Source organism: Azospirillum sp. A26, from assembly GCF_042604635.1.
Taxonomy (GTDB): domain Bacteria; phylum Pseudomonadota; class Alphaproteobacteria; order Azospirillales; family Azospirillaceae; genus Azospirillum; species Azospirillum palustre.
The window spans coordinates 521,562-636,904 of sequence record NZ_CP170474.1 but is presented as its reverse complement, the minus strand read 5'-3'; the positions used below and the strand labels follow the sequence as shown (position 1 = coordinate 636,904).

The 115,343-nt window shown below is 69.2% G+C and carries 92 protein-coding genes and 1 pseudogene (1 of these 93 only partly in view); 48 read left to right on the top strand and 45 right to left on the bottom strand.

The genetic code is table 11. The annotated features are described in order from the left end of the window. The 6 genes from ABNQ39_RS26530 to ABNQ39_RS26505 form a co-directional block, all read right to left on the bottom strand. Window positions 1–9,456, bottom strand: the 5' portion of a protein-coding gene (locus ABNQ39_RS26530; RefSeq protein WP_376964052.1) for a DUF6603 domain-containing protein. It extends 294 nt beyond the left edge of the window; only the first 9,456 of its 9,750 coding nucleotides appear in the window; the start codon lies at window positions 9,454–9,456; its stop codon lies beyond the left edge, outside the window. Window positions 9,457–9,461: 5 nt separating this feature from the next. Beyond that, the gene (locus ABNQ39_RS26525; protein ID WP_376964049.1) at window positions 9,462–10,595 is read right to left on the bottom strand and encodes a hypothetical protein; all 1,134 of its coding nucleotides are present in this window, start codon (window positions 10,593–10,595) and stop codon (window positions 9,462–9,464) included. A gap of 21 nt (window positions 10,596–10,616) precedes the next feature. Continuing rightward, entirely contained in the window at window positions 10,617–13,187 is a 2,571-nt protein-coding gene (locus tag ABNQ39_RS26520; RefSeq protein ID WP_376964046.1) for a lipase family protein, read from the bottom strand. 143 nt (window positions 13,188–13,330) lie between these two features. Next, a complete protein-coding gene (locus ABNQ39_RS26515; RefSeq protein ID WP_376964043.1) occupies window positions 13,331–14,071 on the bottom strand; it encodes a hypothetical protein in 741 nt (246 codons plus the stop codon). A 38-nt stretch (window positions 14,072–14,109) separates the two neighbouring features. After that, the gene (locus tag ABNQ39_RS26510) at window positions 14,110–14,772 is read right to left on the bottom strand and encodes a hypothetical protein (RefSeq protein ID WP_376964040.1); all 663 of its coding nucleotides are present in this window, start codon (window positions 14,770–14,772) and stop codon (window positions 14,110–14,112) included. A 10-nt stretch (window positions 14,773–14,782) separates the two neighbouring features. Beyond that, window positions 14,783–15,442, bottom strand: a complete 660-nt coding sequence (locus ABNQ39_RS26505) for a hypothetical protein (RefSeq protein WP_376964037.1) — start codon at window positions 15,440–15,442, stop codon at window positions 14,783–14,785. A gap of 443 nt (window positions 15,443–15,885) precedes the next feature. Here ABNQ39_RS26505 and ABNQ39_RS26500 point away from each other — a divergent pair, with 443 nt between their 5' ends. The 9 genes from ABNQ39_RS26500 to ABNQ39_RS26460 all read left to right on the top strand — a co-directional run bounded on the left by ABNQ39_RS26500 (window position 15,886) and on the right by ABNQ39_RS26460 (window position 22,781). Beyond that, entirely contained in the window at window positions 15,886–16,665 is a 780-nt protein-coding gene (locus tag ABNQ39_RS26500) for an aspartyl/asparaginyl beta-hydroxylase domain-containing protein (protein ID WP_376964034.1), read from the top strand. Between the two features lie 138 nt (window positions 16,666–16,803). Next, window positions 16,804–17,964 (top strand): PepSY-associated TM helix domain-containing protein, encoded by a 1,161-nt coding sequence (locus ABNQ39_RS26495; RefSeq protein ID WP_376964031.1) that lies wholly within the window; start codon window positions 16,804–16,806, stop codon window positions 17,962–17,964. After that, window positions 17,957–18,415 (top strand): hypothetical protein, encoded by a 459-nt coding sequence (locus ABNQ39_RS26490; protein ID WP_376964028.1) that lies wholly within the window; start codon window positions 17,957–17,959, stop codon window positions 18,413–18,415. Before ABNQ39_RS26495 ends, ABNQ39_RS26490 begins: the two co-directional genes overlap by 8 nt. Continuing rightward, the gene (locus ABNQ39_RS26485) at window positions 18,412–18,735 is read left to right on the top strand and encodes a hypothetical protein (protein ID WP_376964026.1); all 324 of its coding nucleotides are present in this window, start codon (window positions 18,412–18,414) and stop codon (window positions 18,733–18,735) included. The genes ABNQ39_RS26490 and ABNQ39_RS26485 overlap by 4 nt, the downstream gene beginning before the upstream one ends. Window positions 18,736–18,748: 13 nt before the next feature. Beyond that, on the top strand, window positions 18,749–19,336 hold the full coding sequence (locus tag ABNQ39_RS26480; protein WP_376964023.1) for a DUF6162 family protein: 588 nt from the start codon (window positions 18,749–18,751) through the stop codon (window positions 19,334–19,336). Between the two features lie 10 nt (window positions 19,337–19,346). Next, window positions 19,347–20,276: a metal ABC transporter solute-binding protein, Zn/Mn family gene (locus ABNQ39_RS26475; protein WP_376964020.1), complete on the top strand. Its 930-nt coding sequence runs from the start codon at window positions 19,347–19,349 to the stop codon at window positions 20,274–20,276. A gap of 5 nt (window positions 20,277–20,281) precedes the next feature. Continuing rightward, window positions 20,282–21,025, top strand: a complete 744-nt coding sequence (locus tag ABNQ39_RS26470) for a metal ABC transporter ATP-binding protein (protein ID WP_376965035.1) — start codon at window positions 20,282–20,284, stop codon at window positions 21,023–21,025. Then, entirely contained in the window at window positions 21,022–21,912 is an 891-nt protein-coding gene (locus ABNQ39_RS26465; RefSeq protein ID WP_376964018.1) for a metal ABC transporter permease, read from the top strand. Before ABNQ39_RS26470 ends, ABNQ39_RS26465 begins: the two co-directional genes overlap by 4 nt. Beyond that, window positions 21,909–22,781, top strand: a complete 873-nt coding sequence (locus tag ABNQ39_RS26460; RefSeq protein ID WP_376964016.1) for a metal ABC transporter substrate-binding protein — start codon at window positions 21,909–21,911, stop codon at window positions 22,779–22,781. The genes ABNQ39_RS26465 and ABNQ39_RS26460 overlap by 4 nt, the downstream gene beginning before the upstream one ends. Window positions 22,782–22,818: 37 nt before the next feature. Here ABNQ39_RS26460 and ABNQ39_RS26455 read toward each other — a convergent pair whose 3' ends face one another. Next, window positions 22,819–24,762 (bottom strand): MacB family efflux pump subunit, encoded by a 1,944-nt coding sequence (locus ABNQ39_RS26455; RefSeq protein WP_376964014.1) that lies wholly within the window; start codon window positions 24,760–24,762, stop codon window positions 22,819–22,821. Then, window positions 24,759–25,967 (bottom strand): efflux RND transporter periplasmic adaptor subunit, encoded by a 1,209-nt coding sequence (locus ABNQ39_RS26450; protein WP_376964011.1) that lies wholly within the window; start codon window positions 25,965–25,967, stop codon window positions 24,759–24,761. Before ABNQ39_RS26450 ends, ABNQ39_RS26455 begins: the two co-directional genes overlap by 4 nt. 284 nt (window positions 25,968–26,251) lie before the next feature. Between ABNQ39_RS26450 and ABNQ39_RS26445 the strand changes: the two genes are divergently transcribed. The 8 genes from ABNQ39_RS26445 (at window position 26,252) to ABNQ39_RS26410 (ending at window position 36,275) form a co-directional block, all read left to right on the top strand. Continuing rightward, complete coding sequence (locus ABNQ39_RS26445) at window positions 26,252–26,758, top strand: sigma-70 family RNA polymerase sigma factor (RefSeq protein WP_109451093.1); 507 nt, start codon at window positions 26,252–26,254, stop codon at window positions 26,756–26,758. Beyond that, entirely contained in the window at window positions 26,755–27,732 is a 978-nt protein-coding gene (locus tag ABNQ39_RS26440; RefSeq protein WP_376964008.1) for a FecR family protein, read from the top strand. The genes ABNQ39_RS26445 and ABNQ39_RS26440 overlap by 4 nt, the downstream gene beginning before the upstream one ends. Before the next feature lie 159 nt (window positions 27,733–27,891). After that, window positions 27,892–30,351 (top strand): TonB-dependent siderophore receptor, encoded by a 2,460-nt coding sequence (locus ABNQ39_RS26435; RefSeq protein ID WP_376964005.1) that lies wholly within the window; start codon window positions 27,892–27,894, stop codon window positions 30,349–30,351. 213 nt (window positions 30,352–30,564) lie between these two features. Beyond that, entirely contained in the window at window positions 30,565–31,089 is a 525-nt protein-coding gene (locus tag ABNQ39_RS26430; protein ID WP_098736754.1) for an RNA polymerase sigma factor, read from the top strand. A 99-nt stretch (window positions 31,090–31,188) separates the two neighbouring features. Beyond that, complete coding sequence (locus ABNQ39_RS26425; RefSeq protein WP_376964002.1) at window positions 31,189–32,229, top strand: FecR family protein; 1,041 nt, start codon at window positions 31,189–31,191, stop codon at window positions 32,227–32,229. 148 nt (window positions 32,230–32,377) lie between these two features. Then, window positions 32,378–34,897: a TonB-dependent siderophore receptor gene (locus ABNQ39_RS26420; RefSeq protein WP_376963999.1), complete on the top strand. Its 2,520-nt coding sequence runs from the start codon at window positions 32,378–32,380 to the stop codon at window positions 34,895–34,897. A 50-nt stretch (window positions 34,898–34,947) separates the two neighbouring features. Then, window positions 34,948–36,093, top strand: a complete 1,146-nt coding sequence (locus tag ABNQ39_RS26415; RefSeq protein WP_376963996.1) for a PepSY-associated TM helix domain-containing protein — start codon at window positions 34,948–34,950, stop codon at window positions 36,091–36,093. After that, the gene (locus ABNQ39_RS26410) at window positions 36,090–36,275 is read left to right on the top strand and encodes a hypothetical protein (protein ID WP_376963993.1); all 186 of its coding nucleotides are present in this window, start codon (window positions 36,090–36,092) and stop codon (window positions 36,273–36,275) included. Before ABNQ39_RS26415 ends, ABNQ39_RS26410 begins: the two co-directional genes overlap by 4 nt. Before the next feature lie 60 nt (window positions 36,276–36,335). Here the strand turns inward: ABNQ39_RS26410 and ABNQ39_RS26405 are convergent, their stop codons facing one another. Next, window positions 36,336–38,378 carry a sulfatase-like hydrolase/transferase gene (locus tag ABNQ39_RS26405; RefSeq protein ID WP_376963990.1) on the bottom strand — a complete coding sequence of 681 codons (2,043 nt, stop codon included), beginning with the start codon at window positions 38,376–38,378 and terminating at the stop codon, window positions 36,336–36,338. Window positions 38,379–38,820: 442 nt separating this feature from the next. On the opposite strand from ABNQ39_RS26405, the gene ABNQ39_RS26400 reads away from it, so the two are divergent. Both ABNQ39_RS26400 and ABNQ39_RS26395 read left to right on the top strand, forming a co-directional pair. Then, window positions 38,821–40,152 (top strand): ABC transporter substrate-binding protein, encoded by a 1,332-nt coding sequence (locus ABNQ39_RS26400; protein ID WP_376963987.1) that lies wholly within the window; start codon window positions 38,821–38,823, stop codon window positions 40,150–40,152. Next, window positions 40,149–41,525, top strand: coding sequence for a di-heme oxidoredictase family protein (locus ABNQ39_RS26395; protein ID WP_376963984.1), 1,377 nt, complete (start codon window positions 40,149–40,151; stop codon window positions 41,523–41,525). Before ABNQ39_RS26400 ends, ABNQ39_RS26395 begins: the two co-directional genes overlap by 4 nt. 91 nt (window positions 41,526–41,616) lie before the next feature. Here the strand turns inward: ABNQ39_RS26395 and ABNQ39_RS26390 are convergent, their stop codons facing one another. Then, window positions 41,617–43,635 carry a TonB-dependent receptor plug domain-containing protein gene (locus ABNQ39_RS26390; RefSeq protein WP_376963981.1) on the bottom strand — a complete coding sequence of 673 codons (2,019 nt, stop codon included), beginning with the start codon at window positions 43,633–43,635 and terminating at the stop codon, window positions 41,617–41,619. A 190-nt stretch (window positions 43,636–43,825) separates the two neighbouring features. Further along, complete coding sequence (locus tag ABNQ39_RS26385; protein ID WP_376963979.1) at window positions 43,826–44,488, bottom strand: nitrogen fixation protein NifQ; 663 nt, start codon at window positions 44,486–44,488, stop codon at window positions 43,826–43,828. 206 nt (window positions 44,489–44,694) lie between these two features. Between ABNQ39_RS26385 and ABNQ39_RS26380 the strand changes: the two genes are divergently transcribed. Together ABNQ39_RS26380 and ABNQ39_RS26375 are read left to right on the top strand one after the other, a co-directional pair. Continuing rightward, window positions 44,695–45,711, top strand: coding sequence for an AAA family ATPase (locus tag ABNQ39_RS26380; RefSeq protein WP_376963976.1), 1,017 nt, complete (start codon window positions 44,695–44,697; stop codon window positions 45,709–45,711). Then, window positions 45,701–46,588, top strand: a complete 888-nt coding sequence (locus tag ABNQ39_RS26375; protein ID WP_376963973.1) for a ParB/RepB/Spo0J family partition protein — start codon at window positions 45,701–45,703, stop codon at window positions 46,586–46,588. Before ABNQ39_RS26380 ends, ABNQ39_RS26375 begins: the two co-directional genes overlap by 11 nt. Window positions 46,589–46,649: 61 nt before the next feature. Here ABNQ39_RS26375 and ABNQ39_RS26370 read toward each other — a convergent pair whose 3' ends face one another. The 6 genes from ABNQ39_RS26370 to napE are packed head-to-tail and all read right to left on the bottom strand — an operon-like array spanning window position 46,650 to window position 51,464. Then, on the bottom strand, window positions 46,650–47,327 hold the full coding sequence (locus tag ABNQ39_RS26370) for a cytochrome c3 family protein (RefSeq protein ID WP_376963970.1): 678 nt from the start codon (window positions 47,325–47,327) through the stop codon (window positions 46,650–46,652). Beyond that, window positions 47,324–47,821, bottom strand: coding sequence for a nitrate reductase cytochrome c-type subunit (locus tag ABNQ39_RS26365; protein ID WP_376963967.1), 498 nt, complete (start codon window positions 47,819–47,821; stop codon window positions 47,324–47,326). The genes ABNQ39_RS26370 and ABNQ39_RS26365 overlap by 4 nt, the downstream gene beginning before the upstream one ends. A gap of 15 nt (window positions 47,822–47,836) precedes the next feature. After that, entirely contained in the window at window positions 47,837–50,329 is a 2,493-nt protein-coding gene (gene napA, locus ABNQ39_RS26360; protein ID WP_376963964.1) for a periplasmic nitrate reductase subunit alpha, read from the bottom strand. Window positions 50,330–50,388: 59 nt separating this feature from the next. Beyond that, window positions 50,389–50,691: a chaperone NapD gene (locus ABNQ39_RS26355; protein WP_376963961.1), complete on the bottom strand. Its 303-nt coding sequence runs from the start codon at window positions 50,689–50,691 to the stop codon at window positions 50,389–50,391. Further along, window positions 50,678–51,223 (bottom strand): ferredoxin-type protein NapF, encoded by a 546-nt coding sequence (napF, locus tag ABNQ39_RS26350; RefSeq protein ID WP_376963958.1) that lies wholly within the window; start codon window positions 51,221–51,223, stop codon window positions 50,678–50,680. Before napF ends, ABNQ39_RS26355 begins: the two co-directional genes overlap by 14 nt. A gap of 13 nt (window positions 51,224–51,236) precedes the next feature. Next, a complete protein-coding gene (gene napE / locus ABNQ39_RS26345; protein ID WP_376963955.1) occupies window positions 51,237–51,464 on the bottom strand; it encodes a periplasmic nitrate reductase, NapE protein in 228 nt (75 codons plus the stop codon). A gap of 275 nt (window positions 51,465–51,739) precedes the next feature. On the opposite strand from napE, the gene ABNQ39_RS26340 reads away from it, so the two are divergent. The 7 genes from ABNQ39_RS26340 to ABNQ39_RS26310 all read left to right on the top strand — a co-directional run bounded on the left by ABNQ39_RS26340 (window position 51,740) and on the right by ABNQ39_RS26310 (window position 60,947). Beyond that, window positions 51,740–54,037 (top strand): 4Fe-4S binding protein, encoded by a 2,298-nt coding sequence (locus tag ABNQ39_RS26340; RefSeq protein WP_376963952.1) that lies wholly within the window; start codon window positions 51,740–51,742, stop codon window positions 54,035–54,037. Window positions 54,038–54,125: 88 nt separating this feature from the next. Next, window positions 54,126–56,075, top strand: coding sequence for a TAT-dependent nitrous-oxide reductase (nosZ, locus tag ABNQ39_RS26335; protein ID WP_376963949.1), 1,950 nt, complete (start codon window positions 54,126–54,128; stop codon window positions 56,073–56,075). Window positions 56,076–56,262: 187 nt separating this feature from the next. Next, on the top strand, window positions 56,263–57,639 hold the full coding sequence (locus ABNQ39_RS26330) for a nitrous oxide reductase family maturation protein NosD (RefSeq protein WP_376963947.1): 1,377 nt from the start codon (window positions 56,263–56,265) through the stop codon (window positions 57,637–57,639). Next, window positions 57,636–58,574 (top strand): ABC transporter ATP-binding protein, encoded by a 939-nt coding sequence (locus tag ABNQ39_RS26325; RefSeq protein ID WP_376963944.1) that lies wholly within the window; start codon window positions 57,636–57,638, stop codon window positions 58,572–58,574. The genes ABNQ39_RS26330 and ABNQ39_RS26325 overlap by 4 nt, the downstream gene beginning before the upstream one ends. Beyond that, complete coding sequence (locus ABNQ39_RS26320; RefSeq protein WP_376963941.1) at window positions 58,571–59,395, top strand: ABC transporter permease; 825 nt, start codon at window positions 58,571–58,573, stop codon at window positions 59,393–59,395. The genes ABNQ39_RS26325 and ABNQ39_RS26320 overlap by 4 nt, the downstream gene beginning before the upstream one ends. Further along, on the top strand, window positions 59,395–59,937 hold the full coding sequence (locus ABNQ39_RS26315) for a nitrous oxide reductase accessory protein NosL (RefSeq protein ID WP_376963938.1): 543 nt from the start codon (window positions 59,395–59,397) through the stop codon (window positions 59,935–59,937). Before ABNQ39_RS26320 ends, ABNQ39_RS26315 begins: the two co-directional genes overlap by 1 nt. Next, window positions 59,937–60,947 carry an FAD:protein FMN transferase gene (locus ABNQ39_RS26310; protein WP_376963936.1) on the top strand — a complete coding sequence of 337 codons (1,011 nt, stop codon included), beginning with the start codon at window positions 59,937–59,939 and terminating at the stop codon, window positions 60,945–60,947. Before ABNQ39_RS26315 ends, ABNQ39_RS26310 begins: the two co-directional genes overlap by 1 nt. 214 nt (window positions 60,948–61,161) lie before the next feature. On the opposite strand, the gene ubiV is transcribed toward ABNQ39_RS26310, so the two are convergent. From ubiV to ubiT, 3 genes are read right to left on the bottom strand one after another with little or no spacing between them, the layout of a single operon-like run. Beyond that, a complete protein-coding gene (gene ubiV, locus ABNQ39_RS26305; protein ID WP_376963933.1) occupies window positions 61,162–62,073 on the bottom strand; it encodes a ubiquinone anaerobic biosynthesis protein UbiV in 912 nt (303 codons plus the stop codon). Between the two features lie 13 nt (window positions 62,074–62,086). Then, window positions 62,087–63,073, bottom strand: a complete 987-nt coding sequence (gene ubiU, locus ABNQ39_RS26300; RefSeq protein ID WP_376963931.1) for a ubiquinone anaerobic biosynthesis protein UbiU — start codon at window positions 63,071–63,073, stop codon at window positions 62,087–62,089. Between the two features lie 6 nt (window positions 63,074–63,079). After that, window positions 63,080–63,787, bottom strand: coding sequence for a ubiquinone anaerobic biosynthesis accessory factor UbiT (ubiT, locus tag ABNQ39_RS26295; RefSeq protein ID WP_376963928.1), 708 nt, complete (start codon window positions 63,785–63,787; stop codon window positions 63,080–63,082). 530 nt (window positions 63,788–64,317) lie between these two features. On the opposite strand from ubiT, the gene ABNQ39_RS26290 reads away from it, so the two are divergent. The 3 genes from ABNQ39_RS26290 to ABNQ39_RS26280 all read left to right on the top strand — a co-directional run bounded on the left by ABNQ39_RS26290 (window position 64,318) and on the right by ABNQ39_RS26280 (window position 66,640). Next, complete coding sequence (locus ABNQ39_RS26290) at window positions 64,318–64,458, top strand: hypothetical protein (protein WP_376963925.1); 141 nt, start codon at window positions 64,318–64,320, stop codon at window positions 64,456–64,458. Between the two features lie 139 nt (window positions 64,459–64,597). Further along, window positions 64,598–64,750: a hypothetical protein gene (locus tag ABNQ39_RS26285; RefSeq protein ID WP_161958042.1), complete on the top strand. Its 153-nt coding sequence runs from the start codon at window positions 64,598–64,600 to the stop codon at window positions 64,748–64,750. 153 nt (window positions 64,751–64,903) lie between these two features. After that, window positions 64,904–66,640: a sensor histidine kinase gene (locus tag ABNQ39_RS26280; protein WP_376963922.1), complete on the top strand. Its 1,737-nt coding sequence runs from the start codon at window positions 64,904–64,906 to the stop codon at window positions 66,638–66,640. 87 nt (window positions 66,641–66,727) lie between these two features. Here ABNQ39_RS26280 and ABNQ39_RS26275 read toward each other — a convergent pair whose 3' ends face one another. The 5 genes from ABNQ39_RS26275 to ABNQ39_RS26255 all read right to left on the bottom strand — a co-directional run bounded on the left by ABNQ39_RS26275 (window position 66,728) and on the right by ABNQ39_RS26255 (window position 70,008). Continuing rightward, window positions 66,728–67,630 (bottom strand): SDR family oxidoreductase, encoded by a 903-nt coding sequence (locus ABNQ39_RS26275; RefSeq protein ID WP_376963919.1) that lies wholly within the window; start codon window positions 67,628–67,630, stop codon window positions 66,728–66,730. A 128-nt stretch (window positions 67,631–67,758) separates the two neighbouring features. Next, complete coding sequence (locus ABNQ39_RS26270; RefSeq protein ID WP_376963916.1) at window positions 67,759–68,283, bottom strand: DUF2249 domain-containing protein; 525 nt, start codon at window positions 68,281–68,283, stop codon at window positions 67,759–67,761. Window positions 68,284–68,401: 118 nt separating this feature from the next. Next, a complete protein-coding gene (locus ABNQ39_RS26265; protein WP_376963913.1) occupies window positions 68,402–68,893 on the bottom strand; it encodes a hemerythrin domain-containing protein in 492 nt (163 codons plus the stop codon). Beyond that, window positions 68,875–69,180 (bottom strand): DUF1858 domain-containing protein, encoded by a 306-nt coding sequence (locus tag ABNQ39_RS26260; RefSeq protein ID WP_376963910.1) that lies wholly within the window; start codon window positions 69,178–69,180, stop codon window positions 68,875–68,877. The genes ABNQ39_RS26265 and ABNQ39_RS26260 overlap by 19 nt, the downstream gene beginning before the upstream one ends. Window positions 69,181–69,282: 102 nt before the next feature. Continuing rightward, entirely contained in the window at window positions 69,283–70,008 is a 726-nt protein-coding gene (locus tag ABNQ39_RS26255; RefSeq protein ID WP_376963907.1) for a Crp/Fnr family transcriptional regulator, read from the bottom strand. 135 nt (window positions 70,009–70,143) lie between these two features. On the opposite strand from ABNQ39_RS26255, the gene ABNQ39_RS26250 reads away from it, so the two are divergent. Next, window positions 70,144–71,274 carry an NnrS family protein gene (locus ABNQ39_RS26250; RefSeq protein ID WP_376963904.1) on the top strand — a complete coding sequence of 377 codons (1,131 nt, stop codon included), beginning with the start codon at window positions 70,144–70,146 and terminating at the stop codon, window positions 71,272–71,274. Here ABNQ39_RS26250 and ABNQ39_RS26245 read toward each other — a convergent pair. From ABNQ39_RS26245 to ABNQ39_RS26230, 4 genes are all read right to left on the bottom strand, one after another. Next, on the bottom strand, window positions 71,239–71,907 hold the full coding sequence (locus ABNQ39_RS26245) for an alpha/beta hydrolase (protein WP_376963901.1): 669 nt from the start codon (window positions 71,905–71,907) through the stop codon (window positions 71,239–71,241). The genes ABNQ39_RS26250 and ABNQ39_RS26245 overlap by 36 nt on opposite strands. A 42-nt stretch (window positions 71,908–71,949) precedes the next feature. Continuing rightward, entirely contained in the window at window positions 71,950–72,951 is a 1,002-nt protein-coding gene (locus tag ABNQ39_RS26240) for a glutathione S-transferase family protein (protein ID WP_376963898.1), read from the bottom strand. An 88-nt stretch (window positions 72,952–73,039) separates the two neighbouring features. After that, a complete protein-coding gene (locus ABNQ39_RS26235; RefSeq protein ID WP_376963895.1) occupies window positions 73,040–73,624 on the bottom strand; it encodes a YceI family protein in 585 nt (194 codons plus the stop codon). A 45-nt stretch (window positions 73,625–73,669) separates the two neighbouring features. Further along, window positions 73,670–74,515 (bottom strand): hypothetical protein, encoded by an 846-nt coding sequence (locus ABNQ39_RS26230; RefSeq protein ID WP_376963892.1) that lies wholly within the window; start codon window positions 74,513–74,515, stop codon window positions 73,670–73,672. Between the two features lie 124 nt (window positions 74,516–74,639). Between ABNQ39_RS26230 and ABNQ39_RS26225 the strand changes: the two genes are divergently transcribed. Further along, window positions 74,640–75,596 carry a LysR family transcriptional regulator gene (locus tag ABNQ39_RS26225; protein WP_376963889.1) on the top strand — a complete coding sequence of 319 codons (957 nt, stop codon included), beginning with the start codon at window positions 74,640–74,642 and terminating at the stop codon, window positions 75,594–75,596. Window positions 75,597–75,649: 53 nt separating this feature from the next. Here ABNQ39_RS26225 and ABNQ39_RS26220 read toward each other — a convergent pair whose 3' ends face one another. Then, window positions 75,650–77,500: a DEAD/DEAH box helicase gene (locus ABNQ39_RS26220; RefSeq protein WP_376963886.1), complete on the bottom strand. Its 1,851-nt coding sequence runs from the start codon at window positions 77,498–77,500 to the stop codon at window positions 75,650–75,652. 300 nt (window positions 77,501–77,800) lie between these two features. Here ABNQ39_RS26220 and ABNQ39_RS26215 point away from each other — a divergent pair, with 300 nt between their 5' ends. The 6 genes from ABNQ39_RS26215 to ABNQ39_RS26190 all read left to right on the top strand — a co-directional run bounded on the left by ABNQ39_RS26215 (window position 77,801) and on the right by ABNQ39_RS26190 (window position 85,110). Continuing rightward, window positions 77,801–78,874 (top strand): LacI family DNA-binding transcriptional regulator, encoded by a 1,074-nt coding sequence (locus ABNQ39_RS26215; protein WP_376963883.1) that lies wholly within the window; start codon window positions 77,801–77,803, stop codon window positions 78,872–78,874. Window positions 78,875–78,912: 38 nt separating this feature from the next. After that, complete coding sequence (gene xylB / locus ABNQ39_RS26210) at window positions 78,913–80,364, top strand: xylulokinase (protein WP_376963880.1); 1,452 nt, start codon at window positions 78,913–78,915, stop codon at window positions 80,362–80,364. Then, a complete protein-coding gene (gene xylA / locus ABNQ39_RS26205; protein WP_376963877.1) occupies window positions 80,361–81,683 on the top strand; it encodes a xylose isomerase in 1,323 nt (440 codons plus the stop codon). Before xylB ends, xylA begins: the two co-directional genes overlap by 4 nt. Before the next feature lie 246 nt (window positions 81,684–81,929). Further along, window positions 81,930–82,988: a D-xylose ABC transporter substrate-binding protein gene (gene xylF, locus ABNQ39_RS26200; RefSeq protein WP_376963874.1), complete on the top strand. Its 1,059-nt coding sequence runs from the start codon at window positions 81,930–81,932 to the stop codon at window positions 82,986–82,988. Next, a complete protein-coding gene (locus ABNQ39_RS26195) occupies window positions 82,988–84,310 on the top strand; it encodes a sugar ABC transporter permease (RefSeq protein ID WP_376963871.1) in 1,323 nt (440 codons plus the stop codon). Before xylF ends, ABNQ39_RS26195 begins: the two co-directional genes overlap by 1 nt. Then, complete coding sequence (locus tag ABNQ39_RS26190; RefSeq protein ID WP_376963868.1) at window positions 84,307–85,110, top strand: ATP-binding cassette domain-containing protein; 804 nt, start codon at window positions 84,307–84,309, stop codon at window positions 85,108–85,110. Before ABNQ39_RS26195 ends, ABNQ39_RS26190 begins: the two co-directional genes overlap by 4 nt. 149 nt (window positions 85,111–85,259) lie before the next feature. On the opposite strand, the pseudogene ABNQ39_RS26185 reads toward ABNQ39_RS26190, so the two are convergent. The 11 genes and pseudogenes from ABNQ39_RS26185 to ABNQ39_RS26135 form a co-directional block, all read right to left on the bottom strand. After that, window positions 85,260–85,410, bottom strand: a pseudogene (locus ABNQ39_RS26185) (IS5/IS1182 family transposase); the annotation flags it as partial. Between the two features lie 96 nt (window positions 85,411–85,506). Next, complete coding sequence (locus ABNQ39_RS26180) at window positions 85,507–87,069, bottom strand: formylglycine-generating enzyme family protein (RefSeq protein ID WP_376963865.1); 1,563 nt, start codon at window positions 87,067–87,069, stop codon at window positions 85,507–85,509. Beyond that, window positions 87,059–88,273 carry an ABC transporter permease gene (locus ABNQ39_RS26175; RefSeq protein WP_376963862.1) on the bottom strand — a complete coding sequence of 405 codons (1,215 nt, stop codon included), beginning with the start codon at window positions 88,271–88,273 and terminating at the stop codon, window positions 87,059–87,061. Before ABNQ39_RS26175 ends, ABNQ39_RS26180 begins: the two co-directional genes overlap by 11 nt. After that, window positions 88,270–89,013 carry an ABC transporter ATP-binding protein gene (locus ABNQ39_RS26170; RefSeq protein WP_376965033.1) on the bottom strand — a complete coding sequence of 248 codons (744 nt, stop codon included), beginning with the start codon at window positions 89,011–89,013 and terminating at the stop codon, window positions 88,270–88,272. The genes ABNQ39_RS26175 and ABNQ39_RS26170 overlap by 4 nt, the downstream gene beginning before the upstream one ends. A 26-nt stretch (window positions 89,014–89,039) precedes the next feature. Next, window positions 89,040–91,049 (bottom strand): vWA domain-containing protein, encoded by a 2,010-nt coding sequence (locus ABNQ39_RS26165; RefSeq protein ID WP_376963859.1) that lies wholly within the window; start codon window positions 91,047–91,049, stop codon window positions 89,040–89,042. Between the two features lie 17 nt (window positions 91,050–91,066). Further along, entirely contained in the window at window positions 91,067–92,143 is a 1,077-nt protein-coding gene (locus tag ABNQ39_RS26160) for a hypothetical protein (RefSeq protein WP_376963856.1), read from the bottom strand. A gap of 27 nt (window positions 92,144–92,170) precedes the next feature. Next, complete coding sequence (locus ABNQ39_RS26155) at window positions 92,171–94,843, bottom strand: virulence factor SrfC family protein (RefSeq protein WP_376963853.1); 2,673 nt, start codon at window positions 94,841–94,843, stop codon at window positions 92,171–92,173. 16 nt (window positions 94,844–94,859) lie between these two features. Continuing rightward, the gene (locus ABNQ39_RS26150) at window positions 94,860–97,874 is read right to left on the bottom strand and encodes a virulence factor SrfB (protein WP_376963850.1); all 3,015 of its coding nucleotides are present in this window, start codon (window positions 97,872–97,874) and stop codon (window positions 94,860–94,862) included. Window positions 97,875–97,951: 77 nt separating this feature from the next. Further along, window positions 97,952–99,226 (bottom strand): hypothetical protein, encoded by a 1,275-nt coding sequence (locus tag ABNQ39_RS26145; RefSeq protein ID WP_376963847.1) that lies wholly within the window; start codon window positions 99,224–99,226, stop codon window positions 97,952–97,954. A gap of 5 nt (window positions 99,227–99,231) precedes the next feature. Then, window positions 99,232–100,326 (bottom strand): S1 family peptidase, encoded by a 1,095-nt coding sequence (locus tag ABNQ39_RS26140; protein ID WP_376963844.1) that lies wholly within the window; start codon window positions 100,324–100,326, stop codon window positions 99,232–99,234. Between the two features lie 213 nt (window positions 100,327–100,539). Continuing rightward, on the bottom strand, window positions 100,540–101,541 hold the full coding sequence (locus tag ABNQ39_RS26135; RefSeq protein WP_376963841.1) for a vWA domain-containing protein: 1,002 nt from the start codon (window positions 101,539–101,541) through the stop codon (window positions 100,540–100,542). A 317-nt stretch (window positions 101,542–101,858) separates the two neighbouring features. On the opposite strand from ABNQ39_RS26135, the gene ABNQ39_RS26130 reads away from it, so the two are divergent. Both ABNQ39_RS26130 and ABNQ39_RS26125 read left to right on the top strand, forming a co-directional pair. Then, the gene (locus ABNQ39_RS26130) at window positions 101,859–102,548 is read left to right on the top strand and encodes a hypothetical protein (protein ID WP_376963838.1); all 690 of its coding nucleotides are present in this window, start codon (window positions 101,859–101,861) and stop codon (window positions 102,546–102,548) included. Window positions 102,549–102,574: 26 nt separating this feature from the next. Next, complete coding sequence (locus ABNQ39_RS26125; protein ID WP_376963835.1) at window positions 102,575–103,102, top strand: hypothetical protein; 528 nt, start codon at window positions 102,575–102,577, stop codon at window positions 103,100–103,102. Between the two features lie 104 nt (window positions 103,103–103,206). Here the strand turns inward: ABNQ39_RS26125 and ABNQ39_RS26120 are convergent, their stop codons facing one another. The 3 genes from ABNQ39_RS26120 to ABNQ39_RS26110 all read right to left on the bottom strand — a co-directional run bounded on the left by ABNQ39_RS26120 (window position 103,207) and on the right by ABNQ39_RS26110 (window position 106,753). Next, window positions 103,207–104,328 (bottom strand): TAXI family TRAP transporter solute-binding subunit, encoded by a 1,122-nt coding sequence (locus tag ABNQ39_RS26120; RefSeq protein WP_376963832.1) that lies wholly within the window; start codon window positions 104,326–104,328, stop codon window positions 103,207–103,209. 31 nt (window positions 104,329–104,359) lie between these two features. Further along, the gene (locus tag ABNQ39_RS26115; protein WP_376963829.1) at window positions 104,360–105,745 is read right to left on the bottom strand and encodes a hypothetical protein; all 1,386 of its coding nucleotides are present in this window, start codon (window positions 105,743–105,745) and stop codon (window positions 104,360–104,362) included. Window positions 105,746–106,192: 447 nt separating this feature from the next. Beyond that, the gene (locus ABNQ39_RS26110; protein WP_376963826.1) at window positions 106,193–106,753 is read right to left on the bottom strand and encodes a sugar O-acetyltransferase; all 561 of its coding nucleotides are present in this window, start codon (window positions 106,751–106,753) and stop codon (window positions 106,193–106,195) included. Window positions 106,754–107,039: 286 nt separating this feature from the next. Here ABNQ39_RS26110 and ABNQ39_RS26105 point away from each other — a divergent pair, with 286 nt between their 5' ends. Continuing rightward, window positions 107,040–107,483 carry a hypothetical protein gene (locus ABNQ39_RS26105; protein ID WP_376963823.1) on the top strand — a complete coding sequence of 148 codons (444 nt, stop codon included), beginning with the start codon at window positions 107,040–107,042 and terminating at the stop codon, window positions 107,481–107,483. Window positions 107,484–107,589: 106 nt separating this feature from the next. Here ABNQ39_RS26105 and ABNQ39_RS26100 read toward each other — a convergent pair whose 3' ends face one another. Further along, complete coding sequence (locus tag ABNQ39_RS26100) at window positions 107,590–108,780, bottom strand: plasmid replication protein (protein WP_376963820.1); 1,191 nt, start codon at window positions 108,778–108,780, stop codon at window positions 107,590–107,592. Between the two features lie 902 nt (window positions 108,781–109,682). Between ABNQ39_RS26100 and ABNQ39_RS26095 the strand changes: the two genes are divergently transcribed. From ABNQ39_RS26095 to ABNQ39_RS26070, 6 genes are all read left to right on the top strand, one after another. After that, window positions 109,683–110,558, top strand: coding sequence for a helix-turn-helix domain-containing protein (locus ABNQ39_RS26095; protein ID WP_376963817.1), 876 nt, complete (start codon window positions 109,683–109,685; stop codon window positions 110,556–110,558). Window positions 110,559–110,569: 11 nt separating this feature from the next. Next, window positions 110,570–111,244, top strand: coding sequence for a hypothetical protein (locus ABNQ39_RS26090; protein ID WP_376963814.1), 675 nt, complete (start codon window positions 110,570–110,572; stop codon window positions 111,242–111,244). An 82-nt stretch (window positions 111,245–111,326) separates the two neighbouring features. Next, on the top strand, window positions 111,327–112,403 hold the full coding sequence (locus ABNQ39_RS26085) for a UV damage endonuclease UvsE (protein WP_376963811.1): 1,077 nt from the start codon (window positions 111,327–111,329) through the stop codon (window positions 112,401–112,403). A 72-nt stretch (window positions 112,404–112,475) separates the two neighbouring features. Beyond that, window positions 112,476–114,080 (top strand): PAS domain-containing sensor histidine kinase, encoded by a 1,605-nt coding sequence (locus tag ABNQ39_RS26080; protein WP_376963808.1) that lies wholly within the window; start codon window positions 112,476–112,478, stop codon window positions 114,078–114,080. Next, window positions 114,070–114,768: a response regulator transcription factor gene (locus ABNQ39_RS26075; RefSeq protein ID WP_376963805.1), complete on the top strand. Its 699-nt coding sequence runs from the start codon at window positions 114,070–114,072 to the stop codon at window positions 114,766–114,768. Before ABNQ39_RS26080 ends, ABNQ39_RS26075 begins: the two co-directional genes overlap by 11 nt. A 124-nt stretch (window positions 114,769–114,892) precedes the next feature. Further along, window positions 114,893–115,315, top strand: coding sequence for a response regulator transcription factor (locus ABNQ39_RS26070; protein ID WP_376963802.1), 423 nt, complete (start codon window positions 114,893–114,895; stop codon window positions 115,313–115,315). Window positions 115,316–115,343: the final 28 nt, after the last annotated feature.

Here is a 115,343-nt window from a genome sequence, read left to right as displayed (position 1 = left end):
ATCGCCGGCCGCGATCCGGGCCGCCGGGGTCGCCGCGACGCCGTACTCGACCGTCCAGGGGGAACCGGTCGCAGCGATCTTCACCGTCACCGCATCGGCATCCGCCCTGCGGTCCAGCACCACCGCGACGGTTCCGACGGTGTGGCCGAAGACGGTCTCCACCCAGCCCGGCGCGGTGCTGCCGACACCGGTCTGGACGCGGTTGCGGGTCAGCATCGCCGCCCCTTCCACCGGTCCCCGTGCTGCAATCGGCGCCGCATCGCGCTGGCCGCGCTGCGGGCGCGGTCCGGCCTGGGGCCGCACGGTGCAGCCGCTGCCGAGCAGGGTGTAGCGGTCGGCCTGGACCAGCGTGCTGTGCCGGTTCCAGCCCGCGACCGGCGCCGTCCCGGCACTGTCCACCCCGACCAGCGTCACCTGGGCGGTGTCGGCCGGCAAAGGCTCGGCAGTGCTGCCGGCCGGCGAGACCAGACGGCTGGACAGGATGCGGCCGGCCTTGTCGAAGGCGTGGACCATCACCGGGGTTCCGCCCGTCAGTTCCAGCATCGGCACCCCCGCCCCCCGTCCGGCATCGAACACCGCGACGGATCCGGGCTGGAGACTGAGGCCGGCCTCGATGGCGGACGGCGCGCTTCCCGCACCGGCGAGCGTCCGGGCGCCGCCGCGCGTCGGACGGACGTCGGCATCGGCCCAGCGCATCGTCACCCGCGGCGCCGGCAGCAGCACCGATCCCTTGCGGGCCGCAGCACCGGCCATTTGGATGCGCCGCGGCGCCGCTGCGGGCAGCGCGTAGGCCTGCAAGGAACCGAGCAGCCGCGGGGCGAGCGGACCCTCCACCGCCGCAACCCTGGCGGCGCGCTTGGGCTGCGGCGCCGTCAGCGCCTGCGGACCGGAGGTCGCAAGGTCGAAGCCGAGCTTGGCGAGGCTGGGCGCCGCCTGGAAGATCTGGTCGGCGAAGCTCGCCATCACCGACAGGTTCTGGTCGACGATGACCGCGACCTGGGCATCCTCCAGCGCCTGCATCACCTGGCTGCGCAGGGTCGAGGGCGTCGGCGCCATGATGCTGCCCATCAGGACGGCGAAGCGGCCGTCCTGCGACAGCGCCGCCGGTGCGGTGTAGACGGGGGTGACGGCGAAGGGCAACGGCAGCGGGTCGGCCTGCTCGTAGCCGAAGGAGGTGAGCAGGTCCATCGGCGCCAGCGTGTCGACCACATGGTCACCGGTGGCGGCCAGGGTCATGCCGAAGGCGGCACCGGCGATGAAGTCGGAGGACGGCTTGCCCACCGGGTCGAAGGCCTGCGTCGACCACATCGCCGCCGCCGCACCGCCCGACAGGGTTGCCGGCGTCAGGCCGGGCCGGTCGATGGACAGGGTGCTCCAGGCCCCCTGATCGTCCTGCGATTCCAGCGTGACGGCCATCGCGGTCGTGATGTCCGGCAGATCCATCGGCGGGATGCCGAGCGACGGGCTGGAGGCCTGATAGCTGGACTCCGCCACGGTGACGGTGGAGGCCGGCATCACCGACCGCAAATCGATGGCGAAGGGGGCGGACTGGACCGTCGGCCCGAACTCCCCGGTATCGCTCAGCAGGCCGCTGCTGACCTGGATGTTGACGACCACCTGGGTGGCGTCCGCACCGTCCGTGTTGCCGGAGGATGTGCCGTCCCCCTCCGCCGCCGCCAGCATCATCGACGCCGTCCGGGCATTTGCCAGGGGAGCCGTCTGCGAGTCCGGCTGCGGCAGCATGCGCGCCTCGAACTCCTCCCAGCTCAGCGGCTGGGTGCTGGACAGATCCTGACCCTGGTCGCCGAAGGGGATGGTGAAGGAGATGACGTACCAGCTGACCTTGACCTTGCCGGCGGTGGGCGGCCCCCACAGCTCCAGCCCGGCCCCCAGCTCGGCGGTCAGCGTCACCTTGACGCCTGCGACCTCGAAGCCGAAGGAGACGCCGACCGACACCTGCACCCCGGCATAATAATAGAAGGGCTGCCAGGCGATCAGGAAGTCGGCCCCGGCGTTGAACCACGCCTTGAGCGGCCCGGCCTTGAACAGCGCCTTCAGATAGCCGCCGGCCATGATCATCGACGGCGTCAGGGCGAAATAGGTGCCGCCCGACACGCCGACCGTCATGGCCGAGCTGCTCAGCACCGGCCAGTCGAAGCCCAGACGCGGCACGTTGGGGTAATGGTCCGGCGGCTGGAAGGACGGGTTGTAGCCGCCCAGCGTGATGACGAAATCGCCGGCATAAGGATTGGAGCCGAACCAGAATTTCGCGGCGAAGCCGCCGGTCAGCTTGCAGTCCTTCGCCAGCAGGAACGAGCTGGGGGTCAGCTGGGCGGTGACCGAGATCTCGCCCTCGTCCGGCTTGAACGAGGCGACCAGCGCCAGCTCGATGTAGGCCAGCGCCGCGGACGGCGAGACCTGCGGCGGCAGGGTGGCGGTGGCGACGCCGATGACGTCGATCTCGAACTCCCGCCCGAACTTCACCAGCAGCATGGCGAAGACGTCGAGGATCTGGAAGCTGGAGAATTTCAGGCCGGCGGCGACCCAATAGCTGCCGATCTGCGGATAGACGTCCTGCGACAGCACGGCGAGCGCGCTGGCCGGCGTCGGATCGCTGCCGAAGGTCGCCTGGGAAATCGCGCCCTGGATCAGCGGGAAGGACATGATGTTCCCGGCATCGGGAACGATGATGTTGCGGTTGACCGAGAAGCCGCCGGCCACGCCGTTGACGAAGAAGGCCGGCACGCCGCCCAGCGGCGCGTTCAGGTTCAGGAAGACGAAGAAGGACACCGCCTTGTCGCCGTCGGGCCTGTCCGGATCGACCGGGATCAGCGCGAAGGAGCCGACGGCGTAGAGCGAGAAGCTGCCCGCCTTGACCAGAAGCTGGCCGTCGTAGCGCAGCGGGTTGTTCTGCTTCAGCAGCCCGCCCGACACGCTGACCGAGCCGCCGCTGAAGGACACCGACAATCCCGCCAGATCAAGGCTGTACTGGCTGTAGTCGGTGATCTGGGTGACGTTGACGCTCACCGACAGGTCGATCAGCTCGACGTCCAGCCCGGCCAGCGTCAGGCCGCCGTCGAACAGCACGCTGCCGATCTTGGTCGGGTTGTCCCAGCCGATGCCGACCTTGTTGGCATGGACCGGGCCGAAGCTGCGCTGCACCGGCAGCCAGATGCGGGTCTGGCTGCCGCCGTTGCTGTCGTACAGCTCGACGCCCAGATCCTCGCCGGACATCCAGCCGGCGCGCATCGAGAAGCCGGGATTGGCTGCCGGATTGCCGGCCGATGTGGTGTCGCCCGACCCCAGCAGGTTCTGCGCGACCGGGTTGGTGTTGGCGCCCGGCGTCAGCGTGTCGGGGGCCAGCGAGATGGCGATGTCCTCGACATCGACGCCGCCGCCATAGGCGGTGATCGGATCGGACTGCGCGAAGTCGAAGGTCAGCAGGCCGCGCGGCTTGATCTTCGCCAGCTGGAAGCGGCTGAAATCGACCAGCGGGGTGCCCGCCTTGCCCTGGAAATCGACGCCGATGTTGATCAGGCGCAGCTTGACCGCGGTGAAGTCGGGGATCAGCCCGTCGACCGGCAGGTAGGCCGCGACGCCGGGCTGGTACTGCGACGGGTCCGCCCCGGTCAGCGCGATCCATTCGGTGTCGGTGGCGCCCAGCTGGAAGACCAGATAGGGCACCTGCTTCAAGGACAGGCCGGTGGCGGCGAAGCGCACGCCATAGCTGCCGTCCGGTCCGGGTTCCAGCCAGATGCCGCCGCCGTCGGGGAAGGACAGCACCTGGATCTGCGTCTGGGTCAGCGCCTTGAGGAAGCCGGCCAGGAAGCCTTCGACGCCGAGCGACTGCAACGACGCCAAGTCGTTCAGCGCATAGGCGCCGCTCTCGGTCACCAGAAGCTGCGAGGCGGTCAGCACCTGCCCGGCCGTCAGGGTCGAGCCGGTGAACAGCGGGGCGTTCAGCCAGCTGACCACCGTCTGGGTGTTCAGCACCACGACCGAGACGTAGCGCGGCAGCGCCTGCACCATCACCCCTTCCAGCCAGACGGCCAGCGCCGCCTCAAGCCGGCCGGCATAGCCGTCGCCCGTCGCCACCCCGAACGGCAGCGGCAGCAGCTCGGCGTTCAGGCTGCTGGAGACGCCGGCCGTCATCAGGGGATCGACCGCCGCGGCGACGACGCCGCCGGCACTGTCGTAGGTCACCGTCAGGCCCGGCCCCTGGCCGAGCGCGATGATCGCCTGGGCCGACAGCCCGAACTGCACGCGCGCCTCGGGCGTGCCGGTCAGCGGCACGCCGACGCCGGTCGGGGTCAGCGCCACCACCACGCTGTCGGCGGCGGTGACCGACAGGGTCGCCCAGATGCCGGCGAGCGTCTCGGCGCCCACGGTGCGCACGCCGGCCATGACGGTGACCGGCACCGATTTGGACGGCGCATAGACCAGCAGGCCGCCGTCGCTCGACACGCCGCTCAGCGCCAGCTGCAACAGGCTGGCGACGGCCGACGCGGTGGCGGCCGCCTGCTCCGGCTGCAATCTTTCGCGCAGCCACGCCAGCGCCGCCGCCTCCAGCGCCGCCGCGTCGGGCTGTGCGGCGATGAGGGACTGCACCAGCCCATTGATGTCCAGCGAGGCCGCGGTGCTGCGCAGCGCCGTGACGAACTGCGTCAGCGTCGTGTCGCCCTCGGCGGCGAGCTGGTCGAGCAGCTTCTGGGTCAGCGTCTGCAACAGCGTCTGCGCCACTTCGGCGGCGACCTGGAGGACGAAGGTCTGCCAGCCGCCGAACGGCACGAGGTCGAGCACCGGCTTGCCGTCGCCCTCCTCGCCGACCGTCAGCGTGAAGCCCTTGTCGTAGCCGCCTTGCAGGAACAGCGGCTGGTCCAGGCCGGGAATGGCGGCGGTCAGCCGGCCGCTGCCGCTCAGGCCAGGCTGGTAGTTGGCGGTCAGCGACAGGCCGAAGCCCATCGACTGCAACTCCGCCCCGGCCAGCAGCGGCATCGCCTCGCTGAGAGCCGGCGCCACCGTGAACAGGCCGGTCGCCGGGTCGGCGGTCACCGTCACCTGCAAGCCATAGGGCAGGCCGGACAGCAGCACGCCGCCGGGCGCCTGCGCCAGGGTCAGCCCCCCGGCGCTCCCCGACGGCAGGCTGCCCAGCACCTTCTGGATCTGCGCGATGTTCAGCAGCCCGTCCTGACCGACCACCGCGTCGGACAGCAGCCAGTCCACCGGCTTCTCGAACAGGCCGAGCGCCGACTTCATCTGCCAGACGCCGGTGTCCGGATCGGGGTCGGCCAGCCCGAACGCCTGGAACAGGCTGCGCGCCAGCGGATATTTGGCGAGCAGCATGTCGTCGACCGCCTCGGCGACGAAGGTCGCCAGCACATAGGCCGGGCCGACGGCGGCAAGCTGGTCGATGAAGGCGCTCTGGTCGAACGGCCAGATCACCAGCGGCGTGGGCTGCGGGACCGACCCGTCGCCCCAGACCAGCGAGACCGTCACCGTGGGCGCCGTCACCGTGGGCGCATTGCCGCCGACCGTGTAGGTCAGGGTGGACAGCACGCTGAACCCGGCATCGGGCAGGAAGCAGTCCAGCGTAGCCGTGATGGTGCCGGTTTGCAGATCGACGCGCACGGTCAGCGACGGGTCGAGGAAGGATCCCACCGTGAAGCCGCCGCGCGGCAGCGTCAGCGTCATGATCCGGCCGTTGGCCGTGGTCAGGGTGCAGGGGCCGACGGTGAAGCTCTGCGAGCCGTGCGTCATCGCCGCGATGACCGACGAGCGGGCATCCGGATCGGACAGCAGCGCGGTCAGGCGTTGCGACAGTTCGGTAGCGGGGGCGCGGGCGACCGCCAGGATCGCCTCGGCATTGGCGGCATAGCCGTGATCCGCGTCGGTCACCAGCCCGAGCCCGGCCAGCATCGCCAGCAGCGGCTCCGGCATCGCCGGCAGCGAGAAGCCCAGCGTCGCATCGATGGCCTGGAACAGCAGCGGCTGCACCGTCGCGTCGGCCAGCGCCGCCATCAGCCGGTCGGTCAGGAAGCCCAGCGGACTGGACACCAGCGCCGTGAAGCCGCCGGGGTCGATGCCGTAGGGGCCGTCGGCACTGGCCGCCGGCACCGCCAGCCCGAGGTCGGCGAGGACGCCGTAGACCAGCTGGAAGGTGTCGTCGCCCTTGAAGGCCGCGGCGGCCACGCCGATGGCGGCGTTGACGATGGACAGCAGGGCGCTGTTGGCCGACGGATCGAGCGTGCCGTCCAGCACGATCACCGTGCCGTCGGTCTGCTTCGCCGCCAGGACCGGGGTCGCGGCGAAGCCCGCCGTTCCGCCCGACAGGTCCATGGTCAGCACGACGCCCAGCGTCACGCTCTCGACGGCGACGCCGTCGACCGTGACCAGGGTGCCGCCCGTGCCGCTCAGCACGGTCTGCACCGACAGGCCCGGAACGCCGGAGGCGGCGACCGGCTCGCCGGTGCTCCAGGAGATGCCCATCGGGTCCAGCCGCACGCTGGTCACCGCAGTGACGTCGCCCGCCGTGTAGGACAGCAGCGTCGACAGTCCGGGGACCGCCATGGTCTGGCCGGAATCCTGCCACAGCGTGCCTTGCAGGTTCCACGGCACGTCGAGCGGCACCCTGTAGGGATCGAGCTGGGTGCCGGTGCCGGCGACGGGCGCCGCGGTTTCGTCCGTGCCGTCGATTGCCCAGCCCAGCAGGCCCAGCACCGCGGCGGCGCGGTCCGGCGTGGACAGCACCGACTTCAACTGGGCCCGGACCTGGCCGATGGGATCGGTGAAGCTGGTGGGGGCCAGCACCGGCATGCCGTCGGGCCAGTCGATGCCCTGCGGCATGAACGGCCCCAGGTTGGGCAGCAGCCCGAGCCAGCCGTCGAGCGCCAGCCCGCCGCGGCGCTGCGCGCGGTAGAGCGCCACACCCAGCACCCCGGTCAGGATGGCGCCGAAGGTGGCGGCCTGATCGGTGACCAGCTGCGACAGCCCGGTGGCGTCGGAATAGTTCATGTCGGTGCCGACCGGCTCCGGCACGCCATCGACCACCAGGGTCGGGGCCGCCACCGACATCGACCAGTGCCAGCCGTCGTAGGGGCTCCAGTAGAGCGACAGGCCGCCCTTGTCGATCTGCAGCGAGGCTCCGGCCACCGCGGGCGTCGACACGCCGGACGGCAGCCCGCCGTAGACGCCGATGCCCGGCAGGATCTGCGCCGACTGGATGCCCTGGCCGGCAGCGGCGCCGGCATCGAGCCCCAGCGCCTCGATGCGGAAGGCGAGGTCCAGCGTGTTGCCGGCGATCGGCAGCGTCGCCCCGACGCCGAGGCCCAGCACCAGCCGCTTGGCCGCACCGTTCGAGGTCTGGGCGTCGGCGATGTAGGCGACCAGCGCGGCAGGGCTGCCCGCCGGACCCAGAATCATGCTCCAGGGATCGCCGCCGGTGCCGGACCCGGTCACGCCGCCGCTGCCGCCGCCGACCTGCCGCAGCACGGTGCCCAGCGCGTCCACCATGAAATAGAAGGGCGGCTGGCCGTCGACCTGCACGTCGCCGCGGATCAGCGCCGCCCAGTAGCGGCTCAGCGCCTCGACCGGGAACTGGATGGAGTTGGGCAGCCCGGACAGGCTGAAGGGCGGCGTCAGCGACGACGGCCAGGCCGTGGCGCCCGGCGGCGGGGCGACGCCGAGCAGCGCTGCCAGCGACGGCCCGACCTCGCTGTCGGTGCCCAGGCCGAACAGCGCGTTGAAGGCGTCGCCGATGGCGGCGTTCAGCTCGGCCTCGGCCGCCGCGACGAGGTCGCCGGGCTGGGTCAGGTCGATGGTGGGATAGCTGCCGGTGGGCGTCGTCACCGACAGCAGCGAGAAGGCGGGCTGAACCGTGGCGCCGCCGTCGGCGACGATGACCGACATGCCGCCGGCCAGCGCGCCGAAGCTGTAGGTGCCGCCGAGGATGGTCCCGCTGTAGAGCGGCTGGGCGATGTCCTTATTGGCCAGCAGGATGCCGGCCTTGAAGCGGCCGGGGGCGACGCCCTGCACCCCGCCGCCGGTGGCCAGCGTGAAGTCGAGGATTTCCAGCCCGGCGCTGCCGGTCACCGCGGCGCTGGAGCTGCCCAGCACCAGAGCCGTCGAGGCGAAGGCCAGACCGGGATAGAAATGGCGCAAGCCCGCCGTATCGGTCCCGCTGCCGGCGGTCAGCCGCAGGGTGCCGACGCTGCTCACGCTGAGGACGGGCACCGCGAACGGATCGTCGCGCGTGCCGCTTCCCGACACCGTGGCGTCGGTGCCGGTCAGCCCGCCGACGGCGCCGCCCACCGCCTTCATCCAGGCGGACAGGGTCGGCCCGTCGGTGGCGAGCGCGGTGAACCAGTCGACGAAAGGCCGCGCCACGTCGCCGCCGCTCACCGCCAGGGCGATGAAGCTGTCCCAGCGCAGGATCGGCAGCAGCACGCCGTCGACGCCGGGCACGCTGGCGCCCAGCCCCAGCGCCGGCAGCAGGTAGGACAGCGACGGCTGGTCGCCGACCAGCTTGCCCAGCGCCGTCACCGCCAGCGCCGCCGCCGTCGCCAGGATCTCGGCGCCGCTGATCGCCTGGAGGTCGGCCAGCGTGAAGTCGCGGGCGCCCGGCGCGGTGGGCAGGGTCAGCTGCGTGATGACCAGCGAGACGGTCACCGCCGGGTCGGTCGCGGGCGACAGATCGACCGTCAGCCGCACGCCGGTGAAGGAGAAGCCCGCCGCGTCGATCAGCGGCCCGTCGCCGCCGGTCACCTCGAAGCCCATGGTGAAGGGATGGCCGGCCTGCCCGACCACCACCTCGACGCCGCCGTTGCCGAGCAGGGCGACCGGCACCATGCCCCAGACCTTCAGGTCGATGCTGGAGGGGCCGTCGGCCACCAGATCCAGCTCCGCCTTCTCATCCGTCCCCAGCGTCACCGTGGTGGTGTACATGACGCCGAGACCGAACACCGTCGGTGGCTCGCCGCTGCCGTTGCTGTCGGACGACACCGGCTGGGTCGCCAGATAGAGGCCGCTCGGCGTGTCGGTGCCGGGCTTGTTGATCGGATACCAGGTTCCCAGCGCCCCCGGCTCCCGCACCGGAATGCCGAGCGAACTGCCCGAGGCCTGCCCGATCAGCTGGGCGATCACCAGCGCCAGCGTGACGGCGTTCTCGCTCATGCCCTGGCCGGTCTTGCCCACCGGGTCGGTGAACCAGTCGGGGTTGAGCTGATAGACGCCCTCCTGCCCGTCGACCGGCAGCAGCAGCCCGCAGGCGACCGCAAGCTGGATGGCCGGAGCCTCGACGCCCGCCGCCTCGATCAGGATGGGGCTGGTCGCGCTGGTCAGGTCGACGGCCAGAAGATTCTCGGCCAGAACATCCGCGGCTGCGGCCCCCCGCAGCGCGTTGGAGCGCGCCGGGACGATGCCGGTGCGCGCGGTCTCTGTGGTCTCGGGCTCTATGGTCACGGGTGTCACTCCCCTGTGCGAAGCCATTGCACCAGCGCCGGCCGGCCCGGCCGGCCCGGCGCTCCGTCGCGTCCGGCATGTCCTGTCAGTCCGTCGGGAAGGCCGATCCCCCCGGCCCCGCCGCCGCCGCCCTTGCCACCGGCGCCGGGCGCGCCGTCCGCGACGTCGAGGTCGAAGGCGGATCCCGGCTGGCGGACATGCAGGTCGAGCCGCAGCAGCCCGGCATCGCCGCCGGCCCCGCCGCCGCCGCCCTCGCCGCCATGGCCGCCGTCGCCGCCCCGGCCCATGCGGTGGAAGGCGACGGCATGGCCGTAGGCCCCCGGCCCGCCGCTGCCGCCGCCGCCGCCATTGCCGCCGCGGCCCGGCCGCACCAGCAGCCGGGACCGCCCGGTCACCGTGTGGACGGTGACCGCCATGTCCCGCAGCGGCATGCCGTTCAGACCCGGCTCGCCGGCTTTGCCGCCGCCACCACCGCCACCGTCCGGGCAGTCGGTGTTGCCCATCGGGCCGGCACCGCCGCTGGCGCCGGGGTCGCCGTCGCGGCCGTCGGCGCTGGTCAGCAGCAGAGTCGCCGGTTCGACGCTGTCCGCCGTCTCCGGCCGCGCGCCGACCAGCTGCCCGATCACCAGCCGGACCGCCCCGCCCTGCACCGTCAGCCGCGCGCCCTCCATCAGGGTCAGCCGATGCACATACAGCTCCACCGGGTCGCCGAACGGCGTTTCCAGCGTCAGCTCGGCGCCGGGGCGCAGGACGATGCCGTCCAGCGCATAGCGCACCCAGGTGTGGCGGAAGGTCTGCGCCGGTTCGACGAAGGAGCGCTCGGGCACCCAGGAGATCCGCATGGCCCGCCCGTGCCGGGCGCTGTCGAGCCAGCGCCGCCGGAAGCTCTCCAGGTCGATGCCGTGGAAGGACAGCTGCCGGTCCATGAAGGCGCGGGCATCCGCCGGCATCTCCTCGTGGGCGATGGTCTGCGGCCCGGAATAGCGCGGCAAGGGCGGGTCGAAGGGGTCGATCACCCGGTTCCTCGCCGGCCTGGGCCAGCTGGAGATCACGCCAGCCTTCATGCCGGTCTTCACGGTGGGCCTGTCAGGCGCGGCGGCGGGCGCCTCGGCCTTGTCGGGCAGGGTCTTGGTGGGCATGGCAGCGCTCCGAACCGGCCGTCAGGAGGAGGAGGGGACGAATTGCAGGGTCGACGGGGTGCCGGGTTGCCCCTGCTGACCCGGATTGCCGGGATAGCCCGATGTGCCGGGAGGCTGCCCGGCGCCGCCCGGCCCGCCTGTGCCGCTCGCCCCGCCCGCTCCCCGCAGCCCGCCGAAATCCTGGAAGACCACGCTGGTTCCCGGCTCCATGGTGTCGTATCTGATGATGATGGTCGTGCCGTTGCCGCCGTTGCCGCCCCGGCCGCCATCGCCGCCCTGGCCGCCCCTGCCGCCGGCGGCACCCGAGCCGCCATTGCCGCCGGCACCTCCAGCCCCGCCCTGACCGCCGTCGCCGCCCTGGCCGCCGATCACGCGGACGACGAAAGTGCCGCTGATGGTGCCGACGGAGAAGGTAAAGGACGATGGCAGGATCCCGTTGGCCCCCCACGCCCCGCTTTGTCCCGGTCCGCCGTTCCCGCCAGGATAGCCGGGAGCACCGGAAGCCCCTGTCGCGCCCTGATACCCCGGGCTGCCATTGGTCCCGTTGACCCCCTGAACGATGATGTTGGGGTTGGCGGCGGCGCTCACTGCCATGGAGGCCATGGAGCCGACGGCAAGATGCGCCGGGCTTTCGACCGACAGGGTCGCTCCCGGCTCCAGCAGGATGGACTGGGCGACCAGGCGAAACGGCTGGCTGCCGGGCGAGCCGATGTGCAGGGCCTGTCCGGCCCGGACCAGGATCGCGTTGGTGGCGAAAACCCGGCTCCCTCCTGCGAAGACCTGCGCCGGGGCGAGCGTGCTGACCCTCGGGTCGGCGGACAACACGATGCGGCCCTGGTGAGCGGCGGTGTCGAGGACCGGGCCGGCCAGATGCCCGGGATGGAGTCCGTGGAACTCCAGCATCCGGGACAGGAAGGGCGTCAGCTCCGGCTCGGTCGCGGCGACGATGCGCGGCGTGGCGGTGGCGGCGAGCAGGCCGAGCCGGCGCGCGTTCCCCGGCAAGGCGGCCACCGGTCCGGCGGCGGACTGCATGGCGAAGGATTCCGCGGTCGCCGATATCCGGGGATTCAGCAGCGAGGTGTAGAGGGCGAGCGTATGGCCGGTGGTGCTGTTGACCGGGCTCAGCATTCCTCCCGAAAGCTGCATGGTCGTCGGCAGCGGAGCCATCAGCGACAGTCCCTGGTTGGCCGCGATCACGTCGTTCGGCCGCAGGAGCTGGTAGCTGACGCTGCCGAGCGCCGACTGGTAGGCGCCCTGGAAGCTGTAGTCGCCGAACCGGACGGTGCCGAAGCCGTAGACCGCGGCGGCGGCGGGAAGCCCGCTGTGGGGAACCAGCGCCAGGTTGTAGGCGGCGAGCGCGGCCAGGGCGCCGCCGAAGTCATGGCCGGCGAACACCAGCGGCTTGCCCGCCACGCCGGGAACAGCCGACAGGGCGGTGAACAGCGCCGCCGCATAGCCTGGATAGAAGCCGGACAGCCCTTGCAGGATACGGCCGCCTGAGGTGAACCAGGGCAGCGGCATCAGGGACCCGTTGCCCATGAAGGCCAGAAGCTCGATCCACGAGCAGGCGCCGCGCGACGCCACCACCGTGCGGTCCAGGGAGGTGTAGATCGACGCCCAGGTGACGCCGCCGACCACGACGTCGGCCGCCCGCGTGTAGCCGGACGGCAGCGGCTGCGACAGGTCCGGATGCTGGAAGCGCCCATAGGCCGCCGTCGTCAGCAGAGCCAGCGTGTAGGCGAGGTCGCCGCTGTAGCCCGTGGGAACAGGCGTCACCGTTCCGCCGTGGGACAGCTGCGGCTGGGCCGCGCCGTAGGCGGTCTGGTAGAAGGCCGGCGTGCGTTCCAGCCAGGGCACGTCGGAGGGGGGGACCGACGCGGTCAGCGTCTGGGCCGCACCGCTGAAGGCGAAGCCGGCGGGGGCTCCGGCGATCGACGGATAGAAGTCGATGCCATTGAGGTTGCACAGGAAGACCGATCCCAGCGCCGCCGTCACCGCCGTCGCATAGGAGGCGTTGCCGTAGGCTGGGGTCGAGAAGGAATAGCAGCCGGCCGCGCCGACCGGGCTGGCCATGGAACCGCCGCTGCCGTCCGGGCCGGTCTGTCCCGGCCGCAGGTCGAGGGCGGCCATCTGCGCCAGCGGTCCGGCCGGACCCATGCCGACCACCAGCAGCGGCACGTTCGAGGCGTATCCGGGCACCAGCTTCAGCTTGGCGACGGCGGCCCAGATCTGCGTGTGGATCGCGTTGTAGGCCAGCGAATAGCCCTGGGCGATCAGGGAGTCGTTGCTGCCGACCTTCAGATAGGGCGGCGGCGTCGTGGTGGTGGTGAGGAAGGACTGCTCGAAGAACGAGATGAAGGTGGCCCAATTGACCCCCACCGCCAGCACCGCGACGGGCCCGTCGATGCCGGCCACCGTGCCGGTGGCAAGCAATCCCTGGCCGCCGCCCGATGTGACGGAGCCATTCGCGAAGGTGGTCACGAGATTCAGGGTCGCCGGGAGGTAGGCTTGGCTGAGGTCTCCGCCCGCAATGTCGACCAGATCGAGCAGGGCGTTGGCGGTGGTCGCAGAATACTGGCTGACGCTTCCCATGGCACCAGGGCTCCCGGCGTGAGGATGTTGGCGGAGGAATTGGGGAAAGGGGGGCGAGACTCCGCCGGGAGGCGTCGGGCGCGCCGATCACGGCGTCCCGATGCCTCCCGCCGATGCCTCGTGGCCGTCAATCGGGCAGCCGATCAGGCCGCCGATGCCGTGGTGGTGGGATACTTGACGACGGTCTGGGTGCCGGACTGGCCCGGATTGCCGGGGATTCCCGCACGGCCGCCGCCGGCGTTCGTACCGGCCACGGCGCTGCCGCCGGCCTCGTTCGCGCCACCGGCGCCACCGGTGCCGCCCTGGCCGGCGGAACCACCGGCCCCGCCGGTGCCGCCCGGCGTCAGCACCAGGATGTCGCCCGGATCGGTGTCCCAATAGACGGTCACCGATCCGCCATTCCCGCCATTGCCGCCGTTGGCACCGTCACCCCCGGTGCCGCCATTGCCGCCGGCACCGCCCTGGGTGGGGTTGCATTGCGGAGTCTTGCCGCTGCTGTCGGTGCAGACGGCCTGGTTCTTCCCGCCGTCGCCCCCGGCACCGCCGATGCCGCCGACACCGCCGTCGCCGCCATTGCCGCCGTCGCCGCCCTGCGCCAGGACGGTCAGCGAGCCGGACAGGCTGCCGTAATGGAGGATGAAGGGAGGCGGCGCCCCTCCGGAGGTGCCGGGGGTGCCGGAGCCTCCGACCGAACCGCCGCCGCCGGCCGTGCCGTTGGTGGCGCAGGTGCAGGTGTAGGTGGTGCCGCAGCAGCCCTTTTTGGGAGTGGCGCTGCCGGGGCTGCCGGGCACGCCCGCAGGTCCGGCGCCGCCGGCCGTGCCGTCAGCCCCGTTGGCTCCGCTGGATCCGCTGATCAGGATCTGAGCGTTGATCGAGTTCGTCATGTCAGGTGTCCGTTCTCGACGATGGTCGTGGGGTGGCGTCAGCCGTTGTTGGGCCGCATGGTCATCGTCGGTCCCTGGCCGGCCGGCGTGTTCTTGCCGGTGGCGCCGGGCGATCCCGGGCTGCCGCCCGCGCCGCCGGCATAACCGCCGGAGCCGCCGGCTCCCCCCTGGCCGAACGTCGTCGCATTGAGGCTGTAGGTCGGCGAGCCGACGATCTCGTCGTACAGAACGACGATGGCGGTGCCGATGGACGCGCCGTTGCCGCCCCCACCGCCATTGGCGCCGTTGCCGCCATTGCCGTTCTGGCCGGCCGCCATGTTGGACCCGTACTGTCCCTGGCAACAGCCGACCACGCTGGCGCCGGCACCGCCGCTTCCGCCCGCGCCGCCATTGCCGCCATTGCCGCCGGTTCCACCGTTGCCGCCGGTGACCAGGGCATTGAAGGCGCCGGAGACCGTCCCGACCAGGAAGGTCAGGCTTGCCGGGCAGCTGCCGTCGCTGCCGGACGAGCCGCCCGTCCCGTTGCCGCCGGCGCTGCCGTTGGTCGCGCTGGTCGGCGCCGTGACGCAGGACGCGTTGTTCTTGCCGCCGCAGGTGCCCCCGGTCGCATTCCTGCCCGAAGAGCCCTGTCCGCCGGGACTGCCGCTGGTGCCGGTCGTCCCATTGGTGCCGGTGACGGTGATGTTGTAGATGACACCCATTGGGCAGCCCTCACAGCATATTGATCTGGGCGGCCTTGAAGGTCACCGGGATGAGGATCTGGATCTGTCCGCCCTGCTGCACGGTGACGGTGCCGAAGATGGCGACCGCGCCGAGGACCGGGTCCTGGGTGACGTACGGGCTGTTGGGACCGATGACCAGGGGGTTGCCCGGCGTGACGGTGATGTCCTGGCCGGTGGTCAGCAGAACCTGATTGGGGAAGCGCAGGGCGTTGATCACCGGCTCGAAGGCCTTGACCTTCTGGCTGTCGCCGTGGATGAAGGCCATCATCGCCTGGCCGATGGTCTTCTGGTCGGCGGGATGGATCAGGCTCTCCAGCGCGCAGTTGTCGTTGCGCGCCCGTTCGATCGCCTTGTCGAAATCGGTCTGCACCGGCTGGGTCGGATAGCGGACGCTGCGGTCGGCATGCGGGTTCGCCGCGAAATGATCGTCGGAAATCCCGGCGATGTCCTTCAGCTGCTGGACCGACTGCAGGGTGACCAGCTTGGAGCCCAGATTGTCCTCCGACGGGTCGGAGGAGATCACCATCGGGCCCTTGTGGGTCTCCGGGCCGAACGACCGGCCTGCGAGCTGATCGAGGGTCAGGTCGACGGGCTTCACCGCCTTGTTCAGAAATGCGACATGCTGCTCGCGGTACGAGGCAAAGCTCACGATTATTCTCCCGCTCGTATATGGATGTTTGTCCGTCACACGCCGATGCTTCGCGGCTCGGCAGGCTGCTGCCTGACGGTCGGGTTCCGGCTTTTTTGGGAAAGTATTTGTTCTTATGTGCCGGCGAAGTGTGCAATTGATGCTCTTATTGTGTCAATAACAAACAAACATAATTTTTCGATTATCAGAACTATGACAACAATTTGGAATCTAAAATCCTTCTGCATGCGAATGTACTGTTTAAAATCACACCAAGGTGGGCAATTTTTCAAAATAAATGCCTGTGTATGCTTACGAAATATCTTCACGACTCATGGACATCGAAGCAAAACATATGTCTATATAGTGGAGAGGAGCGCGCAACCCGGCCGATCGGAAGGCCGCGAGGACCGGTGTTTCGGCGGCCCGCCTCCCACACATCCTTGTTTCCAAGGGGACCCAGTATGCTGACCCTGCAGAAGACCGATCCCAACGGGCTGATCCCGACCCTGCGGCGCTGGCGCCGCAACATGTCGCTCTACAAGTCGGGAGCGCTGTTCAACCCGCTGTTCGACCTGCACACCGGCGGCGCCTCCCGTCCGGTGTTTCACGACATCGACCGGGAAATGCCCGCTCTGCGCCGGATCGATGCGGCCTACGACACCATCCGCGGCGAATTCGACCAAGTGCTGGCCGCCTACGAGCGGCTGCCCTCCTACCACAGCATCGACACCGACGTGATCCACTCGTCGGGCCGGCTGCAGCGCGACCGGCGGTGGAGCGTGTTCATGCTGACCTGTTTCGGCCGCGTGCCGCAGGCCGCCCGGACGCTGGCGCCGCGCACGCTGGAGCTGGTCCGGGATATTCCCGGCGTCTATCAGGCGATGTTCTCGATTCTGGAGCCGGGCAAGAGCGTGCGCGCCCATGAAGGGCCGTCGCGCATGTATCTGCGCTATCATCTGGCATTGCGCGTGCCGACGGTCCGGCCGCCGCACATCCGGGTGAAGGACCGGATCCATCAGTGGAAGGAGCGCGAAAGCGTGCTGTTCGACGATTCCTGGGATCACGAGGTGGTCAACGACAGCCCGGAACTGCGCGCGATCCTGATGATCGATGTCGCGCGCCCGATGCCGGCCCCCTTGCGGATGGTGGCCAAGGGCATGGCGACGATGGCCTCGCTGCATTATGCGCCCCGCATCGTCCGCACCATGGATGCGCTGGTGCCGCCGCCGCCGGGCCGCTGAATGGGCCGCTGAACGGGGCGCGGCCGCCACAGGCGGGCTTGCGCCCGGATTCCGACCCGCATCCGAAAAAATGAGAATCCTTCGCATTTCATCCTGAGGCTGGAGGCCCGCCCGTTCGTCTGAAGGGGAAGGGCGAGGATGTTCCGTGCGGAGAGGATCGAGATGAGTGGTGGCAAGTCGCGCACGCGGCTGTGGTTCCTGTGGCATTCCTGGCTGGCGATGCCGATCTGGGCCTTCCTGTTTTTCATCTGCGTCACCGGCACCATCGCCGTGGTCAGCACCGAGATCACGTGGCTGGTCGATCCGTCGATGCGGGCGTCGGGCGAGGGGCAGCCGCTGCCGCCGGGCGCGCTGATCGCCGCGGCCGAGGCGGCTGCACCCGGCGGGCGGGTCGAGTCGCTGAGCTGGGGCGGCTCCCACATGGCGGTGGGCGCCGAGATGGCGCTGCCCGACGGCACCTTCACCACCGCCTGGGTCAACCCGGTCACCGGCGTGGTCCAGGGCCTGTCCCCCGGCAATTCGTTCCGCCAGTTCATCCGGGCGCTGCACGGCTGGCTGATGACCTACCCGACCGGCTGGTATCTGGTGACGGCGCTGGCCGTCCCGCTGGCCGGCTCGCTCGTCACCGGGCTCGTGGTCTACAAGCGCTTCTGGAAATCCTTCTACCAACCGCGCATCCGCTGGAAGCAGGCGCCCCGCGTGATGTGGGGCGACCTGCACCGCGTCGCCGGCACCTGGTCGATCTGGTTCATCGCCGTCATCTCCATCACCAGCCTGTGGTTCCTGATCTACATCGCCCTGTTCCATCTCGGCATCGGCCTGGGGGGCGGCAAGGCGCCGGTGATGGTCGCCCGCGACCAGATTCCCGTGTCGGCGGTCAGGCCGAAAATCGACGCCGACGCCGTGGTGGCCGCGGCCATGACCGCCCTGCCCGAGATGCGGCTGCGCTACCTGCACCTGCCCGACACCGCCTACGACACCGCGTCGGTGTTCGGCTCCAGCGGGCAGGTGCCGCTGCTGCCGGACATCGTCCGCGTCAACCCCTACACCGCCGAGGTGATCGTCGTGGAGGGCGGGCTGGAGGGCTCGTCCGGCGTCGAGCTGACCCGCACCATCATGCGGGCGCTCCACACCGGCGATTTCGGCGGCCTGCCGGTCAAGCTGATCTGGTTCGCCTTCGGCTCGCTGATGAGCCTGCTGGTGTTCAGCGGCATGCTGATCTGGACCAAGCGGACGGCGCGCGCCACGGTCGAGGCGGTGCGCGGGCTGAGGACGGCGAGGGCATCCTCCAATGCGTAAATTTTGGCATCGCAGCAAATTCCATCTCAGCGCGCTGATGATGCTGGTGCCGCTTCCCTTCCTGCCGAACTATTTCAGCCCGAAGCCGATCTTCGCCCCGCCCGAGATCCGGCGCGACGTCAGCGCCGGCCCCTTCCCGATCACGCTCGTCACCCACGACGAGTCGCCGCATTGGGCCGGCAACGGCGAATGGATGAAGGAATACCACGTCCATCTCCGCCCGGCCGACATCGACAAGGTGCGCGGCGTCTTCCTGCGCGTCGGCAAGCCGCGGAACCTGCGCGCCGCAGGCGCGCTCAGCTTCGGCAACCCGTACGAGCGCGAGGCGGAGGTGGCGGTGCCGGCCGAGCCGGCCGGGACCGAGGAGCTGTGGGTGACGGTCGAGGACTGGAGCGGACGCATCCATCAGACCTCGACCCCGCTGGCCGGTTTTCTGGGAGGAAAGCGATGACTGCCCGTATTCATGCCCTGGCGGTCGCCGCCGCCCTGTCAGCCCTGTGCGCCGCCACCGCCGCCCACGCCCATTACCCGGTCTGCGAATGCAGGATGGCGGACGGCCAGACGGTGGTCTGCACCGGCGGTTTCTCCGACGGCTCGAAGGCGCCCGGCGTGGTGCTGGACGTGATCGCCTACGACGAGCAGGTGCTGGTCAAGGGCAAGCTGGGCGAGGACTCCACCCTGTCCTTCCCGCGCCCGGCCCAGGATTTCTACGTGCTGTTCGATGCCGGCCCCGGCCACACGGTCGAGATCGAGCACAGCGCGATCAAATAGGGTTCTCCACCCCATGCATCACCAGATCGTCCGCCGTGCCGGCGCCGAGCGCGAGACCCTGTGGGTCCTGCTCGCCGCCGGCCTGATCCTCGCCACCGCCACGGCGGCGGTCGGGCTGCGGCCGGCACCGGACGCGGAGGCCGCCCTGGCCGCCCACCAGATCGACTCCCGTACCGCCCTGACCGCCGCGGAACAGGGGTTGCACGCCGACCTCAGGATGGCGGCAGACGAAATCGCCGCCCTGCGCAAGGCCGACGGCCGGACTCCCACCCCGGCCGAGCTGGCCGCCCAGGCCCTGCCGCCCTTCGCCGCCGACGCCAGCGCCGCGGCACGCGGCGGCCATGCCTGGACCCTGGCGGAAGCCGGCGGGACGGTCGCCTATGCCGGCCTGTCCGCCGATCCCGCAACAGCGGGGTCACTGCTCCTGCTGCTGGACAGGCAAGACGGCGGGCGCGACGACGGTCATGGGGACGGCCATGGCCCCGCGATCTGGCTGAAGCGCGCCGCCGAAGCGCCGCCCGCCCGCCTCGACGAGGCCTCGCTGGCCGCCGCCGGCTGGAAGCGGATCACCTCCACCTTCACCGCCGGCGTGACCCGATGAGTGTGCCCTTATGAGCCTTTCCCTGAACCGCCGCCGCTTCCTCGCCGCCACCCTGGCGGCCGGCGTTCTTCCCGCCAGCGCCGGCGCTGCCGCCGACCGCAAGCGCTTCGGCATCACCCTGCACCCCTATTATTCCTACGTCGCCAACATCGTCGGCGACCGGGCAGAGGTGGTGCCGATCATCCCCGCCGGCTTCAACCCGCATGCCTACGAGCCGCGGCCGGAGGATATCCAGCGCATCGGCAGCCTCGACGCCATCGTGCTGAACGGCATCGGCCACGACGATTTCGCCGGGCGGATGATCGCCGCCTCGTCCAAGCCCAAGCTGCCGGTGGTCGAGGCCAACGCCGACGTGCCGCTGCTGCCCGCCGCCGGGTCGGCAGCGCAGTCGGCGGCGCGGGCGTCCGGCAAGATCGTCAACCCGCACAGCTTCCTGTCGATCACCGGCTCGGTTCTTCAGGTCGCCACCATCGCCCGCGAGCTGGGGCGGCTCGACCCGGCCAATGCCGAGGCCTACACCGCCAACGCCCGGACCTACTCCCGCCGGCTGCGCCAGCTGCGCGCCGACGCGCTGGGCAAGCTGGCGAGCGCCGGCGACACCCGCCTCAGGGTCGCCACCATCCACGGCGCCTACGATTACCTGCTGCGCGAGTTCGGGCTGGAGGTCTCCGCCGTCGTCGAGCCGGCCCACGGCATCGAGCCCAGCCCGGCCCAGCTTGCCGAGACCATCGCGACGATGCGCAGGCTCGACGTCCAGGTGATCTTCTCGGAGCTGAACTTCCCCAGCGCCTATGTCGAGACGATCCGCCGCGAGACCGGCATCCGGCTCTACAGCTTCTCCCACATCTCGCATGGCGACTATGCCGCCGACCGGTTCGAGCGCGAGATGACCCGCAACATGGACACGCTGGTCCAGGCGATGCTGGAGACCGGGCCTTGAGCGGCATGAGAAGAAACGGCCCCGCCATCCTGTTCGACCGCGTCGACCTGACGCTCGGCCGCACCGCCATCCTCGAACAGGTCTCGCTCGCCGTGGCTCCCGGCGCCGTCCATGCGGTGGTCGGCCCCAACGGCGGCGGCAAGTCGTCGCTGATCCGCGCCCTGCTGGGACAGGCGCCGCACCGCGGCACCATCCGGCTCGACTGGCCGGGGGACGGCGGACGGGATGCGCCGGGCACCATCGCCTATGTGCCGCAGGCGGTCGAGTTCGACCGCGGCCTGCCGCTGACGGTGGAGGATTTCCTGGCCGTGCTGTGCCAGCGCCGCCCCGCCTTCCTCGGACCGGACCGCCGGCTCGGCTACGGCGAGGCGCTGGCCCGCGTCGGCATGGCCGGCAAGGGCCGCCGCCGCTTCGGCGCCCTGTCGGGCGGCGAGCGCCAGCGCGTGCTGCTCGCCCAGGCGCTGATCCCGACGCCCGACCTGATCGTCCTCGACGAGCCGATGACCGCACTCGACGAGGCCGGCGTCGCCATCTTCGAAACCCTGCTGGCCGAACTGACAACCGCCGGCACCACCATCCTGTGGGTCGAGCACGACCTCGCCCAGGTGCGGCGGCTGGCGACGCGGGTGTCGGGGCTGAACCGGCGCGTGCTGTTCGACGGCCCACCGCCGGAGATGCTGTCGCCCGACCGGGTGCTCGGCCTGTTCTCCGCCACCCCCCGCAGCATGGCCGGGGCACTGGCGTCATGAGCTTCGAAACACTCCGCGCCCTGATCCAGGGGTGGGCCGCGGCCGGGTGGCTGCCCGCCGGGCTGACTCACGGCTTTCTGGTCAACGCGCTGCTCTCCGGTCTGGTCATCGGCCCGGTGCTGGGCGGGCTCGGCACGCTGGTGGTGACCAAGCGGCTGGCCTTCTTCTCCGAAGCGGTCGGCCACGCCGCGCTGACCGGGGTCGCCATCGGCATTCTGGTGGGGGAACCCTACACCGGCCCCTATGCCAGCCTGTTCGGCTACTGCCTGCTGTTCGCGCTGCTGGTCAACTACACCCGCAACCGCAGCAACCTGACGTCGGACACGCTGATCGGCGTCTTCCTGTCGGTATCGCTGGCGCTCGGCGCCAGCCTGCTGCTGGTCCTGGCGAGCCGGGTCAACATCCACATTCTGGAAAACGTGCTGTTCGGCTCGGTGCTGACGGTGGACGACCGCGACCTGACGGTACTGCTGGCGGTGGCGCTGGGCGTCACCCTGCCGATGCTGGCGCTGTTCAACCGGCTGCTGCTGGCCAGCTTCAACCCGGCGCTGGCGCGGGTGCGCGGCGTGCCGGTGAAGGGGCTCGACTATCTGTTCATCGTGCTGGTGACGGTGGTCACCGTCGCCTCAGTCAAGATCATCGGCGCCATCCTGGTCGGCGCCCTGCTGGTGATCCCGGCCGCCGCCGCCCGCGTCGTCGCCACGTCGCTGCGTGGCTTCTTCCTGCTGTCGGTCGCCTTCGCCAGCATCGCGGCGGTGGCCGGCATCCTGCTGCCGGTGCAGTTCGCCCTGCCGGTGCCGTCCGGCGGCGCCATCATCCTGGCGGCCGGGCTGCTGTTCCTCGGCGCGCTGCTGGCGCGTCTGGTCATGAGAGGGGACGAGGGATGAAACGTGTCACGCTCGCAGCGCTCCTGCTGCTGGCGACGGCCCCGGTCGCGCAGACCGCCGGCGCCGAAACAGTGCTGGCCGGGCATCCGGTCACCGCCGGGCTCGCCCGGGCGCTGACCCGCGGCACGGCGGTGGAGGTCGAGGCGGCGGTGCCGCCCGCCATCCCGATGGGCCGCCAGCAGTCCTTCCTCAGCGGGCGCGGCGAGGCCAAGTTCGCCGAGGCGGCGCGCAAGGCCGACGCGGTGCTGACCCTGCGCTCGGTCTGGGTGGAGGATCCGCTCTATCCGCTGGCGCGGCGCGCCAACATCCGGCTGGTCGAGATCGACGCCGCCCGGCCGGTGGACGGCGCCCTGCCCGGCATCGCGCTGCGCGACGGCGCCGCCTTCCCCTGGCTGGGCGTCGCCAACGCCGGGCGGATGGCAGACATCCTGGCCGCCGACCTGCGGCGCCTCTACCCGGCCTCGGCCGCCGCCATCGACGCCAACCTCGCCACGGTGAAGCGCAGCCTGCTGGCGCTGTCCTCGCGGACGGCGCAGAGCTTCGCCGCGCTGCCCGACCCGTCGGTGGCGGCGCTGTCCGACCGCTTCGCCATGCTCGCCGCCGATTTCGGCCTCGACCTGCGCAAGGTCTGGACCCGCGACGACCGCGACTGGACGCCGGAGCGGCTGGTCGAACTGACCGCCTTTCTCCGGGCCGAACGCATCCCGGCGGTGCTCCACCACCGCCAGCCCGCCCCGCAGATCGCCCAGGCCGTCGCCGACGGCGGCGCCCGCCTGATCGTGCTGGACAGCCTGGAGAGCGGCCCCCCCGCCGCCATCGACACCGCCCTGGCGAAGATCGCCGAACAGCTGGAGACGGGGCTGCGCTGAGCCCCGCCCCCTTCCCGTCCTCTCCCCCTGCCCCGCCCTACTCGCTCGACAGCGCCGCCACCGGGTCGAGGCGGGCGGCGCGGCGGGCGGGGATCAGGCCGAAGACCAGCCCGGTCACCACCGCCGAGGTCACCGCCCCGGCGATGGCCGTCGCCGTGAACAGCACGGGCATCACGAACAGCCCGACCAGCGCCCCGCTCGCCAGCCCCAGCGCCACCCCGACCAGACCGCCCAGCCCGGCGACAAGCGCCGCCTCCATCAGGAACTGGCGCTCGATGTCGGCGGCCCGCGCCCCGGCGGCCATGCGGATGCCGATCTCGCGGGTCCGCTCGGTCACGCTGACAAGCATGATGTTCATCACCCCGATGCCGCCGACCAGCAGCGTCACCACCGCGGCGCTGCCGAGCAGCAGCGTCATGGTGTCCTGCGTCTCGGTCGCCGTCTTGATGCGCGCGGTCACGTCGCGGATCTGGAAATCCTCCTGACCGTGCCGCTTGGTCATCAGCGCGCCGATGGCGTCGCGGGTCTCGGCGATGCGCCCGACATTGTGGACCGACACCAGGATCAGTTGGAGGTCGGGCTTGCCGACCAGCCGCTGCACCCCGGTGGACAACGGCACGAACACCCAGTCGTCGGTGTCCTGGCTGCCGGTGAGGTCGCCCTTCTGCCCCATCACGCCGGTGACCTGGAAGGGGATGTTGTTGACCTGCACATGGCGGCCGAGCGGCGATTCGCCGTTCGGGAACAGCCGCTTCGCGACATTGTGGCCGAGCACGGCGACCGCCGCCCCGGCCCGCTCGTCGGCGGTGGTGAAGAACGAGCCGAGCGCCACCGGCCAACGGTGGGTCAGCGGCAGCGAGGCCGAGGTCGCCAGCCCGCTGGTGCGGTGGTCGATGTTGCCGTAGCGCACCATCACCGGCATGTCGAGATAGGGCATGACGCTCTCGACGTTGGGAAGCCGCAGGATGGCCTCGCCGTCCGCCTCGGTCAGCGGCGTGGTCGGCAGGCGGGGATCGCCGCTGCCGGCCAGCACATAGACCAAGTTTACCCCCAGCGCGCCGACCCGCGCCATCACCGCCCGCTTGGCGCCCTCGCCGATGGCGAGCAGCGCGATCACCGACGCCACGCCGATGACGATGCCGAGCAGGGTCAGCGCCGTCCGGAAACCGTTCGCCCCCAGCGAGCGCAGCGCCGCCGCGAATGCCTCCCCGGCGCTGGTCCAGACGGAGGCCGGGGTATGGCGCTCCGCGGGAGCCGAGGCGGGAGCGGCGGCACCGGGCCGCCTGCCGCCATCGGTGCCAGTGTCGGCGACGATGCGCCCGTCCCGCATCTCCACCACCCGGTCGGCGGCCTCGGCCACCTTGCGGTCGTGGGTGATCAAGACGATGGTGCGGCCCTCGGCGGCCAGTTCGCGCAGCAGGGCCACCACCTCGGCGCCGCTGGCGCTGTCGAGCGCGCCGGTCGGCTCGTCGGCCAGGATCACCGGCGCACCGTTCATCAGCGCCCGCGCGATCGACACGCGCTGCTGCTGGCCGCCAGACAGCTGGTTGGGCCGGTGGTGGCGGCGCTCCGCCAGCCCGAGCCGGCCGAGCAGTGCCGCGGCGCGGCTTTCCCGCAAGGCGGCGGGCAGGCCGGCATAGCGGCCCGGCATCTCGACATTCTCCTGCGCCGAGGTGCCGGGGATCAGGTGATAATGCTGGAAGACGAAGCCGAAGCCGTCGCGCCGCAGCGCCGCCCGCTCGTCGCCCTCCAACTCCGACACGTCGCGCCCGTTGACCCGATAGCTGCCGGAGGTCGGGCGGTCGAGCCCGCCGAGGATGTTCATCAGCGTCGATTTGCCCGAGCCGGAGCTGCCGACGATGGCGACGAACTCCCCCGCCCCGACGGTCAGCGAGACGCCGCGCAGCACCTCCACCGCGACGACGCCGCCGGTGGCGTAGGTCTTGCGGATGTCCTCCAGGACAAGGAGGGGGGCGCTCACAGCCGGAACCCGATGCGCGGCGGCCGGCCGTCGTCGGTCCGCCAGCCCACCACGATCCGCTCGCCCTCGGCCAGCCCTTGCAGGATCTGGGCGTTGAAGCGGTCGCGCACGCCGATGCGCACCTCGCGCGTCACGACGGCGCCGCCCTCCCCGATCATCGCGACGCTGTGCCGCCCGGACGCCTCGTCCGTCGCGGTCAGGGCGGCGACCGGTACGGTCAGCGCATCCTTCGCCTCGGCGGCGACGAAGAAGACCTGGGCGGTCATCTCCGGGCGCAGCTCGCCGCGCTCGTTGGCAACCTCGAACAGGGCGGTGTAGAGCACCACGGTGCTGGCCCCCGTCCCGCCGCCCGACGCCGCCGCGTTATTGGCGGAGCCGCTCGTCACCGGCTTCGGCGGCGCCGGCAGGATCTGCTGCAAGCGCGCCGTCCAGCGCCGGCCGGGATGGCCGAGCGTGGTGAAGTAGAGCGGCATGCCGTCGGTCAGGCGGGTGATGTCGGCCTCCGACACCTGGGTCCAGACGGTCATGGCCGACAGGTCGGCGATCCGCATCAGGACCGGCGCCTCGTAGGTCGAGTTGATGGTCTGGCCCTGGCGGGCGTCCACCGCGATCAGCGTGCCGCTCATCGGCGCGTAGATGCGGGTGTAGCCGAGCTGCGCCTCGTCGGCCTGGAGGGTCGAGTCCGTCTGGCGGATCTGGGCGAGCGTGGCATCGACCTGGGCGGCGGCGGTGCGCGCCTCCATCCGCGCCTGGTCGTAGGACTCGCCGCGCCCGGCCTCGACCCGCCGCAGCGCGGTCTGGCGGGCAAGCTGGGCCTGGGCGAAGTCGGCGCGTGCTCGCAGCTCGTCCAGCAGGGCGGTCAGGCGGGCGCGCTCGGCGCGGCCGGCTTCGACCTTGGCCTGTTGCAGGGCGGGGTCGATCTCGGCCAGCAGGTCGCCCTCGCGCACCATCTGCCCGACCTTGACGTGCAGCCGCATCAGCTGGCCCGACACCTGGGCGCCGACATCGACATAGGCGCGCGGCTGGATCTTGCCGAGTGCGGTCACCGTGTCCTCGACCGTGCCGCGCCCGATCGTCGCAAGTTCGGCGGAGGCGGCAGGATCGCCGGGACGCAGCAGGGCGGCGGTGGCGAAGCCGGCGACGACCACCCCGACGGCGAAAACGGCCCTGTACCGGCGGCGGGCGGGCGGGGGTGATCTTGTCATGGCGGCGGTCGCTGTCCCTGATGGAGATGAAATGCGCGAATGCGTATCGTTCTCAATTATAGACGTTTGGCGGACCCTCGATCCTCACCCCCAAAGCGACATTATCCAGCCGGCGGAAACGGGCGCACAGACCGCCTCCACGTCATGACGACCGCCGCCGCCCACTCCCTCACCCCAGTTTCGCAAAGTTTTTTGCAAAGGGCGATGTATTGATTGCGAATGATTATCATTCATGGTTAGGACTGGATTTCCGATGGATCGCTGGAACGGGTGTCGCCGAGGTCATGGCTGAAAGAGACCGGTCTTCCCTGCTGGGTCTGCTGATCGTCCATTATGAGGAGATGACCGGCCATCTGGCCCGGCGCCTCGGATCGCTCTGCCTTGCCGAAGACGTCGTGCAGGACACCTACCTGCGCCTGCGCAGCCTGGCCGCCCTGCCGGAGATCGACAACCCCCGCTCCTACCTGTTCCGCATGGCCGACAACATCGCGCTCGACCGGCTGCGGGCGGAGACCCGGCGCGGACGCCGCTTCGCCCCGGCCGAACTGGGGATGGAGCGCCCGCTGGAGGAGCCCGACGCGGAAACCGCCCTGGAGCACAAGCAGCGGCTGGAGCGGCTGAGCCACGCGCTGGCCGAACTGCCGCCGCGCTGCCGGGAGGTGTTTCTGCTTCACAAATTCGACGGATTGAGCCATGCCGACATCGCCGCGCGCCTGGGCATTTCGCGCAGCATGGTGGAGAAGCATGTGATGAAGGCCTTGGCCCATTGCCGCGACCGGCTGGCTCTGTGACCGGTCGCGACGGCAGACCGCCGGAACCGTCCGGCGACCCGCGCGAGGCGGCGCTGGCATGGTTCGTCCGGCTGGAGTCCGGCGATGCGGACGCCGCCGACCGGGCCGCCTTCGCCGACTGGCTGGCGCGGGATCCGGCGCATCGGCAGGAGTTCGACCGGCTGTCCGGCGTCTGGGGCGATCTCGGCCGCCTGCCCGACCCGCGTTTGCCAAACCCGCGCCGCCCGGACCCGCGCCGTGCCGTCCGCCCGCTGCCGACCCGGCGCCGGCTGCTGGCATTCGGCGTGGGCGGTGCCGCGGCCTGCGCCGCCGGGCTGGGCGCGACGGTGGTCCTGACCGGCTGGCCGGGCGAGATCCGCACCGGCACCGGCGAGCGCCGCTCGCTGGCGCTTGCCGACGGCTCGTCGGTCGAACTCGACGCCGGCAGCGCGCTCGCCGTGGAGTTTTCCGCCGCGGAGCGCCGGGTCCGCCTGATCGACGGCCGGGCGCGCTTCGCCGCCGCCGCCGATCCGGGGCGCCCCTTCGCGGTGGCCTGCGCCGACGGCAGCGTCACCATGGTCGACGCCACCGTCACCGTGCACCGCCGGCCGGAGGATGTGGTGGTCGCGGTCGAAAAAGGCACGGCCACGCTGGCGGCGGGAGACCGGCCGCCGGTCCATCTCGCCGCCGGCCATTGCCGCAGCTACGGCCCGGACGGACCCGGCCCGCTGCTGCGCGACGGGGTGGCGGCGGAGACCGCGTGGCGGCAGGGGCGGCTGGTCTTCCAGGCCCAGCCGCTCGATGCGGTGGTCGCCGACCTCAACCGCTACCATCCCGCCCGCATCCTGCTGTGGGACCGTCCGCTCGCCGCTCTGCGGGTGGACGGCAGCGTCGACATCGCCCGCCCGGACGTGGCGCTCAACGCCATCGTCCGCACCCTGCCCGTGCGCACGATGCGGCCTTTTCCCGGACTGGTCATCATCCGTTCCGTCTAACCGGTTCCGCAGAGTTTTTTTGCGAAGGGGGGTGAGGGACCGCCCTTCGGCCAGCGTCCTGACTCACCGAATGGCAAATGCAACTCATTCGCATTTTTGGGGGTCGTAGCGATGGTTGGTACTGGGGGGCGCCCGACAGGACGGGCGGTCGGAAGACAGATGGCCGGGGGGCGGGCAAATGGCCGGATCGGCTGGAAGCCGGTCCTGATGGGGATGCTGCTGGCGTCGACCGCGCTGCATGGCGTACAGGCGGCGTCGACCGCCACCGCCGTTCCGCAGGTGGCGCAGCAGACCGGCACGCGCGCCTTCGCCATCGCCGGCGGTCCCCTGCCGGGCGTGCTCGCCGCCTACGGGCAGGCCGCCGGGCTTCAGATCCTCTACCCGACCGACATCGCGCAGGGCCTCTCCTCCCCCGGCGTGACCGGAACCATGGCCCCGCGCGAGGCGCTGGTGCGTCTGCTGGCGGGGACCGGACTGACCGCGCGCTTCGTCGATGCCGACACGGTGACGCTGGAAAAGCCGGTCAGCGGCAGCGACGGCGCGACGATGCTCGACACGATGACGGTGCAGGGCGTCGCCTCCAGCGACCGCGGCCGCAGCGAGGGCAGCGGCTCCTACACCGCCACCGGCCCCTCGGCCAGTGCCACCAAGCTCGACCTCACCCCGCGCGAGACACCGCAGTCGGTCACCGTGATGACGCGCCAGCGCATGGACGACCAGGGGCTGAACGAGATCCGCGACGTGCTCGACCAGACGGTGGGCGTGTCGCGGATGCAGCGCGGTGCGGTGGGCAGCGACGGAGACGAGGTCTTCGCGCGCGGCTTCGCGGTCACGAACTATCAGGTGAACGGAATTCCACGCTCGACCGTCTACGGCTTCGACGATTCCATCTCCGACATGGCCATCTTCGACCGGGTCGAGGTGGTACGCGGGGCGTCCGGCCTGCTGAACGGCGTCGGCGAGCCGTCGGCCTCGGTCAATCTGGTCCGCAAACGCCCGACCTCGACCGTCCAGGGCTATGCCGAAGCGCAGGCCGGTTCCTGGAACCGCTATCGCGGCGAAGCCGACCTGTCGGGTCCGCTGACGGAAAATGGCCGGCTGCGCGGGCGCATCGTCGGCGCCTATCAGGACAACGACAGCTTCCTTGACCGCCTGCACGGCCGCAAGAAGGTCCTGTACGGCGTTCTGGAAGCCGACATCACCGAGGACACCACCTGGACGGCCGGCATCGAATATCAGAAGCACCGCTCCGACCACGCCTCCAACGCCGGCTTCCCGCTGTTCTATGCCGACGGGACGAAGACGGACTTCTCCCGGTCCTACAACAGCGGCGCCAATTGGGCGTATCACATGCACGACAACCTGACCGTCTTCAGCGAACTGAAGCACCGGTTCGGGGACGGCTGGACGGCGACGCTGAACCTGGAGCACAGCCGCCGCGAATATGACAGCCTGCTCGGTTTCGGCACCAACGGCGACCTGAACCGCGACGGCACAGGCATGAGCGTATGGGCCGGCCGCTGGAACTCGAACCTGGAGCAGACCACGGTCAGCGCCGACGTTAACGGCGGCTTCGACCTGTTCGGGCGGCGGCACGACCTGATGGCCGGCGTCAGCGGCTATTACGCCAAGCGGGACGGGCTCGACTACCCGCTCTGGTACATCGACGGCTACGATCCGTCGATCTCCAACTACTTCACCTGGAACGGGAACATCGCCCGGCCGACGCTCGTCCCGACCGGCTGGTCGCAGACGGACGAGCGGCAGATGGCCGCCTACGCCGCGACCCGCCTGCGCCCGACCGACGCCCTGTCGATCATCCTCGGCAGCCGCATCAGCCGGTGGGAGCAGATCGAGGAGAGCCACCCGGACGGGGCGGAGGGGACCTACGGCAAGCGGTCGGAGAACGGCGTTCTGACGCCCTATGCGGGGGTCGTGCTCGACCTGACCGACATCTGGTCGGTCTATGCCAGCTACACCAGCATCTTCAAGCCCCAGAACTACAAGGACGCCAGCGGCCAGACGCTGGACCCGCTGGACGGCGACGCCTACGAGACCGGCGTGAAGGCGGAGTTCTTCGGCGGCGCCCTGAACGCCAGCGCCGCCGTGTTCCTGATCAAGCAGAACAATCTGGGCGAGGTCGATCCCGGCCGCTTCACCCCGTCCGGCGCCCAGGCCTACCGCGCGGTCAAGGGTGCCGAAAGCCGGGGCTTCGAGATCGAGGCCGCTGGCGAGGTGATGACCGGCTGGCAGGTCGGCGGCGGCTACAGCCACAGCTCCGTCAAGAATGCCAGCGGTCAGCGGATGATGACCTATGTGCCGCGCGACAGCGTCAAGCTGTTCAGCACCTATCGCCTGCCGGGCGCGTGGAACCGCCTGACGGTGGGCGGCAACGTCAAGTGGGAAGGCAACGTCTATACCGGGACCGGCGCCGAGAGGTACGACCGCGACGGCTACGCGGTGGTCGACCTGATGGCCCGCTATCAGATCACCGACAAGGTCTCCGCCACCCTGAACGTCAACAACGTGCTCGATAAGAAATACATGAGCAGCATCGACGTCTCCGGCTATTACGGCGAGCCGCGCAACGTCCTGCTGTCGCTGCGCGCGACCTGGTAAGCGGCGGGAAGCAAACGGGAGATGTCCGGACCGGGCATCTCCCGCTAATAAGAATGGTTCGCATTCTAAGCTCGGTGCGGCTATACCGGTGGGACCGGCGTTCCGGGCGATGGCCCCATGGCTGCCGGCTCCCCTGCACCCGGCAACCCGCGCATCCGTGACCGACACCCTCCGCGCTCCCCTCCCCGACGACACCCAGCCCCGGCGCGCCCGATGACAGGCGCCGTCGGCACATGGGCGCGCAAGATCGCGGAGCTGTTCGATGCGCATCGCCTGCGGGTGGAGCGTGCCATCGCGCGGCGGACCGGCGATCCGCAGACGGCGGGCGATCTGGCGCAGGACGCCTTCCTGCGGCTGGCCCGCCTGCCCGACGGCGAGGCGGTCCAGAATCCCGCGGGCCTGCTCTATGTGGTGGCCGACCGCATCGCGCTGGACCATTGCCGGGCGGCCCGGCGCCAGCGCCTGCGCGAGGCCGGGCCGCCCGACGACGACCTGCCGGCCGCAGGCCCCGCCGCCGACGCGCTGGTCGAGCGGACCCAGACCATGGCCCGGCTGCGCGGCGCCATCGATGCCCTGCCCCCCAAAACCCGCGAGGTGTTCCTGCTCTACCATGTCGAAGGGCTGCCTTACCGCGCCATCGGCGAGCGGCTGGGCATCTCGCCGCGCACGGTGGAGTACCATCTGCGCACGGCGCTGGAACAGTGCCGCGCCCACATGAGGCGGCGCCCGCTGCGCTGACCGGCGGGGTTCGCGTCCCGGCGGGTGATTTTCTTTGAGGGATCGGCCTCCGTCGGTCGTCTTCAACCACACGAGGCAAACAGGAGCTTGCGGCAAGACGTGACGGATCATCGGGATGACCAGCGCAGGGGACCGGCTAACAGGGAAACGGCGGATACCGGTTCCGATGGGGACCGGCTGTTCTCCGAAGCCAATGCGTGGTTCTTCCGCCTGCAATCCGACGACCACACCCCGGCGGAGCGTGCCACCTTCGCCGAATGGCTGGCCCGCAGCCCGGCCCATGCCGATGCCTGGACCGACGTGCAAAGCCTGCTGCACGACCTGAAGGAGCCGGCCCGCGCCGCCCACCGTGCCGCTTATGCCGGGTCCCGCGTCGTGCCGTCCCGCCGCCCGGCAGTGGCCGGTGTCCGGCGCTTCGCCGCGGCGATGGCGGTCCTGCTGGTTGTCGGCGGGCTTGGCGTCTGGCGCGGACCGACGCTCTATCAGGATACCGTCGCCGATCAGGTCACTTCGGCCGGACAGCGCAGGACCTTGACCCTGCCGGACGGCTCCACCGCCGAGATGAACGGCGGCACCGCGCTCGCGCTCGATTTCCGGGACAGCGAGCGGCGCGTGCGCATCCTGCGCGGCGAGGCGTGGTTCCACGTCACCCGCGACCCCGACCATCCCTTCGTCGTCGATGGCGGGGCCGGCGCCGCCCGCGTGCTGGGTACCCAGTTCAGCGTCCGGCGCGAGGACGGGCGCACGACCGTCACCGTCGGCGACGGGCTGGTGGAGGTCGCCGCCCATCCCGGCACCGACAGCCGCGCTCCCTGGCCCGACAGCGTCCGCCTGCACGCGGGCGAAAGCGCGGAGGCCGGCCCGCTCGGCCTGAGCGGGCCGCGGGCGGCCGATCCCGCCGTCGCCTTCGCATGGCGCCAGGGCCAGATCGTCTTCCGCCAGCAGTCGCTGGCCTCTGTCATCGCCGCGCTGAACGGGCAATGGCCGGGCCGGGTGGTGCTGCTGAACGACGAGGCGGCGGAGCGCGTGGTCTCCGGCGTCTTCGCGCTCGACCGGCCGGATGCCGTGTTCGATGCGCTGGAACGCGGCCTCGGCGTCCACGCCACCCGCATCACCCCCTACCTGACCCTGCTGCGCTGAAAAAATGCGGCATGCCTGAAAAAAATAAGAAGGCCTGAAAAAACCTCCCAGGGATCTCCGCCATCCCATCGTCATGTCCGGGAAAGAAGAGAATGAGACGCAGTCGCAGAACGCGGCGCGGTCTCTCACCGGATATCAGAGGCGAGCGATGGCATTGGTGAAGTTTGGGGCGAAGTTCGGCGTGACGGGTGGATCTCGGGGCAGCGACCATGGCGGCCGGTTCGGCCGTGCGTTCCTAAAGCGGCTGTTCGTCGGACGGCTGCTGGCGACGACGGTGCTGATCGCGCCGGGGCTGCTGCTGCCCGGCATTCCCGCAGCGATGGCGCAGACCAGCCCGGCCGGCACTTCGGCAAACGCCATCAGCTTCGCCATCGCGCCGCAGTCGGTCGACGGGGCGCTCGCCGCCTTCTCCGCCGCCACCCGCATCCAGGTGCTGACCCCCGGCGCCGTGACCCAGGGCGTCGCCTCCCCCGGCGTCAGCGGGGCGATGACCGCGCGCGAGGGGCTGAACCGCCTGCTGTCCGGCACCGGGCTGGTCGCCCGCTTCCTCAACACCGAAACCGTCACGGTCGAACGGGTGGCGGCCGGCGGCGCCGTCCAGCTCGATCCGGTGCAGATCGAAGGCAACCGGACCGCCGGCGGTCCCGGCGCCCTGCCCCCGGCCTTTGCCGGCGGACAGGTGGCGCGCGGCGGGCGGATCGGCGCGCTCGGCAACCAGGATGCGATGGACGTTCCGTTCTCCGTCACCGGCTACACCGCCGAGACCATCCGCAACCAGCAGGCGGAGACGATCGCCGACGTGCTGGCCAACGACCCGGCGGTGCGCAGCAGCCTCGGCTACGGCAATTTCGCCGAGAGCTTCGTCATCCGCGGCTTCCAGCTGGCGGGCGAGGATCTGTCGGTCGACGGCCTCTACGGCACGGCGCCGCGCCAGATCGTCGCCACCAACATGTTCGAACGGGTGGAGGTGCTGAAGGGCGCCAACGCCTTCCTGAACGGGGCGGCCCCCAGCGGCTCCGGCATCGGCGGCGGCGTGAACCTCGTGCCCAAGCGGGCGGAGGACGAGCCGCTGACCCGCCTGACCGCCAGCTATGCGATGGACAGCCGGCTCGGCCTGTCCGCCGATGTCGGCCGCCGCTTCGGCGACGCCAACCAGTTCGGCGTGCGCGTCAACGCCGCGGTCCGCGGCGGCGACACCGCCGTCGACGACGAGGAGCGGACGCTGAAGCTGGGCTCGCTGGCGCTGGACTACCGCGGCGAGCGCGCCCGCGTGACGCTCGACGTCGGCACCCAGACCCAGCGGGTGGAGCAGGGTCGCCCGGTGGTCTATTTCGGCAGCTTCGTGCCGGCCGTGCCGTCGGCCTCGCAGAACTACGCGCAGCCCTGGACCTACTCGCAGATGCGCGACACCTTCGGACAGGTCCGCGCCGAATACGACATCCTGCCCAACCTGACCGCCTATGGCGCCTTCGGCCTGCGCAGCATGCGCGAGGACGGCGACTACGGCTCCCCCACCGTCACGCGGCCCGACGGCACCGGCACGGTCAGGCGCCTGACCGTCCCGCGCGAGGACTTTACCAGCACCGGCCAGGCCGGCGTCCGGGCCGACCTGCACACCGGCCCGGTCCGCCACCAGCTGAACGCCGGCGCCTCCGCCCTGCGGACCACCAACAACAACGGCTTCGAATTCGGCACCACCACCGCCATCAACCTCTACCGCATGGTCGGGATGCCACGCTCGGCCACGACCTCGGCCAGCGGCATGACGGGCGACCTGCCGAAGGTCAGCGAGTCGGTGCTGCGCAGCCTCTACGCCTCGGACACGCTGTCGATCCTGGACGACCGGGTGATGCTCACCGCCGGCCTGCGCCAGCAGAACATCCAGGTCCGCGGCTACAACCGGGCCAACGGCGCCCGCACCTCCGATTACGACCAGTCGGCGCTGACCCCGGTGGTCGGGCTGGTGGTGAAGCCGCTGAAGGAACTGTCGCTCTACGCCAACCGGATCGAGGGGCTGGCGCAGGGTCCGACCGCCCCGTCCACCGCGGCCAATGCCGGAGAGATCTTCGAGCCCTACCGCTCCGTCCAGTATGAGGTCGGTGGCAAGCTCGATTTCGGCAGCTTCGGCGGCTCGCTGTCGCTGTTCCAGACCACCCAGCCCAGCGGCGTCACCGACGGCTTCACCCGCCTCTACAGCGTGTCGGGCGAACAGCGCAACCGCGGCGTCGAGCTGATGCTGTATGGCGAGCCGGTGCAGGGCCTGCGCCTGCTGGGCGGCGCCACCTTCATCGATCCGGAACTGACGGACACCGGCAACGCCGCGACCGAGGGCAAGGACGCCGTCGGCGTGCCGCGCCACCAGTTCAACGCCAACGTCGAGTGGGACCTGCCCTTTCTTCCCGCCTCCTTCCCCACAGTGACGTTGACCGGCCGCGTGATCCACACCGGGGCGCAGTATCTCAACACCGCCAACACGCTGAAGATCCCGAGCTGGACCCGCTTCGACGTCGGCGCGCGGATGATCGCCGACGTGCAGAACCGTCCGGTCACCATCCGCGCGGCGGTGGAGAATGTGACCGACAAGGCCTATTGGGCGTCGGCCTATGGCGGCTACCTGAGCCAGGGCGCCCCGCTGACGGCCAAGCTGTCCGTCTCGGTCGATTTCTAAAGGCGACTTTCCGGCCGATACAGTCCTGAGGGCGGCATGAGGAGCTTGCGATGACCAACCGAACCATCCGGGCCTGGACGCTGATCCACAAATGGACCAGCCTGATCTGCACGGTCTTCATGCTGCTGCTGTGCCTGACCGGCCTGCCGCTGATCTTCCATGACGAGATCGAGGCGCTGACGGCGGAACACACCCTGCCGCCGATGCCGGCCGAAACGCCGCTGAAGTCGCTGGACGAGGCGGTGGCGACGGCGCTGGCGACCTACCCCGGCGAGCGTCCGCTGTTCCTCAGCTTCGACGAGGACCGGCCGGTGGTGAACGTCACCACCGGTCCGGGTGCCCGCCCGCCGGTGTCGCAGATGCACATCTCCGCCATCGACCTGCGCAGCACGCGGATCCTGGCCGACCTGAACGACGACAAGGGCTTCATGCATGTGATGCTGCGCCTGCATGTGGACATATTCGCCGGCCTGCCCGGCGAGCTGTTCCTCGGCTTCATGGGCTTCCTGCTGTTCGTCGCCACTGTGTCGGGGGTGGTGATCTACGCCCCCTTCATGCGCAAGCTGTCCTTCGGCACCGTGCGGGCCGGGCGCAGCAGGCGGCTGAAATGGCTCGACCTGCACAACATGCTGGGCATCGTCACGCTGATGTGGGTGGCGGTGGTCGGGCTGACCGGCGTCATCAACACCCTGTCGGTGCCGCTGGTCGCCTATTGGCGCTCCAACGAGCTGGCGGCGATGATCGCCCCCTACGCCGGCAAGCCGGTGCCGGAGCGCTTCGCCTCCGTCGATGCCGCCGTCCGCACCGCGATGGCGGCGGCCCCCGGCATGCGCCCGCAATTCATCGCCTTCCCCGGCGTGCGCTTTTCCAGCAACCACCATTACGCGGTGTGGCTGAAGGGAGCCACGCCGGCCACCAACCGCATCCTGACCCCCGCCCTGATCGATGCCGAGACGGGGGCCTTCACCGACATGCGCTCCATGCCCTGGTACATGCTGGCGCTGCGGCTGTCGCAGCCGCTGCATTTCGGCGATTATGGCGGGCTGCCGATGAAGATCCTGTGGGCGGTGCTGGACGTTCTGACCATCGTCATCCTCGGCAGCGGCCTCTATCTCTGGGTCGCCCGCCGCCGCACCGCGCAGGACCACGCTGCCGCTCCCGGCCTGCGCGCCGCCGTCGGGGAGGCTGCGGAATGAAGCCGCGCGCCCCCCTTCCCCTGCTGGCGATCTTCGGCATTCCCAGCGCAATCGCGCTCGTCACCGCCGCCGGGCTGGTCACGGCCTTGCTGGACGACGGGCTGGTGGACGCCCTGTCCTGGGTGGCGCTGTCGGTGCCGGTGCTGGCCGCCGCTTGGTCCTGGCGAAACCGCGAGCGCTGACGGCTCCTCCCGGCTTCGCCAGCATGCGGGAGCCTTGTTTTGCAAGGCCCCCGCCCCCCGTTACGCCGGAACGGGCTGTTGCACCTCCAGCCCCGCCCGCCGCTCCACATCCGCCAGCAGGGCGGCGAGGCGGTCGGCTTCGGCCTGGACCGCATCCACGTCGTACCAGTCGGGCAGATTGTCCTGGTCGGTGCGCGCCGTCGGGGCCTGCCCGATCACCTGCACGAGGTTGGTTTCCTCGTTCGGGTCCCGGTTCAGGTCGTACATCTCCCATTCCAGCAGAAGCGGGTTCGCCGGGTCGAAGTAGCGGGCCAGCTTGGCACCGTCCGTGCGCACGCAGCGGATGTGGTTGGGCTGGCGCACCGGGCCGGGGGACAGCTCCGGCACCGGCGTGACCTTGAAGTCGCCGCTGCGCACCGCCTCGACAGTCCGGCAATACACCTCGTAGGCGCCATAATAGTCGGGCTCGGTGATCCGGCCGCCCTCGACCGGCTGGGTCACCTCGTCGTCGGTCATGAACAGCACGCCTTCGCGCGGCTGGCCGTTCGGGTAGGTCACCGGCGTGCCGGGGGCCTTCAGCACCGGGGTCAGGTCGACGCCCGGCAGCGGCGCCATGGTGTGGCGCTTGCCCAGCTCGTCCGCCGCCTTGTCCAGCGCCTTGCGGCCGACGCCGGTCAGGCCCAGCACGGTGGGCACGAGGTCGGCGTGGCTGGTCACGGCATCCACATGCCTCAGCGAGGTTCCGTCGCCACCCATCGAGGCCGGGAAGCGCACCACCATCGGCACATGCACCGCCTCCTCATAGGCGACGTGCCACTTCTCCAGCATCATGTTGTGGGCGGCACCCAGCTCGCCATGGTCGGCCACGAAGATCACGATGGTGTTGTCGGCCTGACCCGAATCCTCCAGGGCCTGGAGCACGCGGTTGATCTGCGGATCGACCTGGGAATGCAGCCAAGCATAGAATTGCAGCAGCTGGATGCTGTACCCCTCCGGATCCTCGGAGAGCTGGAACGGGATGGTGAATTTCAGCGCCAGCGCCGCCGCGGCTTCCCAGTCAGCGGACCCCGCCACGTCCCCGGCGGCGCTGACGGCGCCATGGCTCGCCTTGGCGGACAAGGCGAGGCCGATCTTGTAGGCGGCGTCGAACTGGCAGGACGGCTTGGTCGACAGATCCTCGTTCCAGGTCGGAATCCGACCAGCGCAATCTTGCGGGAAGCCCTGCGGGTTGAGCGGCATCGCCATCGTGCCTTCGGTCGGCGGGTAGGACGACTGGCCCTGGAGCGGCACGTCGAGCGGGCCGAACACCGGCTGGGTCTTTGCCGTGCTTCCGTCGGTCGGCGGCAGCGCCTGCGAAATCACCGTGGGGTATGTCGCGATGTCGTGGGGGTTGGTGAAGGACACCACCGCGAACCACGGGCGCTCGGCCGCATCGGTGGCCGCGGTGCCGGGGCCGGGCCGCGCCTCGTCCGCCGAAACCCCGTAATTGTAGGGCAGCGCCAGCCCGCGGCGGCGCAGGAACAGGCAGGCGTTGTCGGCGAAGCCGGCGTCGCGATAGAGGCCCAGATTGTTGATCGCCGCCCCATGGGGCTCGGGATAGGACAGCTCCCAGTCGGAGAAGCCGTAACGGGTCAGCGAATGACCGGCCGGGTTGCTGACATGCCATTTGCCGAAATAATGCGAGGAATAGCCGATGGCCTGCATCCAATGGCCCATGGTGGGATGGCCGTCGGCCTCCAGCCACGGGAAGCGCGCCGCGTTGCCGTCCTTGAACATGCCGTCGGTCTGGGTCACGCCGGTGCGGTTGCCGTACTGGCCGGTGAACATCACCGCACGGCTGGGGGTGCAGGCGCTGGAGGCGATGGTGTGGTTGTGCAGCGCCACCGCATTCCTGCGCAGCCGGGTCAGGCCGGGAAAAAAGCGCGCATAGTCGTTCTCGCCAACATCCGCCTCGCCGCGGAAGCCCAGGATCCGCTTCAGCGGTTCCGCCAGCCCGCCCTTGGGGCCATAGGAGAAGCGCGGGTAGCGGTATTGATCGACGGAGATCAGCAGGATGTTGGGCTGCGCGCCGTCGCGCTGCGGCCGGTTGGCGTTCTCGGTCATGACTCTAATTATCCTTTGCGATCCATATCGGGGAAAAGCAACGTCAATCGGTAATCGGCCTTCGGAAAAGGAATGAATTTCCGTTGCGGAAGCTGGACTGAGTCCAGTCTTCTCCGTTTACCCCTTAAGGGTAGTTTGATAATATTCAGGGCGTCAAACGGTATTGGTGGTAAATTTCATTTAAGTCGCGTAAATTTTATTCATACCAATGCATGCATTTTCCTTTTACGATTATCTCCTATCTTTCGACATCACTGTTGCAATGCAGGAAATCGGCTTTGCCATAGCACGCCGCGCGCCTGTGGCGGCAGGCCTGCTCCCGGCAGGTCGCAGCGCCCCGTAGCGGCGTTCCTGCTGCATGGCCGTGGTTGCCGCGAGGGCCCAACAGGTATAGGGTTATCGTTATATCTTTTCGAATATAGCTGTTTGAGGCTGCCGAGGCATGTTCCCACTCTCCCGCAGGATCGCCGCGCCGCTGCTCGGTTCCATTCTCATGTTCGGCTCCGGGGCGGGCTGGGCGGTGGAGGACCGGGTCGTCGTAATGACCAGCTACCCGGACGAACTGGTCCAACGCTACGAGCAGGCGTTCGAGCGCGCCAATCCCGGCACCGACCTGCAAGTGGTCTGGAAGCCGTCACGCGACGCCGCGGTGGAGCTGGCCAAGCCCGACCAGGGCGGCGTCGATGTCTACTGGACCCCTTCGCTCGGCAGCTTTCCGCGGCTGCGCGACGCAGGGGCCTTCCGGCCGCTGACGGTGGACCGCGCCGTCCTGCCGGGCGTGGTCGATGGGCAGTTCGTCTCCGACCGCCAAGGCTTCTTCGAGGCGTTCGAGGTCGCCGGCTACGGGCTGATCGTCAACCCGGCGGCTCTCGCCCGCGACCGCCTGCCGCAGCCGGCGACATGGCGCGACCTGGCGGCGACGCGCTGGGCGGGACGGCTGGCCCTGCCCATCGCCGGGCAGGTCGGCTTCTCCGGGGCGCTCTACGACATCCTCTTGCAGGCGGAGGGCTGGGAGGCCGGCTGGGCCCTGCTCGGCGAGGCGGCGGCCGACGCGACGCTGGTCGGCAATGGCGGGCAGGTCAGTGAAAGCGTGGTGAACGGCGAGGCCGACGTCGCCGTGACGGTGGATTTCTTCGCCCGCAGCGCCATCGCCAACGGCCATCCGGTGGCGCTGGTCTACCCGCCGCGCACCGCCTTCCTGCCGGCCCAGGTGGCGATCACCAGGGCCGCGCCGCACCCGGACGCGGCGCGCGCCTTCGTCGATTTCGTGCTGTCGGCGCCGGGGCAGGCGCTGCTGTTCCATCCCGACATCCGCCGCTATCCGGTGCGTCCCGACGTCTATGCCCAGGCGCCGGCCGGCACCGTCAATCCCTTTCAGAGGGTCGGGGCCGAAGCCTACGCGTACGACATGGAGACGGGGCTGAACCGCCATGGCCTGATCGCGGCGCTGTTCGACACACTGATCGCCGGGCGGCAGGACCGGCTGAAGACCCTGTGGGGCGCCATCCACGCCGCCGAAGCCGCCCTGGCCAATAATGCCGAGCCAACCAACAAGCCCGACCCGGAGCGCGCCGCCCTGGTGAGCAGGGCGCGCACGCTGGCCGGCTTCGTTCCGGTTGCCGACGCCGACCGCCTCGCGCCACTGTTCCAGGACCGCCGGTCCAATCGCAATCCGGAGGAGCAGGCGGCCATGCGGAAAGACTGGTCCGCCCGCATCGACGCCGCCCATGCCGAGGCGCTGGACCTCGCCCGCCGGGCGCTGCCGACGCCATGAGACGGGTTCTCCCTCTCGCCGCCGCCCTGCTGGTCGCCGCGACGCCCTTGCGGGCCGACGAGGCGGTGACGGTGCCCGTGCAGGGGCGCGACGCCTTCTCCAGGCCGTTGCCAGCTCTCGACCCCGCTCACCGTGCCGCCTTCCATGCCGGCCGCTCGCTGTTCCAGCAGGTGTGGACCGTCGGCCCGTCGGAGGTGCGGCCCGATCTCGATGGGCTCGGCCCGCTGTTCAACCGGCAATCCTGCATCGCCTGCCACGCCAAGAACGGCCGCGGCGAACCGCCGGAGGGCGAGACCGACAGCATGCGGTCAACCCTGGTCCGGCTCTCGGTGCCCGGCGGCAGGGCGGGCAACGGACTGGGCGCGGCGCCGCAGCCGCATCCGGTCTATGGCGACCAGTTCAACCCCGACGGCATCCCCGGCGTGCCGGGCGAGGGCCGGGCGACGCTGGTCTGGTCGGAGCGCATCGACCGTCTGGCCGACGGCACGCCGGTCGCCCTGCGACGGCCGGACCTGCGGCTGGGCAATCTCGGCTATGGGCCATTGGGGCCGGAGGTGATGACCTCGGTGCGGATGGCGCCACCGCTCGTCGGGCTCGGCCTGCTGGAGGCGGTGCCGGAGGCCGATCTGCTGGCACTCACCGATCCGGACGACCGCGACGGCGACGGGGTGCGCGGGCGGGTCAATCTGGTGTGGGATGCGGCGCGCGGCGCCTTCGCAATCGGCCGCTTCGGGTTGAAGGCCAACCAGCCGGGCCTGCGCCAGCAGAATGCCGGCGCCTTCGACGGCGACCTCGGCCTGACCTCCACGCTGTTTCCGCAGCATGGCTGCACGGCGGCGCAGACCGCCTGCCGGGCGGCGGCGGGAGAGGATACGGAGAATGCCGGGCCGGAGCTGAGCGACGAACAGCTCGATCTGGTGACGCTCTACACCCGCGCCCTCGCGGTGCCGGCACGGCGCAACGCCGACGATCCCCTGGTGCGGGTTGGAGAGGGTCTGTTCGGTGCCATCGGCTGCGCAGCCTGCCACACCCCGACCCTGCGCACCGGCCCGTCGCCGGCCCTGCCGGAACTGGCCGGCCGGACCATCCACCCCTACACCGACCTGCTGCTGCATGACATGGGCGAGGGGCTGGCCGACGGGCGGCCCGACTTCCAGGCGACCGGTCGCCAATGGCGGACGCCGCCGCTCTGGGGGCTCGGCCTGACGGCGGCGGTCACCGACCGCCCGACCTACCTGCATGACGGCCGCGCCCGCACCCCGCTGGAGGCCATTCTCTGGCATGGCGGCGAGGCCGAACCGGCGCGCGAGGCGGTCCGCCGCATGCCCTCGCTGAACCGCAAGGCGCTGCTGGCCTTCCTCGACTCCCTGTAAAACCGCGTCCCACGGCGCCTCTATAGTCTTCCGAATATAACGAAACCGCCAGCGGGCGCTTGAAGGGTCCGGTTCAAGCGCCCGGCCGGGATCAGAAGCTGTAGCGCGCGGTCACGAACATCGTCCGGCCCGGCTCCGGGAAGCCGTCGGCCAGCGAATAGTTGGCGTCGAACAGGTTGCGCACCCCGGCCGACAGCTGGGCGTTGGCGGTCAGGTCGTAGCTGGCCTGGAGATTGGCCAGGACATAGCCGCCATTGCCGAGGAACACGGTGCCCGAGGTGCTCTGGCTGTAGCGGCCGCTCGCCGCCTCGACGCTCGGGACGATGCCGAGCTGTTCGGTCGGCCGCCAGTCAGCATGCAGGAAGACCTTGTGGTTCGGCGTGCCGACCGCCTTCAGGTTGGGGATGTTGGGGTCGGACAGCGTCCGGATGGTCAGCGTGTAGTTGCCGCCGACCTCCAGCGTTGGGGTCAGTCTGGTGGTGACGACGACCTCGAAACCGCGGTAGAGGCCGGAGGCCATGTTGCGGCTCTGCGTCGTCGACTGGCCGTTGATGACGATTGGCGCGTTGGCGATCACATCGCGCAGGCGGCTGAGGAAGACGGCGCCCTCGACACGGGTGGACCCGAAGCGCTCCGACGCGCCGATCTCGTAGTTGATCGCCTTTTCCGGCTTCAGGTCGGGGTTGGAGGCGGTGCCGTTGAAGCGGGTGCTGAAGCGCTCGAAGATGCTGGGGAAGCGGCTGCGGGCGGAGATGCTGGCATGCGCCTCGCCGGTCCTGGAGAAGCGGTAGACCACGGCGCCCTGGGCATTGGTGGCGTCGCTGTCGGCACGCTTGTAGTCGATCATCGAGCCGGTGGCGGTGCCGTTCCAGTCCTGCGCCTCATGCAGGCGGCGCCAGTCGTGGCTGGCGCCGATCACGATGTCCAGCGCCTCCGTGGCGTGGAAGCTGTTCTCCAGCGCGACCGACCAGGTGTCCTCCAGGTCCCGCTGCTTGGGCTCCAGGAAATTGCCGGGGTAGAGGCGTTGCCATTCCTTGTGGTCGTCGCGGCGAAAATGCAGGGCGCCCTTCAGCGTGTTCATCGGGATCAGGTCGGTGCCCAGCTCGACGCTGCCGCCATAGGCCTTGTCGTCATAATAGCTGCGGAAGGAGCGTGACGTCGCCTGCCGCGTCAGGCCGGCATCGTCGAAGGAGTAAAGCCCGTTCTGGAAGGTGTTGTAATAGAGCTTGGTCTTCGCATAGGACGCGCTGCCGAGCTTGGTGTTCGACAGCCAATAGACGCTCTGCAAATCCCAGTAGGGCCAGCTCCAGTAGCGCTGGTTGGCGACGCTGTCGTTCATGTTCAGCGGAGCGCCCTTCCTGCCCGACTGTTTCTGGAAATTGATCGAATATTCGTCGGTGTCGTTGGGCGTGAAGCCGGCCTTGAGGTTGACCGACCAGTCCCTGGTCTGCGACTGGTTGCGGTTGCCGCCATTCTCCGACGCCACCGGCTTGAAGCTCTCCGGCAGGCGGCTGTGGGTGGTCTCGGTCCTGGTGCCGCTGGCTTGCAGGTAGAAGCGCTCCTGCCGGGTGCCGGCCATGCCGTAGGTGGTGTAGCCGCCCAGGGCCGCCCGGTTGTCGAAGGACAGCCCCTGGCGCAGCTCCGCTTCGAAGGCGCGGGTCGGCTTGCGGGTGACGAGGTTGATGGCGCCGCCCATGGCGCCCGGTCCGTCCAGCACCGAGGCGTAGCCCTTCGACACCTGGATTTCCGACAGGTCGGGGGTCAGCAGGCGGCCGAAATCGAGTCGGTTGTCGGCGGGAAGATAGATCCGCACGCCGTCCATCATCACCGGAATCTGGTAGCGGTCGAAGCCGCGGATGTAGACCAGCCGTTCGTTGCGCTGCCCGCCGGTCGTCGACGAGGTGACGCCGGGAATGATGTCCATCGCCTGATCGAGCGACTGCTTGTTGAAGGTCTGCATCTCGTCCGCCGACAGGCTGGACCCACCGATCGGCTGCCCGGCCGCCTGGGCCGACACGTTGATCTGGCCGAGCGTGAAGACGCCGGCTCCGGCATTGGCAGCCGGATCGCCGGCGGCATCGGCCGTGGCCGCCCCGCCGGCGCTCAGCACCCCAATCGTAAACGTAATATACAGACAGGAATTACGCATCTCGCCCCCAATGGTAAGCCGTTTCCCTCTCACCGATGCGGAAGCTTCCTTACGGACCCCACCTACCCTCCGCAATCGATGTATCTGTACGGATATATCGATTGCGGCCACTCTGTCAAAAGGCTCTCTGCCTTGGGAGCGGAATGATCCGTCACCTCGGCAGGGTGTGCGGCCTTACGGGGACGATGTCGCCATAGCAGTCGGAATGATGGGAGCAGGCATCGCAGACGGTGGGCCGGTCGGCGGGCCGGCCTTCGGCGAGGAGCCGCTCGTAGAAGAAGCGCTTCCAGCGCAGCTTGCGGGTGTTGGCGGATGCCAGCGGTTGGAAATGGCGCCGCAGCAGGTCCGCCAGGGAGTTGCGCCCCGCCAGCCCGAGGGAGCGCCAGAGATGATCGTTTTCCACGCAGGCGCGCGCGATGATGACGGCGAAGGCCGCGGCAATCGGCTGGTCCGTGCTGCGGTTGCGCAGCAGCAGACCGAGGAAATCTTCCTCTTCGCGCTTCAACCGCATGATCTCCGGCGCGGTGATAGCCACGGGATCAAGGCAGGCGTGGTGATCCTCCGCCTCCGCGTCGGCCAGACGATGGACGTGCCGGGAGAAGCAGCGCCCCGGCGTCCAGCCGGCGGCGGCCTCCGGGAAGACGGTCCCGACCAGGGCGCCCAGCCTGTCCGGGGGCAGCCCCAACGCGCACGGGTAGGGTGCCGACGCGTCGCTGCAACGGCGCAGCAGCATGCGCCCGAGATCCTGCGTATCGGCAAGGCTGCCGGATGTCGAGCACGCCATCAGGCGATGGTAAGCCGCCGAGTCCGTCACATCTGCCTCTCATCGATCATGGTCATCCGTATCTAGCGACCGATGACCGCTCGTGCCAAGGGGATGCTCTCGGGGCGGCAGGGCAATCGCATATGAGATTTTAAGCGACGACATCGCGCTGCGATTGCCCTGCCATATGGCATGCGTTTCCTTGACCATTGTAGCGTCTACCCCTACCCTCCGGCCCGGTTCATGCTGGGGAGGGGATGGTGAAGGGCGACGAGTTGCGGACCCATCGGGAAACGAAAGGGCTGTCGCAGTCCGAGTTCGCCGTCTGGCTGAACGAACGGCTGCAGCGCCGCTACGACAAGCAGAAGATCAGCCGCTGGGAAAATGACGCGGAGCGCATCCCGGCGGCGGTCGATGCACTGATGACGCGCGAAATCAACGGGCCGGAGCCGGAAAGGCTGGGCGGCCCGGCGCTGGTCGTCGTCGTGGCGAACCAGAAGGGCGGCTGCGCCAAAACGGTGTCGGCGGTGAACATCGCCTCGGCGCTGGCGATCAAGGGCTACGCCACCATGCTGATCGACTGCGATCCGCAGGCCAACGCCACCCAGCATCTCGGCATCGACTCCTACACCATGGAGACGGAGGGCAAGACCCTCTACTACGTCATGCATGGCGATCTGGAGTTGGACGATATCCTCGTCACCGTGCCGGAAAGCGGCCTGCGCGTCGCCCCCTCCTCCATCCGCCTTGCCGAGACCGAGGTGGAGCTGGGCAAGGAGGCCGGCGGCGACTTCATCATGAAGGAGAAGATCGCCGCGGCGAAGCGCAGCTTCGACTTCATCGTCATCGACACGCCCCCCAACATCGGCGAGCTGACCAAGAACGCCATGGTCGCCGCCCACACTGCGGTCATTCCCTGCCAGACCGAGAAGTTCAGCCTGCTCGGCATGGCCTTCCTTCTGGAAAACGTCACCAAGATCCGCCGCCGGATGAACACCGGCCTGTCGGTGCTCGGCATCGTGCCGACCATCTTCAAGCAGCGCGAACGCAACGACCGCGAGGTTCTGGAACAGATCCACGAGGAGTACGGCCCGCATCTGCGGGTTTTCGATCCGGTGCCGAAGGCGTCGGTCTATGCCCAGGCGACCTCGGTCGGCCGTGCGGCGGTGGAAGCGATGCCGGACGTGGCCGGCGCCGCCGTCTACCGCGATGTCGCATCCGCCCTGGCCGAGGAACGCACCGCCCGCATCAAGGAGGTCGACCGTGTCGCGTAGTCTTCTCGGCAAGGCAACCAAGCCGGCGCAGAGCGCCACCGCAGCCGCCAGGATGAAGGACGCCCTGTTCGGCCTCAGCCGCCATGCGCCGCATCTGGTGGAGGTGCCGGTCGACCGCATCGCCCCCAACCCGAACCAGCCGCGCCGCGAGTTCGACGAGGAGGAGTTGCGCGGGCTGGCATCCTCCATCGAGCGTCACGGGCTGCAACAGCCCATCGGCGTGCGCCAGACCGCCGACGACCGGTGGCAGCTGGTCTATGGCGAGCGGCGGCTGCGGGCGATGCGGATGCTGGGGCGAGAGACCATCTTCGGCATCCTGTTCACCGGCGACGACGACGAGGAGATCGCCATCGTCGAGAACCTCCAGCGCAGCGACCTGAACCCGCTGGAGGAATCGGACGCGCTGGCCCGGCTGGCCGAGAGGCACGGCTATTCCCACCGCCAGCTTGCCGAGGCGCTGGGCCGCAAGAAGACCTACGTCACCATGATGCTGTCCTTCCAGCGTCTGGCCCCGGCGATCCGCGAGGACTATCCCCTGCTGCGCCCGACCAAGGCGAGGCTGGAGGCGCTCGCCGCCATCGACGACCGGGACGAGCAGCTCCGCGCCTGGGAAAAGCTGAAGCGCGCCGAGATGGGTCCCCTGCCCTCCTCCCCGGCGGCACCCGCCGCCGCTCCGTCCAGGCGCGAGCCGGTCAGCGCCCCTGCCGGCATCGCCTCCAGCGCCCTGCCCGCCCGGACCGCTAAGCCGGTGTTCCAGGCCCGCGACGTGCTGCGGGACCTCCAGGCCAAGCCGCAGTCGCTGTCCGAAACCGACCGGCAGGCGCTGGCGGACATGCGCAGCGCCATCGACGCGATCCTGGCCGCGGCCGGAAACTAAGACCGGTCGGAATCCGACCACCGCAGGACGGGTGGTCGGATTCCGACCGGGGGCCTCGCATTCACCGAACAGCTCCCTCCCCTCCCCCATCCGCCAACCAATGGCCGATGGGTTTCTGCGGGGTGTCGGACACCTCGCTCCAGCCCGGCGGGACGCCGTGCATGTCGGGCAGGCGGTGGGCGATGCCCTTGTGGCAGTCGATGCAGGTGCGCTCCCCGGTGAACAGATACTGTTCGTGGATGCGCGCCGCCCGTGCCCCCTGCTTGGTGATGTCCATCGAATCCGCGCTGTGGCAGTTGCGGCATTCCAGCGAGTTGTTGGCCTTCAGCCGCGCCCATTCATGCTCGGCCAGTTCGCGGCGTTTCGCGACGAACTTGTCGCGGGTGTCGATGGTGCCGAAGATCTTGCCCCAGACCTCCTTCGACGCCTGCATCTTGCGGGCGATCTTGTCGGTCCACTGGTGCGGCACATGGCAGTCGGGGCAGGTCGCCCGCACGCCGGACCGGTTGGTGAAGTGGATGGTCTGCTTCAGCTCCTCATAGGGGTTGGCCTGCATCTCGTGGCAGCCGATGCAGAAGGCCTCCCGGTTGGTCGCCTCCAGCGCGGTGTTGAAGCCGCCCCAGAACACCACGCCGGCGATGAAGCCGCCCAGCGTCAGGAAGCCCAGGCTGAAGGTCCGACTGGGGCTGGAGAAGGTCCGCCACGCCGTCTTCAGCGACACCGGGATGCGCGGCTTCATGGGCGGTCTCCCCGGTCCGACGGCCGGCTGACCAGGGTGTCCAGATCCTTGAAGGTGTTGGGAACGATGGGCTGCGCCGTGGTCTGCGGCACATGGCACTGCATGCAGAAATACCGCCGCGGCGACACGGCCCCCAGCGTCTGGCCCTCGCGGTCGACGTAATGGGTGATGCTGACCATCGGCGCCTGCACCGCCTCGGTGAAGCGGCGGCTGTGGCAGGTCAGGCACTGGTTGTTGTTCAGCGTGATCTGATAGTCGCGGACATTGTGCGGGATCACCGGCGGCTGTTCGGGGTAATTGCGGGCAACGCGGCGGTCATCGGTGACGTCCGGCGGGATCGGCGGGGCAGGGTTCTGCTCGACGAAATTCACCGGCGGGCGGAAGGGCGAGTCCAGCCGCAGCGGCGGCCCGCCCTGGGGCGCGTTCTGCGCCGAGAGCACCGCCGGCACGAGGAAGGGCAGGGCCGCCAGCGCGGCGAGGTGATGGGGACGCATGGCTCAACTCCTCCCTCACACGGCCACGATCTTGGCGGCGCATTTCTTGAAGTCGGTCTGCTTGCTGATCGGGTCGGTGGCGTCCAGCGTGCACTTGTTGATCAGCCGGGCGGAGTCGAACCACGGCACGAACACCACCCCGCGCGGCGGCTTGTTGCGCCCGCGCGTCTCGACCCGCGTGATCATCTCGCCGCGGCGGGAGACCACCTTCACCTCCGATCCGCGGCGCAGGCCCCGTGCCTTGGCATCGTCGGGGTGCATGAAGACCAGCGCCATCGGCATCGCCTTGTACAGCTCCGGCACCCGCATGGTCATCGACCCGCTGTGCCAGTGCTCCAGCACCCGGCCCGTCACCAGCCACAGGTCGAACTCCCGGTCGGGCACCTCGGCCGGCGGCTCGTAGGGGAAGGCGAAGACATTCGCCTTGCCGTCCGGGTTGCCGTAGAAGCGCACCTGCTCCCCCGCCTTCACGAACGGGTCATGACCCTCGCGGTAGCGCCAGCGCGTCTCCTTGCCGTCCACCACCGGCCAACGCAGGCCGCGCACCTGATGATAGCGGTCGAAGGGCGCCAGATCGTGACCGTGCCCACGGCCGAAATCGGCATATTCCTCGAACAGCCCCTTCTGGACGTAGAAGCCGAAAGCGCGGGATTCGTCGTTGGCATAGTCGGGGTCGATCTCCGAAACCGGGAACCGGTCCACCGTCCCGTTGCGGTACAGCACGTCGAACAGCGTCTTGCCGCGGTAAGACGGATTGGCGTCCAGCACCGCCGCCGGCCACACCTCGTCGGTGGTGAAGCGCTTGGAGAACTCCATCAGCTGCCACAGATCCGACCGCGCCTCCCCCGGTGCGGTGACCAGCTGGTGCCAGAAATGGGTGCGGCGTTCGGCATTGCCGTAGGCGCCCTCCTTCTCCACCCACATCGCCGCCGGCAGGATCAGGTCGGCGGCCGACGCGGTGACGGTGGGGTAGGCGTCCGACACCACGATGAAGTTGTCGGGGTTGCGGTAACCGGGATAGGTCTCGTTGCCGCTGTTGGGCGCCGCCTGGAGGTTGTTGTTCACCATGATCCAGTAGGCGTTCAGCTTGCCGTCCTTCAGCATGCGGTCCTGCTGGACGGCGTGATAGCCGATCTTGGCCGGCAGCAGATCCTTGGGCAGCTTCCACGCCTCCTCGGTGTGGGCGCGGTGGGTCGGGTTGGTCACCTGCATGTCGGCGGGCAGCCGGTGGGCGAAGGTGCCGACCTCGCGCGCCGTACCGCAGGCCGACGGCTGCCCGGTCAGCGAGAAGGGACCGTTGCCCGGCTCGGAGATTTTTCCGGTCAGCAGGTGGATGTTGTAGACCATGTGGTTGGCCCAGACGCCGCGGACATGCTGGTTGAACCCCATGGTCCACAGCGACATCACCTTGACCTTCGGGTCGGCATACAGCTCGGCCAGGGCGGTCAGCCGCTCTTTCGGCACGCCGGTCAGCTCCGCCGTATAATCCAGCGTGTAGGTGCTGACGAACCTGGCGAAGGCGTCGAAGTCGATGGGCTTGGAATCGGTCGGGTCCTTGGCGTTGGCCGCCCGCACCTCCAGCACGCTTTCCGGCCGCAGCCCATAGCCGATGTCGGTCTGGCCGAGCCGGAAATTGCAGTGCTTCTCGACGAACTCCCGGTTCACCCGGCCGGTCTGGATGATGTGGTTGGCGATGTAATTCAGGATCGCCAGATCGGTGCCCGGCGTGAAGATCATCGGGATGTCGGCCAGCTCGAAGCTGCGGTGCTCGAAGGTCGACAGCACCGCCACCTTCACATGGTTGTGGGCCAGCCGGCGGTCGGTGATGCGGGTCCACAGGATCGGGTGCATCTCCGCCATGTTGGAGCCCCACAGCACGAAGGCGTCGGCATTCTCGAAATCGTCGTAGCAGCCCATCGGCTCGTCCATGCCGAAGGTGCGGATGAAGGCGACGGCGGCCGACGCCATGCAGTGGCGGGCATTCGGATCGAGGTTGTTGGTGCGGAAGCCGGCGCGCATCAGCTTGGACGCCGCATAGCCCTCCCAGATCGTCCATTGGCCGGAGCCGAACATGCCGACGGCGTCCGGCCCCTTCTCCTTGATCACCCGCTTCCACTGCCGTGCCATCTCGTCGAAGGCGCGGTCCCAGGACACCGGCTGGAACTCGCCCTCCTTGTGGTACTGCCCGTCGCGCATGCGCAGCAGCGGCTGGGTCAGCCGGTCCTGCCCATAGAGGATCTTGGACAGGAAATAGCCCTTCACGCAGTTCAGCCCGCGGTTCACCTCGGCCTGCATGTCGCCATGGGTGGCGACGACGCGGTTGTCCTTGGTCGCGACCATCACGCCGCAGCCGGTGCCGCAGAAGCGGCAGGGCGCCTTCGACCATTTCAGCGTGGCGTCCTCCCCCGCCACCAGGGAGCTTTGCGCGGCGGCCGGCAGGCTCAGGCCCCCGGCAGCCGCGGCGGCGGCCACCGCCTGTGCCTTGATGAAGTCGCGACGGTCCAACATGGGCGTCCCCCTCTTCTTCTGGTGTCCGGAACCGGCTGGCGGGGCAGGGCGGGGCGGTGTCAGGCCTCGACGGCCCCCACCCGGTCGATGTGATGAAAGACCATAACGGCGGAGAACACGCCCTCCAGCAGATGCAGCGCGGTCATCCGGTCGGCGATCCAGCCCTCGTGCGGCCCTTCGACGGTGACCACCATCTTGCCGGGCTGCTCGATGTGAAGCTCGGTGCCGGGCATGGTCGCGATGACGGCCCGCACCGCCGCCTGCCGCTCCTGCCGCACATGCAGCAGCAGCGAGGCGAGGTGCCGTTCGCCCGCCGTCCCCGCTCCGGTGATGTCATCTCCGGTGATGTCACCGCGCGGCATGGGCTGGGCTCCCGGTTTTGTGAGGGACGCTCTGGTGGGTGAGGGTGACGGCTCCGGACGGGCAGGCGGCGACACAGGCGCCGCAGCCGGTGCAGGCCGCATCGTCGATCCGGGCATGGGCGGCCCCGCCCGGCGCCGGCTGGAAGCGGATCGCCCCTTCCGGGCAGGCGTCCTGGCAGCTTCGGCACACCACCCGCTGCACCGCGAGGCAGGAAGGCGCGATGGCGGGGCGCAAAACCCAGGGTGCCATCGTCCGGTCGAAGATCGGTTCGGTGCAGGCCTCGGCGCAGGCGCCGCAGAAGCTGCACTCCCCGCGGGTGAAATCGACCTCGGGATAGCCGCCGTCGCCCGCCCGCAGGATCGCCTCGGGACATGCTTCGGCACAGGCACCGCAGCGGGTGCAGAGCGCGGTGAAATAGTCGGGGCGGGACCAGGGGGGATGGATGGGCGGCGGCCCGGCCGCCGGCCGCCCCCGCAGAAGGCTCCGCCTGTCGCGGTTTACGGCCTCCCTGCTTAAGCCATCCTCGGCCATCGGGCAGTTCTCCTCAGACCGGCGGCGGACCGGGCGGGCCCAGGATCAGCTGCGACATCCAGACGACGAAGCCATAGCCGCCGACCACCGCGACCGACAGAACCGGCCAGATGAACACCGCCAGCAACAGGAACATGGCGAGTTCGCGCCGGCGGGTTCCGCGATCCATCGGCGGGCGCGGGCCGTCAGGGCGGGAGGCATCGAAACTGCGGGCTGCGCTGGATTGTCGGGCTGCGCTCATGGGATGCGGCCTTCTGCTTGATCTCAGGCTGACAGGTCCAACCAAGAATTGCCGGGATTGTTTCGCAAAACCACCCGTACCTGAGGGGTTATGCCATCGGAGGAATAGCGCCGGGCCACCGCCTTCCTTCCCCCAATGGTTGTTGATCTGGCGCAATTCGCACGAACCTCCCCCGGCGCACTTGACCGCGGTCAAGAACTCCCCCGCCGCCAAGCGCTTTCATGCCCTCCGAGACACCAATGCAGACACCGCCGCAAGGTGGCGAAAGCCGGAGGATGGCCGTCGTGAGGTTCAGGCGCGTACAACGTTGGGTGGGATCGGCGCTCGTCGCCCTCCTACTGCTGCTGACCGGGATCGCCGCAGGCATCGCCACGGCTGAGGCCGCCGACAGCGGCCGGCTGCTGCCCTATCTGGCGAAGCTGCAACCCTCCGACCTCGTGCCCGGCGCCGACCGCTTCGGCCAGCCCACCCCGAACACCCCCACCGTCCCGGTCTACAAGGGCGAAGCGGTGGTGGGCCATGCCTATCTGACCTCCGACTTCGTCAACACCACCGGCTATTCCGGCCGCCCCATCGACGTGGTCGTCGGGCTGACGGCGGACGGCACGGTGGCCGGCGCCCGGCTGATGGACCATCACGAGCCCATCGTCCTGATCGGCATCCCGCCGGCCCGCATCAACGGCTTCATCAACGGCTATGTCGGCAAGAACGTGCTGACGCTCGCCACCCAAAGCGCCGCCAGCCCGCCGGTCGACATCGTATCGGGGGCGACGGTGACGGTGATGGTCATCGGCGATTCGATCATCCGCTCCGGCAAGAAGGTGATGCAGAGCCTGGGGAAGGCCGGGCCGGACAGCGCGCCGACCATCGTCAAGTCCGTCGACCTGTCGAAGACGGCGGTGGAGGACTGGACGACCCTGATCGGCGACGGTTCGGTCCGCCGCCTGACCCTGACGGTGGGGGAGGTGAACGCCGCCTTCGAGAAGACCGGCCGGGCCGAAGCCATCGCCCGCGCCGAGGCCGGCAGCCCCGACGAGACCTTCATCGACCTCTACGCCGCCCTGGTGTCGATCCCGTCCATCGGCCGCTCGCTGCTGGGCGATGCGGAGTACCAAACGCTGACCCAGCGGCTGAAGCCCGGCCAGCAGGCGGTGTGGGTGGCCGGGCAGGGGCGCTATTCCTTCAAGGGATCGGGCTATGTCCGCGGCGGCATCTTCGACCGGGTCGAGATGATCCAGCATGAGGGCTCGATCCGCTTCCGCGACAAGATGCACAAACGCCTGGGCAGCGTCGCCGCCGCCGGTGCCCCCGATTTCCCGGAAATCGGCCTGTTCGTCCTGCCGGAAGGCACCGAGTTCAACCCGGCCGAACCCTGGCGCCTCCAGCTTCTGGTCCAGCGCGCCATCGCCGCGCTCGACAAGGTGTTCGTCACCTTCGACCTCGGCTACCAGCCGCCCGACAAATATCTGAAGACCGAACAGCCGGCTCCCACAGTCGCCGCATCTCCCGACCCGTCCGCCAGCCACAGCGCCGCCATCCAGGCCGCCGGTGCCGAGGCCGCGGAGGAGGCCGCCGAAGTCCCGCTGTGGCAGCGCATCTGGCAGAACCGGCAGCTCGACATCGCCGTGCTGGCCTCCGCCATCCTGCTGCTGACCGGCATCTTCTTCTTCCAGGACCAGCTGACCAAACGCCCGAAGCTGTACGAGCGCGTCCGCACCGCCTATCTGGTCTTCACCCTGGTCTGGCTCGGCTGGTACGCCACGGCCCAGCTGTCGGTGGTCAATATCCTGACCTTCGCCAACGCGCTGCGCACCGACTTCCGCTGGGACTATTTCATGATGGACCCGCTGGTGTTCATCCTGTGGTTCTCGGTGGCGGCATCGCTGCTGTTCTGGGGCCGGGGTGCCTTCTGCGGCTGGCTCTGCCCGTTCGGCGCGCTCCAGGAGCTGGCGTCGAAGGCGGCCAAAAGGATCGGCATCCGCCAGATCACCGTCCCCTTCGCCCTGCACCAGCGGCTGTGGCCGATCAAGTACATCATCTTCCTGCTGCTGTTCGGCGTGTCGCTGCAATCGCTGGGCACGGCGGAGAAGGCGGCGGAGATCGAGCCGTTCAAGACCGCCATCATCCTGCATTTCATCCGCGACTGGTGGTTCGTCGCCTTCGCCGTGGCGCTGCTGGCGGCCGGGCTGGTGATCGAACGCTTCTTCTGCCGCTATCTCTGCCCGCTGGGCGCGGCGCTGGCGATCCCCGGCCGGCTGCGGATGTTCGACTGGCTGCGGCGCTACAAGGAATGCGGCAGCCCGTGCCAGCGCTGCGGCAACGAATGCCCGGTGCAGGCCATCCACCCCGATGGCTCGATCAACCCCAATGAATGCATCCAGTGCCTGCACTGCCAGATGCTCTACCACCACGACCACAAATGCCCGGTCATGATCCAGAAGCGGCAGAAGCGCGAGAAGTGGCAGGCCGCCGAGGCCAAGCTGGCCGCCGAAAAAGAAGCAGCCGCCCGCAGCACCGTCGCCACCGCCGACCCGGCCACCGGCCGGCTGACGATCCGGCCGCACGGATCCTGACCCACACACCCTCAACCCCGATAACGGGACCCGGTCGCAACGGGCCCCATGACACCCCCGAAAGCCGGGGGCAGCGAAGGAGCAGACCATGTCGAGCGAGACCAACAACAGCGCAGGCGTCAACCGCCGCGCGCTACTGGGCGGAACGGCGAAGGCGGCGGCGCTCGCCGGCCTCGGCGGTGCCGTGGGCGGAGCGACCGCCGGCGGCATCGCGGGCAGCGCCCTGTTCGGCGCCACCGAAGCCCTGGCGGCGAACGCCCAGGCCGGCCACCTCAACGCCGAAGTGAAGCCGGGCGACCTCGACGAATATTACGCCTTCCATTCCGGCGGGCATTCCGGCGAAGTCCGTATCCTCGGCCTGCCGTCGATGCGCGAGCTGATGCGGATTCCGGTCTTCAACCGCTGCTCCGCCACCGGCTGGGGCATGACCAACGAGAGCCGGAAGATCCTGACCGAGCATATGCTGCCGGAAACCAAGAAGTTTCTGGAGACGCGCGGCGGCATCTATCTGAACGGCGACGCCCACCACCCGCACATGTCCTTCACCGACGGCACCTATGACGGCCGTTACATCTTCATCAACGACAAGGCCAACACCCGTGTCGCGCGCATCCGCTGCGACATCATGAAGACCGACACCATCATCGAGATCCCCAACGCCGCCGCCATCCACGGTCTGCGCCCGCAGCGCTACCCGCGCACCGGCTACGTCTTCGCCAACGGCGAGCAGCGCGTGCCGACCCCGAACGACGGCCGCGACCTGACCGCCACCAAGGCCTACAAGTCGCACTTCACCGCCATCGACGGCGATACGATGAAGATCGCGTGGCAGGTCTGGGTCGACGGCAACCTCGACAACACCGACGCCGACTATCAGGGCAAATACGCCTTCTCCACCTGCTATGACTCGGAAGAGGGCGTCACCGCGGCTGAGATGACCAGCGGCGAGCAGGACTGGGTCGTCGTCTTCAACCTGAAGCGCATCGACGAGGCGGTGAAGGCCGGCAAGATCCAGGCGGTGAACGGCGTGCCGGTGGTCGATGGCCGCCATGGCAGCCCCTACACCCGCTACATCCCGGTGCCGGCCAACCCGCACGGCATCAACGCCGCCCCCGACGGCATCCACGTCGCCGTCAACGGCAAGCTGTCGCCGACCGTCACCGTCTTCGACGTGCGCCTGCTCGACGATCTGTTCGACGACAAGATCAAGCCGCGCGACGTGGTGGTCGCCGAACCGCAGCTCGGCCTCGGCCCGCTTCACACCGCCTATGACGGCCGCGGCAACGCCTACACCACCCTGTTCCTCGACAGCCAGGTGGTGAAGTGGAACATCGACAAGGCCCGTCGCGCCTTCAAGGGCGAGAAAATCGACCCGATCGTCCAGAAGCTGGACGTCCAGTACCAGCCCGGCCACAACCACACCTCGATGGGCGAGACCAAGGAGGCCGACGGCAAGTGGCTGGTGTCGCTGAACAAGTTCTCCAAGGACCGTTTCCTCAACGTCGGCCCGCTGAAGCCGGAGAACGACCAGTTGATCGACATCTCCGGCGACGAGATGAAGCTGGTGCATGACGGCCCCACCTTCGCCGAGCCGCACGACACGCTGATCGTCCACCGCTCCAAGGTGAACCCGCGCTCGGTCTACGACCGCAACGACCCGCTGTGGGAAGAGGCGCGCCAGCAGGCCAAGAAGGACGGCGTGGTGCTGGAGGATGACGCCAAGGTCATCCGCGACGGCAAGAAGGTCCGCGTCTACATGTGGCAGCGCGCCCCGGCCTTCGGTCTGGAGGACTTTACCGTCAAGCAGGGTGACGAGGTCACCGTCTATGTCACCAACATGGACGACATCGACGACCTGACCCACGGCTTCAGCATCACCAACTACGGCGTCTGCATGGAGGTCGGCCCGCAGGCGACGGCGTCGGTGACCTTCACCGCCGACCGGGCTGGTGTCTACTGGTACTACTGCCAGTGGTTCTGCCACGCCCTGCACATGGAGATGGCCGGCCGCATGATCGTCGAGCCGTCCTCGACCTGATCGACTGAGTTCTCCCTCTCCCGCCCCGGGAGAGGGAAGGGGCCCATGGCTTTGCCATGGGAAGGGTGAGGGGTGATCCAAGGATAAAAATCCATGTTCGGATCACCCCTCACCCTCCCGCCTTCGGCGGGTCCCTCCCTCTCCCGGGACGGGAGAGGGGATCAATCCTCCACCAACGGACACCTCCATGTTCCTCCGCACCGCGACACTCCTCGCCGCCGCCCTCGCCCTGCCAGCCCCGGCGCTCGCCGCCACGGCGACGGTCGCCCCCGGCGGACTGGAGGCGGCGCTGGCGTCCGCGGCGCCCGGAGACACGCTGGTGCTGGCTGCCGGCGTCCATCCCGGCCCGCTGACCGTCCGCACCCCGGTCACCCTGACCGGCGAGCCGGGGGCAATCATCGACGGGCAGGGCAGCGGCAGCACGCTCACCATCCTCGCCCCCAACGTCACGCTGCGGCATCTGGAAATCCGCAATTCCGGCCTCAGCCTGATCGACCAGAATGCCGGAATCTTCCTCGGCAAGGAGGCCCGCGGCGCGGTGGTCGAGGACAACCGCCTGCGCGACAATCTGATCGGGGTCTATATCTGGGGCGCCGCCGACAGCCTGGTCCGCCGCAACGACATCGTCGGCCGCACCGACCTGCGCGTGTCGGAACGCGGCAACGGCATCCAGCTGTGGAACGCGCCGGGCACCCGCGTGCTCGACAACAGCGTGCGCGAGGGGCGCGACGGGCTGTTCACCACCTCGTCCCGCAAGAACGTCTTCTCCGGCAACCGGTTCGAGCATGTCCGGTTCGCCGTCCACTACATGTACACCAACGATTCCGAGCTGACCGACAACGTCTCCATCGCCAACAATGTCGGCTATGCGGTGATGTTCTCCAACAACCTGCTGATCCGCAACAACCGCTCCAGGGCGGACCGCGAACACGGGCTGATGCTGAACAACGCCAACAGCTCGCGCATCGAAGGCAACGTGATCGAAGGCCGCTTCGCCGGTGCGCTGTCCGATGCCGGCGAGGCGCTGCCCGACAGCGACATCCCGCGCGACAGCGAGGCGATGAGCGACCGGCTGCGCAGCGGCACCTGGAAATGCGTCTTCATCTACAACGCCAACAAGAACCGCTTCACCGGCAACCGGTTCGACGGCTGCGAGATCGGCGTCCATTTCACCGCCGGGTCGGAACGCAACAGCCTGACCGGCAACGCCTTCATCGGCAACCGCACCCAGGTGAAGTATGTCGGCACCCGCTATCTCGACTGGTCGGAGAATGGGCGCGGCAACTACTGGTCCGACAATGCCGCCTTCGACCTGAACGGCGACGGCATCTCCGACGAACCCTATCGCCCCAACGACGTGGTCGACCGGGTGATGTGGGAGTACCCGGCGGCCAAGCTGCTGATGAACAGCCCCGGCGTCCAGGTGATCCGCTGGGCGCAGAAGCAGTTCCCGGCCCTGCACCCCGGCGGCGTGATCGACAGCGCCCCCCTGATGACGCCGCCCCCCATGCCCACACTCGTCCAATCCGCCCAAAGCCTGAATGCCGAAAGGAAACAGCCATGACCGACTTCACCGCGGAGGTGCAGGGCGTCACCAAGCGCTATGGCGAGACCGAGGCGGTGCGCGGCGTGGACCTGACGCTGGCGCCCGGCGAATGCGTGGCGATGGTCGGCCACAACGGCGCCGGCAAAAGCTCGCTGATCAAGCTGATGCTCGGCCTGACCACCCCGACGGAGGGCCGCATCCGCGTGCTGGGCGGCGACCCGGCCAGCGCCGCCTGTTCCCCCATCCGCCGCCGGATCGGCTTCCTGCCGGAGAATGTCGCCTTCCATCCCAGCATGACCGGGCGGGAGACGCTGGATTTCTACGCCCGGCTGAAGGGCGCACCCTGCCGCGACAACGACGCGCTGTTCGAAAAGGTCGGGCTGGAGCCCGCCGCCATCCGGCGCCGCGTCTCGACCTACTCCAAGGGCATGCGCCAGCGCCTGGCCCTGGCCCAGGCCCTGCTCGGCGGCCCGAAGCTGCTGTTCCTCGACGAGCCGACCACCGGCCTCGACCCGGCGCTGCGCCAGAGCTTCTACGCCATCGTCGCCGAGCTGCGCGACCGCGGCACCACCATCCTGCTGTGCAGCCACGCCCTGACCGAGCTGGAGGGGCAGGCCGACCGTGTGGTGGTGATGAATCGCGGCCGCAAGGTCGCCGACGGTTCGCTCGCCACCCTGCGCAGCCTCGCCCAGTTGCCGGTCCGCATCCGCCTGACCCTGCCGACCGGCGACATCGACGCGCTGGCGGCCAGAGTGGGGGAGGGCGCCGCCCTGACCCGGCTGGCCGGCGGCGTGGTCGAGCTGGCCTGCGCCAACGACGACAAGGTCGCCCTGGTCCGCCGCATCACCTGCAACGGCCCCACCGCTCCCATCGCCGTCGATGACATCGAGATCCTCCAGCCCAGCCTGGACGAGATGTACGCCCATTTCCTGCGCCGGGAGGCCGCCGAATGAACACGCTCCTGATCATCGCCGGCAAGGAACTGCGCGAGGCGACCCGCAACCGCTGGGTCGTCGCCACCACCCTGCTGATGGCGGCGCTGGCCCTGACGCTCAGCTTCCTCGGATCGGTCCCCACCGGCACGGTCGGCGTCGGCCCGGTCGAGGTCACCATCGTCAGCCTGTCGAGCCTGACCATCTTCCTGCTGCCGCTGATCGCCCTGCTGCTGTCCTTCGACGCGGTGGTGGGGGAGATCGACCGCGGCACCATGACGCTGCTGCTGTCCTATCCGGTGGCGCGCTGGCAACTCCTGCTCGGCAAGTTCCTCGGCCATGCCGCGGTGATCGCGCTGGCGACGGTGGTCGGCTACGGCGCCGCCGGGGTGGCGCTCGCCATGGGCGGCACCGCCATCGGGACCGACAGCTGGCGCGCCTTCACCGCGATGATCGGGTCCAGCGTGATGCTGGGCGCCGCCTTCACCGCGCTCGGCTATCTCGCCTCCACCATCGTCCGCGACCGCGGCACGGCGGCCGGCATCGCGGTGGCGGTGTGGCTGTGCTTCGTCCTGCTCTACGACATGGCCCTGCTCGGCATCCTCGCCAGCGGCAGCGGCCTGGGGGTGGAGACGCTGAACTGGCTGCTGCTCGCCAACCCGGCCGATGCCTACCGCCTGTTCAACCTGACCGGCTTCAAGGGCGTCAGCGCCTTCGCCGGCACCGCCGGCCTCGCCGCCCATGTCCAGCTGTCGGTCCCGCTGCTGCTGGCGGTGATGGCCGGCTGGATCGCCGCCCCGCTGGCGCTGGCCGCCGCCCTCTTTTCGAGGAAGCAGATCTGATGCGCACCCTCCCCATCCTGCGAACCGCCCTTATCGCCACCGCCCTGCTGCTGCCGCTCGCGGCCTGCAAGCAGGAAAAGGCGGAGGTCGCCCCGCCACCGCCCGCCACCCTGACCGCCGACGCCATCGGCCATTATTGCGGCATGAACCTCGCCGACCATTCCGGCCCCAAGGGCCAGATCCTGGTGAAGGGGCAGGAGCGGCCGATCTGGCTGTCCTCCGTCCGCGACACCTTCGCCTTCACCATGCTGCCGGAGGAGCCGAAGGAGATCGGCGCCATCTACGTCACCGACGTGGCGAAGGCCAAGGACCCCGCCGCCCCCGACATGACGGCCTGGGTGGAGGCGCGCAAGGCCTGGTACGTGCTGGGCAGCAAGCTGCGCGGCGGCATGGGCGAGGCGGAACCCTATCCCTTCTCCGACAAGGCCGCCGCCGAGCGTTTCGCCGCAGCCAACGGCGGCACGGTCCTCCGCTTCGCCGACGTGCATGAGGACCAGATCCTCACCCCGCCCGCCGCCACCATGGCCGAGGGAGAGCATTGATGGAAACCGCTCTCTTCCGCCCCCTGGCCAGACGCCGCTTCCTCGCCATCGGCGCCGTCGCCGCCGGCCTGTCGCTTCTGCCGCACCGCCTGCTGCGGGCGGACGGGGTTCCCGTCCGGGTCTGGCGTGGCGTCGCGCTCGGCGCCGACGCCAGCCTGACCATCGCCCACCCCGACCCGGCCGAGGCCGACCGCCTGATCGCGCTGAGCCTGGAGGAGGTCGAAAGGCTGGAGCGCGTCTTCAGCCTCTACCGCCCCGACTCCGCGCTGCGCCGCCTGAACCGCGACGGCCGGCTGGACGACCCGCCCGCCGACCTCGTCCGCCTGCTGTCGGAGGCCACCGCCTTCGGCCGGGCCACCGGCGGCGCCTTCGACCCCACGGTACAGCCCTTGTGGCAGCTCTATGCCGGCCATTTCGACCGCGCGAACGCCGACCCCGCCGGCCCGCCGGAGAGTGCAATCCGCGCCGCCCGCGCGCTGGTCGATGTCCGCGCCCTGCGGGTGGAGCCCGACCGCATCGCCTTCGCCGCCAGGGGCATGGCGGTGACGCTGAACGGCATCGCCCAGGGCTACGTCACCGACCGCGTGACCGAGCGGCTGAAGGCCGAAGGCATCGGCAACGTCCTGGTCGACATGGGCGAACTGCGGGCGCTCGGCCATCACCCCTCCGGCCGCCCCTGGACCGTCGGCCTCGCCGACCCCAAGAATGCGGAGCGCAGCACGGAGACTGTCGACTTGACCGACAGCGCGATGGCGACCTCGGGCGGCTACGGCACGCAGTTCGACGCCGCCGGCCGCTTCACCCACCTGTTCGACCCGGCGAGCGGCGCCTGCGCCGCCCGATGGCTGGCGGTCACCGTGCAGGCGCCGGACGCCACGACGGCCGACGCCCTGTCGACCGCCCTGTCGGTGGTGCCGGCGGAGCGGGCTCCGGCCATCCTGGCCGCATATCCCGGCGTCACCGCCCGCTTCACCCACCCCGACGGCCGCATCCTGCGGCTGCCCGCCTGAAAAACGGGGACGAGGGGGAACGCGATCGCCTTCTGATACCCTCTCCCGCCCCGGGAGAGGCAGGGGACCCGCGCCGAAGGCGTGGGGAGGGTGAGGGGTGATCCAAGCAACCCGAAACGCATGGCTTCGTGCCTAACCCCTCACCCTTCCCATGCTCCGCATGGGCCCCTTCCCTCTCCCGGGACGGGAGAGGGTTTATCCGTTCGCCTGACCCTCACGCCACCCGCAGAGCCCCCGCGGTGTCGTGGTAGAAGCCGTTGACCAGCGGCGCGTCGATCAGCCCGCCCAGTTCGGCGGCGACCTCCGCCCCGTCGCGGCGCCCGTCCAGCACGGCGCGGAAGGCCTCGGCGACCCGCACCATGTCCATCGCCTGCGGCGACAGGCGGAAGCGGTCCACTCCCATCGCCACCAGCGCCGGCATCTCCGCCGCCAGACACAGGCAGCCGTGCGACATCGTCTGCGTGCCGTTGACGGTCAGGAAGGGCTGGCCGTCCATCGTCGTCACCGGCATGCCGTCCGGGTCGTTGCCGCAGACGAACTGGCAGCCGTCCTTGTGCAGCCCATGGGCGCGCGCGTGATAGCAGCGGGCCGAGATGGCGAGCGGCGCCCGCCCCCAGACCTGCACCTCGGTCTCGATCCCCAGTTCCCGCCCGGCCTTCGCCAGCACGGCGACGGTGGCCGCCGGCAGTTCCGCCGGCAGCGACACCGCCACCGCCCCCCGCCCGGCCATCCAGCCCAGCGTCGCCTCGTTGTAGACATTGATCGTCGGCCCGACCGCATGGGGCCGCCCGGCCAGCAGGGCCAGCGCCCCCATGTCGTTCGCCTCGATCACGCCGCCTTCCGGCAGCCCGGCATCCGATCCCACCAGATCGCGCATCGCCGACCGCTCGCGCTCGCTGCCGACCAGGATCGGGCTGGCGAGCCACACCGTCTTGCCGGCGGCGCTCAGCCGTTCGATCACCTCGCCCATCGCCTCGGCGAAGAAGGGCGCCCGCTTGAAGCAGACAATCTCGCCGACGACCACCGTGTCCACCGGCGCCTCGTCGGCGATGCGGGCGTAGAAGTCGCGCCAGCGGTCGACCGGCCAGTTGAACAGCACCGGCCCCAAAGTGAGTGACGCAGTCATTCCGAAAAACTCCTCATCGCCACGCGCGGGTGTAAGCGCCGGTCGTCTGGGTTCCACCCTCGACCATCGCCTGCAGATCGATGTGCGGCACCGGCCGGCCGGCGGCGAATGTTTCCAGCGCCTCGCGATAGGCGCGGACCACCGCGGCGATATAGGCCTTGCCGCGCTGCCGTCCCTCGATCTTCAGCGCCCGCACGCCGGCCGCCTTCAGCTCCGGCAGCAAATCCATGGCGTTGAGGCTGGTCGGCTCCTCGAACAGGTAGGCAGGCCCGTCCCCCGCGACAAAGCGGCCCTTGCACAGCGTCGGATAGCCGGCCTGCTCGCCCTCGCCGAACACATTGATGGTGAAGCCGCCCAGCGTCGAGGCGAGCGCGCCGCCCCGCTGCTCGTAGCGGACATGGTTGGCCGGCGAACAGACGCCCTGCTTGTTGGGCGACAGGCCGGTGGCGTAGGAGGACAGCGAACAGCGCCCCTCCGCCATCGGGCAGAGGCCGCCGAAGACGAACACCTCGGTCTCGATGTCGATCTCGGCGTTCAGCTTGGCGATTTCCGGCACCGTCAGCACGCGCGGCAGCACGACCCGGCGCACGCCGAAGGCCTCGCGGTACAGCCGGATCGCCTCGACATTGGCAGCCGAGGCCTGGACCGACAGATGCAGGCGCAGGTCGGGATGGCGCTTCGCGGCATAGGCCAGCAGCCCCGGATCCGCCATGATGACGGCATCCACCTTCAGCCGCGCCGCATCGTCCACCGCCTTCTGCCAGGGGCCGAGATTGCCCGCCTGCGGGTAGGTGTTGATGGCGACATAGACCTCGACGCGGCGCGCATGGGCGTAATCCACCGCGTCGGCCACATCCTGCCGAGTGAAGTTCAGGCCCGGAAAATTGCGGGCGTTGGTCTCGTCGCGGAAGCCGAGATAGACGGCATCGGCCCCGGCATCGACGGCGGCACGCAAGGCGGCCGGCGTCCCCGCCGGGCAGATCAGTTCGAAATTGTCCATGATCCCCTACGCCCCCGTTCCCGGCAACGTCCTGGGCAGACTGCCGGGCAGCGTCCCCGCCGCCCCCCCGAGCCGTGCCTCCAGCCGCTCGATCCCGCGGCGCAGCGGCGGCGGCAGCAGCCGGCGCGCCGCGTCGATCCGGTCCAGCACCGGCCCGGCATTGCGCCGCAGCACCGGCAGGGCGCGAGCCAGCGGCCCGGCGATGGAAGCGGCATCGGCCACCAGATCCATCTCGTCCTCGCCGTCCAGCGTGTTGCGCAACGCCAGGATCAGCGCGGTGTCGCCGGAAATGCTCAGCTCGCGCCGGAAGAACAGCGCATCGCCGTCGATCCGCCCTTCCAGCAGGTCGAGCAGCTTGTCGTAAGGCCCGCGCACCACCGCTTCGCCCCCCGCCTCGCCCACACCGTCGGCGCCGCGCGGCAGGGCATGCAGCGACAGCTCGGGCCCGACGCGCATCAGCAGCGCCACCGGCGCATCCACCGGCTCGATCAGCACGCGGGCGTCCGGCATCTCGCGCAGGGCCTCGAAGGCGCGCGGATGACGGTCGGCCAGCAGCCGCAGCAGCCGGGCGAGCAGCGCATCGCTGGCCCGCCGCCCCAGCCTGGGCACCAGCCCCAGCCCGGCCCGGCTCAATCCGGTCTCGAACCGGCGGGCACGCTCGCCGGTGGGGGAATTGGAAACGGAAACAGTCTGTGCGGCATCGGGATCGCGCATGGGCGGCTTCCCTCCTCATCGGTCATTCCGCCGCCCATGAAAGCCGGTAACCGCCTGACGTCATTGACCTCGGTCAAGTTCACGCTTGAAAAAGCCCTTGGCGTCAGGCCGCGCTCGCCGGCCCGGAGCGGCCGCCCAAGGTCGTACAGCCGGCGCCCCTCCCGGCCGATGCGGTGTTTCAGCGCAGCGCCCCGAAGGACCGCCGGGGCCTGCCGGGGGATCGCGCTAGGGGATCACGCTAGGGGATCGTGCCAAGCGGCCGATTTTCCGGCCGAGGCATCCGCCATGTCGTCCATGGCCGTATGAATCTCAAGGGTGCATTGCATGCATATCTGTTGACATTGTAGGCCTCACCAGAGCATACATCGCCTCATTGTATGGATGAATTGCTTGGATTTCCTCCTGAGGGACCATGCGATGTCATCCGAACAGCCGTCTGTCTTCCGCCCGCAGACAAGGACCCGCGCCCGACCCGACCGCCGCCGGCCTCCCCTGACGAATGACGGCGTCGTATCCTGGAGATGCTCAAAATGTACGACTGGTTCCCTCTGGTCTTCTTCCCGTTCAAGATCATCGTGTTGGGTACGGGGATGTTCTTCGCCATCAAGTGGCATCACGACAAGGCGAAGCAGGAACGGGCAAAGAAGGACAACGAAGCCGGCAGGCCGTAAGCACCCGCCGACGCTGCCGGGCTGTGGCGCCACTCACAGCAGCGGAAGCCGGATGCGTCCAGGATCGCCCCATGCCGCCGACCGCCCCCGGTCGATTGAACGGCACCGAGATGTCAGCCCTTTCGGACGGAGCGATCCCATGACCATCCTCTGCATCAGCGCCGCCACGTCGATCCTGAGCCTGGGCCTGCTGGCCGGGTTCGACCTCTGCATCGCTCCGCCGCCGAAAGCCGCCGGGGCAAGGGCCGCCGCATCCGCCCGCCGGCGGTCCGGCGAGGACATGATGGGCTGAAACCCGGCCGATCCCCGGTCCCGGCAACGGCTCGGCCGCGCCATGCCCCCGAATGTGATCGGGTCTTCATCGATGTCATACCCTTCGGAACGGGATTCGTGCGAAAGTGCCGGCTTGCTGAAACGGCCTTCGCCGGAGAGGACCGTACCCCCGATGGATCAGCGTTCCAGACCATCAACGCCACTCGCCACGCTCACCAAGGCGCTTGCGCAGATCTCGCGGGCGAAAAGCACCGATGATGTCGTCGCGACCATCCGGGCCAGCGCGAGGTCCCTGATCGGCTGCCAGGGGATCGCCATCGTCCTGAAGGAGGGCGATCTTTGCCACTATGTGGAGGAGGACGCGATCGGTCCGCTGTGGAAGGGGCAGAAGTTTCCCGCCTCCGCCTGCATCAGCGGATGGTCGATGATCAACCGGAAAACTGCCGTCATTCCCGACATCTCGCTTGACGAGCGGATTCCCTATGAACTCTACCGCGAAACCTTCGTGCGCGCGGTCGCGATGGTGCCGGTGCGTGCCGATAACCCCATCGCGGCGATAGGGGCCTATTGGGCGCAGCCCTATGACCCGGATGGCTGGGAAGTCGAAACGCTCGAAGCCCTAGCGGAAGCCGCCGCGACCGCCCTGGAGACCGCCGAGGTCATTGCGGCGCTGAAGGCCGGCCAGCAGGCGCATCCCCGCATCCCGGGGCATGACACCGCCGCCAAAGATACCGCCGCCGAGGACATCGCCGCGAGCATCGGAAGGGTCGCCGGGATCGCGGCCGTTCCGACCATCCTCGACGTCGTGCTGCGCATGACCGGCATGGGCTTCGCCGCCGTCGCCCGTGTGACGGAGACACGCTGGGTCGCCTGCCAAGTGCTCGACCCGGTGGGCTTCGGCCTGAAGCCCGGCGGCGAACTGCCGGTCGAGAGCACGCTCTGCAACGAGGTCCGGGGCCATCGCCGGACCATCGCCTTCGACGACGCCACCGCGGATCCCCGGTACTGCGACCACCACACCCCCCGGACCTATGGGCTGAGGAGCTATATCTCCGAACCGATCGTCCTGGCGGACGGCGAGTTCTGGGGCACGCTCTGCGCCATCGACCCGAACCCGGCCAAGGTCGACAACCCGCAGGTGCTGGGCGCCTTCCGGCTTTTCGCCGAACTCATCGCCCATCATCTCGACACGGAGGCCCATCTCAGGTCGACGACCGCGTCGCTCGACCGGGAGCGTGAACTGGCGGCTCTGCGTGAACAGTTCGTCGCGGTGGTGGGACACGACCTGCGCAACCCCATCGCGGCGCTGGATGCCGGGACGACCCTCCTGCTGAATGGCGGCTGGACCCACCAGAGCCCGCTGGTGCTCAGGCTGATGAAGGCGAGCCTTTCGCGGATGTCCGGCCTCGTCGAGAACGTCATGGATCTGGCGAGGGCACGGATGGGCGGGGGCATCGCCCTTACGGTGGCGGAGGGCGATCTCGCGGCGACTCTCCAGCACGTCGTCGATGAAATGCGGATCGCCCATCCCGGCCGTGAGATATCCGCACTGTTCGCCCTGCCTGCGACCGTCGCCGCCGACCATCCCCGCCTCGCCCAGATGGCGTCCAACCTGCTGTCGAACGCCGTTACCCATGGCTCCCGCACGATGCCGGTCGGGATCAGCGCCGCCGTCGCCGCGGGCGAACTGACCATCCGCGTCACCAACGCGGGACGGCCCATTCCGCCGGAGCAGGTCGATACGCTCTTCCTGCCCTTCAGGCGGGGGGCGGAGAGGACCGAAAGCAGGGGGCTGGGGCTGGGACTCTACATCGCATCCGAGATCGCCCAGGCCCATGACGGCAGGATCGCCGTGCGGTCCGATGCCGACGAGACATGCTTCACCTTCGCGATGCCGTTGAAGGCCTGACATCGGGGTGAGGGCAAGCAAGCGGGCGGGATGGAACATCCGCCGGAAAACGTTCCACGCCGTTCCATCCCCCTGAGGCGCCCTCCCTTACGGCTGGCCGCTGCCGCCCGCCGCGCCATAGACATGGCCGGTGGTGAAGCTGGCATCCTCCGCCGCGAGCTGGACATAGATGCTGGCAAGTTCGGCCGGCTGGCCAGGTCGGCCGAACGGGGTCTGGCTGCCGAACTGCTTCAGCTTCTCCTGGCTGGCGCCGCCGCTGACCTGCAACGGGGTCCAGATCGGGCCGGGGGCCACGCCGTTGACGCGGATGCCCCTGTCGGCCAGCTGCTTGGCCAGCGACTTCACGTAGTTCATCGTCGCCGCCTTGGTCTGGGCATAGGCGTAGAGGTCCGGCGTCGGGTCGTAGGCCTGTTCCGACGTGGTGCCGATGATGACCGAGCCCGGCTTCAGGTGGGGCAGGGCGGCCTTGATGATCCAGAAGGGGGCGTAGATGTTGGTCTTCATCGTCGCGTCGAACTCCTCGCTGCTCACATCGAGGATCGACGGGAAGGCCTGCTGGCGCGCCGCGTTGCAGACGACGATGTCGAGCCCGCCCAGCCCGGCGACGGCATCGGCCACCAGCGTCTTGCAGAACTCCTCGTCGCGCAGGTCGCCGGGGATCGCCACCGCCTTGCGGCCGGCCTCCTCGATCAGGGCGACGACGTCCTGGGCGTCGGGCTCCTCGGTCGGGAAGTAATTGATGGCGACGTCGGCGCCCTCGCGGGCATAGGCGATGGCGGCGGCCCGGCCCATGCCGGAATCGCCGCCGGTGATCAGCGCCCGGCGCCCGGCCAGCCGGCCGGAGCCCTTGTAGCTGGTCTCGCCATGGTCGGGCGGCGGGTCCATGTCGCGGGCCAGCCCCGGCCAGGGCTGCGACTGGCCGTTGAAGGGCGGGCGCGGATATTTCGTGCGCGGGTCCTGCGGCGTGACGGTGTCGTCCTTGCGGTCCATGCCTGTCTCCTGATCCGGCGTTCTGTGTGCGATGCGGCGATGCCTCGCACACAGAACCGGACGGGGACGGAAATGGTTGCCGCAACCCTGCCCATCAGCGAAGCGGGGCCATCAGCGAAACGGACTCCTCAGCCGCACATGCCGCCGCAGCAGGAGCCGTTGCGCCGGGCCAGCAGCCGCTCATAGGCGATGCTGACCACGCCGGCCGGCGGGATCACGCCCTGCAACAGCGCCAGCACGTCTCCCTCCGGGGTGCCCGGCGGGACATCCGTCACCTCGCAGACCGAGGCGCCGCTGCCGTCCGGACCCAGCTTCGCATCGCCGGCCACCACCGTCACGTCGCCGTTGCGGTCGATGCACACGCGCAGGCTGGCCGCCGCCGCCTCCTCGGGCCGGGAAATGCGGACCTGCCAGACCTCAGGCCCCTGTTGCAGATACTCCCATGAGAAGGTCGCACCGAACAGGCTGAGCAGCTGGTGGTGCAGCGGCCGCGGGTCATGGTCGTTGACCAGCGAGAAACCGTCGCCGGGCGTCAGATCCTGCACCGACGCGAAAATCAGCTGGTGGCGCTGGTAGGGCGGGATGGCGCGGAGATCGAGAACCGGTTCGGCCCGCTCGGCGTGGGGGGCGGTGGGCGCGGTGGGGGAGGTCATGGTCGGCATCGTCGTCCGTCTGGTCTGTGGGGGAGCGGCAGGATCGCCATGCCCCCCTGTAGCCCGGATCGCCGCCCCCTTCTTTGCTCCAGCACAAACCCCGGAACGGGTCGGGCGCTCAGCCGCTCATCGCGGTGGCGAAGGCCCGGTCCTCCTCGGCCGACAGCAGGGCGTCGGTGGCCGGCACCAGCGTCGTCTCCTCCTTCTGGATGTGCAGGACCAGCACCCGGACCAGCTCCTCGCCGAAGCTGCGGAAGACCGGCCAGCTGTCCCAGTCGAACCCCTCGCGCAGGGCCAGGGCGCAGAAGCGGCCCAGACGGCGGGCAATCGGGCGCATGTGCTCGTGGTCGTCCAGCAGGTCGGCCGTCCACTCGTGCCCGCCCGCGGCGGCCAGCGCCGGGAACAGCGCCTCCTCCGCCGCGAAATGGCTGTCCAGCGGCCCGTCCAGCTCGGCGGCGAGATCGGCGACGATGTCCCGCTCCTCCGCCGTCAGCACCGGCAGGCTGTCCTCGCCATGGCGACCGAACAGGGCGTCCAGCCGGTCGAGCAGCTCCATCACCCGGTGGTGGTCGTCATGCAGGAGGCGTCCGGTCAGGCTGTCGGTGTGCATCGCACGGTCTCCCCGGAAGAGATTGCGGAAGGGATGGTCCGCACATCCGCGGCAGCGAATTCCACGGCGGCGAATTCGGCCAGCAGGGCGCCAAGCTCCAGCCCATAGGCCCCGGCCGCCTCGCGCACCGTCATGAAGGGCGCCATGGCGCAGCCGGGGCAGGCGAGGCCATGGCGCAGCAGCACCGGCACCACCGCCGGCCGGACGCTCATCAGCTCGGCCATCGTCAAATCGGGCGTCGTCAAGTCGGCTATGGTCAGATCGGCAGGGGACGGTTGGACGGCCATCTCGGCATGCTCCGGCACCGGGGGACAGGCCGCCACCCTAACCGCCCGGCCCAGACCGGTCTTTGCGCCACCGCAACCCTGCCCGCGGTCACTCCCGCCCCATTACTCCCGCCCAGGCAGAGGCGGCACCGGCGGCAGATCCTCGGCGATGGCGACCAGTGCATGGGGCTTGCGGATCACCACCTGCTGCCGGCCGCTCTCGACGATGCCCTGGCTTTCCCAGGCCGACAGGGTGCGGCTGACGGTGTGCAGCGTCGTGCCGGTCATCTCCGCCACATCCTGGCGCGACAGCGGGAAGTCGATCGCCACCCCGGCCTCCACCCGCCGCCCGGCATGGCGCACCAGCCGCAGCAGGGCGTGGGCGATGCGGCGCTCCACCCGCTCCGTCGCCACCTCGCGCAGGCGGTTCTGCACTTCGCGCAGCCGCCCGCCGACAATCGACAGCGCGTTGCGGGCGATGGCGGGATGGCGGTCCATCAGCTCGGTCATCGCGGCAGCCGGCCAGGACAGCTCGACGCAATCGGCCACCGCGACGGCATCGGCCGGATAGAACCCGTCGGTGAAGATCGCCAGCGTCCCGAACATCTCGCCGGGGCCGATGAAGCGCATCACCACCTGCTGCCCGTCGGGGCCGGTCTGCACGATCTTCACCCGCCCGTCGATCAGCGCATGGCCGGCCGCCGCCGCTTCGCCCTGGCTGAAGACGGCGGTGCCACGGACATGCAGCCGGGGCCGCGCCAGCGCAACGGCCTCGGCCAGCGCCTCGGCATCCAGCCCGGCGAACAGCGGCATGCCGCGCAGTACGGCGGGATCGGGGGGCGGGGGCATGGCGGTCTTCCTGGCGCGCTGGGCGGGATCGGTGGCGTGAAGGGCATCCATTCGTGCACGACTTTGTTGCGGCTCAAAGCGCGAAATCCGGCATGCCGCCAGAATGGCCGCAGCATCCCAGCGAAGGTCCCCGCCATGCCCACCCCCATTACAGGCGCCGTCACCAGTGCCCACCGGCCGATGTACCCGGCCGCGGCGCTCTATGCGGCGCTCGCCGTCCCGCTGTGGCTGGCGCAGGTCGGCGGCCTGCTGCCGGCGGGCTGGTCGCCGGCCGTGCATGCGCACGAGATGACGCTGGGCTATGCGCTGGCGGTGGTCGGCGGCTTCCTGATGACCCGGCTGTCGCGTCCGATGGCGGCGGTGGCCCTCCTGTCATGGCTCGCCGGCCGGCTGGCTCTGCTGCTGGGGCTGCCGCCGCTGCTGGCCCTGCCGCTCTCTTTCGCCTATCCGCTGCTGCTGTTCGTCGTCGCCGGCCTGCCCTTCCTGCGCACCAGCCGCAGCGGCCACAATGCGGTGTTCGGCCCGCTGATCGGTGCCTTCCTCGGTGCCGAGGCGCTGTTCTGGGCCGGGGAGCTGGGCCTTGTCCCCGGCAGCGGCCAGCCCGTCGCCCTGCTGCTGATCGCCACGCTGCTGCTGACCATGGGTGGGCGCGTCATCCCCGCCGCCACCGCCGGAGCCCTGCGCCGCCAGGGCGTCACCCTCGCGCACCGGGTCCAGCCGAGGCTGGAGGCGACGGGCATCGCCGGGGCCGCCCTCTGCCTGCTGTCGGCCGCCAGCGGCCTGCTGCCCCTCGCCGGCGCTGCCGGAGCCGCGATGGCCGGGGCGAGCGCGCTGCTGCGGCTCGCCCGCTGGAAGCCCCATCTGCTGCTGCGCCGGCCGGAGATCGCCAGCCTTCATCTGGGCTATCTCTGCCTCGGCACCGGCTGGCTGCTGACTGCCGGCACGGCGCTGTCCGGCCTGCCGCCCGCCGCCGGCTGGCACATGCTGGGGGTCGGCGCGCTCGGCATCCTCGCCAGCGCCATGACGATCCGCACCACCCTGCAACGCGAGGCCGAGCCGGAGCGTTTCCCACCCGCCGCCAGCGTCGCCGTCGGGCTGATCGCCCTGGCGGCGATGCTGCGTGTGGCGGCCGTCTGGTGGCCGTCGATGAGTCTGCTGACCGCCGCGGCGACCGCCTGGACGCTCGGCCAGCTGCTGACCACCGCGGTCCTGCTCACCCGGCCGCGGCGGTCACGCCGACGGCAGGACGCGTTGCAGGAAATCTAGGCCAAGCTGCGCCCCGGCGGCGGTGATGGTGTGGGGAACGCCGCGCAGCAGTTGCTCCTCCACCGCAAAGCCGGCCGAGCGGAAATGCGCGGCGGCGGCCTGCACCACGGCGGGCGGCATGATGCTGTCCGCCGCACCGCCGATCATCAGAACCGGCGGACGCCGTCCCGACCCGTCCGGCGTCACGACCGGCGCCGCGATGCGGCCGGCGAAGGCGACGACCGCGCCACAGCGCTCCGGGGCGGTCATGGCGAGGTGCAGCGCCATGATGCTGCCCTGGCTGAAACCGACCAGAGCCACGTCGGCGGGAGCGACGCCCGCCCGCTGCCGTTCGGCCTCGATCAGTTCGACCAGCGCCGGCAGGGCGGCGGCGACACGGGCGGGACGGTTCTCCTCCGTCACGCCGGCGATGCTGAACCACTGATGCCCGTTGCCCATGTCGAACGGCTGCGGCGCGTCTGGCGCCACGAAGGCCGTGTCGGGCAGCGCCTGCCGCCAGGACTGGGCCAGCGGCATCAGGTCGGCGCCGGACGACCCGACGCCGTGCAGCAGGATGACCAGCCGCCGCGCCGCCGCCCCGGAGGCCGGGGCCAGGCGCAGGACATCGTCGGAACCGTCTATTGTGCTGTTCATGGAAAGCGTCCTTCCTGCCGTTGCCCTGCCGCCATCGGTGTGTCACGCCCGCTGCCAGATGCCCTTGCCCGGCAACCGGTCGCGGTCGTGCGGACGGTCGAAATCCAGCGCCGGCCCCTTCGGCACGATCAGCGTCGGGTTGATCGCCGGGTTGGTGTAGTAGCCGGCCTTGATGTGGTCGATCTTCACCGTGTCGCGGATGCCCGGCCACTGGTACAGCTCGCGCAGATAGGCCGACAGGTTGGGATAATCCTCGATCCGCCGCAGGTTGCACTTGAAGGCGCCGTGATAGGCGGCGTCGAAGCGCACCAGCGTCACGAACAGGCGCCAGTCGGCCTCGGTCAGATGCTCGCCCGCCAGATAGCGGCTGGCCGACAGCCGCTCCTCCAGCCGGTCGAGCGTGGCGAACAGCGCGTCGAAGGCCTCGTCGTAGCTGGCCTGCGACTTGGCGAAGCCGCAGCGGTAAACGCCGTTGTTGACGGTCGTGTAGACCAGCTCGTTCCAGCGGTCGATCTCCGGCCGCAGCGGCTCGGGATAGAGGTCCAGCCGGTTGCCGGTCAGCCCATCGAAGGCGCTGTTCAGGATGCGGATGATGTCCGCCGATTCGTTGTTGACGATCCGCCCTTCCTGCCGGTCCCACAGAACCGGCACCGACACCTTGCCGGTGTAGGTCGGGTCGCTCGCCGTATAGAGGCTGTAATGGTGGCGGAAGCGGCCGACGCCCGGACCGCCGTCCTGCTCCTCGCCATAGACCCAGCCATCCTCGCCCAGCACCGGCTCGGCGGCGGACATTCCGATCACCCCCTCCAGCCCCTTCAGCGCGCGAAAGATCAGCGTGCGCGAGGCCCAGGGGCACAGATAGGAGACATAGAGGTGATAGCGTCCGGCCACCGCCGGCAGGGTGGGGCGACCTTCGGAATCCGGCGCGCCGTCCGGCGTGATCCAGTCGCGGAATCGGGTCGGCTCGCGGTGGAAGGCGCCGCCCTTGATCTCGCTGGCCGCGATGTCGCCCTTTTCCCAAACACCGTTCACAAGCTGCGGCATCGCGGTTCCTCCTGTCCATCTTGCACATATGCGAAGGGGCCGGCAAACCGGCCCCTCTTACTCTGCAACAGTTGAAGACTGCCGGCGATCAGGACTTGACCGCTTCGATCTCGATCAGCAGCTGGATGTCGTCGCCGATGGCCGGGGCGCCGTACTTCATGCCGAACTCGGTGCGCTTGACCGTGCCGCGGGCGGAGAAGCCGGCGGTCTCCAGCTTGCTGGCCGGGCTGACGCCGTCCTTGTTGAAGGTGACGTCCAGCACGACCGGCTTGGTCACGCCCAGCATGGTCAGGTCGCCGTGCAGCTTGCCGGTCTTGTCGCCGGTCTTCTCGATCTTCGTGCTCTTGAAGGTCATCTTCGGGAACTCCTTCGCATTGAAGAAGTCCGGCGAGCGCAGGTGATCGTCACGCTTGGCGTGGTTGGTGTCGACGCTGGTGGTGTCGATGGTGACGGTGACCGTGCTCTTCTCGACGGCGTCCTTGTCGAAGCTGATGTCGCCGCCGACCGTGTTGAAGCGGCCGATCACGTTGGAGAAGCCGACATGGTTGACGATGAAGGCGACCGCCGTGTGCGCCGGGTCGATCTTGTAGTTGACCGGGGCGGCGAAGGCGGTGGAAACGGCACCGGTCGCCGTCGCGACGAACAGGGCGGCGGCAAACAGGGTCTTCTTCATGAACGGAACTCCGGAAAACAGGATTGACTGATTGGGAAGGCGGGATCAGTAGGGCGACGCTTCGCCGCCGCTCAGCGCGAAGGCCGCGCCGATGGCGACCAGCGCCGGAAGGACCGCGACCACCGTGACGGCGGCCGACGAGGCGGCGCGGCCGATCAGCCCGTCGCCCTGGGGGAGAAAGCGGCCGATATGGCCGGCGAACAAGGCGGGCAGGGCCAGCAGCAGCACGGCGGCCTGGGTCTGGGTGAACAGGGCCAGCACGGCGGCCAGCAGGACGGCGATGCCGGTGGCGACCCGGCCCGACAGGCCCCAGCCATGGCGCTCCACCGGCCAGTTCCACAGCAGGAAGCCGCCGGCCGACGCCGCCAGCGCCAGCGCCATCTGGGCGATGGAGGCCGAGGAGCCGATCAGCGCGGTGCCGCCGACGGCCAGCGCCAGCGCCAGCAGCGAGGCGGCCGGCGCGGTCGGGCTCTCGACCCCCTGCACTTCCGAACCGCGGGCAAAAGCGACCCACGCCGCCGTGCCGAGCAGGACGACTAGGCTGACGATCGCCGCCGCGGAGTCGAGCGCGGGCAGGGCGATCCACAGCAGCGAGGCGGCCAGCCAGACCGCCAGCACCGCCGACGCGATCCGGCCGCGGATCCCCGCCACATCTGCGACCACGCCGATCAGCAGCCCGGCCCCCGACGCCCAGAACAGCTTGCCCATGCTGGACGGCGGCGGCAGGGCCGGCAGGCCGATCACCATCGCGAAGACGACCAGGAAGCCGGCGGCGACGCCGGCCGCCGCCAGCGGGCGATGCAGCAGGTGCAGCGCGCCGACCAGGATCAGGCCGACCAGCAGCGGCAGCATGCTGGATTGGACGAAGGGGTCTTGAAGCAGCTCGGACATGGGGGAAAGCCGGGATCTCGATAAGGTGGCGCAGGTTGCGCTTGGTCGGGACCCTAACCTGTGCTCTGGTAAGCGCAAATTCGGGAGATTTGCAAAAAGCATATGCAAGAATGAGCGGGAATAAATGCTAGGTAGCAGCAATTGGGATGATTTTCGCTATCTGCTGGCGGTGGCGCGGCATGGGTCACTGTCGGCGGCGGCGCGCGTCCTGGGTGTGAACCACAGCACGGTCCTGCGCCGGGTGACGGCGCTGGAGCAGGCGATGGGCGCCCGCCTGTTCGACAAGCTGCCCGGCGGCTATGTGCTGACCGCGGCCGGCGACGAGATGCAGCGGGTGGCGCAGAAGATGGAGGAGGATCTGGCCGCCGCCAACCGCCTGCTGTCCGGCCGCGACACCCGGATCAGTGGCAGCCTGCGCGTGACCACCGTCGACATCCTGACGCTCTACGTCCTGCCGCGCCACATCGCCGCCTTCCGCCGCCGCCACCCCGACTTGCGGGTCGATCTGGTGGCGGCGGAGGCCTCGCTCAGCCTGACCCGGCGCGAGGCCGACGTGGCGATCCGCGCCACCACCAGCCCGCCGGAGAATCTGGTCGGCCGCGCGGTGTCCGGCCTCGCCTTCGCCGTCTATGGCGGCGCCGGCTATCTGGAGGAGGCGGGCACCGGCGGCGATCTCGACCGCCACCCCTGGGTCGGGCTGGACGAGTCCTTCGACCACACCAACCTCGCCGACTGGATGAAGCGGACGGTCCCGGCCGGCTCCGTCCGCTACCGGGTCAATTCGGTGGCGGGGGCGGTGGAGGCGGTGCGGGCCGGCATCGGGCTCGGCCTGCTGCCCTGCGGCGTGGTCGACCGCGACCCCGCCTTCCGCCGCATCGGCGAGCCGGTGCCGGAGGCCGACGCCAAGCTCTGGCTGCTGACCCACGAGGATCTGCGCCACATGGGCCGCGTCCGCGCCTTCCTCGACTTCATGGCCGACGCCCTGACCCGCGACCGCGACCTGCTGGAAGGGCGTTGTCCGGGGGGTATCCCCGTCTCCGCCCCTGGCTCCCTCTCCCCCCCGGGGAGAGGGTCGGGGTGAGGGGGAGGCGTGGCGAGGATTCTCGGGAAGACACGCAGTGCATCCCCCTCACCCTAACCCTCTCCCCGGGGGGGAGAGGGGACTCCACCGGCGCCGCGAGCCGCAGGCATCCCATAGCCCGCCCGGTGCGACCCCCGCCGCCGGGTCGACCATGTGAACTGCGGATCGTCGAGGATCAGGTGCCGGTGGTCCGACAGCCGGTTGCGCTCCAGCCAGCCGACCGTCGCCTCCAGCTCCGACAGCGTCATTTCGGAGCGCGCCTTCTTCATCAGCCGCTTCAGAACGGCGTTGTAGATGTGGTAGCCGGTCGGCCCCTCGGTGACGAGGTTGTTGTCCTCGTCCTCGATCACCTGCGCTGCGACCAGCTGGCCGATGCGCTGGCGCAGGTGATGCTCCGCCGCGCTCGGCGTCAGCGGCAGCTCACCCGGATCCCTCCCCTGCGCTCCGAAATCCGGCCCCGGCGCCACCACCGCGAAGCTCAGCGCCGTGGCGTTGGATTCCAGCGGGATGATCTCGGGCTCGCGCTCCGACGACCGTTCGAAGGGCAACTCCTGCTGCGGCCTGCGGGTCTTCACCATGGCGCGGGTGCCCTGCTGGGTCTCCACCATGGTGCGGAACTGCTCGAACAGCGCGTCGGAGGGGTGGTAGATCAGCGCCCGCTGCCGGTCGTAGGGGCCGCCATGCGGGTCCACCCGCGTCGCCCGCGCGATGGCCTGCTCCAGCCAGGGGCGGGAGCGGATGTGCGTCAGGCAGGCGACATGGGTGATCGACGGCGCGTCCAGCCCCTCATACGCCATGGCGACGGACACCAGCACCGCCGGCTCGGGGCGGAGGCGGAAGGCGGCCACCACCTCCTGCGCGTCGCGGCATTCGGAAATGGCGAGCCGCGCCATGCGGCCGGCCTGCGCCTTCGGCATCCAGCCTTGCAGCGTCTCCAGATAGAAGCGCGCCGTCCCCTGGTCCGGGGCGATCACCAGCAGCTTGCCCAGCCCCGCATCGTCGCGTCCCGCCGGCAGCTTCAGTTCCGCCCGCCGCTTCGCCCGATGCTCCCGGCAGGAGCGGTAGGCTTCGCGCAGCATCGCCTGGGCGAAGCCGGTGCGCAGCGCGGTGAACAGGGCGTCGCGGGTGTTCTCTCCCGCCTTGGACAGGGAATCGACCCAGCGGTTGGTTCGCTCCGCGTCCAGCCAGGAGGCCGTCCCGTCCATCGCGCCGAAGGTCACCGGCAGAATCGCCTTCTCCGCCAGCGCCTGCCGTCGCGAATATCCCACCACCGCCCAGCCCGGCGCCTTGAAGTCGACCTCCCGCACCTTCCGCGTTCCCTGCGGCGCACGGTAGGGCAGCCACAGGATCGGCCGGCCGTCGGCGCGCTCCAGCGTCCCGCTCATCAGCAGACGGGCCGACGCGTTCTCCAGCAGCGGCAGGATCGACCGGCTCCAGGCGGTTTCCTCCTCCACCGCCGCCATGCGGTCGGTGTCGAACACCGCTGGCAGATGGTGCAGCTCGTCCACCGCCAGCAGGTAGCGGTGGCGGCGGAACTCCTGCAGATGCAGATCCGGCGCCGCGGCCACCGCCTGATAGGTGGTGACGTAGCCCTGCAAACCGCGGCAGAGGTCGCGCCCGTTCTCCGCGGCGCGCAGGGCAAGGTTGTGTCCCAATACCTCGCGCCAGCGCGGATCGACGAAGGCCTCCTCCGCCTGCTGGCGCAGGCTGTCGCGCGGCACGATCCAGCAGACCCGGTCGATCCGCCCGGCCTTGTGCAGCGCCGCCGCCATGATCACCGGCAGCAGCGATTTCCCCCCGCCGGGCGTCACCGCCGCCAGAACGTCGCGAACCTCTGTCTGCTGCTGGCCGATGGCGTCGGCGATGGCGCTGACCAGTTGCTGATGGGTTCTCAGCTGCGGCATTCCACCCTGCTGGCTGTGGCACGAGGGAGGAGCAAGCCTAAAGTGCCGCGAGTTCCCCGGTCTTGAGCGCAATCGTAGGTAACGAGCCTCAGGGGGAGTACTGCCGCCACCGGCCGGGTGGAGCGATGAGCGCCTCCTAAGCCTTATGAGCAAGCTGCCCCGCGGTACTCTGATGTACGCACCTGAATTTCCGCATGTGCGAACCGGCCAAACTCCGTAACCGCCCGCCAAAAGGCAGAGCACAAGCTGAAGCTCAAGATTTGAGTTGCGCACCTCAAGACGCAGGAATATGTTCGCGGCATGAACAATCAAACCAGCGCCGGCTCCCCTGGTGACGCCCCCCTGACCTTGCGCGACGTGGCGGCCGCGGCCGGCGTCAGCCTTGCGACCGCTGACCGGGTGGTCAACGGGCGGCCCGGCGTCAGCGCCAAGACCGCGCGCAAGGTGCACGAGGCGGTGCAGCGGCTGGGCTTCCGCCCGCTGGCGGCAGCGGCGGAACTGGCGCGGGCGCGGTCCTGGCGCTTCGCCGTGATCCTGCCCGGCGGCGGCAACCGCTTCATGATGGACATCGCCGACACCATCCGCGCCCAGGCCGGCTGGTTCCGCGCGCGGCGCATCGGGGTGGAGATCGTCGAGGCCGACGTGTTCGACGCCGACACGCTGGCGGCGCAGCTGGCCGCCCTGCCGGGCCGCTTCGACGGGGTGGCGCTGGTGGCGCTCGACCATCCGCGCATCCGCGCCGCCATCGACGATCTGGTCGAAGGCGGCATGGCGGTGGTGACGCTGGTGTCGGACGCCCCGTCGTCGCGGCGCCAGCATTATGTCGGCATCGACAACATCGCCGCCGGCCGCACCGCCGGATCGCTGGTCGGCCGCTTCCTCGGCCCGCCCCGAAATGGGGAAACAGGAGGCGCCGTCGGCATCATCACCGGGTCGGGCAGCCTGCGCGACCATGCCGAACGGCGCTTCGGCTTCGGACAGGTGCTGGCGGAGGAATATCCCCACCTGACCTGCCTGACCCCGGTTGAGGGGCGCGACGACCCCGACCGCAACCGCGATCTGGTCCGCCGCATGCTGGCCGACACGCCCGATCTGGTGGCGATCTACAACACCGGCGAGGGCTCGGTCGGCATCGGCGAGGCGCTGGCCGAGGCCGGTCTTACCCGCAAAATCCTCTGCGTCGGGCACGAGCTGACGCCGGCCACCCGCCGCATGCTGCTGGACGGCAGCTTCGCCGCCCTGGTCGCCCAGGATCCGGGGCACGAGGTGCGCTCGATGGGTCGGGTGCTCCACGCCCTGGTCACCGGCCAGGAGATCGTCGCGGCGCAGGAACACATCAGGGTCCAGGTCATCCTGCGCGACAACCTGCCCTGACCTTATCGGAACCAGGGCATCAGAAAAGGTCGACAGTCATGTTTCTCGGGATCGACATCGGCACCTCGAGCGTCAAGGCGGTCCTGACCGACGCCGACGGGGCCGTCGCCGGCAGCGCGTCCCGCCCCTGCACCGTCTCGCGCCCGCATCCCCTGTGGTCGGAGCAGGAGCCGGAGGACTGGGTCGCCGCCGCCGTCGCCGCGGTGGACGAGCTGGCAGACCGCCAGCCCGAAGCGCTCGCCGCCGTGCTCGGCATCGGCTTCTCCGGCCAGATGCATGGCGCGGTGCTGCTGGGCGCCGACAACCGGGTGCTGCGTCCCGCCATCCTGTGGAACGACGGCCGCTCCCACCGCCAATGCGCGACGCTGGAGGAAACCCTCCCGACGCTGCGGGCGATCAGCGGCAACATCGCCATGCCGGGATTCACCGCGCCCAAGCTGCTGTGGGTGGCGGAGGAGGAGCCGGAGGTCTTCGCGGCGCTGGCCAAGGTGCTGCTGCCCAAGGCCTATGTCCGCTGGCGCTTCACCGGTGCCATGGTGGAGGAGATGTCGGACGCGTCGGGCACGCTGTGGCTCGACGTGGCAAGGCGCGACTGGTCGGACGATCTGCTCGCCGCCACCCGGATGACCCGCGCCCACATGCCCGATCTGGCCGAAGGGTCCGACGCCGTCGCCCGGCTGTCGCCCGAACTGGCCCGGCGCTGGGGAATGCGGGAACAGCCGCTGGTGGCGGGCGGGGCGGGGGATTGCGCCGCCAGCGCGGTCGGGCTCGGCGCCATCGCGTCCGGCGACGGCTTCCTCAGCCTCGGCACCTCCGGCGTGGTGTGGCGGACGACCGACCGCTTCCTACCCAACCCGGCGATGGCGGTCCATGCCTTCTGCCACGCGCTGCCCGGCGTCTGGCACCAGATGGGCGTCATGCTGTCGTCGGCCGCCTCGCTGGCCTGGGCCGCCTCCACCCTCGGCGCGCCGGAGGCGGAACTGCTCGCCCCGCTCGGCGATGCCGTCGACGGCCCCTCGCCGGTCGCCTTCCTGCCCTATCTGTCGGGCGAGCGCACCCCCCACAACGACGCCACCGTCCGCGGCCTGTTCGCCGGCCTGTCGGCGGAGACCACGCGCGACGCGATGGTCCAGGCGGTGCTGGAGGGCGTCGCCTTCGCCTCCCGCGACAATCTCGTCGCGCTGGGGGAGGGCGCGCCCACGGTCTTCGACCTTGCCGGCGGCGGTTCCCGCTCGCGGCTGTGGGCGCGCATCTGCGCCGACGCGCTCGGCGTCACCATCCACCGCATCGAGGACGGCGAAGTGGGCGCGGCACTGGGCGCCGCCCATCTCGGCCGCATGGCGGCGACCGGGGAGGCCCCCGCCGCCGTCTGCCGCAAGCCCCGCCGTCTGGAGACCTTCACCCCCGATCCGGCCCGCGCCGAGGCGTACAGCCAGTCCTGGCTGCGCTGGCGCCGGCTCTACCCCCTTGCCAAGGAGTTCGCGTCTTGAGCACCGCCTCTTTCTTCGGCGACCTGTCCCCCGTGGCCTATCGCGGGCAGGACAGCCGCGACCCGCTGTCCTACCGCTGGTACGACAAGGACCGCGTCGTTCTGGGCAAGCGGATGGAGGACCATCTGCGGCTGGCCGCCTGCTACTGGCACAGCTTCTGCTGGCCGGGCGGCGACCCCTTCGGCGGCGAGACCTTCCAGCGCCCCTGGATGCGTCCCGGGCAGGACCCGATGGCGGCGGCGCGAGCCAAGGCCGATGTCGCCTTCGAGATGTTCCGCCTGCTCGACATCCCCTTCTTCTGCTTCCACGACCTCGACGCAGCACCAGAGGGCGACTCCCTGGCCGAGAGCGTCGACAACCTGAAGGCCATCACCGAGCTGTTCGCGGCGAAGATGGAGACCGCCAAGGTCCGTCTGCTGTGGGGCACCGCCAACCTGTTCTCCAACCGCCGCTACATGGCGGGTGCGGCGACCAACCCGGATCCGGACGTCTTCCTCTATGCCTGCGGGCAGGTGCGCGCGGCGCTGGAGGCCACCCACGCGCTGGGCGGCGCCAACTACGTCATGTGGGGCGGCCGCGAGGGTTATGAGACGCTGCTGAACACCGACCTGAAGCGCGAGCTGGACCAGATGGGCCGCTTCCTGGCGATGGTGGTGGAGCACAAGCACAGGATCGGCTTCGACGGCCCGATCCTGATCGAGCCAAAGCCGCGCGAGCCGACCAAGCACCAGTACGATTTCGACGTCGCCACCGTCTACGGCTTCCTGGAACGCTACGACCTGCTGGCCGACGTGCGGGTGAACATCGAGCAGAACCACGCCATCCTCGCCGGCCACAGCTTCCAGCACGAGGTGGGTCTGGCGCTGGCGCTCGGCATCTTCGGCTCGCTCGACATGAACCGCGGCGACGCGCTGCTGGGCTGGGACACCGACCAGTTCGCCAACGACATCGGCGAGCTGACGGTGGTCATGCACGACATCCTGAAGGGCGGCGGCTTCACCACCGGCGGCCTGAATTTCGACGCCAAGATCCGCCGCCAGTCGCTCGACCCCGCCGACCTGCTGCACGGCCACATCGGCGGCGTCGACAGCTGCGCCCGCGCTCTGCTGCAGGCGGCGCAGATGCTGGAGGACGGCGCTTTGACCAAGCCGCTGGCCGAGCGCTACGCCGGCTGGGACGGCGCGGAGGGGCAGGCGATCCTGTCCGGCAAGCGCGACCTCGCCACGCTCGCCGAACGGGCGCTGACCTCGGGCCTCACCCCCCAGCCGCGCTCCGGCCGGCAGGAGTATCTGGAGAACATCGTCAACCGCTACGTCTGAGAAAGGACGCATGACATGCCCTCTCCCGCCCCGGGAGAGGGAGGGGACCCACGAAGTGGGGAGGGTGAGGGGGAATGCGAGAATCCCGAACCGCATGGTTCCTTGCATCACCCCTCACCCTTCCCACCGCTTCGCGGCGGGCCCCTTCCCTCTCCCGGGACGGGAGAGGGAGGTGATGCCCGCTCCACTGCTTTCGTCGATCAACAAGGCCGCCGCAACCGGACGGCCACACAGGGAGGAAACACGATGAAGCACCGTCTTACCGCGACCGCCGCCGGCCTGTTCCTGACGCTGGCAGCCGCCACCACCATGACCTCGACGGCCGCACTCGCCGCCGGCGCCACCGTCGGCGTGTCCTGGTCCAACTTCCAGGAGGAGCGCTGGAAGACCGACGAGGCGGCGATCAAGGCCGTGATCGAGAAGGCCGGCGGCAAGTACCTCTCCGCCGACGCCCAGTCGTCGCCGGCCAAGCAGCTGTCGGACATCGAATCGCTGATCTCCCGCGGGGCCAACGCGCTGATCATCCTGGCCCAGGACAGCGACGCCATCCGCCCGGCGGTGGAGAAGGCGGCGGCCGAGGGCATCCCGGTCGTCGGCTATGACCGGCTGATCGAAATCCCGTCGGCCTTCTACATCACCTTCGACAACAAGGAGGTCGGCCGGCTCCAGGCGCGCAGCGTCTTCGCGATGAAGCCCAAGGGCAACTACGCCTTCATCAAGGGCAGCTCCACCGATCCGAATGCCGACTTCCTGTTCGCCGGCCAGATGGAGGTGCTGAAGGCGGCGATGGACCGCGGCGACGTGAAGAACGTGGGTGAGGCCTACACCGACAAGTGGCTGCCGGCCATCGCCCAGCAGAACATGGAGCAGATCCTGACCAAGACCGGCAACAAGGTCGATGCCGTGGTCGCGTCCAACGACGGCACCGCCGGCGGTGCCGTCGCGGCGCTGGCGGCGCAGGGTCTGGCCGGGACGGTGCCGGTGTCGGGCCAGGACGGCGACAAGGCGGCGCTGAACCGCATCGCGCTCGGCACCCAGACGGTGTCGGTGTGGAAGGACGCCCGTGAACTCGGCCGCCGCGCCGCCGAGATCGCCATGGAGCTGGCGGGCGGCAAGAAGATGACCGACATCTCCGGCGCCACGACCTTCGACGGCGGTCCGAAGAAGCAGAAGATGACCTCGCTGTTCCTCACCCCCATCGCCATCACCAAGGACAATCTCGGTCAGGTGATCGACGCCGGCTGGGTGACCAAGGACGTGGTCTGCCAGGGCGTGAAGCCCGGCAGCGTCAAGGCCTGCAACTGATGGCGGAGCCGTCCACCACCCTGTCCCCGGCGCCCCCTGCGGAAGCGCCGGCCGGACGTCGGGCCGGCATCGGCGACGCCCTGCGCGCGCTGGAGCTGGACACCCGCATGGTCGGGATGATCGGGGCGCTGGCCATCGTCTGGATCGGCTTCGACATCCTGACCGGCGGCGCCTTCCTGACCCCGCGCAACCTGTGGAACCTGTCGGTGCAGACCGCGTCCGTCGGCGTGATGGCGACGGGCATGGTGCTGGTCATCGTCACCCGCAACATCGACCTGTCGGTGGGCTCGATCCTGGGATTCACCGGCATGGTGGTCGGCGTGCTCCAGGCCCGCATCCTGCCGGAGATCTGGGGCTTCGAGCATCCGCTGACCTGGGTGGTGGCGGTGCTGGCGGCGATTGCCGTCGGCGGGGCGGTCGGGGCGGTGCAGGGCGCCATCATCGCCTATCTCGGCGTGTCGTCCTTCATCGTCACGCTGGGCGGTCTGCTGGTCTGGCGCGGGGCGGCGTGGTGGGTGACCACCGGCCAGACGGTGGCGCCGATGGACGGCCTGTTCAAACGGCTGGGCGGCGGCTTCGAGGGCGCCATCGGCGCCGGGCCGAGCTGGATGGTCGGCATCGCCGCCGTCCTGCTCTCGGTCGCCGCCATCCTGGTGACGCGGCGGCGTAGGGCCGGCTTCGGCTTTCCCGTCCGGCCGCTGTGGGCGGAGGGGGTGGTGATCCTGCTGGTCGCCGCCGCCATCGTCGGCGCGGTGCTGGTGGTCAACGCCTATCCGCTTCCCGTCCCGGTGGTCCGCCGGATGATGGAGGCGCAAGGACTGTCCACCGACGGCGCGCTGCCCTTCGTCGCCCACGGCTTCGCCATCCCGGTGCTGATCGCGGTGGCGGTGGGGGTGGTGATGACCTTCCTGTCGCGGCGCACCCGCTTCGGCCGCTACGTCTTCGCCATCGGCGGCAACCCGGAGGCCGCGGAGCTGTCGGGCATCAACACCCGCCGTGTGATGGTGATGGTGTTCGGGCTGATGGGGGCGCTGTGCGGCCTGTCCGCCTGCATCGCCACCGCCCGGCTGAACGCCGCCACCAACGCCAACGGCACGCTGGACGAGCTGTATGTCATCGCCGCGGCGATCATCGGCGGCACCTCGATGGCCGGCGGCGTCGGCACCATCCTCGGCGCGATGCTCGGCGCCATGGTGATGCAGTCCTTACAGTCCGGCATGGTGCTGCTGGGGGTGGACGCGCCGATGCAGAACATCGTCGTCGGCCTCGTGCTGGTCGCCGCGGTCTATGTCGACACGCTCTATCGCAGGGGCCTCAAATGACCGCTCTCGCAACGGCAGTCCCGCAATCGGCATCGGCCCCGCTGGTGGAGATGCGCGACGTCTCCATCGCCTTCGGCGGCATCAAGGCGGTGGACGGCGTCAGCATCGACCTCTACCCCGGCGAGGTGGTCGGGCTGCTCGGCCACAACGGCGCCGGCAAATCGACGCTGATCAAGATCCTGTCCGGCGCCTATGCCGCCGACCATGGCGAGATCCGGGTCAACGGCGAACCGGTGCACATCACCAGCCCGCGCGACGCCAAGCGCTGCGGCATCGAGACGATCTACCAGACCCTTGCTCTGGCCGACAATGTCGATGCCGCCGCCAACATCTTCCTCGGGCGGGAGAAGCTGACCGCCTGGGGCACGCTGGACGACCACGCGATGGAGGCGGAGGCACGCAAGGTGATGGGCCGCCTCAACCCGCATTTCCGCCGCTTCAAAGAGCCGGTGAAGGCGCTGTCCGGCGGCCAGCGCCAGTCGGTCGCCATCGCCCGCGCCATCCATTTCGACGCCCGCGTCCTGATCATGGACGAACCGACCGCAGCACTCGGCCCCGCCGAGACCCGTCAGGTCGGCGAGCTGGTGAAGCAGTTGAAGCAGGAGGGGATCGGCATCTTCCTGATCTCCCACGACATCCACGACGTGTTCGATCTGGCCGACCGCATCCATGTGATGAAGAACGGCAAGCTGGTCGGCACCGCCCGCGTCTCCGACGTGACCAAGGACGAGGTGCTGGGCATGATCATCCTCGGCAAATGCCCGCCGGGAGCGGTCCCCGGACCGGGTGCGGCGGCCTGACCGCTCAGCCCGCCGGCCTGCCCAACCACCGCCACGCCTCTCCCCCGGTCTCGATCAGCCGGTTGGTGGCGACATCGAACGTGGACCAGGCGTTGTTCTCGAATGGTGGGTCTGGAAGCCAACCTGCTGCGCAGTTGCGACGACCCACAGGCGACCTTGCGGGTGGTCGGCATGCCCACAAGCTGGTCATGATGTTCACGACCTTGCAGCCGACGGTGGCCTCGACCTTCTGGGCAGGCAGCGCCCGATCAGTTGCTTGTAGCGCATCATGGCCACCTCGCCCAAGGAGCGGCGGCCAACTGCAGCTTTCTGGTGCCTTCCTGACCTCTCCACCCCATCCGGACCCTTGCAGAGCTGTCCACCGATTCGGTGGGGGGGCACCTGCCGGAACACGGCCTACAGTGGATGCAAGGCCTCTTTCAGGAAGTCGCCGAGGTTGCTGGGCGGGCGAGACTTGTATCGGGCACTCTGCTCGACGAAGCGGGACGTCATCTTGATCAGCCCGGCCGAGCCGTCGTAGCTGAAGGATGCAGAGACGCGCGGAAGCTGCCCTCTCAGGAGGTCGGGACCGAAATTGTCCGTCGCCTCGACGAGCAGGGAGAGATAGGCCTCGCCGGTGAGGCGCGCGCGGTTCCGCCAACTCTCGATGCTCTTCACATACTGGGGGCGTACCGTTTCCGATGCGACCTGAAGAGCGGCCTCCAACCGATCCGCCTCGTTCATTTCCTGCCGATAGCCGCGCATCAGAATGGCGGCGCTCATCACTGCCATGCGGGCACCGTTCGCCTCGACCTCGTTGCGCCGGTTCAACTCCGCTCCGATGTCGGAGGCGAGGCGATTCAGCCGCTCGGCGACCGCGGGCCGGTCCGCCTCGGCGGCGAGGGTGCGCGTTACGGTCGCCAGATTGGCCCCCGGAGGCAGGTCTCCGCCGGGGGTTGGCCGCGCCTCGGCCGCCTTGACGAACGCGTTGATCCGGCTTTGGCTCGGGCCCGCAGGAATGCCGATCGCCAGACGGAACCCGGTAAAAGGCGCACGACGTGCCGTACCGTCCACGACATCGTACAGCGGCTCCTCGCGCCGGTCGGCGTTGCGCACCTCCAGCTCGGAGGTCAGGCAGGAACCGCCTCGCACGACGAAACCGCCGATCTGCCCATGCAGCCGCCCCGGCGCGGTCGGCTGGTAGGGGTCGAGAACGATCTCGCCGACATTGCCGAGCACGTCGTAAAGGCCGAGCGGGTTGGGCTTGAGGGTACCGATATACTGCGACTGGCCATTGCAGGAGTCCGGCGACCCGATCCAGGCATAGTCGGTGACCGGCCCTTCCATCGGAAACACGCGCCCGACCTCCTGCGACGGCATGATCTTGGCTCCGCCCCTTGCGGCGAACTCCCATTCACTCTCGGTCGGCAGTCGCAAGAAACCGGGGGTGCCGTCCTCCTTGGGCAGCGCATCGCGGGCGTTCTTCAGCATCCACTCCGTGTAACGCTGCGTGAAGATGACGGCGTCGAACCATCCTGCGTCCTCCTTGGGCAGCGCGCCTTCCGTACCCTTGGCTTCGCAACCCTTGCCCATCACCGCATCGTACTGCGCCAGTGAAACTTCATATTTGCCGATGTAGTAGAATCGCCGTTCCGGCTTGCCATCCTCGCTGAACCCGCCGACAAGCCGTCCGAAGCGCAGGTCCTCGCTGCTCGCACGCGCCTCGTCCGGGCTGCCCATGCGGATCTGCTGGTCGGACAGCCAGTTGCTGTTCCCGACGAAGGTGTCGATGCGGCGAAACATCATCTTGCCGCCACAGGGCATGGGCAGAGCCAGGTCGCCTTCGGCGGGCTTCGGATCGAAATTCTCCCGCGGCCATGCGGCCGGGGCGTTCGCCGCCTGTGCCCCGGTTGCGGAAGCCAGGGAAGAAACTCCCAAGACGAGGGCCGCCCCGACGACGGCGCGCCAATCAATTCCCACGGATGCCTTCTCCTGGTTCGATGCGGGTGACCTGCCAAGCCGCAGTCATGGAAGCGAGCAGCGCCACGCCGACGGTGAGGGCGAACGCGGTGCCGAAATGAACGGGTGCCAGGCTGCTGATGGTGCCGGAAACCAGAAGCTTGTCGGCCAAGCTGCGGTTGAGGACGGCCGCCGCGGTGAAATAGGCGCCGCTTGCCAGCGCCCAGCCGCAGGCCGCGACGACGATCGCCTGGACCACGGGAAACAGGGCGGCCGGCAGGCGTGGCAGGCCGTGCAGCCGCAGCACGCTCAGCGCCGGACGCTTGCGCTTAACGCTTCCCCATTGGGTCGCGCCGAAGGAGAACAGGAAGCCCAGCGCGCCGGCCGCCGCAATGATGAGGAAGATCACGCCGAGTGCGGCGTTCAGCGCCATGATGTTTTCGAACTCCTTCAGTCTCGGCGCCCGCACGTTCAGACCGCGGGCGGCTAAGTCCGCGTGCAGCGAGCGCAATCCCGGCAGATCCCGGGCATAAAGGCGGAAGTTCCTGTAGGCGAAGGGGGTCGCCGTCTCGCGGCCCGCCCAGCCGAAGGCCGGTACGGCCGCGCCGTCCCGCCATTGCTCCACGGCCGCCAGCGTCTCGTCCGCCAGAAGCGCTCCATCGGCCTCCCACAGGGCGGGGTCGACGAAGCCGGTGACGGTCAGTGGAACGGTCAGGGACTCCTCCGTTCCGGCGAGCCGGCGGACGGCCGACAGCACCACCCGGTCGCCCTGCCGCACGCCGAGCCGTGCCGCCAATCCGCGGGACAGGATGGCCCCGTCGCGCGCAGGCGGTGCTATGCCGTGCCCGAGAAGGGGATCGCCCGGACCACTGCCGAGAACGACCCCGTCGGCTCGCGGGCTGACCCCTTCCGCTTCCTTTGCGAAGGCCAGCTCGCGGGCGATCGGCGAGGCGTGGCCCACGACGAAGCCGACCCTGGAATCCGCCCGCAACGCATCGAAGAACTCCGGCGGATAATGTCCCTGCTGGGTGGCGACGATCTGCCGGTTGCGCGGATCCTCGGAAAGATCGGCGACCAGGCTGCTGACGACTCCGACGCGCAGGCTGTAAAGGACCAGCAATGGCGCCAGCACGGTCGCCAGCGCCAGCACCTGGGTCAGGAAGCCGGCGCGGTCGTGGAGGAGGTCGCGCAGGCCGAGCGACAGGCCGATGATCCAGAGTCTCATGCAGCATCTCCGGCGCCGCGGGAGAGGGCGACGGCCTGAAGCGCGCCATGGCTCCCGTCGTCGACGAGGCCGGTTGCCGAAAAGCCGAACTCATCGACCAGGGCGTGATCGTGCGTGGCGACCAGCAGCGCCGCCCCGGCCGTGGCCGCCGTTTCGCACAGCAGCTCCATGACGACGCGGGCGATGCCGCGGTCCAGCGACGCCGTGGGTTCGTCAGCGATGACCACGCTCGGCCGGTGGGCAAGCGCCCGCGCGATGGCGACCCGCTGCCGCTGGCCGCCGGACAGGCGGGCAGGGGGGCTGCGGAACAGGGAGTCGATCCGCAGTTCACGGCCCAGCCGGTCGATCCAATCGGAGTCCGGCCGGCCGGCGAGGCGCTGGCTGAGGGCGATGTTGTCGCGCACTGAGAGGAATTCCAGCAAGCCGCCCGTCTGGTGGACATAGCCGAAGACCTGCGCACGCAGACGCGTGAGCAGCGATTCCCGTCCCTCCCTCCAGGCTCGGCCCACGTCGACGGCGCCGCCGGACGGCGCCGCGGCCCGGACCGCCAGGACCGAGGCCGAGGAGGGCGCGCGGGCGCAGGCCACCGTCTCGATGAAGGTGCTTTTCCCGCTGCCGCTCGGACCCATGACGGCGACCCGGTCGCCGGCGAACAGCCGGAAGGCGGACACCCGCAGCCGGAAGCAGCGGTCCGCATCCTGCCGTTCCGTCAGCAGGTCCGCGATGTCGATCAGGGGCACCGCCAATTCCCTTTTCCCGGCATCCGTCATGGCATCAGGCTGATCGGAACGGGATAGACCGCCTCTTCGAGGCCGGCGGCGGGGTTGAGTTTCACCCAGCGGTCGACGTCCTGGAAATAGCTTTTGTAGATCTGCTGCTTGGACCGGATCCCGGTCAGCAGCTCGTGGAGCTGGGCGTCGCTGAGCGCCTCCAGTGTCTCCTGCCTGTGCGACAGCAGGCTGCTCTGGTAGGGCAGATGGTTCACGAAGCCGGACACCAGGTCCTTCAGGCTGCGCACCTCGTCCGGGTTGGGCACGTGGCTGGCGAAGTTGGGGTCCAGCGACTGCAGGGCGGTCGGATCGGTCTGGGCGGTTGCCAGCACGTGGCGCAGCTGTGCGAAGAAGGACTGGCTGCCCCCCGCTGCGTCCAGGCGGCGTGTCGAGGCCTGCGAGATCGCGTCCAGGGCTTGATAGAGTTCGTTGAGCTGGTTGCGCGTCAGAAGCACGTTGACGTCGAAGGACTGGCGCGCCATGGGGTCGGCCGGGTCGAAATCCGCGGCCCACCCTTCGAGCACGGTGGGTGCGCGGGTGTTCTGCCGGTTGCCGAGCCAGGCGAGCTGCATGGCGCGTCCCGCGTCCAGGACCGGGGACGCCGGCGCGGCCGCGGCCGCGGGCGCGCTGCCGGCCATCCGGCCCTGCGACGCGTTCACCGACATCTGCACGATGTCATCGGCCAGCTGGTCGATCGTCGCGCCGAACCGTTCCAGGTCGCCGTCGGGAACGGACAGAGAGTAGCGGCGGTCCGTCGGGCGGAACCGGGAAAGCTGGTTGAACTGGCTCTCCGCCTGGGAATGATACTCCTTGCCCTGGGGCGTCTTCAGCAGGATGGAGATGATCGCGGTCGCCCTGTCGGGCGAGCCGGCGTCCGTCGCCATGTCCGACGGGTTGATGCGCGTGGAGCTGCGCGGATCGTTCGCCTCGCGCACCGGCGCGTCCGTGATCATGATGATGTAGCGGCCGCCGAACTTCGGCCAGCTCTCCATGCGCAGCGCGGCCTGGACGCCGGCGAGGCCGTCTTCGACGAAGCCGGCATTGGAATCCTTGGATTCCTCCACCTTTTCGATCGATTTCAGGAAGGCCGAGGCGTCGAAGGTCTCCTGCAGCGGGTAGAAGACGCGCGTCAGGTAATCGGCGCCGGACCGTCCGTCCAGGGCGTCCCGAAAGCCGACGAGCCCGAAGCTGACCTTGTCGCCGATCGAGGATTGACGGATGCGCTCCATCACCCGGCGCACGGTCGTGCGCGTCCGGTCGATGTATTTGCCCATGGACATGGTGGTATCGATGACGAAGACCACCCCGGTCTTGAACTCGGCCAAGGCCTGCTGCTGGGTCACCTCGTCCGGCTCGTCCGGCAGGGGAAGGGAAACCGAGGCGACCTTCACCAGCTTGGTCCCTCCCCGGCGGCGCACGCCCGGCACCTGCACGTCCTGTGCTTCCAAGATCGGCAGCAGGTAGAAGGAAGATCGGAAATCCGCCACCGGCTGCGGCTCCATGGCCAGGACACCGCTGTCCGGCGGCAGCGACCGCGACCTTGCGTCCTCGACGAGCCGCGTGACGCGTTCGCCCCGGTGCTGGTCGGCGAGCAGCGCGTCGAGTGGCGGGCGCTGATCGAAGAACAGGACCGGAGGACGGTTCGGCGCTTGGTTGAAGGCCAGGGCGACCGCCTGGCGCCAGGGCACCGTCGCGCTCTCCGGAAGCCAGCCGGTGGGCGCCTGATTGCGGTTCGGGCCGACGCGCAGCCAGCTCTTGCCGCCTTCGACCTTGCGTTCGAAGACATAGAAATGCGTGAAGGTCGGCAGCGCGGCGGCGCCCGCCGCCGGGTTGGCCCCAGGGGTCGCGCTGAGGGCGGCGAGGGGCCGGGTAAGGATGCGCTGGTCGAGGCCGGGCACGCCTTCGACGGCGAGCGGCTGTGCCGCGCCCACCGGCGGCACGGCTCCGGCCAGGCTCCCCAGGAACACGCCGGCCAGAAGCGCCGCCTTCACTGTCTTCGCAAGCATCGCTCGTTCTCCCGATTTCACCGGCATGCGGTCTTCGCCTTGGGCAATTCGAGGCGCAGGGCCTCGCCTGCCAGCACATCGCCTTCGGCGGCGCGCCGGGTCATCTCCGTTTCCAGGCGGCCAAGCGCCGCGGATGCGCCGGTCTCTCCGGCGGCACATGCCCGCGCGTAGAACTGGAGCGCCGCAATGTCGTTCGGTTCCCGGTACAGGCCCTGCGTGAATTCCACGGAGTCGAGGGACTGCGCCAGATACAGCAGCGTCGGCCCATAATTCTCGGCCTCCGGCCTGCGGAACTGCCGCCAAGCTTCGTCGGCGTTGCCGGCAGTGGCGGCGGCTATGCCCCGCTCATGCAGTTCGGCCAGCGTCGTCGGCGGTGGCGGTGGCGGTGGCGGTGGGGATACCGGAGAAACCGGTGCCTGGGACGGCGCCGGCTGCGGAGCCATGGCCGTCTGTTCCTGCCCACGCTGATACAGCAGGAAAGCGGCGGCGGCCCCCGCCACGACCAGCGCGAGAAGGAGGGCCCACGGCAACCAGCGTCGCTTCCCGTCGTTATCGACCGGCGGCGATGGTGGCGGAGGCGGAAGCGGAGGAGGCGGCGGTGGAGGAGGAGCAGGCGGTGGTGGGGGGGGCGGAGAGGGAGGGGGAGGGGCGGGTAGTGGCGGCGGGGGAGGGGCAGGCGGCGGTGGTGGCGGCGGTGGCGCCGTCAGAAAGGAGGAGCCGCCCCGGGCGCTCGGATCGCCGGCAGGGGGAACGGTGGTGGAGGGGGGGGTGACCCCCTGCCATATCGCCTGTCCTTCGAGTTTCAGATCCGGCAGCAGGATCCGCAGCGGCGTGAAATCCTCGATGAGCGCGGTAACCCGCTCACCCAGCGACACCACGAGGTCGGTGCCCTCGTCACGGACCGGGGAGGCCTGCCAGCGGTACTCGACCGCCTGCCATCCCCGCTGCCCGAGATAGGGGGATTCGGGATCCTCCTGGGCTATGATCACGTCCACCGGACCGCTTGCGCGGCCGGCGGCAGCCGGGATCACCACGGCGGCGACACCGCCCCTCGGGTAATGGTCGTCGTCCTTGATCTCATAAGGCAGTCGCATCGTGGCTCACTGTGCAGGCGAGTAGCGTCAAAGGTGGAGTGCGTCGAGAATGGCGCCGAGGCGGGCGTTCTGTTCCGGATCGACCAGTTGGCCGGCACTTGAGGACGCGTTCTCGCGTGTCAGGACCAGGAAGGCCTTGGCCCATTCCGTCGGAAACTGCCGGCGCAGGGCCGACAGGGAGGCCTCGTCGGCCGGCAGGTTCGGCATGTCTCCGGGCGAAAGCGGGGGCACCGCCGTGAAGGCGCCGCGCGCCTGCGCGGCGATGTCGGGATCGGATGCTTCCTCCATGAGCCGGCGTCCGGCGTCGCTGACGAAGTCGTTGACGATCAGGCTCGTGCCCAGGGCCACGGCTGCGGCGGTCGCCGCCGGAGACTGGCGGTAGCCGATGACTTTGTCGGTGTGGGCGTCGATGCGTTCGATCAGGCGGAGCCGCCGTGCGCCACTCTCCAGCTCGTCGGCGAAGGTCTGGAACTGCTCCGGAGTCAGGCCGAAATAGCTGGTGAAGGCGGTGTCCCCCATCTTGCGCAGCAATCCGCTGAGCCAGCGGGCGATCGCGGCGCTGCCGTAGGTCTCGCGGCGCGGCGCGGGCTGGCTCGGGGCCGCTGGGGCTGCCGATCCCTCCGACCCGCCGAGAGCGTCGAAGTCGATGCCGAAATCGTCGGCCGGCGGCTTTGCGGCGGGAGCGTCGGCGGTCCGGGCGGCATGCCGGTCGCGCCGCGCGAAGTCGAAATAGGCCTGTCGGAGCGCCAGTTCGTCGACGCCCAGCTCTTGCAGGAACAAGCCGATCGGCTTGCCGGATGCGGCGAGGGCGCGAAATGCCTCCATCGCACGGGTCGTGCGGCGGTTCAGCCGTTCCTTGATGTCGTCCTTATCGAAGTAGGTCGACAGCTTGGCCGACAGCTCCACGGCGAGCGCTTCGGCTCTCGGCCGGATCTGGTCGTATTTCAGATCGGGCGCGCACACCGGCGCCAGCGCTTCGGCGAGGTGCGACACGCCGCCGTCGTTGAAGGCCATCATGGCGTCGACCTTCCGGTCCAGAGCGGACACATGGGTGCGGACCAGATGATTCTCGGCGAGGGCTTTGCGGAAGGCGGGCAGCAGCCGGTTCTCGAAGTCCGGTGTCAGCGCGGCCTCGTCGCGCACCACCCGATCGGCCGGTGGGCCGTCGTAGACGAAGATGCTCTGCTGTTCGACCGCCTTCGGATTGCGCAGCATGAAGCTGTTGTCGAAGGGCCGGTTCGGGTGCCATTCCGTGGTCCAGCCGGGGAAGGACCGGAAGTTGGTGTCAAAGCGGTTCTCGATCTGCTGGTCCATGCCGGCGCCGGCCGCCAGATCGAAAAGCCGGTCGCACTTGGTCATGCAGAACAGCAGGCTGGTGCTGCGCCCGGCGCGCTCCCGGGGGGTGGCGCCGTGCGTCTTGACGATCCAGCCCTCGACCAGTTCGGGAAGCTTCGCAACCTCCATGTTGCTGTCGGGAATGCACAGCATCATGGTGTTGAGGTCGAGATCGGCGACGTAATTGTCGAACAGCACCGCGACCTTGCCGCGGAGCAGGCAATTCTCGCGGGGCGGACGCTCGCCCGCCTTGACGTCCCGCCTCAGATACTTCTCGGGCGTCTTGTCCTCGCGCGAGCGCGCTCCCGGGAAATCGAGAAGGTCTGTGTGTTCCAGGAACGGCCAGGGCGCCCTGTCCAGCGTCACGCGCAGTTCGGATGTCAGGGCGGTGACCACCGACTTCCGGAGCGAGACCTGGGTCCGGTCGGCCAGCGCCAGCCGGACGATTTGTGCGCCTGGGCCGCTGCTCTGGGCCAGTTCGTAGATGCGGTCGACATGGAGGACGCCCGCGGATGTGTCGCGGATCGCTTCCATCTGGGCGAAGGCTACGGTTGAGTGGGCAAGCTGGTCGAGCGCGCCCTTCAGTTCGGTGAAGAGACCGTCGAACTCCGGCAGGTTGCCCCAGAGCGGCGACAGGGCGCGGACGCGGGCCGGCCCGCTCAGCAACGGGAGCAGACGTTCCATCGCCGGCCAATAGGCTTCCGCCAGCTCCGGGATCTGGATGTAGGGGTGGGCGGTCAGGCTCTCCTCGAAATATTCGCGGAGTTCCAGCACATCCTCCATCCGCAGGCCCGGGGCCGGCGTGCGGCCGGCCTGCGGCTCCAGTTCGTCGACCGCCCGGTCGACCCAGGAAACATGCAGCGGATCGCGCGGCTCGTAGGTGCCGGCGAGATCGAACAGGAAGCTGTTGGCCAGGATCTTGACGAGGTCCACCTCCCGCAGGAGGCGCAGGACCACGGGAAAGCCGGGAGGGGTGGGATAGGGGGCGATGGAGAAGCGGGTGACGAGGCCGGTGGTCTCCTTGCCGCCCTGGGGATTGACTTGGCTCAGGAAGTCCAAATCCTCCCGTTCGGCGCCTTCGCCGAACACCACCCTGGCCGGCCGCTCGGTCGGGGTGATGAACTTGCCGATCAGAAAGGACTTGCCGGCTTGGCTGGGTCCGAACACCGCCGCCGACATCGGGCGCACGGCGGCGGTGGCCAGCCGGTTCGCCTCCACGATGTGGGTCTTCAGGCTGCGCTCCAGCCCCGACCGCGCCGGCCCGACCAGCTTGGCGTTGTCGCTTATCCAGCCCAAGGCGTCCTTGGCCGCCTGCGCCATGGCCAGGGAACTCTTGCCGAGGGCCTGATCCTTATCGCGTATCATGGGATTCTTCTTCCTCTCAGCCCTGCGAGTTCATGGTGAGCAGGCCGCTGTCCAGCCAATAGCCGGCCTCCTGGCCCCGCTCCACGCGCAGGGTCTGGAGGCTCGGAGGTTTCAGCCTGTCGGTCACGTCCTCGCCATCGGCGTCCTTGACCTGCTGCACGTCGAAATCTTCAAGGGCGCCCTCGTCGTCCTCCACCGGTTGGTTCCTGCGTTCGAAGGTGACAGAGAGAGGCATCGCCAGCTTGCCGGCATCCGCGGAGTTCCGGAAATCCAGGAAGTAAAGCGGCGTCGTCTTCCAACGCTCCAGGGGGAGCTGCCGGTATCCGATGAAGGCCGGCGGCGTCAGCGCGACCGTGCGGCTGATGGCCTGCTCGTTGCTGTCCAGGTCGATGTCGGAGAAGATCAGCTTCTCCGTCCGTATCTGGTCGTTGATTTCCATCACGCCGATGTAGCGAGCCGTCGAGCGCATGCGGAAGTCGCCGGTGCGCACGAGCATGCCTTCCACCTGCCCAGCGCAGACTTGGCAAAGCATGGCGCCGACCGCCGCGGTCGTCTTCGGATCCTCGACCCGGAACGTGGCGGAATGGAACGGATACCAGTTGCCGATCTCGTAAGAGTCCATCGGCACGATCCGGCTGGGCGGAACCGGCGCTTGGCCTATGATCATATCCTTGATGACCGGGAAGCAGGACGGACGGCCGGACAGCAGGAGGACGTCGCAGTCGTAGGAACGGACCACGTCGCAGATGTCCGTCAGCATACCGCGGACGACGCCGCGGATGGTCGCGGCGATGTTGGAACGCCGGCTGCGCAAGACCACCTGGTCGAGGTTGAAGCCGGTCCCGCCGCTGCGCCTGGCGGCTTCCTCAACATAGTCGATGACGGCACGCCGGGGTTGCCGGTCCGCCGGATAGCTGTCAGCCAGCCGCAGGACCAGTTCCTCGTCGCCGGCATGCCGCGCACCCGCCTCGTAACGGCTCAGCAAGGCGAGCGCCGCCGGCCTCAGCACCTGGTTGACGAACAGGGCGCGCAGGGTCCGATCCTGCTGGGACATGCCCTCGCGCTCGCTGCTGAAACGCTCGACCAGGAAATTGTCCGGGTAGGTCACCCCCGCCTCCGCGAGCGCCTGCCGCAGGCAGGGCAGCACCTCGTCCTCGATCACCTGCTTCAGGATGTCGTCGCCCGCAAGCCGGAAACCTTCCCGGAAGAGCTGCCGCGGCAGGATGGTGCGGTCGTTGTCCGTCACCTCATGCTGGATGATCATGAGATCGGTGGTTCCGCCGCCCATGTCCATGCTGGCCACGCGCAGCATTGGGTTCCCGCCGGAATCCTGGCGGTTGCGGCGCATCATCGTGAAGAAGTCGCGCGGCGCGCTCTGCGACTTCTGCGTGATCTCGTTGTAAAGGTAGACCAGGTGCGTGGCGGTCGCCTCGTCCCATTCGGTCTTGAGTTCGGGGCGCCGGCGCAGCGGCTGGCCTGCGTCCCAGTCCATCACCTCCCACAGAAGGTCGATGGCGGATTTCGCAAGGGCCTTCAGCGCCTTCTGCTCGGCGACCGGCGTCGCAGAAGGGACCGTCAGGATCACGTTGCGCAGAACGCGCGGTTCCTCGCTGCGCGCCCGATGGGCCCGGGTGGACGGGGCGTTGATCTGGATCAGCGCATGCGCCAGCAGCTCCGTCAGCATCAGCATGTAGAGGGAGCGGCGCGAATAGGCTGGCTTCATGCCTGGGAAATCGCCCGGCTTCAGCTTGCTGCCATTCTGCTTGAGCTTGCTCGGGATCGGGCCGCGGATCGGCGGGACCCGCTCGCCCGCCGGCAAAAGCCCGCCGTTGTTCACCCAGGGGGTTGTGCGTTCGGCCTTGTCCCACAGATAGCGCTTGGGGCTGGAAAGCCCGCTGCGCCCCTGCGTGCCGTCGGTCAGCGAGGCGAGCCAGGCCGCTTCCGGTCCGACGCGCACCGGACTGGGCCACCAGAAGGCGTCGCGCACCGGCCGCCCGGACATGCGCGAGTAGGCGCCGAGGTTGAAGTTGGCGGTGTGGAACTCGACGCGGCTCTCGAAGGGGTCGGCATAGGTGTGGGCCGGGTTGGACAGATCCCGCAACTCCAGCCGGTAGGCTTGGCTCATGTCGAGCCGCTGCGTCCCTTCGGAGGAGTCCTCGATCAGGATCCCGCAGGTGCGGCTGTTGCCGATGTCGATGACGAGATTAACCGGGATCGGCTTCTGGTCACGCGCGTAGGGCGCCTCGTCCATGAAGCGCAGGCGCGGCAGGATCGGTCCTTCAGGCGCGCCGGCCGGACGGTCGGGCGCGCCGCCGTCACCCAGCACCTTCAGCAGGACCGCGTAATGCGCCCAATACACGGCGCCATTGGCGAGATTGTCCAGCGTCACCTTCTTGCCGTTGGACCGGGCGCTCTCGGCGGCAAGATGGTTGTCCCGGAGCCAGCAGCGGACCCATTCGGTGGTCAGGAAGGGGTTCACGTCGCGGAAGCCGGTGGCGAGCGCGAAGGGTACCATGTCGGTGGCGTCGCGGGGTTCGGGCATGACGTACCGGTTGCCGGCGGGACGTGCTCCGAGAAGGGTGTCGAGCGCCAGGGTCACCCGCCACCGGTTGCCGTCGGCGTCCGGCTCCGGCAGCTTGGTGACGAACAGGCGCGCCCAGTTGAACGGACCCTCGTCGAACACCCCGTCCTCCAGGATGCGCAGGACGGGGGCCGGCATCCAGCGTCCGGCGAGGAGATCGAGCGCTTGGTCGCCACGGACCAGGAACTCGTCCCCGTCCTCCAAGTACACTCTCATGCCGGTGGCGGGATCCTGGTAATAGAACTGCTTTTCCTCGTCTTTGCCGACCTCATGCAGCTGCACCGGCTGCCGGCCGTCCTCCAACTCCCCGGCAAGCGGCTGGCAATAGAAATACTGTTGCACCTGCGCAGCGAAGGCGGCCGTCACGCCGAAATCGAGAAACTGGATGCCGGTGTTGGGGATCAGCGTGACGACGCTGCCTTTTTGCCAGCGGAACAGGCCTTTCAACATTGCTCGAACATCCTTGGTTTCTCGAAGATCTACTCTAGGCGGTGGGCGATTGGAATTTGGCGGGCAGTCCGGCTTCTTTATGGAATCGTCACGTCCACGACCCGCACCTTGTCGCTGAGTCCGAGCTGGCCGTCATAGACGGTCTCCTCGGATCCTTTCTTGACGCGGACTTTGAAGTTGGTTCTCCCGGCATCCCGGTCCTTGAAGTTGTCGACTTCGATCCGATAGCTGCCCGGCTGGGCGTGGCTGAAGAAGACGTTCTCGACCGGCCGTTCGCTTGGGCTGCCGCTGTTCGCATCGACGTCCAGCCGACCGCCGCAGGCGCTGCTGTTGCGGAAGGAAATCTCCGCGCCTCCCGGACACAGGACGTGGAGGTCCAGGTCGGCCGGGGTGTTCCAGATCAGCGTGATCGTCAGATCGCCTTCCATCGCTCCCGATTCAGTCATCCGTCGGTTGAACTCGGAATTGGCGTGCGGGGGCGCGCTCGCCGCTGGCGGCTCGCATCGGGGCGCCTGTTCGAGGCGCTGTTCGAGCGAGGCCAGTTCGGCGCGCAGCGCGTCCGTGCGGGCGGCCTCGCGGTCGGAGGCCGGAGCCACCGCCATCGGCCGCACCGGGCAGTGGTTCAGGAGGCTTCCTCCAGGCCAGAGGCCGCACCCGATCATCAGGAGGTAGAAAATCCAGGCCATCAGAAGGGCGAAGAGAAGCCAGAGCAGGGACCACCAGGCGAAGGGCCGCTCGACCAGGATCGGCGCCGGCGCAAGTATCGTCGCCGGCGGGACCGGAGGCTCCGCCGGCGATGCGGCCACCGGCGGCTCTGGCTGCGGCGGTTCGGGCGGCGGCGTCACGGGCGGCGGGACCGCGCGGCGTATGAACTCCTTGAGGGGGTTCTGGGTGGGCGGCATGCCTTCCGGTTGGGTGCCCCAGTTGATGAGCACCGGCTCCCCGTCCAAGGAGAAGAGGAGCTTCTCGATCCCTTCGGCATCTCCCGGAAGGCTCAGGGCGCGCTGGAGGGTTTCGCCGATGAGGCGCGCGGTCTGGTTGCTCGAACCGAGCAGCGCCGCCGCCATGGTCTCCACCTGGCCAACCCTCGCCTCCAGGCTGGCGCGCAGGCTCTCCTGCTCGACCGGGGACAGCTCCTGGAAGGGCTTGACCGACTTTCCCTCCGGCGCGAACCAGGTGATCCGCCCGCCGGGCTGGGCAACGGGTTCGGCGAACAGGTCGGCGAGGCCCGGCTGAGGGGCATTGCGCAGGTAGCTGTCGATCTGTTCCCAGGAATCGAGCACGCGTCGTCCGGCGACGCCCAGCGGGCGCAATCCGGCCAGGGTGGTGTCGGCGATCGGCTTGCGGACCATATCCGTCACTCCGTCCGCGGAGCGGCGGGCTGACCGGCGCCTGGGGCCGCGGTTGCCGGTGCCCCGGCCGCGGCCGGAGGGGGGGCGGGCGGGGAGGCGGACGGCGGGGCGCCGACACCGGACGAGGGCGTGCAGGCGCCCGTCGCGTTGCGCACCGCGACGTTGTTGGCTGCCAGGAAGCGGCCGGCGTCGGCGGCGGCGAGCGCATAGTTCATGCGGCCTTCCTCGCGTGCCTGGATGAAGGTGTTGATTCCCAGCACACGGCCACAGCGGTCGACCAGCGGACCGCCGCTGTTGCCCGGCGTGATCTGCGCGGTGTGCAGGACGATGTTGGTGCCGGCGCCGGATTGCACTGCGGTGACCACGCCTTCGGTGACGGCGGCGGTCGGCAGCTCGGTCCGTTCGCCTCGCAGCAGCTGCTGGAACCGCTGGTCCGTGTCCAGGACCATGCCGGGGTAGCCGGCGGTGATGACGTTCACCAGCCGCTCCGCGGGCGGGGCGAAGGACAGCGGGACCCGGGAATTGGCGCCGGGGTCGTCCGGCACGCCGAGAAGGGCGAAGTCCGGGGAGCCCGGCTCGCCGTCGGCGCTTTCCGCGACGATCTGGGCGGCCACGACACCGGTGGCCCGGTTGACCACGTGAATTTTGCGTCCGGCGCCGCCGGCTGTGACGTGCCGGTTGGTGAGGATGCGGCCCGGCGCGACGAAGAAGCCGGTGCCCGATCCCTGCACCTCTCCGGCGGCGTCGCTCTGGAGAACCAGGACCGTCGCTTGGTCGAGCAGGTCGAGCAGCGAACCGGAGAAGGGCCGGTCCTCCGGAACGGACTGGGGCGGCACCCTGGTCCGGTCGGGAGGGGGGGCCGGCAGTGCCGCATGGTCCTGCGGCTGCACATTGTCCGGGGCGGGGCCGCCGGGCAGACGATACCCGTCCGGTGCAACGCAGACGCGGGCGTCGACGAGGCGGCGCAGGCTGGCGATGCGTTCCTCCAGCGCCCGGTTGGTTTCGGCCTGGGCGCCGGGAGCCGGCACGAAGGCGGCCGGTTCCGGTGCAAGGGCGCCGGGGTAGCGCAGCACCCCCGGAACCAGGAGGAAAAGCAGCAAGATCGAGGCGACAAGGCACGCAATGGCCGGCGCCACCCACGGGCGGTGGGGCGTCACGACGACCGCAGGCCGTTCGGGAGCGTGGCCGCCGGATGGCGTGGCGCCCTGGCCCTGTCGATCCGCGGGCTCCCCATTGGTGCCTTCCCCATTCACGCTCATTCCTTTAACCCTTTTCCTTGTCTCTTGCGTCCCGTCCGGCAGTGAGCCGGAGCTTCATCGGCAATGGTCTGGCACGCTCTGTCCGGCGGCGGTCCTCAGCAGCGGCGCGAGCGATGCGGCGTCGCCGGCCTGCATGAACTGCCCGCCGGTCCGGTCGGCGATACAGCGGAGGGCATCGATGGAGCGGGTGATGGCGAGGACGTTCACGTTGATTTCAGGACGTTCCCGTTCCAGCTGCGCGGCCGCCGCACACGGGTCGCCACCGCAGCTGTCTCCGCCGTCCGAGATCAGAACGACGTTGAGCGGACGGGGAGTCCCTTCTTCGCGGGGGATCATGCGTGGCAAGGCCGCGAGCGCGTCCGCAAGCGCGGTCGAGTTGCGGAGTTCGGTGCCGTTGATCGCGCGCTTCAGGTCCGCGCGTTGCGCCGGCGAGAATCGTCCTTCGTGATGCGGCGGCCCGCACTGGGCGAAGCTGACCAGGTCGAAGCCTGTCTGCGCGTCGGCGGCATCGGCGAGCTGCGTCAGGGCTTGCTTGGCCAGCTCGATGCGCGGTGTTCCGGGGGCCGTTTCGATTTCCCGAAGCAGGGATTGGAATTCGGCGAAGGCAGGGGATGACCTGTCCATTCCGCTTGCCCTCAGCCTCTCGCCCGCCTCGCCGGCCCTGCGTTCGAGGCCCGGATCCAGCGTGTAGGACCACTTCATGCTGGTCGAGGCGTCCAGAAGCAGGACCACCCTGTCGGAGCGTCGCACGGGGCAGGCCGCCGGCTGCGGGGCCGATTGGGCCGCCGACTGGGCCGGCGGCGGGCAGGATGCGGCCTGCGCGAGCCGGCGCTCCAACTGCCGCACCTCTTCGGCGAGCGCGGCGCCGCGCAGCCGCTCCGCCTGACCCTGGCCGATCGCCGGCGCGGCACAGGAATCGATGAGCCAGCCCACGCCAGGCAGAAAAAGACCGCAAGCGGCCAGAGCGAGCCAACCGATCACGACGGCAAGCACAGCCAGCAGTCCGAACAATCCCGCTGCGGCAGCCGCCCGGCCAGGACGCCGCACGTCAGTCATCGCCACGTTCCACCCGCCCTGCCGTCGGAAACGGCACCGGTGTCCCGAGCGCAGGTCCCCTGGTCATTGATATTTCCCTTCGCCTCATCCCCACATACTTCGCATTTTTCGCGGTCGGCATGACAAGTCAGCAACCAGCGAGCAATTAGAAAGATATCGTTAGCACTTTTTCGGATAAAATGCGCGGCAAGTCCACACCAAACAGGGTTAAGGAAATTAACCTTTGGTTGTGATTTTGACAGGCGCCTTCGCTCCGTCGAAGACGTAACAAGCATTTGGTCTTGCCATTTTTGATGGAAATGAGGGAAATTAAAGTAATGATGAAGAAAATACGTATTGCCTCAGTGCTGACGATTGTTCTTTTTTCGGCGGCCTGCACGACGACCGGTAACAGGGCGTCGCAAAATATGTCTCCCCAGCAGCGGGCGTTGCAGGATTATTCTGCCAGCTATACGACCCAGGGCGCAGTCGCCGGTGCCGCGCTCGGATGCCTGGCCGGTCTCCTGCTGAGCAAGAACAAGGCCGCCGGTTGCGTGGGGGGGGCCGCGGCCGGAGGCTTGGCCGGCGGCTCGATGGGCTACTATGTCGCCCAGCAACAGGGGCAAGCCGGTTCGGCCAGCGCCCAGTACGCCTTGCAGAAGAACAAGCTGGAAGACGACGTCGCCCAGGCCAACCAAGCCGTCCAGGCCTCGCTCGACGTGACCAAGGATACGCAGGCTGAAATCAAGCAGCTGCAGCGTCAGGTTGCGTCTGGGCAGGCCTCCAAGGGCCAGCTGGCGTTCAGGGTGCAGGATGCCGAGCGCGATCGTGCGAACATGGTGAAGATCTCGACCGGTCTCCAAGAAAAGATCGACAACCTCCAGGCAGGAATCAATGGCGGCACTCTCTCGAAGAGCGAACTCACCTACATGAGGACCAAGCAGGCCCAGCTGGTCGCCGAAAAGCAGAAGCTGGACAACACGATCAACGATCTCGCCGGCGTGACCGGGGGCGTGACCGGCGTTTGATGTTGCGGCGGACAGGGAGTTCAGGCGTGTTCAAAGTCAAGACGGCAAGGCATTTCGTCCTGGTCTCGGCATTGCTGCCGGTGGTAGCGGGCTGCGCGACCACGGCCCAGCAGTGCGATCCCGGCAAAGTCAGCGACGTGTTCACGGCGGCAAGCTGCAGTGCGTCCGGGGGCTTCGAGGCTCATCTTGCCGCTGCGCGGTCGGAGGTCGAGGCGTTGCGCGTGGAGGCGGCCGCGTCGCAGTCGAGGGTGGCCGATGCCGAGCGTGAGGCAAAGAGGCTGGTGGGCAACCGCTCTGCGCTGCAGCAGAAGATGGCTTCGGAAAAGCGTGAACTGGATCGCCTTCGGTTGAGGCTCGCGGGCATGCGTGTCGAGAGCGAAAAGGACCGCGCGAGACAGACCGCGCTCAATGAACAGTTGAAGGCAGCCGAAGCCAACCTGAAGATCATGGGCAACAGCAGCCAATCCGCACAGGAGATCTCCACTCTGGAAACCGATATTGCTGCCAGGAAAGAAGTGATTGCGAAGCTGTCCGGTCTGGCTCTGCAGGAGTAGTCGGTGCCCAGGCGGATCAACATCGCCTATGCCGACGATCCGCGCTTCACCGACTTCCTGGCGGAGGAGCTTCGCGCCTGACGCCGCCTGCTACTGCCGCCCCCCTACTGCGGCGAGCGCGCCTGCCACAGCAGGAACTGCTCGAACAGCTTCTCCGCCTGCTGGGGCGGCACCCCGCGCTGCTCGACGAAGCTGCGGAACTCCTCCTTCCTGGCGGCGGCGGTCTGCGGCTCCTTCGCCGCCGACGCCTGACGCAGCCACTGCTCCGCCGGCTCGAAGCGGGTCCAGCCGGGAACGTCGGCGGCCAGATTGACTTCCTTCCATTTCGGATGGCGCGGCGGCTTCAGGAACTCGTCGAACTTGCTGAAGAAGGCGTCGACGAAGCGGGCGACCTTGCGGTGGCGCTCCAGGTCGCGTTCCCAGCCATAGACCGCCATCACCGCACCGACCGCCACGGTGTCGACCTGCTCGCCGGGCTTGATCAGCCCGTCATAGTCGGCGCTGGTCAGGCGCGACGGCAGATAGGTGTCGAGCAGCGCGGCGCTCATCGGGATCGACAGGAAATGCAGCCCGTCATTCGCCTTCAGGTCGCGGAACAGCCGGGTCGGCTTGCCGGCGACATAGGCCATCGCCGCGATCTCCCCCTTGCGCAGCTTTTCCAAAGCCAGCGCCTGGTCGTTCGCCTGCGGCTCCACCTTGATGCCCAGCATGTCGAAGACCAGCGAGGCGGTCATCGAGGTCCCGCTTCCCTGGACATCGACATTGACCTTGCGGCCGGCCAGATCCTCGATCCGCGTCACGTCGGGCCCGGCGAGGATGTGCAGTTCCTCGTTGTAGAGCTTGGCGATGTATTTGATGCGGCGGTCGAGGTTGGGCAGGAGCCGTTCGCGCTTGGCATAGGCCAGCACATCGGACTGCACGATGCCGACATCGATCCCCTTCAGCAGCACAACGTCCTTCAGGTTCTGGACCGAGCCCTTGCCCAGCATGGGGAGGACGCGCAGCGTGTCGCCGTCGTCCAGCACCGACGCCAGATCGGCGGCGATGCGCACATAGGTCCCCTCGACCCCGCCCGACACGATGCCGACGGTGCCGCTGTTGGCATTGACGCCGCGCGGATCGGCAGCCGACGCCGTGCCGGCGAGGCCGAACACGCCGCCGGCGATGCAGGCCCCCACCGCAAGCATGCGGCCAAGCGCCAGCAAACGGACCAACGATGCCTTCATGATGCTTTCCCCCCTCGATGGCTGCGCCCGGCTATCGCGATTTTCCGGCAAGCCAGTCGGTCAGTTTCTTCAGTTGCTGTTCGGCATCCCCGCTGCCGGCGGCGACCGCCCGCCGGTACCATGCGGCGGCCTGCTCCGGATCGGGGGCCAAGCCGCGGACATGCAGCCGCTCATGCACCAGCGGGTCGTGGGTCCGGCCAAGCGCGAGGGCCGCCTTCGCATTGCCGGTTTCGGCGACCATCTCGTAATAGAGCCGCGCACCCGCCAGATCGCCCTGGGCGAACAGGTCGTCGCCCCGCTTCATCAGCGCCGCCTCCGGAATGTTGGACGGCAACTTGGCCGGTTTGTGCACCACCTCTTCCCGCTTCTCCGCCCGCGGCGGCTCCGGCGGAGGAGCGGCCACCACCGGAACGGCGGCAAGGGCGACGGTATCCGGCGGGGGAGCGGCCACGGGAGCAGCCGGGGGCTCCGGCGGCGGCTGAACGGCTGCCGGGGCCTCGGCCGGCGGGTCAGCCGGCGGAGCGACGGAAGCGGCTTGCTGCTCCGGCACCGGGGTTGCCGGTGGGTCGGCTGGCAGACTGGCCGGTGCCTCGACGACTTCCGGTTCGCTTTGCCGCGGCTCCGGCGGTACAGGCGGGGAAGAGCTTCCGGACACCGCCGGTTCCGCCATGTCCGACTTTACCGCCGCCTCCACGACCTGCGCCGGGCCTCCCTGCGACGAGCCCCCCTGCGCCGGCGCCGGAGGTTCGGCAGCAGAGTTGGCCGCTGCGTCGGCGACCGCAACGGTGTCGGAGAGCGGGACCGCCAGCGTCACCGCCTGTCTGGCGACCACGCCGCCGCCGTGATCGGTCACCGCCGTGATGTGCAGAGTCAGCGGGGCGGCGGTTTCGGCCAGCACGCTCAGGGTCAGGTCGGACAGGTCCTCCTGCGCCACCTTCCAGGCCCCGTCGCTGCTCCGCTGGCCCCGCGACAGGCTGGCACCGTCGGGCAGATTGTCGATCAGGACGAAGGTGACCGCCTCATATTGCGGGTTCGGCTGGCCGTAGGGAGAGGTGACGACGATGGACAGCGGGATCGGTTGCCCCGCCACGCCGCCCGACGTCTGGGCGGCGACGAAGGGCATCAGCCGCCAGTCGGTCGTTGCCTCGCCGGATTTTGCCTCGCCGGATTTCGGCAGCACCGTCGTGTGGGTGGCGACGGTATCGACCTGCCGGGCGTTGTTGGCATGCGGCTTCTCGCGCACGACAAGCCAGGAGTCGAGCGTGCTGTCGGCCCCGCCATCCTCGCCCGGCGCTTCCGCAGCCACCAGCAGGCAACAGCCGTCGAACCGCCCGGTCACGCCGTCAAGTTGCATCGGCAGCGCCAGAACCGTCAGCACGGCAAAGCAGGGGCGGACGGTGCTCGGGCCTGGGAGCAAGGACTGCCCGGCATCCCAGCGGCGGCGCCGATGCAAAAAATCGGCATGGGATAGGAAACGGTGCAGAAAGCGGGGCCGCGTCTCGCGCATGTGGCATCCTCCCAGACAAAATCCCTCAAAACCCGCCTCTCGGCAGATCCTATTGGGGACTTTTGAAAGACATGCGGCGATGTTTTACGCCGTCGATTGTTTCTAATTATTTGTTATCTTACCGATCTCTCGGGATCGTTTTATTTTAAGTGACAACCAAAGAAAAACAACCATCCCGTAGAGGGCGTTTCCCGTTTTGCGGCAAAGGGAGGATTACTTCGTAATCTTCGGATCCGCATCGGGCGGAGAGGCTCCGAACCCGGCCGCAGCATTGGCCGCCGGAACGGGGTGCCACCACCGGACGTGGCCGCACCCCCTTGAGGAAACAGGATTTCGGGAAAGAACAGGAGACGCGGATCAGCGCACCCTGGCCGGGTTTCCCATCACCGTGGCGCCGGCCGGCACGTCGCGCGTCACCACGCTGCCGGCACCGACGATGGCGTCGTCGCCGATGGTGACGCCGGGCAGGATCAGCGCAGCGCCGCCGATCCAGACATTGCGGCCGATGCGGATGGGCCGCCCGAACTCCAGCCCGGCCTCGCGGGTGGCGAAGTCGCGCGGGTGGTCGGCGGTCAGGATCTGGACGCCCGGCCCGATCTGCGTCTTGTCGCCGATGGTCACCGCGACGACGTCCAGGATGACGCAGTTGAAGTTGAGGAACACCCCGTCGCCGAGGCTGATGTTGTAACCATAGTCGCAATGGAAGGGCGGGCGGACGACCGCTCCCTCGCCCACCGCGGCGAAGCGCTCCAGCAGCAACTTACGCCGGTCGCCTGCGGGCAGGGCGAGCGCGGCGTTGTAGCGGACCATCCACTCCTTGGCGGCGGCCTGATCCGCCTGGATCTCCGGGGCCGAGGCGTCATAGAGATCGCCGGCCAGCATCTTTTCCTTTTCGCTGCGTCCATCGGACGTCTGCATCGCTCATCTCCCAAGTCGCCTGCCCGCCGACGGATTGTCCGCTGGGGGGAGGCGATTAGAGCAGATGTCGGCCGGCCATGCGCCGACGCTTGAGGATGACCGGCACCCTGCACTTGGCGCGCCCTGGCATGCGCCACCCTCGCAAGGCACGACATACTTATACTTGTATGTATCTAATCTTTATATCCTTAAAAAGGTATCTTTCTCTTGAGAACAACCATAAGCGCAATTAACGTCATTCTCGCACGCGCGCTCAGCCCAGCCTCACGGGCGAATGCGCGCGTTCATGCTCCCCGGTCACGTGCAGGAGGATTCAGCGGTGAAAAAACGGTTTGCTCTGGCGTTCGCCTTTGCCGTCGGCCTGTCGGGTCTGTTCGCAACCGCGACGTCGGCGGCGACTTACGTCTGCGCCTCCGAAACCAACTGCGATAACTATACTCCGATCACGGCGACACAATTGGCACTGACCGCGCCCGATACGAAGATCACCGTCCAAATGGCGCTGCAGCAATCGGCGGACGAGTCGATCAAAAATGGCTACAACAGCGTCGCGAAGACCGACCTCGGCATTACCAAATGGTGGCACAAGGGCGGCAGCACGACGCTCGACCAGACCTATTATCACATCACCGTCAGGATCTACAAAGACAACAAGTGGACCAAAACCTGCCACGCTTATGCCCTCAACATCGGCACGAGCACACCGAAATATCAGGCGACTTGCCAGTAACTGCTCAATCGTCTTCGGTCACTTGAATAGTGACGGCAAGGGCCCCGCCGAGTGAGGGCAAGCGTGAGGCCTGATGCATCAGGCTTCACGCTTCACGCTCGAAAGGTCAGCCTTCGCCCTGGCCGCTGCGCGCGCCCAGCAGCGTGCTGCGGCGGCGGCGCAGTTCGACGCTCTGGCCGGGGGAGATGGGCAGGAACTCCTTCGGGCGCTCGTCGCTGCCGGCGATGGCGCGGAAGGTGGCGGCGTTCGCCTCCTGCACGACATTGCCGCGGCGGACCTGATCGAGGAATTTCTGACTCGGCATCATGATGTATTCGATGTCGTTGATGCGCCGGCCATCCTTCGACACCGTCTTCTCGACCTGATCGAGGATGCCCTCCTCGACCAGCGAATCGACGGCGGAGGTCACGGTGCGCAGCGTGTCGCGCCGCCGGCTCCACTCGTTCATGCCGCTGTTGTTGATGATGTCGTCGGCCGACAGCGTCATCGGCGGCACATCGTGAACGCCGTCGGGCAGGCGGCTGAGGTCGAGGTCGCCATATTCGATGGACAGGCGGTTGTAGAGCCAGCGCGCCACCGGACTCTTCAGCCGCATGATCCACTGGTAGGAGATCGGCTTGAATTCCAGGTTGCGGATGGCCGAGGCGACCAGCGCGTTGAATTCCAGATAGGTGTCGTTCTCGTCCTCCTCGCCGCCTTCGCCGGTGCGCGGGCGGATGTAGAGGGTGGGGAAGACCGAGGATTCCAGAACCGGCCGCGCCGATTTGCGGCCGTTCTCCGGCATCTTGCTGATGATCATCCGGGTACGGGCGAGGATCTCCAGAGCCTCGCGGATCTCGGCCGTGTCCATGGTGCGGTTGACCGCGCGCAGCTCGCGCCGGATCTCGTAGAGCGAGAAATGGACGCGGACGCGGTCCTGCTTGTCGCCCATCAGCGACAGGCGCGAGCGGTCCATGGCGAGGCGGCGCACCACCTGCTCGACGATCTGCTCGCGCTCCGACGGGAACACCTCATACTCGACCATGCGCTTTTCCGTCGGATCCTCGCCGGGGCCGGGCTTGGCCGGGCGGTAGATGCGGGCGGGCTGCAAGGTCAGCGAGAACAGGGCGTCCTTGAAGGGAAACTCCTTGTGGACCGACTGGACGAACGCGTTGGCGGCCGGCAGCTCCGGCTCGGTCCCCCGGCCTTTCGACACGAACACGAATCGCGGTGCCGTGTCGTAAAGCGCGATCATATGGGACTGACTGCGGTCCTCCATCTCGAACAGAGTCAGCTGGACCGCGTTCGCCTTGCTCATGCCTCATCCCTCCTCGCCACAGGCCACGATAGGGGTTCGTGTCGGACGGAGGCAACCAGCGGAGAGGACTGAAGCCCGAGGCCTGTGTCCCATTTGGCCGCGCTTGTGTAGGAATTGGCCGCGCCTGTGTCCCGGATGCCCGCGGTTGGACCGAAACGGCACCGCCCAACGCTGCCGGCTTGGCCCCGCCCAGCGCGAATCGCGGCAAGACCGACCAAGCGCGAGGATTCAGGACACAGACTCGGGTCCGCCGATTCTGCCGCGCCGCAGCGACGAAGCGCGGGCAAATGGGACAGCCCCGGGCGCGACGGCCCGCAAACGCGAGCATTCGGGACACAAGCCAAGCCGCCCAGCGTGTGACGGACCGCCCAACCGCGGGCAAATGGGACCGAACGGAACCGAATCCCCTCTCCCCCCGGGGAGAGGGTCAGGGTGAGGGGGATGCACGGCGAAGATTTTCGGGAAAGCGCGCGGTGGCTCCCCTGACCAATTCCCTTCCCAATAAATTTTATCGAACAATCACAATAGCTTATTGCAGCCATCGACTCATTAGACCCCCGCAAGCTCAGCCCAACGACAGTCCGCCCTCCGAACCGCGAGCAAGTGGGACAACCTGTCCAGGGGACCGGCGGCGCGAATCCGGCGAAGCGCGGGCAAACGGGATCGGATCCGATTCGCAGCGCTGGCGCGACCAAAGCCGACCGAACCGCGGGCAAAGGCGACAGGGTCGCGGGCCGATGGGACAGAATCGCGGGCCAACGGGACACAAACGACTCTGTCCCATTTGCCCGCGATTCGACGGCCGGCACGACCGGCGGAATCCTTCCCCGCAAGTTCACCGGCCATCCGGCAGCCTCACCCGCTGGCCGCCTGCCGTTTCCCATGCCTTGCGGAGTTTCCCCATGTCGGCCAAATCGTCGCCATCCACATCGCCCCCATCCGACGGACACCCTCTCGACACGCGCCGATGGGGCCGGATTCCCGCTTGGTGGCTCGACCATCCCGGCCTGGAGGCCGACGGTTTCGCCGTCCTGGCAGCACTCGCCACCTTCGCCGACGACAGCGGCCTGTGCTGGCCGTCGCAATCGACGCTGGCCGCCAAGCTCAAGCGGTCGCGCCCGACCGTCAACCGCATCATCCAGGCATTGAGCGACCTCGGGCTGGTCGGCATCGAACATCGCCGCGGCCGCGACGGCGCCCGCCTGTCCTGCCTCTACCGCCTGCGCTTCACGCCCCTGGACGGCAGCGGGCCGGATACGGAACAGCGGGCTGCCACCGCCGAACATCGCCCTGTTCCGGTGGCCGACAGGGATGACTCCGCCACGCACAGCCCCTGTCAGCCGGCGAGTCAGGAACAGGTCCAATTCAAACAGATTCCAGACTCGCTCGCTTCGGGCGAGCCCGCGGAGACACAGACCAGCACTCAGGCACGAGCGCAGGAGGTTCCGGAAGGCTGGATGCCGACCGCCGACGATCTCGCCTGGGCCAGGGCGCGCCATGCCGAGATCGACCTCGGCCGCCATATCGAGGGCTTCATCCTGCGTTGCCGGGCCCATGGCTACCGCTACCGCGACGTCTCCTCGGCCTGGAGGGCGTGGCTATCGCAGGACGCCGCCGTCGGCAAGGCTCCCCCCCTCTCCGGCACCAGCCCGGCCTTCGCCGCTCCGGCCCGCAAGTTCGCCCACACATCCACCGCAACCGAACAGCGCCTCGGTGCCTGGAGCGCTGCCGCCGACGAACTGCGCCGCCGCTCCGCCGCCGCTCCCGCTTGGCGATGAAGGGACGACCGATGACCGCAGGATCCAGAAGCGCCGCCCCCGGTAGGGCGACCGTCACCGCTTTGTCGCGGCCCCATTTTCCGGCCTCGCCGGCCGCCGCCTTCGACCCGACCCTGCCTGCGCCCCAGCGCCGGATCCGGTTGACCGCCACGCTGCCGCCGCCGCTTCAGGAACTGCTGGCCCAGGGCCGCACCGACCGGCGCCCGCGTTTCGGCGAGGATGGCTTCGACGGCATGATCGAGCAGTGGTTTCCCCCGGCCGGCGTCACCGTTGCGCAGGCGGCGCTCGCCCGCCAGACCCTGGAGGATCTGTCCGGGACCGTGCTGGCCCCGGCCGATTGCGACCATCTGCTCGGCCGCGTGCTGACCCTGCTCAGCCATTTCCCGGCCAAGGGTCTGTCGCCCGAGGTCGAGCGGATGATGGCGCTCGACTGGGCCGAGGATCTGGGGGAATACCCGGCCTGGGTGATCGACGCCGCCGCCCGCCATTGGCGCCGCAGCCGGAAATGGCGCCCCTCCATCGCCGAGATGCGCGCCCTGTGCGAGGAGCTCTGCGCCCCGGAACGCGCCCTGGCCGACCGGCTGCAAGCCCTTGCCGACGCCGCGCCGCGCGAAGCGGCGGCCCCGGAGCCTCTAGCCCAGGATCCGCGGACACTGGCGACGGGAGCGCTGCGCCGCATGGGATAAAGCCGGCCGCAATCGGCCTGCGGTGGAAGCGCCGGATCCGCGGTCCATATTAAGCGGCCCGTCCGCTTCATCATGCCGACCGATGCCCGACACCTCCGCTCCGATGCCGCCGTCCACCGCCCGTTTCGGCTGGTGCTGCCAGTATGTTCCGCCCGATGGCGATGCCGGACTTGCCAAGCGCATGAATCCAGGCACCGTCACCATCGCGACGTTGAGCAAGCTGAGCCCGGCCCGTGCCGAGGAAAAGCTGACGGAGGTCCTGCGCCGCAACCTCCAGTCCCTGCATCTGCAACTGGACGAGGTCGCCCGGCATCCGGCCTACCGCCGCCTGCTGCGCGTCAACAGCGGGCTGCTGCCGGCCTACACGCACGAGGTCGGGCGGCCGCTCTACCGCCAGCCCGGTGTGCAGGCGCTGGTGCGGAGCGGGCTAGAGCATGCCGGCCGCAAGGCGATGGCAGCGGACATCCGCATCGGGCTGCACCCGGACCAGTATTGCGTGCTGAACAGCGCCACCCCCTCCACCCTCGACAATGCGGTGGCGGAGCTGGAGTACCATGCCGACATCCTGCGGATGATGGATCTGACCGGCGGCTGGCACCCGCGCGGCGCCCACGTCAACATCCATGGCGGCGGGCGCGGCGAGGGGATCGCCGGCTTCCGCCGCGGTTATGCCCTGCTGTCGGAGGAGGCGCGCAATCTGCTGACGGTCGAGAACGACGAGATGTCCTTCGGCCTGGACGATCTGCTGCCGCTGGCCGACATCGTGCCCATCGTGCTCGACCTCCACCACCATTGGGTCCGCAGCCAGGGCGAGTATCTGCGTCCCGACGATCCGCGCATCGCCGTGGTCGCCGGCTCCTGGCGCGGGGTGCGGCCGGTCGCCCACATCAGCGTGTCGCGCGAGGATCTGCTGGCCGACTGGCCGGCCGACAGCCTGCCGGATTATGCCGCCCTGGCGGCGCGCGGGCTGACGACCAGGGATCTGCGGGCGCACTCCCAGCGCATGTGGAACCACGCGGTCAACCGGCTGGTGGCGGCGCATCTCTCCTGGGCCGATTTCGAGGTGGAGGCCAAGGCCAAGAACCTCGCCGTCGACGATCTGGAGGAGGACGCCCTGCTGAGCGGCGCCATCTCCGCCCCGGCTTCCTCCGGTCCCTGATCGCCGGTCTTGACCCACGGTTGTACTCAACTACTCTGTTGCCGACGAAGGATAAGAGGTCGAGGGTGGGACGTGGCGGACGATAGCCGGGATGATAACCGGGCCGGTGACCGGGAACAGAACCTGGGTGCTCTGTCGCAGTTGCAGGCGATGCTGGACACCGTGCCCGACGGGGTCGTCATCATCGACGACCGCGGCCGGATCACGTCGTTCAATCCCGCCTGCGAACGGCTGTTCGGCTGGACCGCGGCGGAGGTGGTCGGCCGCAACGTCAACATCCTGATGCCCACCCCCTACCGGGAGGAGCATGACGGCTATCTGGAGCGCTATCACCGCACCGGAGAGCGCCGGATCATCGGCATCGGCCGCGAGGTGACAGGCCAGCGCAAGGACGGCTCCTGCTTTCCGATGGATCTGTCGGTGGGGGAGGCGAGCCAGGACGGCCCGCCGGTCTATATCGGCATCATCCGCGACCTGACGGCCTCCCGGCAGGCCGAGACCGCCCTGCGCGAGCGCGAGGCGCGGCTGGCCTCCATCCTCCAGACGGTGCCGGAAGCGATCATCGTCATCGGCGAGACGGGGCTGATCGAATCCTTCAGCCCGGCGGCCGAACGGCTGTTCGGCTGGACGGCGGCGGAGGTGACCGGGCGCAACATCAGCATGCTGATGCCGTCCCCCTACCGCGAGCAGCATGACGGCTATCTGGAGCGCTACGGGCGGACGGGGGAGCGCCGCATCATCGGCATCGGCCGCATCGTGTCGGGCCAGCGGCGCGACGGCTCGGTCTTCCCGATGGAGCTGGCGGTGGGGGAGGTGCTGCTCGCCGGCCGGCGCTGCTTCACCGGCTTCGTCCGCGACCTGACCGAGCGGCAGGCCACCGAGCGGCGCTTGCAGGAACTCCAGTCGGAGCTTCTGCATGTCAGCCGGGTCAGCGCCATGGGCCAGATGGCCTCGACGCTTGCCCACGAGCTGAACCAGCCGCTGACCGCCGTCATCAACTACGCCAAGGCCGCCAAGCGCCTGATGGAACGCCCGGAAACGGTGTCCAAGGCGATGGACATGGTCGACAAGGCGAGCGCCCAGGCCACCCGCGCCGGCCAGATCATCCGCCACCTGCGCAGCTTCATCGAGAAGGGCAAGACCCACCGCTCCGTCGAATCCCTCAACAAGGTGGTGGAGGAGGCGAGCGCGCTCGCCCTTGTCGGCGCCAAGGATCGCGGCCTGCATGTGCGCTTCGACTTCGAGCCCGCCGACCCGCAGGTGCTGATCGACAAGGTGCAGGTCCAGCAGGTGATCCTCAACCTCGTCCGCAACGCCATCGAGGCGATGAGCGGCGCGCCGGGCGGGCAGCGGGTGCTGACCGTCCGCACCGGTTTGGAGCCGGCGGACGAGGCTTTCCGCCGCGTTTCCGTCACCGACAGCGGCCCCGGCGTGCCGGAGACGGTGCGCGCCCAGCTGTTCCAGCCCTTCGTCACCACCAAGAGCAGCGGCATGGGGCTCGGCCTGTCGATCTGCCGCTCGATCATCGAAGCCCATGGCGGCCGCCTGTGGCTGGAGCCGGCTGCCGATTTGCCCACCGAGCCGCCGGCCGAACCGCCATCCACCGGCGCCAGCTTCGCCTTCACCGTCCCCCTCTCGACTTCCCTGTCCGCATCGGATGCCGACGATGCCAGCTGACATTGCGCCCGACATGACCGCCGACCTTACCGTCTTCATCGTCGACGACGACGACGCCATCCGCGATTCCCTCCAGGTCCTGCTGGAATGCGCCGGCTTCCGGGCGGAGAGCTTCGACACCCCGCTCGGCTTCCTGGAGTCCGACGCGCCGTCGCGGCCGGGCTGCCTGCTGGTCGATGTCCGCATGCCGCAGATGAGCGGCCTCGACGTTCAGGAACGGCTGACCCGCGACGGCCACGCCATCCCGGTGGTGGTGATGACCGGCCATGGCGACGTGCCGCTTGCCGTCCGCGCCATGAAGGCTGGCGCGGTGGACTTCGTCGAGAAGCCGTTCGAGGAGGAGGCGCTGCTCGCTGCCGTGCGCTCCGCCCTGGCCCGCGCGGCGGACAGCCGGACGGCGCAGGATCCCCCGCCGGCCGCGGCCCCGGAACAGCCGGCTCCCCCGCCCGCCGCTTCCGCCCCGCCCGAGGTGCTGGCCCGCCTGTCGGCTTTGACGCCGCGCGAACTCGACGTGCTGCGCTGGCTGGTGGCCGGAAAGTCGAACAAGGTCATCGCGTTCGAGCTGTCGATCAGCCCGCGCACCGTGGAAATCCACCGCGCGCGGGTGATGGAGAAGATGCAGGCCGACAGCCTGCCCACCCTGGTCCGCATGGCGATTGCCGCCGGTGTCGTTCCCGGCGGGGGCTGATCTGCATCAAAAGCGCGCCGCATACGCATTGCTCCGTATATCGGTGCCCCCGGCCTCATTTTATCTTCCATGACGCGCCGCACCCTCGGCGCTGTTTGTCTGTTATGGAAGTTCGGAGGCCGTCATGGATCGCCTGGGCAATGAGCCGGGCAGCGGGCCGGGCGGGATGCCGGGTGCCGGTATCGTCCACATCGTCGACGACGATGAGCCGGTCCGCGACTCGCTGAAAGCGCTGCTGGAAGCCTTTTCCTTCGATGTGCGGGACTTCTCGTCCTGCCGCGAATTCCTCGACCGTTACGACGGAAACCCCAAGGGCTGCCTCGTTCTCGACCTGCACATGCCGGTGATGAGCGGGCTGGAATTCCTGGAGCGCCATCGCGGCGACCTGCACGGCATGCCGGTCATCATGGTGTCCGGCCGCGGCGATCCCGCCACCTTCGCCCGTGCCCGCGAGGCCGGCGTCATCGCCGTGCTGGAGAAGCCGTTCGACGAAGACCAGCTGATCGACATGCTGAACGGCCTGATGCCGTCGTCGGCCGCGGCCTGATACGGACACCTGCTACGGCCACCCGATA

Coding starts and splice junctions, on each gene's coding strand:
- ABNQ39_RS26525 (WP_376964049.1), bottom strand. CDS start 10,595: ATGCCCACCAAGACCCTGCCCGACAAGGCCGAGGCGCCCGCCGCCGCG.
- ABNQ39_RS26520 (WP_376964046.1), bottom strand. CDS start 13,187: ATGGGAAGCGTCAGCCAGTATTCTGCGACCACCGCCAACGCCCTGCTC.
- ABNQ39_RS26515 (WP_376964043.1), bottom strand. CDS start 14,071: ATGACGAACTCGATCAACGCTCAGATCCTGATCAGCGGATCCAGCGGA.
- ABNQ39_RS26510 (WP_376964040.1), bottom strand. CDS start 14,772: ATGGGTGTCATCTACAACATCACCGTCACCGGCACCAATGGGACGACC.
- ABNQ39_RS26500 (WP_376964034.1), top strand. CDS start 15,886: ATGCTGACCCTGCAGAAGACCGATCCCAACGGGCTGATCCCGACCCTG.
- ABNQ39_RS26495 (WP_376964031.1), top strand. CDS start 16,804: ATGTTCCGTGCGGAGAGGATCGAGATGAGTGGTGGCAAGTCGCGCACG.
- ABNQ39_RS26490 (WP_376964028.1), top strand. CDS start 17,957: ATGCGTAAATTTTGGCATCGCAGCAAATTCCATCTCAGCGCGCTGATG.
- ABNQ39_RS26485 (WP_376964026.1), top strand. CDS start 18,412: ATGACTGCCCGTATTCATGCCCTGGCGGTCGCCGCCGCCCTGTCAGCC.
- ABNQ39_RS26480 (WP_376964023.1), top strand. CDS start 18,749: ATGCATCACCAGATCGTCCGCCGTGCCGGCGCCGAGCGCGAGACCCTG.
- ABNQ39_RS26475 (WP_376964020.1), top strand. CDS start 19,347: ATGAGCCTTTCCCTGAACCGCCGCCGCTTCCTCGCCGCCACCCTGGCG.
- ABNQ39_RS26470 (WP_376965035.1), top strand. CDS start 20,282: ATGAGAAGAAACGGCCCCGCCATCCTGTTCGACCGCGTCGACCTGACG.
- ABNQ39_RS26465 (WP_376964018.1), top strand. CDS start 21,022: ATGAGCTTCGAAACACTCCGCGCCCTGATCCAGGGGTGGGCCGCGGCC.
- ABNQ39_RS26460 (WP_376964016.1), top strand. CDS start 21,909: ATGAAACGTGTCACGCTCGCAGCGCTCCTGCTGCTGGCGACGGCCCCG.
- ABNQ39_RS26450 (WP_376964011.1), bottom strand. CDS start 25,967: ATGACAAGATCACCCCCGCCCGCCCGCCGCCGGTACAGGGCCGTTTTC.
- ABNQ39_RS26445 (WP_109451093.1), top strand. CDS start 26,252: ATGGCTGAAAGAGACCGGTCTTCCCTGCTGGGTCTGCTGATCGTCCAT.
- ABNQ39_RS26435 (WP_376964005.1), top strand. CDS start 27,892: ATGGCCGGGGGGCGGGCAAATGGCCGGATCGGCTGGAAGCCGGTCCTG.
- ABNQ39_RS26430 (WP_098736754.1), top strand. CDS start 30,565: ATGACAGGCGCCGTCGGCACATGGGCGCGCAAGATCGCGGAGCTGTTC.
- ABNQ39_RS26420 (WP_376963999.1), top strand. CDS start 32,378: ATGGCATTGGTGAAGTTTGGGGCGAAGTTCGGCGTGACGGGTGGATCT.
- ABNQ39_RS26415 (WP_376963996.1), top strand. CDS start 34,948: ATGACCAACCGAACCATCCGGGCCTGGACGCTGATCCACAAATGGACC.
- ABNQ39_RS26410 (WP_376963993.1), top strand. CDS start 36,090: ATGAAGCCGCGCGCCCCCCTTCCCCTGCTGGCGATCTTCGGCATTCCC.
- ABNQ39_RS26405 (WP_376963990.1), bottom strand. CDS start 38,378: ATGACCGAGAACGCCAACCGGCCGCAGCGCGACGGCGCGCAGCCCAAC.
- ABNQ39_RS26400 (WP_376963987.1), top strand. CDS start 38,821: ATGTTCCCACTCTCCCGCAGGATCGCCGCGCCGCTGCTCGGTTCCATT.
- ABNQ39_RS26395 (WP_376963984.1), top strand. CDS start 40,149: ATGAGACGGGTTCTCCCTCTCGCCGCCGCCCTGCTGGTCGCCGCGACG.
- ABNQ39_RS26380 (WP_376963976.1), top strand. CDS start 44,695: ATGGTGAAGGGCGACGAGTTGCGGACCCATCGGGAAACGAAAGGGCTG.
- ABNQ39_RS26370 (WP_376963970.1), bottom strand. CDS start 47,327: ATGAAGCCGCGCATCCCGGTGTCGCTGAAGACGGCGTGGCGGACCTTC.
- ABNQ39_RS26365 (WP_376963967.1), bottom strand. CDS start 47,821: ATGCGTCCCCATCACCTCGCCGCGCTGGCGGCCCTGCCCTTCCTCGTG.
- napA (WP_376963964.1), bottom strand. CDS start 50,329: ATGTTGGACCGTCGCGACTTCATCAAGGCACAGGCGGTGGCCGCCGCC.
- ABNQ39_RS26355 (WP_376963961.1), bottom strand. CDS start 50,691: ATGCCGCGCGGTGACATCACCGGAGATGACATCACCGGAGCGGGGACG.
- napF (WP_376963958.1), bottom strand. CDS start 51,223: ATGGCCGAGGATGGCTTAAGCAGGGAGGCCGTAAACCGCGACAGGCGG.
- napE (WP_376963955.1), bottom strand. CDS start 51,464: ATGAGCGCAGCCCGACAATCCAGCGCAGCCCGCAGTTTCGATGCCTCC.
- ABNQ39_RS26340 (WP_376963952.1), top strand. CDS start 51,740: ATGGCCGTCGTGAGGTTCAGGCGCGTACAACGTTGGGTGGGATCGGCG.
- nosZ (WP_376963949.1), top strand. CDS start 54,126: ATGTCGAGCGAGACCAACAACAGCGCAGGCGTCAACCGCCGCGCGCTA.
- ABNQ39_RS26330 (WP_376963947.1), top strand. CDS start 56,263: ATGTTCCTCCGCACCGCGACACTCCTCGCCGCCGCCCTCGCCCTGCCA.
- ABNQ39_RS26325 (WP_376963944.1), top strand. CDS start 57,636: ATGACCGACTTCACCGCGGAGGTGCAGGGCGTCACCAAGCGCTATGGC.
- ABNQ39_RS26320 (WP_376963941.1), top strand. CDS start 58,571: ATGAACACGCTCCTGATCATCGCCGGCAAGGAACTGCGCGAGGCGACC.
- ABNQ39_RS26315 (WP_376963938.1), top strand. CDS start 59,395: ATGCGCACCCTCCCCATCCTGCGAACCGCCCTTATCGCCACCGCCCTG.
- ABNQ39_RS26310 (WP_376963936.1), top strand. CDS start 59,937: ATGGAAACCGCTCTCTTCCGCCCCCTGGCCAGACGCCGCTTCCTCGCC.
- ubiV (WP_376963933.1), bottom strand. CDS start 62,073: ATGACTGCGTCACTCACTTTGGGGCCGGTGCTGTTCAACTGGCCGGTC.
- ubiU (WP_376963931.1), bottom strand. CDS start 63,073: ATGGACAATTTCGAACTGATCTGCCCGGCGGGGACGCCGGCCGCCTTG.
- ubiT (WP_376963928.1), bottom strand. CDS start 63,787: ATGCGCGATCCCGATGCCGCACAGACTGTTTCCGTTTCCAATTCCCCC.
- ABNQ39_RS26290 (WP_376963925.1), top strand. CDS start 64,318: ATGTACGACTGGTTCCCTCTGGTCTTCTTCCCGTTCAAGATCATCGTG.
- ABNQ39_RS26285 (WP_161958042.1), top strand. CDS start 64,598: ATGACCATCCTCTGCATCAGCGCCGCCACGTCGATCCTGAGCCTGGGC.
- ABNQ39_RS26280 (WP_376963922.1), top strand. CDS start 64,904: ATGGATCAGCGTTCCAGACCATCAACGCCACTCGCCACGCTCACCAAG.
- ABNQ39_RS26275 (WP_376963919.1), bottom strand. CDS start 67,630: ATGGACCGCAAGGACGACACCGTCACGCCGCAGGACCCGCGCACGAAA.
- ABNQ39_RS26270 (WP_376963916.1), bottom strand. CDS start 68,283: ATGACCTCCCCCACCGCGCCCACCGCCCCCCACGCCGAGCGGGCCGAA.
- ABNQ39_RS26265 (WP_376963913.1), bottom strand. CDS start 68,893: ATGCACACCGACAGCCTGACCGGACGCCTCCTGCATGACGACCACCAC.
- ABNQ39_RS26260 (WP_376963910.1), bottom strand. CDS start 69,180: ATGGCCGTCCAACCGTCCCCTGCCGATCTGACCATAGCCGACTTGACG.
- ABNQ39_RS26255 (WP_376963907.1), bottom strand. CDS start 70,008: ATGCCCCCGCCCCCCGATCCCGCCGTACTGCGCGGCATGCCGCTGTTC.
- ABNQ39_RS26250 (WP_376963904.1), top strand. CDS start 70,144: ATGCCCACCCCCATTACAGGCGCCGTCACCAGTGCCCACCGGCCGATG.
- ABNQ39_RS26245 (WP_376963901.1), bottom strand. CDS start 71,907: ATGAACAGCACAATAGACGGTTCCGACGATGTCCTGCGCCTGGCCCCG.
- ABNQ39_RS26240 (WP_376963898.1), bottom strand. CDS start 72,951: ATGCCGCAGCTTGTGAACGGTGTTTGGGAAAAGGGCGACATCGCGGCC.
- ABNQ39_RS26235 (WP_376963895.1), bottom strand. CDS start 73,624: ATGAAGAAGACCCTGTTTGCCGCCGCCCTGTTCGTCGCGACGGCGACC.
- ABNQ39_RS26230 (WP_376963892.1), bottom strand. CDS start 74,515: ATGTCCGAGCTGCTTCAAGACCCCTTCGTCCAATCCAGCATGCTGCCG.
- ABNQ39_RS26225 (WP_376963889.1), top strand. CDS start 74,640: ATGCTAGGTAGCAGCAATTGGGATGATTTTCGCTATCTGCTGGCGGTG.
- ABNQ39_RS26220 (WP_376963886.1), bottom strand. CDS start 77,500: ATGCCGCAGCTGAGAACCCATCAGCAACTGGTCAGCGCCATCGCCGAC.
- ABNQ39_RS26215 (WP_376963883.1), top strand. CDS start 77,801: ATGAACAATCAAACCAGCGCCGGCTCCCCTGGTGACGCCCCCCTGACC.
- xylB (WP_376963880.1), top strand. CDS start 78,913: ATGTTTCTCGGGATCGACATCGGCACCTCGAGCGTCAAGGCGGTCCTG.
- xylF (WP_376963874.1), top strand. CDS start 81,930: ATGAAGCACCGTCTTACCGCGACCGCCGCCGGCCTGTTCCTGACGCTG.
- ABNQ39_RS26195 (WP_376963871.1), top strand. CDS start 82,988: ATGGCGGAGCCGTCCACCACCCTGTCCCCGGCGCCCCCTGCGGAAGCG.
- ABNQ39_RS26190 (WP_376963868.1), top strand. CDS start 84,307: ATGACCGCTCTCGCAACGGCAGTCCCGCAATCGGCATCGGCCCCGCTG.
- ABNQ39_RS26175 (WP_376963862.1), bottom strand. CDS start 88,273: ATGAGACTCTGGATCATCGGCCTGTCGCTCGGCCTGCGCGACCTCCTC.
- ABNQ39_RS26165 (WP_376963859.1), bottom strand. CDS start 91,049: ATGCTTGCGAAGACAGTGAAGGCGGCGCTTCTGGCCGGCGTGTTCCTG.
- ABNQ39_RS26160 (WP_376963856.1), bottom strand. CDS start 92,143: ATGCGACTGCCTTATGAGATCAAGGACGACGACCATTACCCGAGGGGC.
- ABNQ39_RS26155 (WP_376963853.1), bottom strand. CDS start 94,843: ATGATACGCGATAAGGATCAGGCCCTCGGCAAGAGTTCCCTGGCCATG.
- ABNQ39_RS26150 (WP_376963850.1), bottom strand. CDS start 97,874: ATGTTGAAAGGCCTGTTCCGCTGGCAAAAAGGCAGCGTCGTCACGCTG.
- ABNQ39_RS26145 (WP_376963847.1), bottom strand. CDS start 99,226: ATGGTCCGCAAGCCGATCGCCGACACCACCCTGGCCGGATTGCGCCCG.
- ABNQ39_RS26135 (WP_376963841.1), bottom strand. CDS start 101,541: ATGACTGACGTGCGGCGTCCTGGCCGGGCGGCTGCCGCAGCGGGATTG.
- ABNQ39_RS26130 (WP_376963838.1), top strand. CDS start 101,859: ATGATGAAGAAAATACGTATTGCCTCAGTGCTGACGATTGTTCTTTTT.
- ABNQ39_RS26120 (WP_376963832.1), bottom strand. CDS start 104,328: ATGAAGGCATCGTTGGTCCGTTTGCTGGCGCTTGGCCGCATGCTTGCG.
- ABNQ39_RS26110 (WP_376963826.1), bottom strand. CDS start 106,753: ATGCAGACGTCCGATGGACGCAGCGAAAAGGAAAAGATGCTGGCCGGC.
- ABNQ39_RS26105 (WP_376963823.1), top strand. CDS start 107,040: ATGCTCCCCGGTCACGTGCAGGAGGATTCAGCGGTGAAAAAACGGTTT.
- ABNQ39_RS26100 (WP_376963820.1), bottom strand. CDS start 108,780: ATGAGCAAGGCGAACGCGGTCCAGCTGACTCTGTTCGAGATGGAGGAC.
- ABNQ39_RS26095 (WP_376963817.1), top strand. CDS start 109,683: ATGTCGGCCAAATCGTCGCCATCCACATCGCCCCCATCCGACGGACAC.
- ABNQ39_RS26090 (WP_376963814.1), top strand. CDS start 110,570: ATGACCGCAGGATCCAGAAGCGCCGCCCCCGGTAGGGCGACCGTCACC.
- ABNQ39_RS26085 (WP_376963811.1), top strand. CDS start 111,327: ATGCCCGACACCTCCGCTCCGATGCCGCCGTCCACCGCCCGTTTCGGC.
- ABNQ39_RS26075 (WP_376963805.1), top strand. CDS start 114,070: ATGCCAGCTGACATTGCGCCCGACATGACCGCCGACCTTACCGTCTTC.
- ABNQ39_RS26070 (WP_376963802.1), top strand. CDS start 114,893: ATGGATCGCCTGGGCAATGAGCCGGGCAGCGGGCCGGGCGGGATGCCG.